102 protein-coding genes, 3 tRNA genes, 1 other RNA gene and 1 riboswitch (2 of these 107 only partly in view) are annotated in these 114400 nt (G+C 58.5%); of the genes, 33 read left to right on the forward strand and 73 right to left on the reverse strand.

Annotated features, from left to right (window positions below; translation table 11 throughout):
* The 3 genes from MTP43_RS08645 to MTP43_RS08655 all read right to left on the reverse strand — a co-directional run.
* A protein-coding gene (locus MTP43_RS08645; protein ID WP_005923463.1) for a diaminopimelate decarboxylase crosses the window boundary here: on the reverse strand, positions 1 to 1001 show its 5' portion. Its footprint begins 286 nt before the window's first position; only the first 1001 of its 1287 coding nucleotides appear in the window; its start codon is at positions 999 to 1001; its stop codon lies off the left edge, out of view.
* A gap of 84 nt (positions 1002 to 1085) precedes the next feature.
* Complete coding sequence (locus tag MTP43_RS08650; RefSeq protein WP_097783602.1) at positions 1086 to 2984, reverse strand: polysaccharide biosynthesis protein; 1899 nt, start codon at positions 2982 to 2984, stop codon at positions 1086 to 1088.
* Between the two features lie 150 nt (positions 2985 to 3134).
* Positions 3135 to 4700: an oligosaccharide flippase family protein gene (locus tag MTP43_RS08655; RefSeq protein WP_249234742.1), complete on the reverse strand. Its 1566-nt coding sequence runs from the start codon at positions 4698 to 4700 to the stop codon at positions 3135 to 3137.
* Positions 4701 to 4908: 208 nt separating this feature from the next.
* On the opposite strand from MTP43_RS08655, the gene MTP43_RS08660 reads away from it, so the two are divergent.
* The 6 genes from MTP43_RS08660 to MTP43_RS08685 all read left to right on the forward strand — a co-directional run bounded on the left by MTP43_RS08660 (position 4909) and on the right by MTP43_RS08685 (position 15884).
* A complete protein-coding gene (locus MTP43_RS08660; protein ID WP_181573043.1) occupies positions 4909 to 5742 on the forward strand; it encodes an Mrp/NBP35 family ATP-binding protein in 834 nt (277 codons plus the stop codon).
* Between the two features lie 394 nt (positions 5743 to 6136).
* A complete protein-coding gene (gene gdhA / locus MTP43_RS08665; RefSeq protein ID WP_113621147.1) occupies positions 6137 to 7489 on the forward strand; it encodes an NADP-specific glutamate dehydrogenase in 1353 nt (450 codons plus the stop codon).
* Positions 7490 to 7602: 113 nt separating this feature from the next.
* A complete protein-coding gene (gene hcp, locus MTP43_RS08670; RefSeq protein WP_117526296.1) occupies positions 7603 to 9180 on the forward strand; it encodes a hydroxylamine reductase in 1578 nt (525 codons plus the stop codon).
* Between the two features lie 56 nt (positions 9181 to 9236).
* On the forward strand, positions 9237 to 9521 hold the full coding sequence (locus tag MTP43_RS08675; protein ID WP_044960260.1) for an LPXTG cell wall anchor domain-containing protein: 285 nt from the start codon (positions 9237 to 9239) through the stop codon (positions 9519 to 9521).
* Between the two features lie 334 nt (positions 9522 to 9855).
* The gene (gltB, locus tag MTP43_RS08680) at positions 9856 to 14391 is read left to right on the forward strand and encodes a glutamate synthase large subunit (protein ID WP_249234743.1); all 4536 of its coding nucleotides are present in this window, start codon (positions 9856 to 9858) and stop codon (positions 14389 to 14391) included.
* A 14-nt stretch (positions 14392 to 14405) separates the two neighbouring features.
* On the forward strand, positions 14406 to 15884 hold the full coding sequence (locus MTP43_RS08685; RefSeq protein WP_249234744.1) for a glutamate synthase subunit beta: 1479 nt from the start codon (positions 14406 to 14408) through the stop codon (positions 15882 to 15884).
* A gap of 83 nt (positions 15885 to 15967) precedes the next feature.
* Here the strand turns inward: MTP43_RS08685 and MTP43_RS08690 are convergent, their stop codons facing one another.
* The 7 genes from MTP43_RS08690 to MTP43_RS08720 all read right to left on the reverse strand — a co-directional run bounded on the left by MTP43_RS08690 (position 15968) and on the right by MTP43_RS08720 (position 24523).
* On the reverse strand, positions 15968 to 17674 hold the full coding sequence (locus MTP43_RS08690; protein WP_249234745.1) for a PASTA domain-containing protein: 1707 nt from the start codon (positions 17672 to 17674) through the stop codon (positions 15968 to 15970).
* Between the two features lie 168 nt (positions 17675 to 17842).
* On the reverse strand, positions 17843 to 19183 hold the full coding sequence (locus MTP43_RS08695) for a TRAP transporter large permease (protein WP_005923424.1): 1341 nt from the start codon (positions 19181 to 19183) through the stop codon (positions 17843 to 17845).
* A gap of 1 nt (position 19184) precedes the next feature.
* Positions 19185 to 19706 carry a TRAP transporter small permease gene (locus tag MTP43_RS08700; RefSeq protein WP_097783598.1) on the reverse strand — a complete coding sequence of 174 codons (522 nt, stop codon included), beginning with the start codon at positions 19704 to 19706 and terminating at the stop codon, positions 19185 to 19187.
* A 97-nt stretch (positions 19707 to 19803) separates the two neighbouring features.
* Positions 19804 to 20895: a TRAP transporter substrate-binding protein gene (locus tag MTP43_RS08705; protein WP_113621151.1), complete on the reverse strand. Its 1092-nt coding sequence runs from the start codon at positions 20893 to 20895 to the stop codon at positions 19804 to 19806.
* A 285-nt stretch (positions 20896 to 21180) separates the two neighbouring features.
* On the reverse strand, positions 21181 to 22185 hold the full coding sequence (locus MTP43_RS08710; RefSeq protein ID WP_249234746.1) for a TRAP transporter substrate-binding protein: 1005 nt from the start codon (positions 22183 to 22185) through the stop codon (positions 21181 to 21183).
* The gene (locus MTP43_RS08715) at positions 22182 to 22997 is read right to left on the reverse strand and encodes a response regulator transcription factor (protein ID WP_097785922.1); all 816 of its coding nucleotides are present in this window, start codon (positions 22995 to 22997) and stop codon (positions 22182 to 22184) included. The genes MTP43_RS08710 and MTP43_RS08715 overlap by 4 nt, the downstream gene beginning before the upstream one ends.
* On the reverse strand, positions 22994 to 24523 hold the full coding sequence (locus tag MTP43_RS08720; RefSeq protein ID WP_249234747.1) for a sensor histidine kinase: 1530 nt from the start codon (positions 24521 to 24523) through the stop codon (positions 22994 to 22996). The genes MTP43_RS08715 and MTP43_RS08720 overlap by 4 nt, the downstream gene beginning before the upstream one ends.
* A gap of 311 nt (positions 24524 to 24834) precedes the next feature.
* Between MTP43_RS08720 and MTP43_RS08725 the strand changes: the two genes are divergently transcribed.
* Complete coding sequence (locus tag MTP43_RS08725; protein ID WP_249234748.1) at positions 24835 to 25365, forward strand: YcxB family protein; 531 nt, start codon at positions 24835 to 24837, stop codon at positions 25363 to 25365.
* A 306-nt stretch (positions 25366 to 25671) separates the two neighbouring features.
* Here the strand turns inward: MTP43_RS08725 and MTP43_RS08730 are convergent, their stop codons facing one another.
* Positions 25672 to 27258 carry a mannitol dehydrogenase family protein gene (locus tag MTP43_RS08730; protein ID WP_249234749.1) on the reverse strand — a complete coding sequence of 529 codons (1587 nt, stop codon included), beginning with the start codon at positions 27256 to 27258 and terminating at the stop codon, positions 25672 to 25674.
* 5 nt (positions 27259 to 27263) lie between these two features.
* On the reverse strand, positions 27264 to 28361 hold the full coding sequence (gene uxuA / locus MTP43_RS08735) for a mannonate dehydratase (protein WP_015537860.1): 1098 nt from the start codon (positions 28359 to 28361) through the stop codon (positions 27264 to 27266).
* 370 nt (positions 28362 to 28731) lie between these two features.
* Between uxuA and MTP43_RS08740 the strand changes: the two genes are divergently transcribed.
* From MTP43_RS08740 to MTP43_RS08755, 4 genes are all read left to right on the forward strand, one after another.
* On the forward strand, positions 28732 to 28917 hold the full coding sequence (locus tag MTP43_RS08740; RefSeq protein WP_005923390.1) for a hypothetical protein: 186 nt from the start codon (positions 28732 to 28734) through the stop codon (positions 28915 to 28917).
* Between the two features lie 125 nt (positions 28918 to 29042).
* Positions 29043 to 30413 (forward strand): D-serine ammonia-lyase, encoded by a 1371-nt coding sequence (locus MTP43_RS08745; protein WP_005923387.1) that lies wholly within the window; start codon positions 29043 to 29045, stop codon positions 30411 to 30413.
* 85 nt (positions 30414 to 30498) lie between these two features.
* Entirely contained in the window at positions 30499 to 30747 is a 249-nt protein-coding gene (locus MTP43_RS08750; RefSeq protein WP_005923385.1) for a type II toxin-antitoxin system Phd/YefM family antitoxin, read from the forward strand.
* Positions 30748 to 31011, forward strand: a complete 264-nt coding sequence (locus tag MTP43_RS08755) for a Txe/YoeB family addiction module toxin (protein ID WP_005923383.1) — start codon at positions 30748 to 30750, stop codon at positions 31009 to 31011.
* A 194-nt stretch (positions 31012 to 31205) separates the two neighbouring features.
* Here MTP43_RS08755 and MTP43_RS08760 read toward each other — a convergent pair whose 3' ends face one another.
* Both MTP43_RS08760 and MTP43_RS08765 read right to left on the reverse strand, forming a co-directional pair.
* Positions 31206 to 31943, reverse strand: a complete 738-nt coding sequence (locus MTP43_RS08760; RefSeq protein WP_005923378.1) for a YebC/PmpR family DNA-binding transcriptional regulator — start codon at positions 31941 to 31943, stop codon at positions 31206 to 31208.
* A gap of 168 nt (positions 31944 to 32111) precedes the next feature.
* Positions 32112 to 33650 carry an RsmB/NOP family class I SAM-dependent RNA methyltransferase gene (locus MTP43_RS08765; RefSeq protein ID WP_015537859.1) on the reverse strand — a complete coding sequence of 513 codons (1539 nt, stop codon included), beginning with the start codon at positions 33648 to 33650 and terminating at the stop codon, positions 32112 to 32114.
* A gap of 106 nt (positions 33651 to 33756) precedes the next feature.
* On the opposite strand from MTP43_RS08765, the gene MTP43_RS08770 reads away from it, so the two are divergent.
* Positions 33757 to 33945, forward strand: coding sequence for a hypothetical protein (locus MTP43_RS08770; RefSeq protein ID WP_005923372.1), 189 nt, complete (start codon positions 33757 to 33759; stop codon positions 33943 to 33945).
* 100 nt (positions 33946 to 34045) lie between these two features.
* On the opposite strand, the gene MTP43_RS08775 is transcribed toward MTP43_RS08770, so the two are convergent.
* The 13 genes from MTP43_RS08775 to MTP43_RS08835 all read right to left on the reverse strand — a co-directional run bounded on the left by MTP43_RS08775 (position 34046) and on the right by MTP43_RS08835 (position 47946).
* A complete protein-coding gene (locus MTP43_RS08775) occupies positions 34046 to 34450 on the reverse strand; it encodes a Mini-ribonuclease 3 (protein WP_005923368.1) in 405 nt (134 codons plus the stop codon).
* Between the two features lie 12 nt (positions 34451 to 34462).
* Positions 34463 to 35746, reverse strand: a complete 1284-nt coding sequence (obgE, locus tag MTP43_RS08780) for a GTPase ObgE (RefSeq protein ID WP_005923365.1) — start codon at positions 35744 to 35746, stop codon at positions 34463 to 34465.
* Between the two features lie 182 nt (positions 35747 to 35928).
* The gene (gene rpmA, locus MTP43_RS08785) at positions 35929 to 36180 is read right to left on the reverse strand and encodes a 50S ribosomal protein L27 (RefSeq protein ID WP_005923362.1); all 252 of its coding nucleotides are present in this window, start codon (positions 36178 to 36180) and stop codon (positions 35929 to 35931) included.
* Between the two features lie 14 nt (positions 36181 to 36194).
* Entirely contained in the window at positions 36195 to 36506 is a 312-nt protein-coding gene (gene rplU, locus MTP43_RS08790; protein ID WP_015537858.1) for a 50S ribosomal protein L21, read from the reverse strand.
* A 147-nt stretch (positions 36507 to 36653) separates the two neighbouring features.
* Positions 36654 to 37694 (reverse strand): prolipoprotein diacylglyceryl transferase, encoded by a 1041-nt coding sequence (lgt, locus tag MTP43_RS08795; RefSeq protein WP_249234750.1) that lies wholly within the window; start codon positions 37692 to 37694, stop codon positions 36654 to 36656.
* Complete coding sequence (gene yfmH, locus MTP43_RS08800) at positions 37691 to 39004, reverse strand: EF-P 5-aminopentanol modification-associated protein YfmH (RefSeq protein WP_249234751.1); 1314 nt, start codon at positions 39002 to 39004, stop codon at positions 37691 to 37693. The genes lgt and yfmH overlap by 4 nt, the downstream gene beginning before the upstream one ends.
* Entirely contained in the window at positions 38991 to 40292 is a 1302-nt protein-coding gene (locus MTP43_RS08805; RefSeq protein WP_181967317.1) for a M16 family metallopeptidase, read from the reverse strand. The genes yfmH and MTP43_RS08805 overlap by 14 nt, the downstream gene beginning before the upstream one ends.
* A 43-nt stretch (positions 40293 to 40335) precedes the next feature.
* Complete coding sequence (locus tag MTP43_RS08810; RefSeq protein ID WP_113621154.1) at positions 40336 to 41157, reverse strand: M15 family metallopeptidase; 822 nt, start codon at positions 41155 to 41157, stop codon at positions 40336 to 40338.
* Between the two features lie 169 nt (positions 41158 to 41326).
* Complete coding sequence (locus MTP43_RS08815) at positions 41327 to 42526, reverse strand: aspartate kinase (protein WP_005923337.1); 1200 nt, start codon at positions 42524 to 42526, stop codon at positions 41327 to 41329.
* Positions 42527 to 42610: 84 nt separating this feature from the next.
* The gene (gene thrB / locus MTP43_RS08820) at positions 42611 to 43516 is read right to left on the reverse strand and encodes a homoserine kinase (RefSeq protein ID WP_005923334.1); all 906 of its coding nucleotides are present in this window, start codon (positions 43514 to 43516) and stop codon (positions 42611 to 42613) included.
* Positions 43517 to 43534: 18 nt separating this feature from the next.
* A complete protein-coding gene (locus MTP43_RS08825) occupies positions 43535 to 44770 on the reverse strand; it encodes a homoserine dehydrogenase (protein ID WP_113621155.1) in 1236 nt (411 codons plus the stop codon).
* A gap of 27 nt (positions 44771 to 44797) precedes the next feature.
* Positions 44798 to 45238 (reverse strand): ACT domain-containing protein, encoded by a 441-nt coding sequence (locus tag MTP43_RS08830; RefSeq protein WP_097783589.1) that lies wholly within the window; start codon positions 45236 to 45238, stop codon positions 44798 to 44800.
* Positions 45239 to 45402: 164 nt separating this feature from the next.
* Entirely contained in the window at positions 45403 to 47946 is a 2544-nt protein-coding gene (locus tag MTP43_RS08835; RefSeq protein WP_113621156.1) for a transglycosylase domain-containing protein, read from the reverse strand.
* 277 nt (positions 47947 to 48223) lie between these two features.
* On the opposite strand from MTP43_RS08835, the gene MTP43_RS08840 reads away from it, so the two are divergent.
* Positions 48224 to 48598, forward strand: a complete 375-nt coding sequence (locus MTP43_RS08840) for a hypothetical protein (protein WP_249234752.1) — start codon at positions 48224 to 48226, stop codon at positions 48596 to 48598.
* Positions 48599 to 48648: 50 nt separating this feature from the next.
* Here the strand turns inward: MTP43_RS08840 and MTP43_RS08845 are convergent, their stop codons facing one another.
* The 3 genes from MTP43_RS08845 to MTP43_RS08855 all read right to left on the reverse strand — a co-directional run bounded on the left by MTP43_RS08845 (position 48649) and on the right by MTP43_RS08855 (position 52915).
* The gene (locus tag MTP43_RS08845) at positions 48649 to 50427 is read right to left on the reverse strand and encodes a Na/Pi cotransporter family protein (protein ID WP_005923318.1); all 1779 of its coding nucleotides are present in this window, start codon (positions 50425 to 50427) and stop codon (positions 48649 to 48651) included.
* Between the two features lie 771 nt (positions 50428 to 51198).
* Positions 51199 to 51855: a sortase gene (locus MTP43_RS08850; RefSeq protein WP_112090304.1), complete on the reverse strand. Its 657-nt coding sequence runs from the start codon at positions 51853 to 51855 to the stop codon at positions 51199 to 51201.
* Between the two features lie 61 nt (positions 51856 to 51916).
* The gene (locus tag MTP43_RS08855) at positions 51917 to 52915 is read right to left on the reverse strand and encodes a Na/Pi cotransporter family protein (protein WP_249234753.1); all 999 of its coding nucleotides are present in this window, start codon (positions 52913 to 52915) and stop codon (positions 51917 to 51919) included.
* Positions 52916 to 53119: 204 nt separating this feature from the next.
* Here MTP43_RS08855 and MTP43_RS08860 point away from each other — a divergent pair, with 204 nt between their 5' ends.
* From MTP43_RS08860 to MTP43_RS08870, 3 genes are read left to right on the forward strand one after another with little or no spacing between them, the layout of a single operon-like run.
* On the forward strand, positions 53120 to 53629 hold the full coding sequence (locus tag MTP43_RS08860) for a MarR family winged helix-turn-helix transcriptional regulator (protein ID WP_249234754.1): 510 nt from the start codon (positions 53120 to 53122) through the stop codon (positions 53627 to 53629).
* On the forward strand, positions 53613 to 55910 hold the full coding sequence (locus MTP43_RS08865) for an ABC transporter ATP-binding protein (protein ID WP_249234755.1): 2298 nt from the start codon (positions 53613 to 53615) through the stop codon (positions 55908 to 55910). Before MTP43_RS08860 ends, MTP43_RS08865 begins: the two co-directional genes overlap by 17 nt.
* A 1-nt stretch (position 55911) precedes the next feature.
* Complete coding sequence (locus MTP43_RS08870) at positions 55912 to 57723, forward strand: ABC transporter ATP-binding protein (RefSeq protein WP_015537848.1); 1812 nt, start codon at positions 55912 to 55914, stop codon at positions 57721 to 57723.
* A gap of 168 nt (positions 57724 to 57891) precedes the next feature.
* On the opposite strand, the gene MTP43_RS08875 is transcribed toward MTP43_RS08870, so the two are convergent.
* Positions 57892 to 58818: a LysR family transcriptional regulator gene (locus MTP43_RS08875; protein WP_015537847.1), complete on the reverse strand. Its 927-nt coding sequence runs from the start codon at positions 58816 to 58818 to the stop codon at positions 57892 to 57894.
* 173 nt (positions 58819 to 58991) lie between these two features.
* Here MTP43_RS08875 and MTP43_RS08880 point away from each other — a divergent pair, with 173 nt between their 5' ends.
* The 5 genes from MTP43_RS08880 to MTP43_RS08900 all read left to right on the forward strand — a co-directional run bounded on the left by MTP43_RS08880 (position 58992) and on the right by MTP43_RS08900 (position 64952).
* Positions 58992 to 61025, forward strand: coding sequence for an FAD-binding protein (locus MTP43_RS08880; protein ID WP_015537846.1), 2034 nt, complete (start codon positions 58992 to 58994; stop codon positions 61023 to 61025).
* 202 nt (positions 61026 to 61227) lie between these two features.
* Complete coding sequence (locus MTP43_RS08885) at positions 61228 to 62148, forward strand: AAA family ATPase (protein ID WP_249234756.1); 921 nt, start codon at positions 61228 to 61230, stop codon at positions 62146 to 62148.
* The gene (locus tag MTP43_RS08890; RefSeq protein WP_249234757.1) at positions 62148 to 63902 is read left to right on the forward strand and encodes a hypothetical protein; all 1755 of its coding nucleotides are present in this window, start codon (positions 62148 to 62150) and stop codon (positions 63900 to 63902) included. Before MTP43_RS08885 ends, MTP43_RS08890 begins: the two co-directional genes overlap by 1 nt.
* Complete coding sequence (locus tag MTP43_RS08895) at positions 63892 to 64179, forward strand: hypothetical protein (RefSeq protein ID WP_249234758.1); 288 nt, start codon at positions 63892 to 63894, stop codon at positions 64177 to 64179. Before MTP43_RS08890 ends, MTP43_RS08895 begins: the two co-directional genes overlap by 11 nt.
* A 14-nt stretch (positions 64180 to 64193) precedes the next feature.
* Positions 64194 to 64952, forward strand: coding sequence for a hypothetical protein (locus MTP43_RS08900; protein WP_249234759.1), 759 nt, complete (start codon positions 64194 to 64196; stop codon positions 64950 to 64952).
* A gap of 189 nt (positions 64953 to 65141) precedes the next feature.
* Here MTP43_RS08900 and MTP43_RS08905 read toward each other — a convergent pair whose 3' ends face one another.
* The 17 genes from MTP43_RS08905 to MTP43_RS08985 form a co-directional block, all read right to left on the reverse strand.
* Complete coding sequence (locus tag MTP43_RS08905; protein ID WP_249234760.1) at positions 65142 to 66869, reverse strand: peptide ABC transporter substrate-binding protein; 1728 nt, start codon at positions 66867 to 66869, stop codon at positions 65142 to 65144.
* A gap of 214 nt (positions 66870 to 67083) precedes the next feature.
* Complete coding sequence (locus MTP43_RS08910; protein WP_005923266.1) at positions 67084 to 68079, reverse strand: ABC transporter ATP-binding protein; 996 nt, start codon at positions 68077 to 68079, stop codon at positions 67084 to 67086.
* The gene (locus tag MTP43_RS08915) at positions 68076 to 69077 is read right to left on the reverse strand and encodes an ABC transporter ATP-binding protein (protein WP_097785899.1); all 1002 of its coding nucleotides are present in this window, start codon (positions 69075 to 69077) and stop codon (positions 68076 to 68078) included. Before MTP43_RS08915 ends, MTP43_RS08910 begins: the two co-directional genes overlap by 4 nt.
* A 14-nt stretch (positions 69078 to 69091) precedes the next feature.
* Positions 69092 to 70141: an ABC transporter permease gene (locus tag MTP43_RS08920; protein WP_097783576.1), complete on the reverse strand. Its 1050-nt coding sequence runs from the start codon at positions 70139 to 70141 to the stop codon at positions 69092 to 69094.
* An 18-nt stretch (positions 70142 to 70159) separates the two neighbouring features.
* Positions 70160 to 71077: an ABC transporter permease gene (locus MTP43_RS08925; protein WP_249234761.1), complete on the reverse strand. Its 918-nt coding sequence runs from the start codon at positions 71075 to 71077 to the stop codon at positions 70160 to 70162.
* A gap of 538 nt (positions 71078 to 71615) precedes the next feature.
* Positions 71616 to 72410 (reverse strand): hypothetical protein, encoded by a 795-nt coding sequence (locus MTP43_RS08930; RefSeq protein ID WP_249234762.1) that lies wholly within the window; start codon positions 72408 to 72410, stop codon positions 71616 to 71618.
* A 64-nt stretch (positions 72411 to 72474) separates the two neighbouring features.
* A complete protein-coding gene (locus MTP43_RS08935) occupies positions 72475 to 73227 on the reverse strand; it encodes a tyrosine-protein phosphatase (RefSeq protein WP_112090292.1) in 753 nt (250 codons plus the stop codon).
* A gap of 12 nt (positions 73228 to 73239) precedes the next feature.
* Positions 73240 to 74007 (reverse strand): CpsD/CapB family tyrosine-protein kinase, encoded by a 768-nt coding sequence (locus MTP43_RS08940; protein WP_117526315.1) that lies wholly within the window; start codon positions 74005 to 74007, stop codon positions 73240 to 73242.
* Positions 74008 to 74011: 4 nt separating this feature from the next.
* Positions 74012 to 74722 carry a YveK family protein gene (locus tag MTP43_RS08945; RefSeq protein ID WP_249234763.1) on the reverse strand — a complete coding sequence of 237 codons (711 nt, stop codon included), beginning with the start codon at positions 74720 to 74722 and terminating at the stop codon, positions 74012 to 74014.
* A gap of 235 nt (positions 74723 to 74957) precedes the next feature.
* Entirely contained in the window at positions 74958 to 75875 is a 918-nt protein-coding gene (locus tag MTP43_RS08950) for an ABC transporter permease (RefSeq protein ID WP_117526317.1), read from the reverse strand.
* 1 nt (position 75876) lies between these two features.
* The gene (locus MTP43_RS08955) at positions 75877 to 77046 is read right to left on the reverse strand and encodes an ABC transporter permease (protein WP_117929816.1); all 1170 of its coding nucleotides are present in this window, start codon (positions 77044 to 77046) and stop codon (positions 75877 to 75879) included.
* Between the two features lie 3 nt (positions 77047 to 77049).
* Positions 77050 to 78564: an ABC transporter ATP-binding protein gene (locus MTP43_RS08960; protein WP_217285227.1), complete on the reverse strand. Its 1515-nt coding sequence runs from the start codon at positions 78562 to 78564 to the stop codon at positions 77050 to 77052.
* A gap of 266 nt (positions 78565 to 78830) precedes the next feature.
* Complete coding sequence (locus tag MTP43_RS08965) at positions 78831 to 80012, reverse strand: BMP family lipoprotein (protein WP_113621171.1); 1182 nt, start codon at positions 80010 to 80012, stop codon at positions 78831 to 78833.
* Between the two features lie 210 nt (positions 80013 to 80222).
* A complete protein-coding gene (gene cdd, locus MTP43_RS08970; protein WP_015537831.1) occupies positions 80223 to 80675 on the reverse strand; it encodes a cytidine deaminase in 453 nt (150 codons plus the stop codon).
* A 75-nt stretch (positions 80676 to 80750) separates the two neighbouring features.
* Positions 80751 to 81470, reverse strand: a complete 720-nt coding sequence (gene deoD, locus MTP43_RS08975) for a purine-nucleoside phosphorylase (RefSeq protein WP_097785890.1) — start codon at positions 81468 to 81470, stop codon at positions 80751 to 80753.
* Positions 81471 to 81541: 71 nt separating this feature from the next.
* Complete coding sequence (locus MTP43_RS08980) at positions 81542 to 83437, reverse strand: M23 family metallopeptidase (protein WP_223474264.1); 1896 nt, start codon at positions 83435 to 83437, stop codon at positions 81542 to 81544.
* A 190-nt stretch (positions 83438 to 83627) separates the two neighbouring features.
* Positions 83628 to 84539: an RluA family pseudouridine synthase gene (locus tag MTP43_RS08985; protein WP_154265489.1), complete on the reverse strand. Its 912-nt coding sequence runs from the start codon at positions 84537 to 84539 to the stop codon at positions 83628 to 83630.
* A 107-nt stretch (positions 84540 to 84646) separates the two neighbouring features.
* Between MTP43_RS08985 and rnpB the strand changes: the two genes are divergently transcribed.
* An RNA gene (gene rnpB / locus MTP43_RS08990) (RNase P RNA component class A) lies at positions 84647 to 84984 on the forward strand.
* A gap of 229 nt (positions 84985 to 85213) precedes the next feature.
* Here the strand turns inward: rnpB and MTP43_RS08995 are convergent.
* From MTP43_RS08995 to MTP43_RS09010, 4 genes are all read right to left on the reverse strand, one after another.
* The gene (locus MTP43_RS08995; RefSeq protein WP_015537828.1) at positions 85214 to 86893 is read right to left on the reverse strand and encodes an LCP family glycopolymer transferase; all 1680 of its coding nucleotides are present in this window, start codon (positions 86891 to 86893) and stop codon (positions 85214 to 85216) included.
* A gap of 16 nt (positions 86894 to 86909) precedes the next feature.
* Positions 86910 to 87263: a NusG domain II-containing protein gene (locus MTP43_RS09000; protein WP_113621174.1), complete on the reverse strand. Its 354-nt coding sequence runs from the start codon at positions 87261 to 87263 to the stop codon at positions 86910 to 86912.
* A gap of 3 nt (positions 87264 to 87266) precedes the next feature.
* The gene (locus MTP43_RS09005) at positions 87267 to 89195 is read right to left on the reverse strand and encodes an NAD(+) synthase (RefSeq protein WP_113621175.1); all 1929 of its coding nucleotides are present in this window, start codon (positions 89193 to 89195) and stop codon (positions 87267 to 87269) included.
* A 465-nt stretch (positions 89196 to 89660) separates the two neighbouring features.
* Positions 89661 to 90092: a hypothetical protein gene (locus tag MTP43_RS09010; RefSeq protein WP_015537825.1), complete on the reverse strand. Its 432-nt coding sequence runs from the start codon at positions 90090 to 90092 to the stop codon at positions 89661 to 89663.
* A 258-nt stretch (positions 90093 to 90350) separates the two neighbouring features.
* Here MTP43_RS09010 and MTP43_RS09015 point away from each other — a divergent pair, with 258 nt between their 5' ends.
* The 3 genes from MTP43_RS09015 (at position 90351) to sigG (ending at position 93025) form a co-directional block, all read left to right on the forward strand.
* Complete coding sequence (locus MTP43_RS09015; RefSeq protein ID WP_112121214.1) at positions 90351 to 91187, forward strand: sigma-E processing peptidase SpoIIGA; 837 nt, start codon at positions 90351 to 90353, stop codon at positions 91185 to 91187.
* A gap of 225 nt (positions 91188 to 91412) precedes the next feature.
* Entirely contained in the window at positions 91413 to 92117 is a 705-nt protein-coding gene (sigK, locus tag MTP43_RS09020; protein ID WP_005923202.1) for an RNA polymerase sporulation sigma factor SigK, read from the forward strand.
* Positions 92118 to 92257: 140 nt separating this feature from the next.
* The gene (sigG, locus tag MTP43_RS09025) at positions 92258 to 93025 is read left to right on the forward strand and encodes an RNA polymerase sporulation sigma factor SigG (protein WP_113621176.1); all 768 of its coding nucleotides are present in this window, start codon (positions 92258 to 92260) and stop codon (positions 93023 to 93025) included.
* 67 nt (positions 93026 to 93092) lie between these two features.
* On the opposite strand, the gene MTP43_RS09030 is transcribed toward sigG, so the two are convergent.
* A complete protein-coding gene (locus tag MTP43_RS09030) occupies positions 93093 to 93341 on the reverse strand; it encodes a sporulation transcriptional regulator SpoIIID (protein WP_015537824.1) in 249 nt (82 codons plus the stop codon).
* 110 nt (positions 93342 to 93451) lie between these two features.
* Positions 93452 to 93552: riboswitch (TPP riboswitch) on the forward strand.
* Between the two features lie 85 nt (positions 93553 to 93637).
* On the opposite strand from MTP43_RS09030, the gene thiT reads away from it, so the two are divergent.
* The 3 genes from thiT (at position 93638) to MTP43_RS09045 (ending at position 94582) form a co-directional block, all read left to right on the forward strand.
* A complete protein-coding gene (gene thiT / locus MTP43_RS09035) occupies positions 93638 to 94204 on the forward strand; it encodes an energy-coupled thiamine transporter ThiT (RefSeq protein ID WP_005923196.1) in 567 nt (188 codons plus the stop codon).
* Between the two features lie 161 nt (positions 94205 to 94365).
* Positions 94366 to 94441: transfer RNA gene (locus MTP43_RS09040), tRNA-Ala, on the forward strand.
* A 57-nt stretch (positions 94442 to 94498) separates the two neighbouring features.
* Positions 94499 to 94582: transfer RNA gene (locus MTP43_RS09045), tRNA-Ser, on the forward strand.
* Between the two features lie 122 nt (positions 94583 to 94704).
* Here MTP43_RS09045 and MTP43_RS09050 read toward each other — a convergent pair.
* The 5 genes from MTP43_RS09050 to MTP43_RS09070 are packed head-to-tail and all read right to left on the reverse strand — an operon-like array spanning position 94705 to position 100426.
* Entirely contained in the window at positions 94705 to 95916 is a 1212-nt protein-coding gene (locus tag MTP43_RS09050; protein ID WP_113621177.1) for a carboxynorspermidine decarboxylase, read from the reverse strand.
* Positions 95916 to 97175, reverse strand: coding sequence for a saccharopine dehydrogenase family protein (locus MTP43_RS09055; protein ID WP_005923191.1), 1260 nt, complete (start codon positions 97173 to 97175; stop codon positions 95916 to 95918). Before MTP43_RS09055 ends, MTP43_RS09050 begins: the two co-directional genes overlap by 1 nt.
* A gap of 39 nt (positions 97176 to 97214) precedes the next feature.
* Complete coding sequence (gene speB / locus MTP43_RS09060; RefSeq protein WP_015537819.1) at positions 97215 to 98090, reverse strand: agmatinase; 876 nt, start codon at positions 98088 to 98090, stop codon at positions 97215 to 97217.
* Positions 98090 to 98947 (reverse strand): polyamine aminopropyltransferase, encoded by an 858-nt coding sequence (gene speE, locus MTP43_RS09065; protein WP_005923185.1) that lies wholly within the window; start codon positions 98945 to 98947, stop codon positions 98090 to 98092. Before speE ends, speB begins: the two co-directional genes overlap by 1 nt.
* Positions 98948 to 98959: 12 nt before the next feature.
* On the reverse strand, positions 98960 to 100426 hold the full coding sequence (locus MTP43_RS09070; RefSeq protein WP_015537818.1) for an aminotransferase class I/II-fold pyridoxal phosphate-dependent enzyme: 1467 nt from the start codon (positions 100424 to 100426) through the stop codon (positions 98960 to 98962).
* 592 nt (positions 100427 to 101018) lie between these two features.
* On the opposite strand from MTP43_RS09070, the gene MTP43_RS09075 reads away from it, so the two are divergent.
* Positions 101019 to 101741 (forward strand): LytR/AlgR family response regulator transcription factor, encoded by a 723-nt coding sequence (locus tag MTP43_RS09075; RefSeq protein ID WP_015537817.1) that lies wholly within the window; start codon positions 101019 to 101021, stop codon positions 101739 to 101741.
* Between the two features lie 17 nt (positions 101742 to 101758).
* Positions 101759 to 103075, forward strand: coding sequence for a sensor histidine kinase (locus MTP43_RS09080; RefSeq protein WP_113621179.1), 1317 nt, complete (start codon positions 101759 to 101761; stop codon positions 103073 to 103075).
* An 86-nt stretch (positions 103076 to 103161) separates the two neighbouring features.
* Here MTP43_RS09080 and MTP43_RS09085 read toward each other — a convergent pair whose 3' ends face one another.
* The 5 genes from MTP43_RS09085 to MTP43_RS09105 form a co-directional block, all read right to left on the reverse strand.
* Complete coding sequence (locus MTP43_RS09085) at positions 103162 to 103401, reverse strand: hypothetical protein (RefSeq protein ID WP_005923171.1); 240 nt, start codon at positions 103399 to 103401, stop codon at positions 103162 to 103164.
* Positions 103402 to 103420: 19 nt separating this feature from the next.
* Complete coding sequence (locus MTP43_RS09090; RefSeq protein WP_015537814.1) at positions 103421 to 103897, reverse strand: YhcH/YjgK/YiaL family protein; 477 nt, start codon at positions 103895 to 103897, stop codon at positions 103421 to 103423.
* 246 nt (positions 103898 to 104143) lie between these two features.
* Positions 104144 to 105889 carry a recombinase family protein gene (locus MTP43_RS09095; RefSeq protein WP_117527428.1) on the reverse strand — a complete coding sequence of 582 codons (1746 nt, stop codon included), beginning with the start codon at positions 105887 to 105889 and terminating at the stop codon, positions 104144 to 104146.
* Between the two features lie 13 nt (positions 105890 to 105902).
* Positions 105903 to 106223: a type II toxin-antitoxin system RelE/ParE family toxin gene (locus MTP43_RS09100; protein WP_005923163.1), complete on the reverse strand. Its 321-nt coding sequence runs from the start codon at positions 106221 to 106223 to the stop codon at positions 105903 to 105905.
* Positions 106220 to 106525, reverse strand: coding sequence for a type II toxin-antitoxin system RelB/DinJ family antitoxin (locus MTP43_RS09105; RefSeq protein WP_005923159.1), 306 nt, complete (start codon positions 106523 to 106525; stop codon positions 106220 to 106222). Before MTP43_RS09105 ends, MTP43_RS09100 begins: the two co-directional genes overlap by 4 nt.
* Positions 106526 to 106669: 144 nt before the next feature.
* On the opposite strand from MTP43_RS09105, the gene MTP43_RS14510 reads away from it, so the two are divergent.
* Positions 106670 to 106879 (forward strand): hypothetical protein, encoded by a 210-nt coding sequence (locus MTP43_RS14510; RefSeq protein WP_082210850.1) that lies wholly within the window; start codon positions 106670 to 106672, stop codon positions 106877 to 106879.
* On the opposite strand, the gene MTP43_RS09115 is transcribed toward MTP43_RS14510, so the two are convergent.
* From MTP43_RS09115 to MTP43_RS09145, 7 genes are all read right to left on the reverse strand, one after another.
* Entirely contained in the window at positions 106842 to 107288 is a 447-nt protein-coding gene (locus MTP43_RS09115; RefSeq protein WP_112148024.1) for a hypothetical protein, read from the reverse strand. The genes MTP43_RS14510 and MTP43_RS09115 overlap by 38 nt on opposite strands.
* A gap of 32 nt (positions 107289 to 107320) precedes the next feature.
* Positions 107321 to 107923 (reverse strand): hypothetical protein, encoded by a 603-nt coding sequence (locus MTP43_RS09120; protein ID WP_005923153.1) that lies wholly within the window; start codon positions 107921 to 107923, stop codon positions 107321 to 107323.
* A gap of 34 nt (positions 107924 to 107957) precedes the next feature.
* Entirely contained in the window at positions 107958 to 108347 is a 390-nt protein-coding gene (locus MTP43_RS09125) for a hypothetical protein (protein WP_005923150.1), read from the reverse strand.
* Positions 108348 to 108628: 281 nt separating this feature from the next.
* Positions 108629 to 109093, reverse strand: coding sequence for a DUF3592 domain-containing protein (locus tag MTP43_RS09130; protein WP_005929423.1), 465 nt, complete (start codon positions 109091 to 109093; stop codon positions 108629 to 108631).
* A gap of 179 nt (positions 109094 to 109272) precedes the next feature.
* Positions 109273 to 109938: a sigma-70 family RNA polymerase sigma factor gene (locus MTP43_RS09135; RefSeq protein WP_005920704.1), complete on the reverse strand. Its 666-nt coding sequence runs from the start codon at positions 109936 to 109938 to the stop codon at positions 109273 to 109275.
* Positions 109922 to 110323 (reverse strand): hypothetical protein, encoded by a 402-nt coding sequence (locus MTP43_RS09140; RefSeq protein WP_005920706.1) that lies wholly within the window; start codon positions 110321 to 110323, stop codon positions 109922 to 109924. The genes MTP43_RS09135 and MTP43_RS09140 overlap by 17 nt, the downstream gene beginning before the upstream one ends.
* A gap of 62 nt (positions 110324 to 110385) precedes the next feature.
* Positions 110386 to 110751, reverse strand: coding sequence for a helix-turn-helix domain-containing protein (locus MTP43_RS09145; protein WP_005920708.1), 366 nt, complete (start codon positions 110749 to 110751; stop codon positions 110386 to 110388).
* A 775-nt stretch (positions 110752 to 111526) separates the two neighbouring features.
* On the opposite strand from MTP43_RS09145, the gene MTP43_RS09150 reads away from it, so the two are divergent.
* Positions 111527 to 112792 (forward strand): plasmid recombination protein, encoded by a 1266-nt coding sequence (locus MTP43_RS09150; RefSeq protein WP_249234764.1) that lies wholly within the window; start codon positions 111527 to 111529, stop codon positions 112790 to 112792.
* Positions 112793 to 112809: 17 nt separating this feature from the next.
* Positions 112810 to 112986, forward strand: a complete 177-nt coding sequence (locus tag MTP43_RS09155) for a hypothetical protein (RefSeq protein WP_223389193.1) — start codon at positions 112810 to 112812, stop codon at positions 112984 to 112986.
* Positions 112987 to 113084: 98 nt separating this feature from the next.
* Here the strand turns inward: MTP43_RS09155 and MTP43_RS09160 are convergent, their stop codons facing one another.
* The 3 genes from MTP43_RS09160 to MTP43_RS09170 form a co-directional block, all read right to left on the reverse strand.
* Positions 113085 to 113336 carry a DUF6061 family protein gene (locus MTP43_RS09160; RefSeq protein ID WP_005922003.1) on the reverse strand — a complete coding sequence of 84 codons (252 nt, stop codon included), beginning with the start codon at positions 113334 to 113336 and terminating at the stop codon, positions 113085 to 113087.
* Between the two features lie 152 nt (positions 113337 to 113488).
* Positions 113489 to 113573, reverse strand: a tRNA-Tyr gene (locus tag MTP43_RS09165).
* Positions 113574 to 113769: 196 nt separating this feature from the next.
* Positions 113770 to 114400: the 3' portion of a 6-phosphofructokinase gene (locus MTP43_RS09170; RefSeq protein WP_005922005.1), read on the reverse strand. The gene runs 602 nt beyond the window's last position; only the last 631 of its 1233 coding nucleotides appear in the window; its start codon lies beyond the right edge, outside the window — the gene reads right to left on this strand; its stop codon occupies positions 113770 to 113772.

Genomic DNA, 114400 nt, shown 5'->3' on the forward strand with positions numbered 1-114400 from the left:
GGCTCGTTCTCCTTGCCCAGCACGGTGATGTGGTGGTAAGCGCCGTACATGGCGGGGCGCATCAGGTTTGCGGCGCAGGCGTCCAGACCGATGTACTCCTTATAGATGTGCTTTTCGTGGATGACGGTGGACACCAGTGCGCCGTAGGGGCCGGTGGTAAAGCGGCCCATCTCGCTGAAGATGGCCACATCGCCCATACCGGCAGGCACAAGGATCTCCTCAAACTTTTTGCGCACACCCTCGCCAATGGCCATGATGTCGTTCTCGGTCTGCTCCGGGCGGTACGGGATGCCCACGCCGCCGGACAGGTTGATGTAGCTGATGTGCGCACCGGTAGCCTGCTGCACCCGGACAGCCAGCTGGAACAGGATGCCTGCCAGCTCCGGGTAGTAGGCGTCCGAGATGGTGTTGGAGGCCAAGAAGGCATGGATGCCGAACTGCTTTGCGCCCTTCTGCATCAGCTTTTTGTAGCTGTCGATCATCTGCTGCTCGGTCATGCCGTACTTGGCATCGCCGGGCTTGTCCATGACCTGAAAACCCTCTTCGCTCTCGCCCAGCTGGAAAGTCCCGCCGGGGTTATAGCGGCAGAAGATCTCCTGCGGCACCCCGGCCACCCGCTCCAGAAACTCCACCATGGTGGCGTCATCCAGATTGATATAAGCACCCAACTCGTAGGCCTTCTGCATATCCTCCACGGGGGTCTGGTTGGAGGAGAACATGATCTCGTGGCCGGTAAAGCCGCAGGCCTCGCTGAGCATCAGCTCGGTCAGGGAGGAGCAATCCACACCACAGCCCTCCTCCTTGAGGATCTGCAGGATAACGGGGTTCGGCAGTGCCTTGACCGCAAAGTACTCCTTGAAGCCCTTGTTCCAGCTGAAGGCCTTGTTGATGCGGCGGACATTCTCCCGGATGCCCTTCTCGTCGTAGACGTGGAACGGCGTGGGCACATCCTCGATGATCTGCTGTGCCATCGCCTCGGTCAGAAACGGTTTCTTTTCCATAATAACATCCCTCTCGTTTTGCGCAGCCCGGCATGTTCCGGCCTGCGATCTATCCCATGCGGCCCAGTGCCGCAATTCAAGCTGTTACAGTTTCAGGTTCTCCCGGGTGGGGGTAAAGGTGGGGATCATGGCCGCCAGCTGGCGCACCACACCCTCATCGTTGTGGGCAGCAGCGGCTTCCAGCGCCTGCAGCTGCTCGTAGAACTCGGCCAGATCAATGGTGCGGGGGCTTGCCACAAAGATCTTGTTGTGCTGGGTGCGGCGCATCTTGTCCTGCTCCTCGTCCATCATCAGCTCTTCGTAAAGCTTTTCACCGGGGCGCAGGCCCACGATCTTGATCTCCATATTCACGCCCGGCTCGTAGCCGTAAAAGCGGATGAGCTGCTTGGCCAGATCCATAATGCGCACCGGCTCGCCCATATCCAGCACATAGATATTGCCGCTTTCGGCCAGCGCACCCGCCTGCAGCACCAGCTGGGCTGCCTCCGGGATGGTCATAAAGTAGCGCACGATGTTGGGGTCGGTCAGAGTGACCGGCCCGCCCTTTTTGATCTGCGCTTCAAACAGCGGGATAACGCTGCCGTGGCTGCCCAGCACGTTGCCGAACCGCACTGCCACACACTTCATATCCGTGTTGCCCGCAAAGGTCTGGATGAGCATTTCGCAGATGCGCTTGGTGCAGCCCATGACACTGGTGGGGTTCACGGCCTTATCGGTGGAAAGCTGCACAAAGCGCTCCACCCCGTGCTCGCTGGCACTGACCAGCAGGTTTTTGGTGCCCAGCACATTGTTCTTTACGGCCTCGGCGGGGCTTACCTCCATCAGCGGAACGTGCTTGTGCGCCGCTGCATGGAACACCACAGTGGGGTGGTAGGTATCAAAAACCTCGTCCAGACGTTTTTTATCCCGGATGGAGCCGATGAGCACCGTGACCGGGATATCGCGGCCGTACTTCTGCTGCAGTTCCATCTGCAGCTCGTAGGCGCAGTTTTCGTAGATATCAAAGATGAGCAGCTTGCCGGGCTTGAAGCGCATGACCTGACGGCACAGCTCGCTGCCGATGGAACCGCCGCCGCCCGTTACCAGCACCGTTTTGCCGGTGAGGTAGCCGGAGATCTTGTCGGTATCCAGCGTGACCTCCTCGCGGGAGAGGAAGTCGGCGGGGTTCAGCTCGCGGAACACCTCCTGCTGGGGTGCGCCGCTGCCCACCAGCTGCGGGTCACTGAGCAGCTGCACCGCGCAGTGGGTGCTGACGCACAGGTCGATAACGTGGCTCAGCTTGCTGCCCTTTAAGGTTGGGATGGCAATGATGATGCTGTGGATGCCGTAGCGATTGCACAGCTCCGGGATATCCTCCAGCGTGCCCTTGACCGGCACGCCGTGGATGGTCTGGTTCAGCTTTGCGGGGTCATCGTCCACCGCCACCACGGCGTGGCCGTATTCCTTGTTGGATTTGCACACATTGATGGCCCATGCACCGGCTTCGCCCGCACCCACGATCAACACCGGGCGGTTGGGGTCCTTGGCGGGCACTTTGCGCATCCGCTCACCCAGCGGATGGTTCAAAAACAGCCGCCATGCCAAGCGGCTGCCGCCGATGAACAAAAAGATGAGCACCGAGGCCATGCAGTTGGCGGAATTAAACAGCACACCGTGGATAAAACGGCGGTTCACCACATACACCACGGCGGTGGGCACGGCGATCATCCCGGCAAGGCGGATCAGATCCCGCTCGCCGGCGTACTTCCACAGCACCGAGTACAGCCCGCCTGCCAGGAAGCAGACGATATACACCGCCACGATCCACGGCAGGTTTTCGTACAGCAGGGCACGGTTGTGGGGCCACCACCCGGCCTCCACGGCACCGTCTGCCCGCAGCAGCAGGGCAAAATAAAAGCTGAATGCCACAATGGCTGCATCCAGCAGCACCAGCAGCGCACGGCGCAGCAGCACCTGCGGGGTATTCTTGGTTCTATCTTTCACTTACGATCCTCTTTTTCCCTCTCAGCGCCAAGGGTTTGCCCTGCGCTGCTTTTTCGGCAGTGTTCTCCCCCGGCAATGCCGGAAGGATACAACTACACGTTTGTATTATACTCACAATCCCTGCCTGTGTCCAGAAAATTTACGTTTTTATCACTTTCCCCTGTTTTTCCCGGTCTTTGCCTGCCGCAGCACCGCCCGCAGCTCCTCCCAAAGCCCCAGCGGCAGCGCCGCCAGCAAAAACACGATGGCCGTTGCCGTACCGCCCGCCGTCAGCACTGCCAGCTGTTCCCACAGCCCCTGTGCCGGAAAGCCCGTCAGCGCCCGGCGCACACCCCGCCCTGCCGCACCGGCGGCAACCGCCGCCAGCAGCGGCGCACCCAGCCACCGCCGGAAGGCGTGCCCTGTGCCGCTGGAAAGCAGCAACCGCCCGGTGTTGGCTGCGCAGGTGTAAAAGCTGGAAAGTAAGATCACCGTCAGAAAGCCCCGCATCCCGTACCGGGGCAGCAGCACCGCCACCCCGCCAATGCGCAGCACCGCGTCCCACACGCTGTACCGGAAAGCGGCCTTCTGCTCCCCGATGCCCTTCATGGCGCCGTCCACCATGCTTTCCAGATACATCAGCGGCATGGCCGGGGCAAGGGTCTCCAGATAGAACCCGGCCTCCGGGCTATGGTAGAGCAGCTGCGCCAGCGGCCTGCCCCACACCCAGAACAGCGTGCCCGCCAGCATGGAGAAGTATCCCGTAAGCCGCAGCATCCGGTCCAGCAGGGCGTTCAGCCGGGCGGTCTGCCCCTCGATATGCGCCTGCGTGATCTCCGGCATCAGCAAAACAGCCAGACTGCCCAGCAGCCCAAAGGGGAAATTGAGCAGCGGCAGCGCCATGCCCTTTAAGGTGCCGTACTGCTCCAGCGCGGCGGTGCGCCCGCCGGAAGCCCCCAGATACACCGCAAGGCAGGCGGGCACCAGCATATTCTCGGCGGTGTGCAGCGCGCTGGAAAGCACCCTGCCGCCCTCTACCGGCCACAGGATGTCCCACAGCCGCCGGGACACCTCCCTTGGCGGGCGCGGCACTGTGCTGCCGAAGCAGCGTGCCGCCTCCCGCCGGTAAAACAATGCCATCAGGGCGGTGGATACGGCCTCGCTCAGGGCGGTAGCCGCCAGCACCAGCGCGCAGCGGCTGCCGTCCGGCCAGCCCTGCGTGCGGGAAAGCGCCCACACCACGGCGGCAATGCGCACCGTCTGCTCTGCCAGCTGGCTGAGCACGTTCGGCTCTACCCGCCGCCGCGCCAGAAAAAAGCCGCGCAGCACCGCCGAGATCGCCATCCACGGCAGCCCCAGCGCCGAGGTGCGCAGCGCGGCAGCAGCGCGGACATCCCCCAGCCACCATTTTGCCGCAAGGCCTGCGGTGGCAAGCTGGGCGACCATGGCAAGCCCGCCCAGCGTAAGCCCTGCCAACACCAGCCGCACCAGCATCCCGCGCGCAGCGGCCTTGTCCCGGCTGAGCTCCTCGGTCAGCAGCCGGGTAGCCGCCACCGAGATGCCCGCCGTAGCCAGCGTAACAAACAGCCCGTACACCGCCAGCACCAGCTGGTACAGCCCCATACCCGCCCCGCCCAAGGCGTTAGCCAGCCAGATGCGCAGCCCCATGCCTGCCAGCCGCAGCACCACGTCCGAACCGGTAAGCAGCGCCGCGTTTTTAAAGTAGTTCTGCCGCACCCTGCACCTCCCCCTGCCCCGGAACGGGCGTTCACGGTTCAGCCTATGCGGCAGCTTTGCAAAACATGAGCGGCGCTATGGGTTGTTTCTGCGCACTTTTTATGGTATAGTTAACAGTGGTCAGGCAGGGCGCAAGCCCGCGCCTGTATTTTGAGCAAGGAGGAAGCGCACCGCCCGGGTCCTGCCCCTGCCGTGCGCGACAAAGAGAATGAGCGAAGAATGTACCCATGACTGCTCTAATTGCAGTGCAGCCTGTTCTTCCCGCGATGCCGCTCCGCAGCACGATGCCCCCAACCCTAATAGCAGTGTGAAAAAGGTCATCGGCGTTGTTTCCGGCAAGGGCGGCGTGGGCAAGAGCATGACCAGCGCCCTGCTGGCCTGTGCCATGGCCCGCCGCGGCTACCACTGCGGCATTCTGGATGCCGATATCACCGGCCCGTCCATCCCCAAACTGTTCGGCATTCACGGCCGTGCCATGGCGGACGACAAGGGCTGCTGGCCCATCCAGAGCCGTATGGGCATTGATGTGATGAGCATCAACCTGCTGGTGGAGAACGAGGAAGATCCCGTTGTGTGGCGCGGCCCGGTCATCGCCGGTGCCGTCAAGCAGTTCTGGACCGATGTGGTCTGGAAGGACGTGGATTTCCTGTTCGTGGATATGCCCCCGGGCACCGGTGATGTGCCCCTGACCGTGTTCCAGAGCCTGCCGGTGGACGGCATCGTTGTGGTGGCAAGCCCGCAGGAGCTGGTAAGCATGATCGTGGCAAAGGCTGTGAACATGGCCGAGATGATGAAGGTGCCCATGCTGGGCATCGTGGAGAACATGAGCTACATCGTCTGCCCGGACTGCGGCAAGCACATCAATGTGTTTGGCAACAGTCATGTGGACGAGGTGGCCGCAAAGCACAACCTGCCCGTGCTGGCCAAGTGCCCCATCGACCCCAAACTGGCCGAGCTTTCCGACGCCGGTATGATCGAGACCTACGGCGGCGAATTTTTGGAAGGTGCCGCAGACGCCTGCGAAAAGCTGCTGAAGAAGTAACTGCACCCCACCCTGTGCCCGTTGTGACACAGGGCTTTTTGCTTAGATACGCCCGCTGACGCGTAAAAGACATTCTTTTCCGCGCGGCTTTGGAGTGGCAGCGCACTTTAAAAAACAAGGTTCGCGGCACATTCCGGCTTTTAATTTTCGTTTTGTGAAGCAGCTGTGACTTTTTATCTGTTTTTTTAAACAAATTCTGCTTTTTGCTATTGTAAAACCCACCGCAAAGCTTTATAATAATAAAGTAAGCATTGCCCGCTTGTGCGGGCGTGCCGTGCAAGCATGGAGAACCGGAAGCGCCCGGCATCTGCAAGGATACCCCCGCTGTGCGGCGGGCAGGGGCATTTCCGCTTTTTCAAATTTATAGAGTAATTGGGAAAAGGAGTATTCTATTATGCTGACGAATGAATACCTGAAGCGTGTTTACGAGGGTCTGGAAAAGCGCAACGCCAACGAGCCCGAGTTTTTGCAGGCTGTGCGCGAGGTGCTGGAGAGCATCCAGCCCGTTGTGGAAAAGCACCCCGAGTACGAGAAGGCCGGTCTGATCGAGCGCCTGGTGGAGCCGGAGCGCATCATCACCTTCCGTGTGCCTTGGGTGGACGATGCCGGTAAGGTGCAGGTGAACCGCGGCTACCGCGTGCAGTTCAACAGCGCCATCGGCCCCTACAAGGGCGGCCTGCGCTTCCATCCCTCTGTCAATCAGGGCATCCTGAAGTTCCTGGGCTTCGAGCAGACCTTCAAGAACAGCCTGACCACCCTGCCCATGGGCGGCGGCAAGGGCGGCTCTGACTTTGACCCCCACGGCAAGAGCGACATGGAAGTGATGCGCTTCTGCCAGAGCTTCATGACCGAGCTGTACCGCCACATCGGCCAGTTCGTGGACTGCCCCGCCGGTGATATCGGTGTCGGCGGCCGCGAGGTTGGCTATCTGTTCGGCCAGTACAAGCGCCTGACCAACAGCTTCCAGGGCGGTATGCTCACCGGCAAGGGCCTGACCTTTGGTGGTTCTCTGGCCCGTACCCAGGCTACCGGCTACGGCCTGTGCTACTTCACCGCTGAGGCCCTGAAGTGCATGCGGAACGACAGCCTCCAGGGCAAGACCGTAGTCATCTCCGGCTCCGGCAACGTGGCCATCTACGCCTGCGAAAAGGCGACCCAGATGGGCGCCAAGGTGGTTACCATGTCCGACTCCAATGGCTATGTCTACGACCCCAACGGCATCGACCTGGCCTATGTGAAGGACCTGAAGGAAGTGCGCCGTGGCCGCATCAAGGAGTACGCCGAGACCCACGCCGGTGTAACCTATGTGGCTGATTGCAGCAAGGTTTGGACTGTCCCCTGCGACATCGCCCTGCCCTGCGCTACCCAGAACGAGATCAACAAGGAGTCTGCCGAGGCTCTGGTAAAGGGCGGCTGCACCGTGGTCTGCGAGGGCGCTAACATGCCCAGCACCCCGGAGGCCATCGAGGTCTACCTGTCCAACGGCATCCTGTACGGACCCGCCAAGGCTTCCAACGCAGGCGGCGTGGCTACCTCCGGTCTGGAGATGAGCCAGAACTCCGAGCGCCTGAGCTGGAGCTTTGAGGAAGTGGATGCCAAGCTGAAGGGCATCATGGAGGGCATCTTCCACGCTTCCTACGATGCTTCTGTGGCTGCCGGTTCTGAGGGCAACCTGATGGTCGGTGCAAACTGCGCCGGCTTCCTGAAGGTTGCTACCGCCATGATGGCACAGGGCATCACCTACTAAGTCATACTGCATCGTCCAAGAGCCGCGCCCGCAGGGGTGCGGCTCTTTTTTGGTATAATCCCGCCCCGCTCTGCCCACACTGGCAGTACCTTATGGCAGAAAGGGAGTTTTGTATGGACGAGCAGATGTTTTGTTTTCAGTGTGAGCAGGCGGCGGGCTGCACCGCCTGCACCGGCGCAGCGGGGGTGTGCGGCAAGTCGGCCGAGACAGCCGCCGCACAGGACCGGCTCACCGGGGCGCTCATCGCGTTTGCCGGGCAGCTCATCGCGGCGGGGCGCGGCCCGGCCCCGGAACAGGCCCGGCTGCTGATGCAGGGGCTGTTCACCACCATTACCAACGTGAACTTTGACCCCGCCGCCGTGGACGCGCTGACCCGCCAGGTGCACGACGCCAGCCCCGGCACCGGCCCGGACTACGACATGCAGGCCCTCTGGCGGGAACCGGATGCCGACCGGCGCAGCCTGAAATGCTTTGTGCTGTTCAGCCTGCGGGGCATGGCCGCCTACAACTACCACGCCCGGGTGCTGGGCCGCATCGACCCGGAGCTGGACCGGTTCTTCTGTACCGCCCTGCAGGCCGTGGGCGACCCCAGCCAGACCACCGACGCCCTGTGGCAGCTGGTGCAGGCCACAGGAGAAGCCAGCTACCGCTGCATGGAGCTGCTGGACGCGGCCAACACCGGCGCGTTTGGCGATCCGGAACCGGTGCAGGTGCCCCTGACCATTGAAAAGGGGCCGTTCATCGTGATTTCCGGCCACGACCTCTACGACGCACAGCAGCTGCTGGAACAGACTGCAGGCCGGGGCGTCAACGTCTACACCCACTCGGAGATGCTGCCCGCCCACGGCTACCCGGAGCTGAAGCGCCGCTACCCCCACCTCAAGGGCAACTTTGGCACCGCATGGCAGAACCAGCAGCGGGAGTTCGAGGACATCCCCGCGCCCATCCTGTTCACCACCAACTGCATCATGCCCCTGCGCGCCAGCTACGCCGACCGGGTGTTCACCACCTCGGTGGTGGCTTACCCCGGCGTGCCCCACATCGACGAAGGGCGCGACTTTTCCCCGGTGATCGAAAAGGCGCTGGAGCTGGGCGGCTACGCGCAGGACACCCTGCTGCCCGGCCTGAACGGCGGCTCCACGGTGACCACCGGTTTTGCCCGCACCGCCGTGCTGCAGCACGCGGACGAGATCGTGCAGGCGGTGCGGGACGGTAAACTGCGGCACTTCTTTCTGGTGGGCGGCTGCGACGGTACCCGGCCCAGCCGCCGCTACTACACCGAGTTTGCCCGCCTTACCCCGCCCGACACCATCCTGCTGACCCTGGCCTGCGGCAAGTTCCGCCTGAACGACCTGCCCCTTGGCACCGTGCCGGGCACCGGCCTGCCCCGCATCCTGGACGTGGGCCAGTGCAATGACGCCTACAGCGCCATCCGCATCGCATTGGCGCTGGCCGACGCCTTTGGCTGCGGCGTCAACGACCTGCCCCTCTCGCTGGTGCTGTGCTGGTTTGAGCAGAAGGCCGTGTGCATCCTCATCGCGCTGCTGGCGCTGGGCATCCGGAACATCCGGCTGGGGCCTACCCTGCCCCCGTTCCTCTCGCCGGGGGTGGTGCGCACCCTGCAGGAACGGTACGGCCTCAAGCCCATTGCCACCCCGGAAGCCGACCTGCAGGCCATTCTGGGCGGGTGAGGTTTCGTTTGGTTATTTTACAACAAACCCGCAACTCAGAATTGGCGGTTCTGCCGGTGGAAGAGATCTCTCTGGCACCGGACCCCGACGCAGACGCCTCCGCCCCGGAAGCCCCGGCTGACTCTGACGACACCAACGGCACCGAAGCTGCCGCCGCATCCGACGCCCCGGCTCAGGCTCCCCACACGGAAGCTCCCGCCGCCGCACAGCCCGCTGCCCCGGCAGTGCCCACCCTGCCCCAGACCGGCACCACCGGCTGGATGGCCGGTGTGCTGGCAAGCCTGGGCTCCCTGCTGCTGGCCTGCGGATGGTTCTTCACCCGCAAATCAAAGCATTCCTGAGTCCTGAGTGTTCCGCATCACTCAGGGCAAATTCCTCCAAACCGCCGTACCCGCGTGCACAACGCCGGGTGCGGCGGTTTTGCTTGTATGCCGCGCACAGCTGCGGGGGCTCGCGGCGTTTCGCACAAGAAGCGGCGCAATGTGTGTAGCATATTTGGTGCAGCTGTCACTTGAAGATTTTTCAGGAATCTGTATAATATCAGGTATCGGAACAAAGGCGTTCCGCAGGGGCATCCTATGCCCTTGCGGGGCGCTTTTTTCTTTTTGCAGGGGATAAAAAGCTGCGGAGGGTGCCGCAGCCCCCGGTAAACAAGTAAAAAGGATGGGAAAGACTATGGAAAACTTTACAGAGCAGAAAACCACCCTTGGTCTGTACGACCCACAGTTCGAGCACGATGCCTGCGGCATCGGCGCTGTGGTGGACATCAAGGGACGTAAAAGCCACCAGACGGTGGACGATGCACTGTCCATCGTGGAGCGGCTGGAGCACCGCGCCGGTAAGGACGCCGAGGGCAAGACCGGCGACGGCGTGGGCATCCTGCTGCAGATCAGCCACAAGTTCTTCTCCAAGGTTGCCGAGGAGCTGAACATTCGGCTGGGCAATGAGCGGGAGTACGGCGTGGGTATGTTTTTCTTCCCCCAGAACGAGCACCTGCGGGCACAGGCCATGAAGCTGTTCGAGGTGGTCACCCGCAAGGAGGGACTGGAGTTTCTGGCATGGCGCGAAGTGCCCGTAGACCCCGATGCCGTGGGGCAGAAGGCGCGGGACTGCATGCCCGCCATCTGGCAGTGCTTCATCAAAAAGCCCGCCAAGGTAAGCAAGGGCATCGAGTTTGACCGCCGCCTGTACATCGTGCGCCGCGTGTTCGAGCAGGCCAGCAACGGCACCTATGTGCCCAGCCTGTCCAGCCGCACCATCGTGTATAAGGGTATGTTCCTCGTGCACGACCTGCGCCGCTTCTACGCCGATCTGCAGGACCCGGATTATGAGTCCGCCATCGGCATGGTGCACAGCCGCTTTTCTACCAACACCAACCCCAGCTGGATGCGTGCACACCCCAACCGCTTTATCCTACACAACGGCGAGATCAACACCATCAAGGGCAACACCGATGCCATGCTGGCGCGCGAGGAGAGCATCTCCAGCCCCATTTTGCAGGACGATATGAACAAGATCCTGCCCATCATCAACACCTCCGGTTCGGACTCCGCCATGCTGGATAACGCGTTGGAGTTCATGGTGATGAACGGCATGGACCTGCCGCTGGCCGTGATGATCACCATTCCCGAGCCGTGGGAGAACAACAAGAACATCAGCCAGAAAAAGCGGGATTTCTACCAGTACTACGCCACCATGCTGGAACCTTGGGACGGCCCTGCCGCCATCCTGTTCTCGGACGGCGATGTGATGGGCGCGGTGCTGGACCGCAACGGTCTGCGCCCCAGCCGCTACTACATCACCAAGGACGGTCGCATGATCCTGTCCTCTGAAGTGGGCGTGCTGGAATGCGACCCGGAGAATATTCTGGTCAAGGAGCGCCTGCGTCCCGGCAAGATGCTGCTGGTGGACACCGTCAAGGGCGAGGTGGTGGACGATGAAAAGCTGAAGGAGCTTTACGCCAGCCGCGAGCCCTACGGCGAGTGGATCGACCGCAATCTGGTGCAGCTGAGCGGGCTGAAGATCCCCAACGTGAAGGTGGAAGGCTACACCGGCGAGCAGCTGACCCGGCTGCAGAAAGTGTTCGGCTACAAGTACGAGGACGTGAACACCATGATCCTTGCCATGGCGCGGGCGGGCGCAGAGCCCTCCGGTGCCATGGGCACCGACACCCCGCTTGCCGTGCTCAGCAGCCAGCATCCCCCGCTGTTCAACTACTTCAAGCAGCGTTTCGCACAGGTGACGAACCCGCCCATTGACGCCATCCGGGAAAAGGTAGTCACCTCCACCAGCGTTTACATCGGTGCCCACGGCAACCTGCTGGAGGATAAGCCGGAGAACTGCAAGGTGCTCAAGGTGCACAACCCCATCCTGACCAACACCGACCTGTTGAAGATCAAGTACATGAATGTGCCGGGCTTCAAGGTGGCTACGGTATCCATCAACTACTACAAGAACACCAGTCTGGAAAAGGCCATCGACCGGGTATTTCTGGAAGTGGATCGCGCCTACAAGGAGGGTGCGAACATCATCATCCTGTCCGACCGGGATGTGGACGAATACCATGTGACCATTCCCAGCCTGCTGGCTGTTTCGGCAGTGTCCCAGTACCTCATCCGCACCAAAAAGAGCACCGCACTGGCACTGATTCTGGAAAGCGCCGAGCCCCGGGAGGTGCACCACTTTGCCACCCTGCTGGGCTACGGTGCCTGCGCCATCAACCCCTATCTGGCACACGAGACCATCGGGCAGCTGATCGACGAGGGTCTGCTGGACAAGGACTATTACGCCGCTGTGCAGGACTACGACAACGCCATCCTCAACGGCATCGTGAAGATCGCCTCCAAGATGGGCATTTCCACCATCCAGAGCTACCAGAGCAGCCAGATCTTCGAGGCTGTGGGCATCTCGAAGGAGGTCATTGATAAATACTTTACCGGCACGGTGAGCCGTGTGGGCGGCATCAGCATGGCAGACATTCAGGCCGATGTGGAAGCGCTGCATAACGCCGCTTTTGACCCGCTGGGGCTGGATATCAACATGGAGCTTGCCGACAGCGGTGCCCACAAGTTCCGCAGCGGCAAGGAAGAGCACCTGTTCAACCCTCAGACCATCCACCTGTTCCAGAAAGCCTGCCGCACCGGCGATTACGCCACCTTCAAGCAGTTCACCCAGACGGTGGACAACATGGGTGCCGAGGGTGTGCATCTGCGCAGTCTGCTGGACTTCAACTACGCCGCAGACGGCGGCATCCCGCTGGAAGAAGTGGAGCCGATCTCCAGCATCGTCAAGCGGTTCAAGGGCGCTGCCATGAGTTACGGCGCACTGAGCAGCGAAGCACACGAGACCATTGCCATCGCCCTGAACCGTCTGGGCGGCCGCAGCAATACCGGTGAGGGCGGCGAGCCCGAGGAGCGTTACCACAGCGAGAGCAATTCCAAAATCAAACAGGTGGCCTCTGCCCGCTTTGGCGTGACCAGCAAGTATCTGGTCAGCGCCGAGGAGATCCAGATTAAGCTGGCACAGGGCGCAAAGCCCGGCGAGGGCGGCAACCTGCCCGGTGCCAAGGTGTATCCGTGGATCGCCAAGACCCGCCACAGCACCACCGGCGTGGGCCTGATCTCTCCCCCGCCCCACCACGATATCTACTCCATCGAGGATCTGGCAGAGCTGATCTACGATCTGAAAAACGCCAACCGCAACGCCAACATCAACGTCAAGCTGGTCAGCGAGGCCGGTGTGGGCACCATTGCCGCCGGTGTTGCCAAGGGCGGTGCACAGGTCATTCTGGTGTCCGGCTATGACGGCGGCACCGGTGCTGCGCCCCGCACCTCCATCAAGCACGCAGGTCTGCCTTGGGAGCTGGGCATCGCCGAGACCCACCAGACCCTGATCCTGAACGGTCTGCGCACCCGCGTGCGCATTGAGAGCGACTCCAAGCTGCTGTCCGGCCGGGATGTAGCCATCAGCTGCATGCTGGGCGCAGAGGAGTTCGGCTTCGGCACTACCCTGCTGATGGCCGAGGGCTGTGTGATGATGCGCGTGTGCAATCTGGACACCTGCCCCATGGGCATCTGCACCCAGAACCCCGAGCTGCGCAAGAACTTCAAGGGCAAGCCGGAGTACATCATCAACTACCTCACCTTTGTGGCAGAGGAGCTGCGAGAGTACATGGCAAAGCTGGGCGTGCGCACCGTGGACGAGCTGGTGGGCCGCACCGACCTACTGCGGGTCAAGCCCGCTGCCCCGGGCAGCCGCGCCGCAAAGCTGGATCTGGACTGCATCCTGCACAACCCCGCCATTGCAAACAGCAACGTCCACTTTATCAAGGAGGACAGCTACGACTTCCATCTGGAAAACACGCTGGACATGAAGGTGCTGATGAAGAAGTTCAAGCTGGGCAGCAAGGCTCCCCAGAGCGTCAGCCTGAATGTTTCCAACGTGGATCGCGCCTTTGGTGCCATCTTTGGCAGCGAGATCACCCGCAAATACGGCAACGACCTGCCGGACGATGTGTACACCGTGCACTGCAACGGTGCAGGCGGCCAGAGTTTTGGTGCCTTTATCCCCAATGGCCTGACGCTGGAGCTGGTGGGTGACTGCAACGACTACATGGGCAAGGGCCTTTCCGGCGGCAAGATCATCGTGCGCCCGCCGCAGGGCATCGACTTCAAGCCCGAGGAGAACATCATCACCGGCAACGTGGCGCTGTACGGCGCTACCAGCGGCAAGGCGTTCATCTCCGGCGTGGCCGGCGAGCGCTTCTGTGTGCGCAACAGCGGCGCTACTGCCGTTGTGGAGGGCGTGGGCGACCACGGCTGCGAGTACATGACCGGCGGCACCGTGGTGGTGCTGGGACAGACCGGCAAGAACTTTGCAGCCGGTATGACCGGCGGCATTGCCTATGTGCTGGACGAAAACTGGGACTTCTACCAGCGGGTGAACAAGGAGACCGTCAGCCTGGAGCCGGTGGAGCACAAGTACGATGTTGCCACCCTGAAGGAGCTGATCCGCGCCCATGTGGAGGCCACCGGCTCTCCGCGCGGCAAGGAGATTCTGGACAATTTCAGTGCGTTCCTGCCCAAATTCAAAAAGGTGCTGCCTTACGATTACGACCGCATGCTGCGGGTCATCGCCTCGGTAGAGGAGCGTGGTCTGGACGGCGAGCAGGCACAGATCGAAGCATTTTATGCAGTGCAGAAGCATAAGTAAGGAGGGGCAGCAGCATGGGTAAGACAACAGGATTTATGGATTATGCGCGCAAGACCAGCACGGACGTTGCGCCGCTGGAGCGCCTTGAAAATTTTAACGAGTTCCACATCTGGCTCTCGCGGGAGCAGCAGCAGACGCAGGCCGCCCGCTGCATGGACTGCGGCGTGCCCTTCTGTCAGGCGGGCATGATGATCGGCGGCATGGCCTCCGGCTGTCCGCTGAACAATCTCATCCCGGAGTGGAACGATCTGGTGTACCATGGCAAGTGGGAGCTTGCGCTCCACCGCCTGATGGCCACCAACCGCTTCCCGGAGTTTACCAGCCGGGTGTGCCCCGCCCTGTGCGAGGCCGCCTGCACCTGCGGGGATGTGACCGGCAGCAGCGTCACCGTGCGCGAAAACGAGCACGCCATCATTGAAACAGCCTACGCCAAGAACTGGCTGACCGCCACCCCGCCGCCGACCCGTACCGGCAAGAGCGTTGCCGTGGTGGGCAGCGGCCCTGCGGGGCTTTCGGTGGCAGAGTACCTGAACAAGCGCGGCCACTCCGTCACGGTGTTTGAACGCGCCGACCGTGTGGGCGGTCTGCTGATGTACGGCATCCCCAACATGAAGCTGGATAAGGCGGTCATCGAGCGCCGGGTCAAGCTGATGCAGGCCGAAGGTGTTGTGTTCCGCACCGGCATGGATGTAGGCGGCGCCGTGCCCGCCGAGCAGCTGCTGGCAGATTTTGATGCCGTAGTGCTGTGCTGCGGCGCAAAAAAGCCCCGCGACCTGAACGTGCCCGGCCGGGACGCCAAGGGCGTGCACTTTGCCGTGGACTACCTGACCAGCGTGACCAAGAGCCTGCTGGACTCGGGTTTTGCAGACGGCAAGGCCATCAATGCAGCCGGTAAAAACGTACTGGTCATCGGCGGCGGCGACACCGGCAACGACTGTCAGGGCACTGCCCTGCGGCAGGGCTGCACCGACCTGATGGCGCTGGAAATGATGCCGCAGCCCCCTGCCGAGCGCACCGCCGCAAACCCGTGGCCGGAGTGGCCCCGGGTGCTGAAGGTGGACTACGGCCAGACCGAGTGCATTGCCAAGTTCGGCAAGGACCCGCGCGTGTACCAGACCACCGTCAAGGAGTTTTTGAAGGACGAGGCCGGTAACCTGACCGGTGCCGTCATCAGCTGCCTGAAGCCGGAGCGCGACCCCGAGACCGGCCGCACCAGCATGGTGCCCACCGGCAAGGAATTTACCTACGACTGCCAGCTGGCGTTTATCGCCGCAGGCTTTACCGGCTGCGAAAACTACACAGCCGATGCCTTTGGGGTGGAGCTGACCGCCCGGGGCAATGTAGCCGACCACAGCTTTAAGACCAACGTGGACAAGGTTTTCGTCTGTGGCGATATGCGCCGCGGCCAGAGCCTTGTGGTGTGGGGTCTGCGCGAGGGCCGCGATTGCGCCGCCGAGGTGGACCGCTGCCTAATGGGCTACTCGAACCTTTAATTTGCCATTCTCTTTCCTATCCTAAACAAGCAGAAGCGGGAGCCCGTTGCAAGGCTCCCGCTTCTGCTTTTGTTGTATGCTGTTTAATCTGTATCGTATTCCGGCTCTGTACTGCCCTCCGGGGGCGTTTCCGGGGTGGTAGGCTCGGTAGCGGCAGGCTCCTCCGGGGTGGCAGTGATCTGCACACTGGGGTCTGCGGCGATATACACGGTGATCACCGTACCCACCGTGACCATAGCGCCCTCTTCCTCGCTGGCAGAGACCACACAGCCCGTAGCGTAGGAGCCATCATTCACCACCATAAAGCAGCTGGCCACAAGCCCCCGGCTGCTCAGGATCTCAATAGCCTTATCCTGCGATGCACCGACGATCTTGGGCATCTCCACCTTCTCCGGGCCCTGACTGACCACGATCTGGATCACCTCGCCGTTCTCCATCACCTCGCCGGCCTCCGGCTCCTGCCGGATGATCTGCCCGGAAGGCACGGTATCGCTGTACTCCAGCACCGCCCGGAACAGGTACATACTGGTGTACTCGCGGTTATTCTTGATTTGTTCGTAGTCAATGCCCACAAAGTTGGGCACAAGGTTCTGGGGCTTCATTTCCTCGCTGCTGGCAGCTTCCGAGCTCGGCTCCGAAGAGGGAGTTTGTTCCTCCTTGCTGCTCACGATGCCCCACAGGGTGAGCAAGATCAAAACGGAAAGCAGGATCAGGATGCCCGCCAGCAACCCCTTCAAACTGAGCAGATGTTCCCTGCTCTGCGCGCTCTGCTCTGCCCGCACCGGATGCATCGGGGTCTCCGGCTTCATGGTGCGGGTCAGCTCGGCGGTATATTCCTTGGAAGAAAGCGCCTGATACAGCTGCGGCACGGTCTGGATGCGCTCCATGACCTTGAGCCGCAGCCCCAGCTGCAATACATCGGAGACATAGGCCGGTACGGCAGGCTCTACGGTGCGTGCCCGGGGGTTAGAGTCCGACACCACGCGCTGAGCAGCGGGCATGGGTGCCTGCCCGCACACCATGCGGTAAAAGACGGCGGCAAGGCTGTATTCGTCGGTATAGCGCCCCTCAAACTCGGCGGTGGTGTACTGCTCCGGCGCGGAGTAACCCTCGTACAGCTGCTCGTGCAGACCGCTGCCTGCGGTGCGCAGACCCACGGTGGCGTACCCGGCCAGACGACAGCGGCCATCCGACATTACCCGGATATTCTCCGGGCAGATGCCGCGGTGCACCAGCCCTGCCTTGTGCATGGCCGCCACGCCCTCAAACACCGGGCGCAGCATGGCGCAGGCCTCCTCTGCCTGCACCGGAGCGGGACGATTTTCCAGCCATTGCTCCAGCGGGGTGCCGCCTAAGTTTTCCAGCACCGCATACACGGTGTTGTTGGCCTCCACCACGTCCAGCACGGCCTCCAGACCGCTGGCGGGGGTAATGCGCTGGACGGCGCGGTACAGGTCTGCAAAGTCCATGCGGGTGGTCTTGAACAGCACTTCGCTGCCCTGCTTGGGGCGCAGGATGCAGTCCGCCCCGCGCTCGGCAGACAGGGTGACCGGCAGGTACTCCTTGATGGTCACTCGGAAGCCACCCAGATTCTCCACGCCGCTGTACAGCACGCCTTCGCCGTCCAGACTGCGCATCTCGCCCACGGTGTAGCGCCCGGCCAGCACCGTGCCCACCGGCAGGCAGCCCGCCGGGTTGCATCCCTCTAAGATTTTCCCACAATGGGGGCAGACGGTCGCCGCAGGCGGCAGTTCCCCCATGCAGAACGGACACAGGCGTTTTTGCTCCATAGTGTTCTCTCCCCTTCCAAACTTCTATACATTTTATTGTATCATAGTGTTCCCCGCCGTGCAAGCTGTCCGCATTTTGGTGCAAAAGCAAAAAAGACCGGGGCCCGCAGCCCAAAGGGCTGACAGGCTCCGGTCTTAAAGATGCAAGGGGTTTCCCTTATGCTGCGCTTAGTGGATGAACACAGGACCCAGCGGGTTTGCAATGGGGCTTACATAGCCGCCCAGCAGCTTGGGGATAGCAAGGCTGATGTCGGGGATGTAGGTCAGCAGCAGCAGTGCAATGAACATGCACAGGTAGAACGGCAGGGTTGCCTTGACTACCTTCTCCATGGGACGCTTTGCAACGGCAGAGCCGATGAACAGAACGGAGCCAACGGGAGGAGTCAGCAGACCGATGCCGCAGTTCAGAACCACGATGATACCGAACTGGATGGGATCGATGCCGATGGAGGTGGCGATGGGCAGCAGGATGGGGGTAGCGATCAGGATGATGGGAGCCATATCCATGATCATGCCCAGCACCAGCAGGATCAGGTCGATGAGCAATGCAATGATGTAGGGGTTATCGGTGAGGTCGGTGATGGCGGTTGCTGCCAGATCAGGCACATGCAGCATGGTCAGGCAGTTGCCGAACACTGCAGAGGTAGCGATCAGGATCAGCACGATGGACAGGGTGTTGACGCACTCGTCCAGAGCGTGCCACACGCCCTTCCAGTCCAGACCCTTATAGACGAACACGGAAACGAGCAGAGAGTAGATAACGGCGATAGCAGCGGACTCGGTAGCGGTAAACACACCGCCGACAACGCCGAACACCACGATGATGACAGCGGCCAGTGCCCAGATGGAAGTGCCCAGCTGCTTGACAAAAGCCTTGATGCTGAAGGGATCACCCTTGGGGTAGTTGCGCTTGACCGAGATGATGTAGGAGCCGATCATCAGCACGATAGCCAGCAGAGCGCCGGGCAGGTAACCGGCCAGGAACAGGCTGCCCACGGAGATACCACCGGCGGTGGTAGCGTAGATGACCATGTTATGGCTGGGAGGAACCAGCAGACCCTCGCAGGAAGAGGTAATAGTAACAGCGGTGGAGAAGTCTGCGCCGTAGCCCTGATCCACCATCATGGGGATCATGATAGAACCGATGGAAGCGGTATCGGCGGAAGCAGAACCGGAAATGCCGCCGAAGAAGTAGGAAGCCACGATGTTGACCATGGCCATGCCGCCGCGCATCCAGCCCACGCAGGCGTCAGCCAGTGCGATCAGCTTTTCAGAAATGCCGCCGGAGCCCATGAGCACACCCATGGTGATGAAGAACGGCACAGCCATCAGGCTAAAGGAGGAGATGCCCTTGACCATCAGGCGGCAGACGTCGGTCAGTGCCTGACCCTGCACCAGCATGCACAGCACGCTGGACAGACCAACGGCGTATGCAATGGGGAAGCGCAGGAAGATCATAACAAAGAAGCTGACAAGAAGGACAATGATTGCCAGTGTCTGAACTGTCATATTACATTTCCTCCTTTACAAAAAAGCTCTTGATATGGTTATACAGCGACTCGATCTCGAAGATGACCATGGCAACGCCGGCCAGCGGCACCGGGAAGTACATCCAGAAGCGGCTCAGCCAGGGCATGGAAACATAGAAGCCACGGCCGCCCAGCGTGGTGGCGTAGTTCCAGCCGACCGCCATCATGACCACACCAAGGATCATCACGGCCACGTCAGACAGGATGTCCAGCGCCTTGACCACTTTCTTGGGCAGGTACATATCAAAGGCAGTCATGCGGATGTGTGCGCCGCGGCGGATGGCCAGCGCAGCGCTCAGCACAGCCATGTAGCTCATGCAGGTCAAAACGACCTCCTCAGACCAGGAGGGGTCCGGAATAAAGGGGACGTAACGGCCAATGACCGACATCGTGGTAATGAGGATATCTGCGATCAGCAGGATCTTGCAGATGAACAGAACCACCTTGTAGGTAAAGTCGTACGCCGGTCTGATCTTATCCAGAGTGGTAAAGATTTTCGGCATAGAAATTCCTCCATATAAAAACCCGGCGAAGCCTGCGGGCGTATTCCCGTGGGCCCCCGCCGGGCAATGTACTACTTAGATTGGATGGAAAGCCAGCTTATGCCTTCATGTCCAGCAGCTTCTGGTACAGCTCAGCCTGATCAGAGGTGTTGTCCTTGATGACCTTAGCGCAAGCTTCCTGCCAGGGAGTCTTGTCGTCCACATCCACAACGTTGCAGCCGGAGGAGCGCAGCTCTTCCAGAACCTTGTTCTCAGCAGTCTCAGACAGATCAGCGTTGAACTTCTGGGTGTCGGCAGCAGCAGCCATAACAGCAGCCTGCTGGTTAGCAGTCAGCTTGCCCCATGCGTTGTCGGTGATAACAGCCTGCACAGCGCCCAGAGTGTGGCCGTCCAGGATCAGGTTGTTAGCAACCTCGGGGAAGGCGTTGGACTTGTAGTTTGCGATGGGCTGCTCAGCGCCATCCACAACGCCGGTCTGCAGTGCGCTGTACAGCTCGCCGAAAGCAACGACGGTGGGGTTAGCGCCCAGACCCTCGACCATGCCGTTCATAACAGGGTCGTTGGACACACGCAGCTTCATGCCCTTCAGATCATCGATGGTTGCAACGGGCTTGACGGTGAAGAAGTGACGGAAGCCCTCCTCGCCGTAGAACAGGCCGCGAACGGGCAGGCCCAGCTCCTGGGGCTCGTTCAGGAACTCAGGAGCCAGATCGCTGTTGGCAAAGTTCCAGAAGTGAGCGCGGTTGTTGAAGGTGAAGGGGATGGACAGCAGCTTGGACTTATTGCAGCCGTAGCTGGTCAGAGCGAAAGCAGAGATACGGCTGATATCAATGGAGGTAGAGCCGCCCAGAATAGCGTCCAGAACGTCGTTCTCAGAGCCCAGAACACCGGAAGCCTGCACATCAACGACCACAGAACCGCCGCTCAGCTCCTCGACCTTCTCCTTGAAGTGAGAACCGGTCTGGCCAACGATGGTATCCAGCGGGTTGACCTCGGCGTAGACCAGAGTCACCTTGGGATCGTTGGCAGCAGCTGCTGCATCACCGGCAGCAGCAGAAGAAGCTGCGGTAGAGGTGGAAGCAGCGGTAGAAGTGGAGCCGCTCTTGGAACCACCGCAGGCGGTCAGAGCAACAGCAGCGGTAGCTGCACCGGCAACGGCCATAAAGCTACGACGAGAGATCATTTTCATAGGAATCGTCCTCCTTAAATAATTGTGAAATTCTCCGGGCGCACAGGTGCCGGAGCTTCCGTTCATTGACTGTACACACTTTAGCAAATTTTCCGAAATGAAACAAGAGCTTTCGAAAAATGTCCTGTTTTTCGAAAGAATGTCAAGATTGTTTTTGACACATTGCACAATCGCTTTCCGTCTTGTTTGTGCAACACTACTGACCAGTTGGATACATTCCTGCATTCATAGCACAAAACAACACCCCGAAAAATGTCCATCCGGGCACTTCTCGGGGTGTCTTTTTCAGCTTTTCTGTATCCGGTCGATCAGTTCCTGCTGGGCAGAGAATTCATCGTACATGGGCTGCACCGCTGCGCGGAAGCGGGCTTTTTCGGCCTCGTCCAGCTCGGTGACGCAGATGCCCCGCTTGCGCATATTCTGCTCTGCGTTCGCCTCCCGCCGTGCCCAGAGCTCCCGCTCTGTCTGTGCGCTCTCCCGGGCGCAGGCACGGATCACCTCCGGGAAGCTTTCGTCCAATGCGGCAAGCTTTTCCATCACCGCCGGGCTGGCCAGCTGCACCTCCGGCACCCGGGTGTGCTCGTCCTTCAGGAAAAAGGGTGCCACCTCGTAGTGTCCCATCACTTCGTAGCTGGGCCAGTTGTTCTCTGCGCCGTCGATCTCGGCATTATGCAGGGCGGCATATACCTTGCTGTACACCACCTGCGCTGGCTTTGCGCCCAGTGCGGTGATCATGTCGCTCATCATGTCCGACTCCTGCACCCGGATGGTCAGCCCCTGCAAATCATCCAGCCCGGTCACCTTTTCCCGGGTGTAGAAGCTGCGCACACCGGCATCGAACCACGAAAGCCCCACTAAGTCCATCCCGTCCAGCATGGCCAGAAACTCATCGCCGATGTCGCCGTCCAGCACCCGCCACATCTGCTGGGCATCGCTGTACAGGTAGGGCAACTGCAACACGCTGAGCTCCGGCTCGTACTCTGCCAGCTGGCTCAGGGACACGCGGGAAAAATCCACCCCGCCGAACTGCATCTGCTGGATGACGCTCTGCTCTGCGCCCAGCTCTGCCCCGCTGTAAACCAGCACCTTCACCCGGCCGCCCGTGCGCTGCGCCACAAGCTCGGCAAAGGCCTTTGCCGCCTTGCTGGTAGGGTAGTCCTCCGGCTGGTTCTCCGCATAGCGCAGGATGAGCGGCTTCTCCTGTTGCGAAGAAGCAGACTGCGCCGTACAGCCTGTAACTGCCAGCGCCGGGGCTGCCGCAAGCAGACGCAGCAGCTGACGGCGGGTCACAGCCGCGCCTCCCGGGCTGCCTTTGCCGCTTCCTTCCGGTACTGGGTGGGGGTCATGCCGGTGCGCTTTTTAAAGGCGCGGGCAAAGTAGCTGGCGTCCTCGTAGCCCACCATGGAGGCCACCTCCGCTGCGGAGCGGAAGGGGTCGGCCAGCAGCTCCTTGGCGGCGTTGATGCGCAGCTCGGTCAGGCAGTCCAGAAAGTTCATCTTCTGGTACTTCTTGAACTGTGCCGAAAGGTACGCCGGGCTGATGTGCAAAATTTCGCTCACGCTGTCCAGCGAGAGGTCGGCCATATAGTTATCTTCCATATACTTGCGCACATGGTCCATCACCAGTGCGTTGCGGTCGCTCTCCCCTTCCCCGGCGGGCTCGGTCTCCTGCTCCGGGGCGGTTTCCGGCTCCGGGGCTTCCGCAGCCAGTTCGGCCAGACGGCGCCCGGCTTCGATCTGCCGGATAGCGCGGCGGATGGCGGCCTCGGTCTCGTCCGGGTCCACCGGCTTCAGCAGATAGTCGCAGGCACCCAGATGCACCGCCTCGTGGGCGTACTGGAACAGGCTGTACGCCGTGATGAAGATCACCTTGCACTCCGGCCGCTGCTCCAGCACCGCGCGGGCGGCATCCAGGCCGTTCATGCCCGGCATCTCAATGTCCATCAAAATCAGGTCTGCTTCCCAGAGCACGGCGGTATCGGCGGCTTTGCGGCCATTTTCCGCCATCTCCACCGTCACCTCATGCTCGAACCGGCGCATGACGATATCCGCCAGCGCCTCCCGCTCCATCCTCTCATCATCCGCGATCAACAGACGAATCATTCCTCAAATTCCTCCTCATTCTCCACCAGCGGCAGATACAGGATCACCGCAGTTCCCCGCCCCGGCCGGGAGCGCACCACCACCCGGCAGCGGGCATCCAGCAGCCGCAGGCGGGCGGCCACGTTATAAATACCGATATGTTCCCAGCGGGGTGCGGGCTGCTCCAATGCCATGCGCAGCTGTTCCAGCTGCTCCGGCTCAATGCCAACGCCGTTGTCCAGCACCCGGATGCACAGCAGACCTTTTTCCCGCAGGGGAATCATACGGATGCGCACCACGCCGCCCTCTTCCTTGGGGCAGATGCCGTGCTTGAAAGCGTTTTCCACGATAGGCTGCAAGATAAAGGACGGCACCATAGTCTCGGTCAGGTCCAGCGAATCCGAGAACGCCCACTCCATCTGCACCCGGTCGCCAAAGCGCACATGGTAGATGGAATAGTACTCATCCACAACGCGCACCTCCCGGGAGAGGGGCACCTGCTCATCGTTGCTCATCAGGCTGTAACGCAGCAGATGGGAAAGCGCCATAATGAGCGCCTGCGTGCGGTAGGCGGACTCTGTGCCCGCCATCTGCTGGATGACGTTCAGGGTGTTGAACAGAAAATGCGGGTCGATCTGGCTGCGCAGCTGCTGCAACCGGCTGCGCTCCATGCGGTTCTGCAGTTCCAGCGCCTCGGTCTTTTGGCGATGCAACTCCCGCTCGATCTCGTTTTTCTCCTGTAAGGTGCTCACCTGCTGCGCCATAGAGTGCTTCATGCGGTTGAAGGACTCCGCCAGCTGGCCGATCTCCAGCTGCTTGGGCAGCGGGATGTCCGGGGTATCGAACTGGCTGCGGCTGATAGCGCGGGAGGCCTCGATCATCTGAGACACCGGAGTCAGCAGCTGCATGACCATCAGACCGGAGGCGCAGCCCAGCGCCACGCACAGTGCCACCACCACGATCTGCATCAGGGCGATCCGCTCGCCCAGCTCCGAGATCTCGGTGTAAGTAGTCTGGGCATCCAAGATCGAGGCTTTCAGCAGCTGCATGGTGTACTGGCTCAGATACCCGCCGCAGACCGAGACCTTGTTGTAGTACAGCTGGGAAGCCTTTGCTTCCTGCCCACTGGAAAGGTAGCCTTCCAGCTCCTCCAGCAGGGTGTTGTAGCTGCCGTAGGTGGTCTCCACCGCACCGTACAGCACCCACTGCTCATCGCTGACGTTCTGCAAGCCGTCCATATTGGATCGGATGCGCCACAGCCATGCGTTGCTGGTGGAGCAGGCTGCCTGAAGCTTTTCCAGCATTTCCTCAGTCTCGCCGTTCTCCCAGCGGTACGCTTCCAGAATGCTGATGGAGCTTTCCACACCGCCCTGAAAGCGGCTGATGGCGTTAAAGTTGCCCATCTGGTCGTCCTGCACCTGCTGCACCGCCCGCGCCTGATAGCCGTTCAGGGCAAGCTGCAATGCAAAGGCCGCAAAAAATGCTGCCAAGCACAGCACCATGCGCTGCTTGAGCGTAACGCTGTGCTTCCAGTTGCACTTTTCCATGCAAGGCTTCCCCCTTTTTCGTAAGGTGTATCTGAAAACAAAGAAAATGACGAATATTTCGCAAGCACAAGCGGGATTTAAGGCAAATAGCCGCAGGAATCCTTTGTGGATTTCAAGGCTGTTTAACGCAAAATCCAGCTGTGCTTGTAGAAATAGACTAAATTTTCGACTTTTCAGATACACCCCAGATAATATCTTATTTTACCACGCCTTGCGGGCGGTTTGCAAGCCGGATGCACCGCCGCCGATGCATCTTTTGCTTGCTTCTTGCCGGTAAATGTGGTACTATGCCCAAAAAGGAGGGTAACTTTATGACCCAGAATATTTGCGTTTCCGTTCAGATGGACGAAAAAAGCTTTCACGATTTTGCATCTTTCGACCTGCTGCGCCACAACAAGGGCTGGCAGCGCCCGGCGGTGTTCACCGCCATTCTGCTGGTGTGCGCCGGGATCTGCCTGAGCCAGATCGGCAAACGGGAGGGTGCCGGGCTGCTGACCGCCGTGCTGGCCATTGTAGCCCTTGGCCTGCCCGCCGTATACTTCGGTACCTTCTTTGCTAACCTCTCCAAGCAGATCAAAAAGCTGGGTCTGCCCCGCCCCTTCTACCGGTTGGAGCTGGACGCCGCCGGGCTTTCGGTCTGGATGGCCGGTGAGCAGAACAAGGCTGAGCCCACCAACCGCTACACTTGGAACACCGTGTACTGCGCCTACCGCACCAAAGAGGCGGTGTACATCTACGTCCAGAAGAATCAGGCCTATCTGCTGAACGAGAGCATGGATGCCGCATGGAGCCTGCTGGGCAGTGCCCTGCCCGCCGCCAGCCTGCACGACTGCCGGAAATAAGGGCATAGGGACAATTTTTAATGCGCTCCGCTTTGCTCTGCGCATGAATAGCGGAAAATTATGATTTTTTCGAAATCCCGGAGCGTCTGCGGACGCTCCGGGATTTCATTTTCACAGGAATGGGGTCGTAACCGGAAACTGCATTTGCAACGCTTGTTTCCTTCGGAAACAGTCGCGCTGCGGGGGCGTTTCCATTCCCGTGGAAAAACAAGCCCGGAAGGTTCGCAAACCTTTTAGACAAAACAAAAACCCACGCTGCGGCAAAGCAAAAGCGCAGCGTGGGTACGGAAATAGCGTTATAAAGTTTTAACGAGCCAGAGTGTACTTGTGCAGGGTCTTGCGCACTGCGCCGTTACCGGCGTACAGCTCCTTGACCATGCCCTCGATCTTTTCGCCCAGACCAACGGCGTACAGATTCACACCGAACACATCGGCACGGCTGTACAGAGCCTTCAGGCAGCTGAAGTCCTGCTCGCCTTCCTTGACCTGCAAGGGGCTGACGATGGCCTGCAGCTCAGCCAGCAGCGGATCGGGAGAGATCTCGAAGGGCTGGCCGTTGTCGTCGATGCCCTTCAGGTAGCGGGCATAACCTGCCAGCACCAGCGGGATCAGCACGAGGTTGGACTTGTCCAGACCGCGCTCCTCGTAAGCCTTGATGGTCTCGCCAAAGCGGATCGCCAGCTTCTGGGAGGTATCGGTTGCGATACGCTGGGGAGCATCGGGCATGAAGGGGTTGGGCAGACGGCGGTTGATGACAGCGCCGATGAACTCGTAGGGGTTCAGCACGCCGGGATCAACGACCACGGGCATCGCCTCGATATAGCCGACCTTCTGGATGAAGGAGCGCAGATCCTCGTCTGCCATCTCGGCAGAGATGAGGGTGTAGCCCAGCATACAGCCATAGATAGACATGGCAGTGTGCAGGGGGTTCAGGCAGGTGCAGACCTTCATCTTCTCGATCTTGTCCACGGTCTCGCGGTCGCAGTACAGCACACCGCCCAGCTCCAGCGGAGGACGGCCATTGGTGTAGTGATCCTCGATGCACAGGTACTGGGTCTCCTCAGCGTTGACGAAGGGAGCGGTGAAGGTGTGCTTCTCGGTAACGATGGTGTAGTTATCCTCAAAGCCATCCTTTGCCAGCATCTCCTGCACCTTTGCGTCCGGGCGCGGGGTGATCTTGTCGATCATGCTCCACGGGAAGGTGACCTTGGTCTCGTCCTGCACATAGGCAAGGAACTCGGCGGGCACCAGACCCTGCTCCACCCACTTTGCAGCGTAGGCGTGGACAGCGGTCTTGACCTTATCGCCGTTGTGAGAGCAGTTATCCATGCTCTGGACGGTCAGGGGCAGCTTGCCGGCCTTGAAGCGCTCGTACAGCAGAGCGGTGACCTTGCCCATCGCCAGAACGGGGGTCAGGCCGCGCTCCAAGTCAGCGGGAGCAACGCCGTAGCCCTTCTCGGTGATGGTAAAAGAGATCATCTGCAGGCTGGGGTTCTGGAAGATCTCCACCAGACGTGCCCAATCAGCGCCGAAGGAATAGTCAGCCTTCAGGCTCTCGGTAACGGAAGCGACGACCTTCTTCTCGATCTCGCCGGTGGACTTCAGGCAGACCAGCAGGCTCAGGTTATCGTAGGGCTGGTAAGCCTTATCGATGATCTCGTAGTCGAAGCTCTCGGCCACGATGACGCCGCGGTCGTACTTGCCGCTGTTCAGTGCGTCGTTCAGCACGGCAGCGGGGAAAGCGCGGAAGATGTTGCCGGCACCGAAGTGCACCCAAGTGGGCTCGGCGTGAGTCTTGGCCTTCACAGCCTCAATGTCGAATTTGGGCAGCTCGTAGCCCTTTTCTGCCCACTCGGCGGACAGATTGCCGTTTTTAATATCAGACAGCTTCATAGTAATCAGCCCTTCTTTTCTTCATCCAGACGGTCCAGCAGATCCCAGATACCCAGCATATACTGGATGCCCAGAGCACGGTCATACTTGCCATAGCCGGGGCGGCAGACGCCGGGACCTTCCTCCCACAGCTGACGGCCGTGGTCGGGGCGGATGTAGCCCTCAAAGCCGCAGTCATGGTATGCGCGCATTACCTCAATGATGCCAGTCTCGCCGCAGCAGTCGCGGTGCGCAGCCTCAGAGAAGTCGCCGTTGGGGAAGTGGTGGATGTTGCGGACGTGACCGAAAGCAATACGGTCGCAGTGCTTGCGGATGATCTCGGCACAGTTATTGTTGGGGTTTGCGTTCAGGCTGCCGGTGCACAGGGTCAGGCAGTTGTACGGATCGTCCACCATCTTCAGGAAGCGGTCGATGCTGGGCTCGTCCACCAGCAGGCGGGGCAGGCCGAAGATATCCCAAGGGGGGTCGTCCATGTGGATAGCCATCTTGATGTCACACTCGTGGCAGGTGGGCATCAGGGCTTCGAGGAAGTACTTCAGGTTCTCCCACAGCTTCTCCTTGGTGACAGGGGCATAGGCCTTGAACAGCTCGTCCAGCTTTGCCATGCGCTCCGGCTCCCAGCCGGGGAAGGTCATGTTATACTTCTCGGTGAAGGACATGATATACTCGGCCATCGCCTTGTAATCGCCCTTGATCTTGTCCTTCTCGTAGAACAGTGCGGTGGAACCATCGCCTACCGGATGGAACAGGTCGGTACGGGTCCAGTCGAAGATGGGCATAAAGTTGTAGCAGATGACCTTGACGCCGAACTTGGACAGGTTGCGGATGCACTGCTTGTAGTTCTCGATATACTGGTCGCGGGTGGGCAGACCGATCTTGATATCGTCGTGCACATTGACGGACTCGACAACATCCATGTCAAAGCCGTAGGCGTGGATCTGGTCTGCAACCTTCTGGATCTCGTCGATTTCCCAGATCTCGCCGGGCATTTTGTTGTGCAGTGCCCAGACGATGCTGGTCACGCCGGGGATCTGCTTGATGTCGCTCAGGGTGACGGGGTCGTTGCCCTCGCCATACCAGCGCCAACCCATTTTCATAGGCATAGAGAAGTTCCTCCTGTCGTTATTTATCTTATGGCACGCGCAGTACGCCTGCACGCTCTTCTTGCTTATATTCTAATATATCAGTTATAAAATAGCAATACGCACAATGCCATTTTTTTGTGTTTATTCTTGTATACTTTACACAAAAATGGCAAAATGCCAGTTTTTTAACAAGGTTTTTGGGCAGTGTGCTGCTCTCCTTCCAATCTTCTCCTGTTCCTCCGGCTGGTGCGGCTTTTTGACCGGTTTGCGCAAAAATATGTCCTGCTTCCGTTAAAAGTCCGTTCTGTGGGACATTTGTCCTGTTATACTGCAATTACACCGAGGGACGGCGGCGTCTCCCGCATCAACTGGAAAAGAGAGGCATACTATGGACGAAAACAACTTTGTGGTAAAGACCATCTTCCACGCCCGCGGCAGCTCCGAGGTACTTACCGAAAACTATTTTGCCACCCGGAAGGAGGCTGAAGAATTCTGTGCCCTGACCGACTACGCCATGAAGCTGAACTACGGCGCAGAGCAGCAGCTGGTGACCACCGAGATCGTGGCGCTCTGATCCGCCCGGCGAGCAGCCGGTTGACAATTCCTGTAAAAACCTTTATATTCAAGACACGCAGCGCTCCGCAAAAACCGCCGGGCGCGCCATCTGCTTTTACTTTTATATATAAAGGAGGATCCACTATGGTTTCACCTGCCAAGTGCATCTCCGGGCGTTCTGTTGCCGATTGGATCGCGGCATATCCCGTGGTCTCTGACCTCTGCGCCCTGAAGGAGACTGCATGGGTAAACCCGGACAAGCTGCCCTTTGCACAGGCTGCGGCTGCCTGCCCGCTGACTTTGGCCGACATTGAGGACGCCGCCGCACGGCTGGAGCGGTTTGCGCCCTATCTTGCCGCCGTCTTTCCCGAGACCGCTGCGGCGGGCGGCATCATCGAGTCCCCTGTTCAGCCCATCCCCCGGATGCAGAAGGTGCTGAAGGAGCGCAGCGGCACTCATATCGCCGGGCAGGTATGGGTCAAGTTGGACAGTCATCTGCCCATTTCCGGCTCCATCAAGGCGCGGGGTGGCATTTACGAGGTGCTGAAAACCGCCGAGGACATTGCCCTGCACAGCGGAATGCTGCACCTTACCGACAACTACGCCGTTCTGGCAGAAGAGCGCTTCCGCAAGCTGTTCTCGCAGTATTCCATCGCGGTGGGCTCCACCGGCAATCTGGGGCTTTCCATCGGCATCATGAGCGCGAAGCTGGGCTTTCAGGTCACTGTGCATATGTCCGCTGACGCGCGGCAATGGAAAAAAGACCTGCTCCGCAGCCGGGGCGTCAAGGTGGTGGAGTACGCCTCTGATTACAGCATCGCCGTGACCGAGGGTCGTAAGCTGGCGGCGGGTGACCCCCACTGCCACTTTGTGGATGACGAAAACTCCAAGACCCTCTTTCTGGGCTATGCTGTGGCTGCACTGCGGCTGAAAAAGCAGCTGGACGCGCAGGGCGTCACCGTGGATGCGGAGCATCCTCTCTTCGCCTATCTGCCCTGCGGCGTGGGCGGCGGCCCCGGCGGCGTGGCCTTTGGCCTGAAGATGCTGTTCGGCGATGCCGCACACTGCTTCTTCGCCGAGCCAACCCACTCCCCCTGCATGATGCTGGGCATGGCCACCGGCGAAAACAACAGCATTTGCGTGCAGGACTTTGGCATCGATAACCGCACCGCCGCCGATGGTCTTGCCGTGGGGCGCGCCTCCGGCTTTGTGGGCGGGCTGATGCGTCCCTTTATGAGCGGCTGCTACACCCTGCAGGACGAGCGGATGTACACCCTTCTGGCGCAGCTGGCAGACGCCGAAGATCTTTACCTTGAACCCAGCGCTCTGGCGGGAATGTACGGCCCGGTGCTCACCCAGCCCGGGCAGCTGCTTGGCGCTTACACCGAAGCCGCTCTGCCCGCCGGTGCGCTGGCAAACGCCACCCATCTGGTCTGGGCTACCGGCGGGAATATGGTTCCCCGGGAAGAAATGCAGCGCTACTACGCAAAAGGCAGGGCGCTGGCACAGGGGTGACCGTGTGTCATGTTTCGATTGCCGGTCGCATATTGACATTTTTACAAGCGTACGCTATACTGTACACGAAAGGAGTGATTCTACGATGACCACTACAAATATCACGAATTTCCGTAAGAATGCCTTCGACTATGTAGAGCAGACCATTAAATACAACCAGCCCATCAACATCACCACCAAGGACGGCAATGCCGTGCTGCTGTCTGAAGAAGATTACAGCGGCATCATGGAAACGCTGTATCTGGTCTCTGCACCGGGTATGCGCGAAAAGATCATGGACGGAATCGCCACGTCGCTTGAGGACTGTGTGGACGAAACGGCGGTGGAGTGGTAAATGTACAAGGTCGTTTACACCAAAACCGCTGCAAAGGACGTACCAAAACTGAAGTCTGCCCATCTGGACGAAAAGGCAAAGGCACTCATTGAAATCATCCGTGTTGATCCTTTCCAAAACCCGCCCCCGTACGAAAAGCTGGTGGGTGATCTGAACGGTGCATACAGCCGCCGCATCAACATCCAGCACCGCCTTGTTTATCAGGTCTATGAAAAAGAGCAGACCGTTAAGATCCTCAGTCTGTGGACGCACTATGAACGATAAATCTAATAGCACTTCTTCGGAAAATCCATCATACGATGAGGATATGCGTGCAGAGTACGATTTTTCTGATGCCAGAAGGAACCCTTATCCGCACGACATACAAAAATAACAAGCAAAAGCCGCCTTTCGTGCCAAACAGCACAAAAAGCGGCTTTTTATCGTTTTATTTCAGGAGCAAAGAGCCTTGCGGAAGCTTATTCCGGCAGGTCCTCTTCGTTCTCGAGAGAGTGCCAGACGTTCTGGACGTCATCGTTATCTTCCAGAGAATCCAGCAGCTTGCCCATCTGCTTCAGCTGATCGGGATCGGTCAGGCGGGTGGTGGTCATGGGCACCATGGCCAGATCGTCGGACAGGATCTCGTAGCCCTTCTCCTCCAGAGCCTTGACCACAGCGGAGTAGTTCTCGGGGTCGGTGGTGACCTCGGCTGCGTCCTCGCTGGCATCAAAGTCCTCGGCACCGGCATCCAAAGCGTCCATCATGGCCTCGTCGGCGTCCTTATCCTCCAGAGAGATGTCGATGACGCCCTTCTGGTTGAACAGGAAGGCCACGCAGCCCATAGCGCCCAGATTGCCGCCGTTCTTATCGAAGTAGTGGCGCAGGTCGGCAGCGGTACGGTTGCGGTTGTCGGTCAGGGTCTCAACCATGACTGCCACGCCGCCGGGGCCGTAGCCCTCGTAGGTGATGGCCTCGAACTCGGTCTTGTCGCCGCCCTCGGCCTTCTTGATGATACGCTGGATGTTATCGTTGGGCACGCTCATGCGCTTTGCCTTGGCGATCAGATCTGCCAGCTTGCTGTTGGAAGCCGGGTTGGGGCCGCCGTCACGGACGGCAACGCTGATCTCGCGGCCGATCTTGGTAAAGACCTTGGCGCGGGCGCCGTCAGTCTTTTCCTTCTTGCGCTTAATGTTGTTCCATTTGCTATGTCCAGACATGGGAAAGAGCCTCCTAAATTTATCGGTATCTCCGCCTGCGGGCAGACGGGCTGTGGTCGCCCGCTTGTGGCAGCACACAAAATCTAACTCTATTATTTTATCACAATCCACCGGCGCGTTCAAGCCTGAAAAGCCCGATTTTCGCCCGGATGCGTGTAAATCTGCGGTTTACAGCAGCCGCAGCGCCTTGGGATAGTGGTTTTTCACTCTCCCGCCGGACACCTTGCCGCCACCCAGCGGCCAGCCGTCCACGGTCACGCAGCACCAGCCGTCCGCTGCTGTGCGGGCTTCCACTTCGCGGCCGGAGAGGTACTCGGTGCAACGGCAGTCGGCAAGAGTCAGCTGCTCGCAGTTCGTGCAGAGGCCTCCAAAGGCCGTAAACAGATGATGCTCCGGCACAAAGCGGCCCTTCTGCACGCTGCCCACAAACACCCCCGCCCGCAGCACATGAAGTCCCGTCTGCGGAAAGGCCACCGGCAACAACACACCACCGCCGTGCACCACGGCCGGGCGCTGCGCCAGCGCGGGGAAATACTGCCGGGCAAACTCCTGCCATGCGGCAAGGCTCTGCGCCGGGGTGGCCTCCCCTGCCCCGGTATCCCGGGTGCGGCGGCTCGTGCCCTGCACGGCGTCCCGGCAGGCGCGACTGTCTGCGCGGCGGGCGCTGCGGGCATCTGCGGCCTTGGCAGGCTTCGCCTTGCCCTTGCCCTTTTTGCCCGCCTCGGCAGCGGCGGCAAGCCAGAGCTGCTCCTCCGGGGTGTATTCTCCCTCCGGCGGCAGGGTGCGGGGCGTACCGGCCTTGACCAGCCGGGCCATAAAGTGCCCTTCGCCGCCCTGGCAGGGCCAGATGCGGCGCACCTTGCTCACATCCAGCGGCAGACCGCCGGTGCGGTTCTCTTCGCCTGCGCTGCCAAAGGTGTAATCCACGTTGCCCAGCACATCTGCCAGTACAAACTCCGGGTGGCGCTGCAAAAACGCCGCCACCTGTCCCTCGTCCTCCTCCGGCGCAAAGGTGCAGGTGGAGTACACCAGCTGCCCGCCGGGAGCCAGTGCTGCTGCGGCGCAGTCCAGTATCTGTGCGCCCAGCTCTGCGCACTGCTTTACCAGTGCCTCGCAGTGCTGCTGCAGCGCTACCGGCTCCTTGCGGAACATTCCCTCACCGGAGCAAGGCGCGTCCACCAGCACCCGGTCGAAAAACTCCGGCAGCGCCTCGGCAATGCGGGCGGGAGTCTCGTTGAGCACCACGGCGTTGGAAACGCCCATGCGCTCAAGGTTGCTTTTTAAAATTTCGGCACGCGCAGCCACATACTCGTTGCTCACCAGCACACCGCGCCCCTGCAATGCCGCCGCCAGCTGGCTGCTTTTGCCGCCGGGCGCGGCGCACAGATCCAGCACCCGCATCCCCGGCTGTACTCCCAGCAGCGGCGCTGCTGAAGAAGCCGAGGGCTCCTGCGAATAGAACACACCCGCATGGTGGTACGGATGCCGTCCGGGCTTAAAATCCGGCTGATGCACCACAAAAGCCGCCTTGCAGAAGGGCGAGGGTTCCAGCGGGAAATCTGCCCTCTGCGCAAACTGCTCCGGTGTGGTGCGCAGCGCCGACACGGTGACCCCGCGCTCTGCCGTCTGCTGCGGGGCGGCATACAGCTGCTCGTACCGCTGGCCCAGCAGGGCACGCTCCCGCTGCTCAAAATATTCCGTAGGCATATTCTTTTCCTCCCATGGGATGTATAAAGCCGCCGGCTGCGGCCACACTATGGACTGTGAGGGCGGCCCCGCCCCCACAGCAACGACCGAAAGGAGCATTCACATCATGGAAAACCGCAGTGAGAACCGCAGTACCAATTGCAAGAACCAGACCTCTAACCGTACCAGCAGCAAGACCACCAACAGCGCAACCAACGAGCACAAGCACCCCAACCAGTACACCAAGGGTGCCGATGACGAGAGCGCCAAGAACTCCACCAACAGCCGTTCCAGCAACGCAAAAAACAGCCGCTGATGGCGTAAGCGGCATCTGACGGACCGCAGATGCCAACAAGCAAAGCCCGCTGCCCTCCACCACTGGTTTCCAGTGTGGAAAGCAGCGGGCTTTCGCATTCTTATTTCTGGTCAGGGTCAAACTGTTGCCACAGCACCTCAAACAGCTGGTGCACACGCTCCAGTTGTCCGTTCAGGTACAGCCATCCCAACAGGCACTCGAAGCCGGTGGAGGCACGGTATTCCTCCGGGGAGGCGTGCTTGGCAACGCTGGCCTTGCTGGCGTTGCGGCCGCGCTTGAACACAGCCAGCTCGTCCTCGGTGAACAGCGGCTCCAGCAGCTGTTCCTCTCTGAACTGCGCCTTGGCAGAGACATACTTGACCTTTTCGGCATTCAGCTTTCCGGCTGAAAGGCGGTGGTGCTCCACCAGACGCTGACGCACCAGCAGCTCCAGCACGCTGTCCCCCACAAAGGCCAGCGCCAGCGGGCTGAGCTCCCGCGGGTCGATCTTTTCTGATTCGTTCATGATGCTTTATCCTTAGAAGATATAGTCGAACTGATAATCGCCGATGAGGATGGTATCGTTCTCTTCCACGCCCTTCTGCACCAGCGCGTCCAGAATGCCGCTCTCGCCCAGCTGACGCTGGAAGAACTGCAGGCTCTCGTAGTCGTCCACGTTGCTGCCGGCCAGAATATACTCCAGCCACGGGGCATCCACGCTCCACACATGGGCTTCCATGCGCTGGATGGTGAAATCGCGGCCGTTCTTCTTGGGCTCCGGCTTTTTGTACTCGGGGGTGAACACCGGCACCTGCGGGATATCCTTGAGGCGGTTGTACACGAGCCCCGGAAGCTGCTTGACGCCCTGCATAGTGGCGGCAGAGATGGGCACAAAGGTCAGACCCTTGCCCTCCACATACTGGCGGAAGGTCTCGATCTGCTCTTCGGTGGCAAGGTCGCACTTGTTGCCCACCACGATCTGCGGGCGCTCGGCCAGCACGGGGCTGAACTTTGCCAGCTCCTCGTTAATCTTCTCAAAGTCCTCAATGGGGTCGCGGCACTCGCTGCCGGAAACATCCACAACGTGCAGCAGCAGGCGGCAGCGCTCCACATGGCGCAGGAAATCGTGTCCCAGACCAACGCCTTCACTGGCACCCTCGATCAGGCCGGGAATGTCGGCGCAGACAAAGCTTGCGCCCTCGCCCACCGACACAACGCCCAGCGTGGGCACAAGGGTGGTAAAGTGGTAGTTGGCGATCTTGGGCTTTGCCGCACTGATGGTGGAGATGAGGGTGGACTTACCCACGTTGGGGAAGCCAATCAGACCCACGTCCGCGATCAACTTCAGCTCCAAGGTCACCTGCAGATCCTCGCCGGGCATACCGGGCTTTGCAAACTTGGGGATCTGGCGGGTGGGGGTGGCAAAATGTGCGTTGCCGTAGCCGCCGCGACCGCCCTTAGCAATGGTGACCGGGGTGTGGTCGGACAGATCTGCGATGACAAGGCCGCTCTCTGCATCCTTGATCACGGTGCCCAGCGGCACCTTGATGACCAGATTCTCGGCATTTTTGCCGTGGCACAGGCTTGCGCCGCCCTTGCCGCCCTCTGGGGCCACATACTTGCGCTTATAGCGGAAATCCATCAGGGTGGACAGATGGTCGTCCGCCACAAAGATGATGTCGCCGCCCCGGCCGCCGTCGCCGCCGTCCGGGCCGCCCGCGGCCACGAATTTTTCGCGGTGGAAGCTCACCGCACCATCGCCGCCCTTGCCCGCATGGAGCCATATCGTGGCGATGTCGATAAAGTTAGTCTGTGCTGCCATACAGCCCCTCCTTAGCTTTATAGGCCTTTGCGTTTCAGCGCCCTCATCCGGCACTTCGTGCCACCTTCCCCCGACCGGGGGAAGGCTTGCAAACAGCGCCACACGAACGCATAGCCTTATTTCATCAAAAAGAGCCGGGCCACGAGGGTCCGGCTCTACGATTGCAGTTATTCAGAAAGAAGTTACTGCTTAACGCTGCACTTCTTGCCGCTCTTGCCCACGCGCTCGAAACGGACGGTGCCGTCCACCAGAGCAAACAGGGTATCATCGCTGCCCTTGCCAACGTTCTCACCCGGCATGATGTGGGTGCCACGCTGACGAACCAGGATGTTGCCGGCCAGAACGAACTGACCGTCTGCACGCTTGGTGCCCAGACGCTGTGCTGCGGAATCGCGGCCGTTCTTGGTGCTGCCTACGCCCTTTTTATGTGCCATTGTAATTTACCTCCTTAGCCGTTGATCGCAGTGATCTCAACCTTGGTGTAGGGCTGACGATGGCCCATACGGCGAGCACTGTGCTTCTTTGCGCGATAGGTGATGATGTTCAGCTTCTTGCCCTTGCCATTCTTGATGACCTTGGCAGAAACGGTAGCACCCTCAACAACAGGAGCGCCAACCTTCACAGAACCCTCCTCGCCAATAGCGAGAACCTGATCAAACTTCACTTCGGAGTCGGCCTCAACGTCCAGCTTTTCGATGTAGACGATGTCGCCCTGCTCCACGCGGTACTGCTTACCGCCGGTAACAATGATTGCGTACATTTTGTTCATTCCTTTTCGTTGTACTCGCTGGTCGTAAAGGCAGGCCCTTACAGCGGGCCATTTCAGGCGCCCACACCATGCGGCTAGAATATTATAGCAAAAACCAAACCGGATTGCAAGAGGAAATTTCCCTTTTGCGCAAATTTTTTACGCTTTTTTCTGCCCGGCCTGTTCTATGGCAGCTTTTACCTGCGCATTGTAAGCCTCGGTCTTTTCCAAAAACAGCTTGCGCGGGCTGGAGGCCAGCAGCTGAGTGTCCTTCCCTGCAAAGGAGATGGGGCCGTCCAGCTTCTTTTGAGCCGCCTTGTTCTCTGCGTTCATCGCCAGCGGCACAAGCAAAGGTTTGCCCTTAAACTTGCGGGTAAAATACACCTCCGCCGCAATGCCAGCCACCACAGCGATGCCTGCCACCAGCTGGGATACCCGCAGCCCGATGGAGGGCACCAGCATCAGGCTGTCGGTGCGCAGACCCTCGATCCAGAAACGGCCTGCGCCGTACCAAATCAGATACCGCAGGGTGATGTCGCCGTTGAACTTGCGTTTTTTGATGTAACGGAACAGCAGGAAAAAGCCCACAAAGCACCAGATGCTCTCGTACAAAAAGGTGGGATGCACCGGCAGGTTGGGGTCGATGACCACACCCTTGGGCACCGTGACCGTGCTGCTCATCAGATAAGCACGGGTAGCCTCGCTGTACATCCCCCACGGCAGGGTGGTGTTGCAGCCAAAGGCCTCCTGATTGAAAAAGTTGCCCCAGCGGCCGCAGCCCTGCCCAAGGAGAAAGCCCATGGCGGTAAGGTCGAACATGGGCAGCACCGGCACGCCCCGCCACTTGCAGGCCAGACCGCCGAACAGAAAGCCGCCGATGATGCCGCCGTAGATGGCAAGGCCGCCATCCCGGATGGCGATCATCTCCCAGATGCTCTCGTATTTAAAAGGTGCCATAGCTACATAGTAGGCGCGGGCGCTGATGATGCCCAGCACTACGCCAATAAGGATGACGTCCACCATGCTGTCCGGGTCTACGCCAAATTCCAGACTGTGCCGGAAGGCAAAGATCAGTGCCAGACACAGACCCACCGCAATGCACACGCCGTACCAGTAGATGCTGACCCCGCCGATGGTAAAGGCCACGCGGTTCAAGTGAAAACTCAGTCCCAGACCCGGGAACTGTACCAGATTTGTCATTCTTCTTCCTCCTCGTCCTCTTCTGCCGCCTGCGCCGTTCCATCCGGCAGGATGTACATGGTAGCCATGCGGTCGGTGCACAGGATGTGCTGCAAAGCAGCGTCCGCATCCTCTGCGGTCAGCCCGGCCAGCATGGAGATCTGCTGCGCCACCGTCTGGCCGCTAAGGGCAAAGTCTGCCATCTGGCTGGCCGAGTCTTCCACGTTTTCCAGATTTTCGATCAGCTGGCCGTATTTTTCGTTCTTGCACAGGGTAAACACTTCCCTGTCCACACCGGCGGCGCGTACCCGGGCGATCTCGTCCAGCAGCAGCTGCCGCACAGTATCCGGTACATCGCTCTCTCCGGTGAACAGGATGCAGCAGCAGCCGTCCACCCGCAGCACCTCGCCGCCAAAGCCGGGGTTCACAAGGCCTTCGTCATACAGGCGGCGGTACAGCGGCGACATCCCGCCCACGATGCAGCTGAGCACAAGGTCGTACAGTGCCTCGGTGCGCAGATCGTCCGCAGGCAGCGGCTCTTCCTTAAAGCCCACGCCGAAGCAGGGCTTGGAGACCGGCATGGTCAGCGTTTTTTCCGTAGCGGCAAGGGTCATAGGCTCCGTGGCCCACAGCCGCTGCACCTTTTCTGCCGGGCGGGGCTCCATCAGACCGTGCCGCTTGCAGGCGGCAAGGATCTGTTCCATGGTGGTGTTACCGGCAGCAGCCAGTACCATATTGCCCGGGGCATAAAAGGCCTTGCAGCTGTCGTACAGCATGGCGGGCGTGATCTCAGCAATGCTTTCCACCGTACCCGCAATGTCGCTGCGGATGGGATGGCTGTGGTACAGGCACTCGAACAGGCCGGTGATGAGCCGCCAATCCGGGCTGTCATCGTACATTTTGATTTCCTGTCCGATGATGCCCTGCTCCTTGGCGATGGTCTGCTCGGTAAAGTAGGGGTGGCCTACCATGCCCAGCAGCACGTCCAAGCTTTCGTCCAACTGCTGGGTAGCGGTGAACAGGTAGCAGGTGCGGTCAAAGCTGGTAAAGGCGTTGGCGTTGGCACCGGTCTTTGCGTACTTGGCAAAGGCATCGCCGTCCTCGTCCTCGAACATTTTGTGCTCCAGAAAATGCGCCACACCCGCCGGCAGATGCACCGTTTGCCCGTTCAGGCAGAAATCTCGGTCGATGGAGCCGAACTTTGTAGCATAGATCACATGGGTGCTGGAATAGCCCGGCATGGGGCGCACCAGCACCGTCAGGCCGGAGGGCAGGGTCTGCCACTGGTCGGCCACGGTCTTTTCCAGCAGGGTCTGGTTATTCTGCGGCATGGGCAGTATCCTCCTTTGTAAGCAGATAGCTGACCGAGAGGGTCAGGCGGCGCAGGATGTCCCGCACCTCGTCCTTGGTCACGGCGCGCAGGGCGCTGCGTGCCTGTTCCGGGCTTTGGATAAGCGCAGCGCTGTTGGCACCGGCACGCAGCACCTCGATGTAGTACCAGCTCTCGATGCCGCCAAGGCTGTCCTCTACCCCGTTCATGCCGCTGAGCAGCCCCCGGCGGCAGTCCTCGAATTCCTCGTCGGTAATGGGGCCGGTGCACAGGTCGGCAAGTTCCTTCAAAATTGCCTGCTCTGCGCGGGCGGCATCAGCGTGCTCCACACCGCTGTTCACCGCCATGCTGCCAGTAAAGCTTTGGAAGGAGGAGGAGCAGTAGTAGCACAGATGGTCCCGCTCCCGCACATTGAGGAACAGGCGGCTGGTCACACTGCCGCCGTACAGCGCCATGGCAAGGCGCACCGCTGCCAGCTGCTGCGGCTGCATGGGCTGCCCCAGTGTGAACAGCATACACAGCTTTGCCTGCACCATATCGTAGTTTTCGGTCTTATGCACCGGCGCAATGGCAGGCATGGCCATGTTTTCCACCAGCGGCAGCGGGGCGCGGTCGATGCAGACAAGCTCTGCCAGCAAAGCATCCCGGATGGCGGCGGTCTGGGCGGCGTCGCAGCCCAGCACCAGCAGCTCGATGTTGGCGGTGCGCAGCATCTGCTGATAAGCGGCGGTCAGCATGGCCGGGGTAAGACCGTCCACCTCTTCCAGATAGCCCTCCTGCCGCACGCCCGCCGGGCTGTCGCCAAAAAACTCCCGGTTGGCCTGATGCAGACAGTAGATGCGTTTATCGTTGATTTCATCCTCAAGGCCCTTTTTCAGCATCTGCTTTTCAATGCTGACGGCCTGCGGGTCAAAGCAGCCGTCCACAAAATACGGATGGAAGGCCGCACCCAGCGCGATTTTGGTATACTCGGCGGTCAGTGCCTCGCCCTCCAGCGCAAAGGCATCCTTGATGCCGGTCACACTGACGCAGAGGTTGTGGTTGCAGCCCATAGGGCGGGCGTCCACGGTCAGGTCTGCGCCGTAGAGCTTTGCCAGCTTTTTGGTGAGGCGGGTCATATCCGGGCAGTCCGCATAGCCGCGCTCCATCACCAGCGGCAACAGCGCATGGGCAGTGGCCGTTTTACGCTGGGCCGGGAAAGCAAAGTGGATGCTGATGCGGCAGCGGTTGAATTTAGAAGCCGGGTCGCAGGAAAGATGCACGCCCGGTGCAATGAGAGTACGTTCCAATGATAGTTCCCTTCTCTCTGTGCCGCAGCACAGAGCATTTGATTCAGTCTGCCCTCTGCAGGGCGATGAACTCTTCCAGGCTCAGGCCGCTGGCGCGGATGGCAAGGGCGTTTTCCACCCCTACATAGCGCCAGTGCCACGGCTCGAACACGATGCCGGTGGCAGCCTGCCGGTCCTGCGGGTAGCGCAGGATAAAGCCGTATTCCGCCGCGTAGGCCGTAAGCCACTCGTAGGCGCGGGTCTCGGCAAAACTGGTGTCCTGCTGCGGATTGTCCGCGCTGAGGATATCTGCCGCGTAGCCGGTGCCGTGCTCGTTGGCGTTGGCGGCGGGCTGGATGGTAGCCGCCAGACGGGCAGCTTCCTCCTCGGACTTGCGCTTATCGCGGTAGGTCTGCACCCGGGCCTCGTAGGCGGCCTGACGGGTGTCGGCGTCCTGATAACCGGCCACAAGGGTCAGGCTGACCCCATCCGCCTGCGCGGCGGCGGCCATACTGCGATACTGCATGGCAGCTTCGGCCTCCAGCTGCTGGCCGGTGGCCTCGTCGGCGGTGTCCAGCAGCGGGACGGGCTCGGCGGTATAGGGCAGGTTGGCGTTCACCAGTACCAGCCGGGCATCTGCGGCGTTAAATACATAGTCTGTGCCGTCGTACACGCTGGCTGCAAATACCTTTGGCCCGGCCAGCAGACCGTGCACCTTGGGCAGCAGCCACAGGATGCCGCCGGTCAGCAGCGCCACCACTGCCGCGCAGCCGGCCAGAAACAGTACCCAGTTGCGGGCCAGCCGCAGCATTTTGCGGCGCTTCCATTGTTGATAGGTCAGGCGCTTCTCAGCAGGCGCTCTGGAGGTACGGGTGGGTTCACTCATGCGGCGGGGCTCCTTTTCGGCATTGTTGCAGCGCCGGTGCGCCGCACAGATTCAAACTATATTATACACCCCTTTGCAATTTGTGTAAACGCTGCTGTGTGTAAAAAAATTATGACCCGCCCGCCCCCAGCAGGGAGCAGACAGGCCACAATTAAAAATTTTACGCAGATCAGTCAAACAGCATATCGTGGATGGCGCCGACAGCCTTGTCGGCGTCTGCACGGTCGATGATGCAGGAGATCTTGATCTCGCTGGTGGAGATCATTTTGATGTTGATATTGTTGTTGGACATTGCCTCGAACATCTTGGAGGCAACGCCGCTGTGGCTCTGCATACCGGCACCCACGATGGAGACCTTGGCGCAGGTGGTGTCCACACTGACATCGTTGAAGTGTGCACTTTCCTTCAGCACACGCATGGCCAGCTCGGCTTCGCCCTCGGCACAGGTAAAGCTGATGTCCTTCTTGCCGTCGCGGCCGGTGGACTGCAGAATGATGTCCACGTTGATGTTCTTCTGTGCCAGCAGGCCGAAGATCCTAAAGCTCATGCCCGGCTCATCGGGAACGTTGAGAATCGTGATAACGGCAACATCGGTGTCCTTGGCGACACCCTTGATCAGCATACCTTCCATGTCCTTTGTAACCTCCTTAACCACCGTACCCGGGATGGGGTTCAGGCTGGAGAGCACCTCCAGCTCCACATTGTACTTTTTAGCCAGCTCCACGCTGCGGTTGTTCAGCACCTGTGCGCCCAAAGATGCCAGTTCCAGCATCTCGTCAAAGGTGATCTCCTCCAGCTTACGGGTGTTGCTCACCTTGCGCGGGTCGGCGGTATAAACGCCCTCCACATCCGTGTAGATCTGGCAGCGGTCAGCGTGCAGGGCAGCGGCAATTGCCACAGCACTGGTGTCGGAGCCGCCGCGTCCCAGAGTGGTGATGTCATCCAGCTTGTTCAAGCCCTGGAAGCCTGCCACCACCACCACGCGGTTGCGCTCCAGCTCGGAGGAGATCCGCTCGGTCTCCAGCCGGGTGATGCGCGCCTTGGTGTAGGCACGGTCGGTACGGAAGCCCGCCTGCCAGCCGGTCAGGCTGATGGCATGGCAGCCCAGCTCGTTCAGCGCCATGGCCAGCAGTGCGATGCTGATCTGCTCGCCGGAGGCCAGCAGCATATCCATCTCACGCGCCGAGGGGTTATGGGTGATCTCCCCTGCCTTGGCGATCAGGTCATCGGTGGTGTCGCCCTGTGCGGAGACTACCACCACTACGTCATTGCCCGCGTTGTGGGTGTTGGCCACGATCCGCGCAACGTTGAAGATACGGTCACGGTCCTTTACGGAAGAACCGCCGAATTTCTGTACGATCAACGCCATATCTTGTCACTCTCCTCTTTAACGCCCCGCGCTTGCGGGGGGCTTGCCGGGCGGAAGCGTTCTTGCACTTCCCTTACCCATTTATCATTCCACGGTTGCGCCGGTGTTATCGGCATCCAGCTGCAACAGTGTAAATGCTTCACATCCGTCCAGACCTTCCAGCAGCTCCAGACCTTTTTCCAGCTTGGAATAGAACTTCTCGGCCTCGGCCTTTTCTGCCACAGCCATGACGGTGCTGCCTGCACCGGACACATACACGGCCTTTGCGCCGCACAGCCGCGCCATATCGAACACCTCGCGGGAGCCGGGCATCAGGGGCATGCGATACTGCTGGTGCAGCTTATCCTCGGTGGCAATGGCCAGCAGGTCGTGCCGCCCCTCGCAGAAAGCTGCGGGCACCAGCGCCGCACGGGACAGGTTATACACCGCGTCCTTATGGGATACCTCTTTAGGCAGGGCAGCGCGGGCTGCCTCGGTCAGCAGCTTGTAGTCCGGCACGATGGCAGCAAAGCAGAGGCTTTCATCCACATTCCGCTTGACCGAATACACCTTGCCGTCCTCGAACACGCTGCTGGTCAGGCCGCCCAGCAGGGCCGGAGCCACGTTATCGGGGTGTCCCTCAATGGCAGTTGCCAGCGTGAGCAGCTCCTGCGTGTTGAGCACATCGCCCAGCATCCGGTTTGCGCCCAGCAGACCCGCAATGATGCAGGCTGAAGAAGAGCCCAGACCCCGTGCCATGGGGATGGGGTTCGTCTGGGTGATCTTGAGGGGCGGGATCTGCTTGCCAACCTTTTCGAACAGGCCCTTGGCGGAGCGGTACACGAGATTCGACTCGCCCCGGGGGATGCGGGTGCCGTCCGATGCCGAGATCTCCAGCACCTCGCTGTCCTCAAAGGTGACCGTGTTGTACAACGTAACTGCCAGACCCAGCGCATCGAAGCCGGAGCCCACGTTGGCGCTGGTGGCAGGGACCGAAACCTTGATCTTCATTGCCGCAGTTCCTTTCCGTTACACTTCCTCGGGCAGACGCTTGAGCACCAGCTTCACACTGCCGCCCACGGCCTCCACCTTGCGCGCGGCCTCTGCCAGCGCACGTTCATCGGCGCGCTTCACAAAGTAGGCGCAGCCCTCGTACCGCTCATCCACCACCTTGCCGTAGCCGTAGATGGCCTCCACCACAGCGGGTGCAATGCCCGCCACACGCACATAATATGCAGCAGGAGCCGGGTCGGTGAGCATGCCGTCCACCGGGTCCGCAGGCTGCCAGAACAGGCTGTCGTGCACCTGTGCGCCGTTTTTCAGCGCATCCACCACGTCTGCCACCACAGCGCTGGCGGTAGGCAGCTTGCCTGCGCCCTTGCCGTAGAACACCACATCGCCCAGCATATCGCCCTTGACCAGCACCGCGTTGAACACATCGTCCACGCTGGCCAGCTGGTTTGCCTTGGGCACCAGACACGGCTCTACACCGGCGGCCACGCTGCCGTCCTTGCCAAGCTTCATCCATGCGATCAGCTTGATAACGCAGCCCAGCTTTTCGGCGCTGGCCACATCGGCGGCGGTAATGGCGCGGATGCCCCGGGTGGGGATGTTCTGGGGGTAGATCTGGTGGCCGCACACCATGGAGGACAGGATGGCGATCTTGCGGCAGGCGTCGCGGCCGTCCACGTCATCGCTGGGATCCTTGGTCTCTGCGTAACCCAGCTCCTGCGCAATTTGCAGCGCATCCTCAAAGCCCAGTCCCTCCCGCACCATCTTGGTGAGCATGAAGTTGGTGGTACCGTTCACGATGCCCTCCACCTCGGTGATGACGTTGGCCGCCAGGCACTGGTGCATGGGGGTGATGATGGGCGTACCGCCGCCCACAGAGGCCTCGAACAGGAAGGCGCAGCCGTGCTCCTTGGCCAGTGCCAGCAACTCTGCACCGTAGGTGGCCACCATCTCCTTGTTGGAGGTGCACACGCTGCGGCCGCTCTCCAGACACGCCTTGACGTAGGGGTAAGCAAAGCGGGTGCCGCCGATGGTCTCCACCACCACCTGGATCTCCGGGTCCTGCAGGATCACGTCGATATTCTTGACCACCAAGGGCTCCACCGGGTTGCCGGTAAAATCCTTCGGGTCCAGAATATATTTTACCTCCACCGGTTCGCCAGCCCGGCGGGAGACGCTTGCAGCATTGTGGCACAGCACCTCGTATACGCCGCTGCCCACCGTGCCAAAGCCCAGAATTGCAATTTTAGCCATACTCTCTTTCCCTCGTTTCCTGTTTTGTTACAGGTTATACCCACAGCGCACACTCACCACCATGCGCTGGCGCGAAAGTTTTTCGGTCAGTTCCTCCGGGGACATCTGCATGGTATCGGTGCGGATGGTGACCGCCACCAGCGCAGCCCCATTCTCCGGGGTGGACTGGTTGATGGTCACAATACTGGCGCCTGCGGCGCTGATACCGGCCAGAAGGCTTTGCAGCGCACCGGTCTCGTCCCGCAGGGTGGCCATGACCGTGATGACCTCACGGCCGTTCTCTGAATCAAAAATACAATCCTTATACTTATAAAATGCACTGCGCGAAAGCTCTACGGCGCGGGTCGCAGCCGAAATGCTGCGGGCTTCGCCGCTGGCCAGCAGCTCCTTGGCGCGTACCACCTTGAGAAAAACCTCCGGCAGCACCTGCGCATCCACCAGATAAAAACGGCGTTCCAACTTGTTCACCTCTCAAACACAAGTGTTCTTGCAGAAAATATAATAGCATCCGAACCCCTGCAATGCAAGAGCCCGGATGCTATTTTGTCACTTTGTCCAGTTTTGTCTTGTGAAGTGCGCCCTGTCCTTGCCGGATTTTTCAGCAAAGGGGTGAAAAAGTACGATTTTTGTCCTTATTCCGTGTCCAGTGCACTGGTATCGGTGGGTATGACCGGCTGGGCGGGCACAGCATCGTCTGTGTTCTCGGCAGGGGCAGCAGCCTGCGGTGCGGCATGGGAATAGGTGCAGGTATCGGGCAGGTCATCGGCACGGTAGTAGCCCACGGCAGTGCTCGGGCAGCCTGCACCGGCCAGCAATCCGCTCTGGGTGCAGTAGCGGCGCTCCACCACGCCTGCGGAGGTGGGGAATGCCTTATAGGGCAGGTCTGCCTGTGCCTGCTCCATCAGTGCCTTCCACGCGGTCACACAGGTACGGGTCTTGGCCTGCTGCTTGGACAGAGTCTTGGTCATATCGTAAGGTGCATCGTAGCCCCACCACACAGCGGTGACATAGTAGGGCGTGCCGCCCACGAACCACAGATCCTTTTCGTCGCTGGCAGTACCGGTCTTACCAAAGGCCTCCATGCCGTTGGAGTTGGGATAGCGGCCGCTGGCAGTACCCACACTGGAGAACAGAACGTTCTTCAGCAGGCGGTTCATGACGTAAGCGGTATCGGGGGTCAGTGCCTGATAGCTGGTGGCGTTGTTTTCCAGATAGATGTTGCCGTCCCGGTCCAGCACACGAGTGTACAGGTGCGGGGTGGTGTACTCGCCATCATAGAAGATCTGGAAGGCTGCGGCCAGTGCCATGGGGGTAACGCCCTTGGTCTGGCTGCCCATGACCATCTGCGCCAGACCCACATCGTTGGTGGGATCCAGCGTGTTCAGCTGCAAGGTGTTATAGACGAAGTTGAAGATATTGCTTGCGCCCACAAGGTCGCCCACGCGGACTGCGATGGTATTCAGCGAGCGGGCAAGGCCGTTCCACAGCGGGAGATCGCTGCCATCGCCGTAGTTGCCGCCGTAGTTGCGCGGCCAACTGCGCCATGCGTTGGGGTAAGCGCGGAGCTGCTTGTCGGAGAGCCCCATCAGGCCATTCTTGCGGCAGTAGTCCTCGTCCCGAATGATCATATCCTGCTTCTGGTACAGGGGGGAGTTGTTGAGCATGGTGGACCAGTTGACCAGACCGTACTCAATGCCCAGCGCATAGGCACCGATGGGCTTGATGGTAGAACCGGTCTGCCGCTCCACATTATAGGCGCGGTTCAGGGAAAGGCTCTTGGTCTTTTCGCCCAGACCGCCCGCAATGGCCAGCACGTTGCCGTCATAGTCCAGCGTGACCATAGCAGCCTGCGTGCGCACGTTGCGGTAATAGTAGACGGTGCCATCTTCGCCGGTGCGGGTCTTGGGGGTGCCGTCCTCGTTGAACACCTGCACATCATCGTCCGAAATGGAGGTAACCTCTTCCTCATGCCAGCCCGCCGGGAAGTAGGCATCGTCGGTGTTCAGCATCAGGTTTTCCATCTGGGACTGCAGCTTGGTGTTGACAGTGGCTTCAATGGTAAAGCCGCCGGTGTAGAGCAGCTTCTGTGCCTCGGACTCGCTGATGCCCTCCTTGGTCATGATGTCCTGCACGACCTCATTGAACAGTGCATCGGTGAAGTAGGAGGTGACGGTGCTGGGCTTTTTGCCGCTGTCTTCTTCGGCCAGCACAAGGGGCTGTGCAGCGCCGTTGCGGTAGTCCTCCTCGCTGATCACACCCTGCTGCCACATATTGTACATGATGAAGTTGCGGCGGTGGATCAGATTTTCGGGGTTCGTATAGGGGTTATAGTTGGTGGGGTTTTTGGTAATAGAGGCAATGGTAGCGCACTCCCACAGGCTCAGCTGGCTGACGTCCTTGTTGAAGTACTCGTTGGCCGCCGTCTGCACACCCTGAATGGTGCCGGTAAAGCTGATGGTGTTCAGGTAAGCCTCCAGAATGGTCTCCTTGGAGTAGCTGCGGCTCAGGCAGAGGGCGCGGTAGATCTCGCGCACCTTGCGCAATGCGCCATCGATACCGCTGGCGCTGTTGTCATCGGTCAGGTTCTTGATGAGCTGCTGTTCCAGTGTGGATGCGCCCTGCTTGGAGCTGTAAATGGGCAGCAGATACTCGTTGATCATTGCGCCGATGGTGCGCTTGAAGTTGACGCCGGGCTCTGAGTAGAAGTCCTTATCCTCGGTGCAGATGAAGGCATACTGCAAATTGGAGGGAATCTGCTCAAGGTCTGCCCATACGCGGTGGCTGTTGGAGGAGCGCAGGGTGGCATACTCCACCTGTGCGCCGGTATCCGGGTCGGTGGCTACCACCATACTGGACTGGCTCAGCTGAATGTTGTCCAAGTCCAGCAGGTCACCGTCGTTGGCAGTAGCCTGCACCACATAGAACACCATGCCCACGGCCACCACGCTGCCCAGCATAATGCCAAGGCAGAGCACCGTAGCGACGGTGCGGCCAATGAACCGCAGGATGGGATGCTTGCTCTTTTCCTTTGGCGGCTTGGGGCTTTTGGGTGCCTTGGGCGCGCGGGTACGGTTTTCCGCTGCGGAGTGTACCTCGCGGCGGCTCTGGGAAACATTGACCTTACGTCCCACCGGGCGGGCAGGCTGCTCCTCGCCGCCCCGGTGGATCTTTCTCATCTCATTGTTGGAGATAGGGATCGCCTCCTGACATTTCAAGACTGTTGCCGGGCATAGCTGCACCGGGCTTTATCCACATCGTTTGTGACACGAAATTTCAAACTGCAATACCATATTATAGCACGCAAGCCCCAGCCGGGCAAGAACCAATCTTTGCGCGCTGAGCAGATATAAATAGTATAACACACTCTCTTGTGGAAAGTACAGTATCTGCGTGTGAAAATTGTCTGCTATCCGCCAAAACGGGGCATACTTACCGGGGAAGGGAGTGTTTTTTATGCGCAAGCTGTCTGTCTGCCTGTTCTACGGGCTTTGCGTATTCACCATTGTATTCAGTCTGTTCTGGATGGCGCTGCCAAGGCTGCCGCTGTCTCAAAGCCCCGCCGGGTCTGAGACCGACCCCGCCTCTCCCCTGAGCCTTGCCGCGCAGGCAGTGCCCCAGACGGACACCGCCCGCTACTGCCTGCGGGACAGCGGCGGACGGGTGGCGGTGTACACCTGCCGCGCCGACGGCACCCCGGGCACTTTGATCCGTGTGACCGGCATCTACACCAATCTTCTGCCCGAAAACGACGCCTTACGCATCAAGCGCGGGCTTGTGGTCAACAGCCCCCGGGAGCTGGACTTGCTGCTGGAGGATCTGGGGGAATAAATGCAATAGGCCGCTGCACGATGTGCAGCGGCCTATTGCATTTATAGGATTCAAGCTTCCATTTCTTCCAGCGGCACAAGGTACTCCTTGCGGCACTGCTCATATTCCAGCATATAGTCCTTGCTGGGGTTGTGGTGCATAATGCTTTTCAGGGTGTGGGAGTCGTAATCATCGCCGGCCTCCATGCCCACCATGCGCACCGCAATGTTGGAGCAGTGGTCGGAGATACGCTCGGCATTGTTCAGCACATCTAGGAACACCACGCCGGTGTCGATGGAGCAAATGCCGTCCTTCAGGCGGCGGATGTGCTGGTCACGCAGACGCTCCACCATCACATCGATGATCTCCTCCAGCGGCTCCACCTGTGCAGCCTTCTGGGTATCATCGTTTTCAAAGGCCTCGTCCGTCAGAACCAGAATGCGCTCCAATGCGGCATCCAGCAATTGCAGTTCCTTTTTGGCGCTCTCGCTGAAGCTGGCTTCCTTGTCGTACAGCTCCTCGGCCTTTTCCATGATGTTCACGGCATAGTCGCCGATGCGCTCGAACTCGGTGACAAAGTTCAGCAGCTCGGTCACTGCGTGGCTCTCGTCATCGCCCAGTTCCTGATCGGTCAGCTTGATCAGGTAGTTGGTGATCTCCACCTCCATACGGTCGATCAGGTTCTCGCGCACCTTGATGGCGCTCACGGTCTCCTCGTCCATCTTCAAAAGCAGCGGCGCAGCCAGACCCACGTTGCGGGCGGCGCGGCGGGACATCTTGATCACCGCGTTCTTAGCCTGCTGCAGAGCCACAGCCGGGCTCTTGTACAGACGCTCGTCCAGCACCGGCATACTCAGTTCCTGTGCTTCCTCCACGCTGCTGGGCACTGTGAGCATCGCCAAGCGGCTCAGCACCCCGCTGCAAGGCAGGAACAGCAGCATAGCGCACACGCTGGACATGGTATGGATGTTTGCAATGGAGCTCTTGTTCATCACATCGCCCCACATGGGGATGCCGATGGTAAACTGCACCGCATAGATCAGCGCCAGCAGGATCACGCTGCCGATGACGTTGAAGTACAGGTGGATGAGCGCTGCCCGCTTACCATCCTTGGAAGAGCCGCCGATGGTGAGCAGCGGGGTGAACGCCGTACCGATATGCGCGCCCAGAATGATAGGAATAGCAGAGCTGAAGGTGACAAGCCCTGTGCTGGACAGTGCCTGCAAAATACCCACGGAGGCGGAGGAGGACTGGATGATCACGGTGACCACCACGCCCACCAGAACACCCAGAATGGGGTTGGTCATGGTGACGAACAGATTCTGAAAGACTGCGCTCTCCCGCAGGGGTGCTACGCCGGTATCCATCAGGCTCATGCCGGTAAACAGGATACCGAAGCCCAGCATGATCTGGCCGATGTTCTTCTTTTTGGCATTGCGGAGGAACACATAAAAAATGCAGCCAATAAACGCCACCACGGGGGCAAAGGTCTTGGGCTGGATCAAGGTCAGCCACAGGCTGTCGCCTGAGATATCCGCCATGCGGATCAACTGACCTGTTACCGTAGTACCAATATTTGCACCCATGATCACGCCTACCGACTGCGTCAGTGTCATGATACCGGAGTTGACCAGACCAACACAAATAACCACCGTACCAGCCGACGACTGGATGACGCCGGTGATCAGTGTGCCGAAGATCACGCCCTTGATGGTAGAGGAGGTAAGCTTTTGCAATACGCCCTGCATCTTGCCGCCTGCCAGCTTTTCCAGTCCGGCGCCCATGATGGACATACCGTACAAGAACAGCGCAACGCCGCCCAGCAGAGAGGTAATGTGTGTGATATCCATAACGATACTCCTAATATGAAACTTCCCTTTTTATCCTTTACAGCACACAGCTGCCGGAACCTTGCACGTGCACAGCACTTGCCCTGTTCCGGCAGCCGCTTATTTTTATTATACCATCAAAGGGGGCGTCTCAACAAGGTTTATTTTACACGAAAATTACTTTTTTCACACATTCCGCAACATATTTCCGGGTGACAAACAAAAAGCTTTCCGTTATTTTACATACATTTTACATTATACCATCTCGGATGCGGTATGCCTCCGCTTACCCGGCCAGCTCTTCCATGGCCTCGCGCACCGTATCGGCCGAAAACAGGAACACACCACTGCCGGTGTATACCTCCACATGACTGCCCACATAACGCAACTCAAAATCCTTCATGGTGTTTCCCTCCTGTGTGTCTGTTTTATTCCCGGGACTTCCCCGGTAAACACAGTATCGCACAATCAGGATACCATAAAAAGGACTTTCAAATGTTTTTGCAGACTTTTTGCGCAAAAATCGGATGATTTCCCACGGTCTGCTCACCCTGTCCGCAGCCACCCCCTTGGAAATCGGGGCTTTGGCAGTCCCCCCCGCAGCGCCGCATTTCCGCAGGAAACAGGCGCCGGAGCTGCCGTTTTCCGTCACGACCCCCTCCCGTGAAAATGGGATAGCGGAGCGTCCGCAGACGCTCCGCTATCCCGAAATTAAAAATATATTTTCCGCTGATCATGCCCAAAGCACACGCGGCTGGCATTCCAAATCGTCCCGCCCCGCAAAAGATGGCATCACTCTGCCGCATCCGTCACCCGGACGGGGTAGCCCGTCCGCACACAGCGCACCGCATACCGGGCGTTGCCGCCGGAGGTGCAGGTGAACAGAGTCAGATCCCAGCTGTCTGTCTCGGTGGCGGTGGTCATCTCCTCGATCTGGGTGGGGTGCAAAGTCTCCACGCTCTCCACCTCGTAGCTCCAGCGCAGACCGTCCGCATCCGTAAAATAGACCGGGCTGCCGATCGCCAGCCACTTGATGGGACTGAAATGCTTTGCATAGTTGTGGCCGCAGAGCACCAGATCATCGGCATAGGTAGTGCCGCTGTACCGTCCGGGGGCGACCTTCAGCCCGGCGTAGCTCCACTGCGCCATCACCGGCAGTTCCAGCCCTGCCGCCGGGATGGAAAGCACCCCGATGTAGTCATGCCCCTCCACCTCTACGGTGGTCATCTCCTGCGCCGGGTCCAGCACCGGCTGCGGGGCTGCGGTCTCGTTTTCCTGCCGGTGCTCCGTAATGGTCTTTTGCATGGTCTGCTCCAGCTCGCCCAATACTTCCTGCGAGGCCTTTTCTGCCCGGGCGGCATCCCACCGGTTGTAACCCAGCAGCCCGGCGGCGCTCAAGATCAGCACCGCACCCAGCACCATGCACAGCCTGCCGATTTTCCGTTTCATTGCATTCCATCCTTTATATAATAGTATCCGTCTGCTTCAGTATACCATTCCCCGCTCCGGTTTACAACCGTTCTTTCGGGCGATTTTTATCGGGCAGCAGCGCGCAGACCAGCCGCACCATCTGCCCGGTCAGGGGCAGCCAGACCAGCGCACACAGCCCGTTGAACAGGGTGTGGGCGTTGGCGATCTGCCGGGCGATCACGGCACACTCTGCCCCTGTGGGCGAGCACAGCCGCACCAGCGCCGCAAAGGGCTGCAGCAGTGCGCAGCACACCGCCGCGCCGCTCAGGTTGAAGATGGCGTGAGCTGCCGCCACCCGCTTGGCGTCTCTTCCCTGCCCGATGGCGGCAAGCACCGCCGTAACGGTGGTGCCAATGTTATCCCCCAGCAGAATGGGAATGGCAGCGGTCAGCCCCAGCAGGCTGTGCACGCCGTCCGCCCCGGGCTGCGCCGCCATGCTTTGCAGCAGCGCCACCGTGGCAGAGCTGCTTTGTACTGTCAGTGTCATGCAGACGCCCGCCAGAAGCCCATGCAAAGGGCTTTGCTGCACCCGGGCAAGCTCCAACCGGAGCAACGGGCTTTGCAGCAGCGGCTCCATGGCGCTGCGCATCACCGTGACGCCCTCGAACAGCAGCCCAAAGCCGAACACCGCCTCGCCCACGCAGCGGCCCCGCCAGTTTTTGCAGGCCAGACAGAGCAGCACCCCGCAAAACAGCAGCAGATACCGCCAGCTTTCCACCCGGAAGGCCAGCAGCTGTGCTGTGACCGTTGTACCGATATTCGCCCCGAACACCACCGGCACCGCCTGCCGCAGCTGCAGCAGCCCCGCCGCCAGAAAGGCAATGACCATGACCGTGACCGCCGAGCTGCTTTGCAGCACCGCCGTGACCGCCGCCCCGGTCAGCAGCCCCGCCACCGGGTTTGCGGTGCACCGCGCCAGCAGGCCGCGCAGACGCCTGCCCGCCCCCTGCTGCACCGCCCGGCACAGGCTGTCCGTCCCATATAAAAACAGCGCCAATCCGCCGAACACCTGTAACAACACTTGGAATCCCTGCTCCATCCGCACCCTCCGTTTCTGCCTGTCCTTTATTTTTATGCAGCGAGAACCGGTTTGCGCATTGACAAAGCTCACAATTTTTTTGTGAATTTTTGTTTAACATTTCCCTACCCCCTTGCAATCCGGCTGCAAAAGGAATATGCTTATCAGGCGTTAATATTTAACAGCTGTTAAGTATTTGAAAAATGCAAACGAGGAGGGATCGTTGTGTCCGAGCCAAGCACCCCCAGCTTTCAGGGGATGTGCCACTATATCGGGCAGCTGAGCAAGGCATCCAAGGCCGGGATACGGGCGGCGCTGGCCGATTGCCCCAAATGCCATTTTAATATGCTGGAAGGCCTGCTGCATTCCATCAACTGCCACGGAAAGGACGGTGCCATTTATGTCTCCGACCTTGCCCGAGAGATCCGTCAGCCGCTGCCGGCGGTCTCGCGCGGGCTGCGGCTGATGGAGCAGGACGGCACTGTGGTGCGGGAACCGGACCCCGCCGACCGCCGCAAAACGCTGGTGCGCGTCACCCCCAAGGGGTATGAGCTGTGCCACCAGTGTGAGCAGGCTCTGCGCGACTACTTTGCCAGCGTGCTGGCACGGTTAGAGCCGGAGCAGGTAGCCCAGATGGACGCGCTGCGCGGCGCGCTGATGGATGCCATTCTTGCGGAAAATACCGCGCGCAACATTGACCCGAAGGGAGAAACGAACCATGACAAAGATCTTTAAGCAGCTGGCCCGACACTGGGCGGTCTGCCTTGTGGTGTTCGCGCTGCTGTTCGTGCAGGCGTACTGCGACCTTGCCCTGCCGGACTACACCAGCAAGATCGTGGACACCGGCATCCAGCAGGGCGGCATTGAAAGTCCCCTGCCCCAGACGCTGCGCAAGAGCACGCTGGACACGCTGAGCCTGCTGATGAGCGAAGAGGATGCACAAAAGCTGCAAAACGCCTACCAGTACTACCTGCAGGACGATGGCGTGCTGCAGCTGCGCTCTGACCTGACCGAGGACGAGCGCACCGCACTGGAAGATGCCGTGACCACCCCGGACATCGTGCTGTATATGGCTGCCGCACAGGCCGCCAACACCCCCGCCGGGCAGAGCAGCATGGGCATGACCGGCCTTGCCGAGATGCCCTCTGCCGCTGCGGACACTGACACCGAGACCGTCACCCCCACGGCAGCAGATCTGGACACCGTTTGCAGCCAGTTTGCCGCCATGAGCCAGATGCCCGGCTTTGACCGCAGTATGCTGCAAAAGCAGCTGGACAGTGCCATGAGCCAGCTGGACAGCACCCTGCTGGAAAACCTGAAAAGCCAGTCTTTGCTGCTGGTGCAGCTGGAATACGAGGCACAGGGCGTTGCACGGAATGTGCAGATGGGTTACCTGTTCCGGGTGGGCGGCCAGATGCTTGCCCTTACTCTGCTGATGGTGGTCGTGGCTGTGGCCGTGGGCTTCCTTGCCTCCCGGGTGTCCGCTGCCATCGGCCGCGACCTGCGCCGGGAGACCTTCTCTAGCGTCATCGGCTTCTCCAATGCAGAAATCGAGAATTTTTCCACCGCCTCCCTCATCACTCGCACCACCAACGATATCCAGCAGGTGCAGTTCGTCTGCGTCATCCTGCTGCGCATGGTGGCCTATGCGCCCATTCTGGGCATTGGCGGTGTGCTGCACGTTGTGGGCAGCAGCTCCGGCCTTTCCTGGATCGTGGTGCTGGACGTGGCCATCCTGCTGTTGCTCATCATTTTCCTGATGAGCGTTGCCATGCCCAAATTCAAGGTGATGCAGCAGCTGGTGGACCGGCTGAATCTGGTCAGCCGCGAAATTTTGACCGGCATCATGCCGGTGCGCGCCTTCAGCCGCGAAAAGTTTGAGGAGCAGCGCTTTGACAAGGCCAACCGGGAGCTGATGGGCACCCAGCTGTTCACCAACCGTGCCATGGTGGCCATGATGCCCTTTATGACCCTGATCATGAACGGTACCAGCCTGCTCATCGTCTGGTTCGGCGGCAAAGCTATGGATGCCGGCACCATGCAGGTGGGCGAAATGATCGCCTTTATCACCTACACCATGCAGATCGTCATGTCCTTTTTGATGCTGGCCATGGTGGCCGTCATGCTGCCCCGCGCTGGTGTGGCTGCGGATCGTATCGACGAGGTCATCCGCACCAAAGCCTCCATCCACGATCCGGACGAAACCGCCGCAAAAACTGCACAGGCGCACACCGACTGGCAGGGCGTGGTGCAGTTCGAGGACGTAAGCTTCCGTTACCCCGGTGCAGACAGCGATGCACTGGAGCACATCAGCTTTACCGCAAAACCCGGCGAGACTACCGCCATCATCGGCTCCACCGGCTGCGGCAAGTCCACCCTGCTCAACCTGATTCCCCGCTTTTACGATGTGACCGGCGGCAAGGTGACCGTGGACGGCATTGACGTGCGCAAGATGCCGCAGGCACAGCTGCACGACCTGCTGGGCTATGTGCCCCAGAAGGGTGTGCTGTTCAGCGGCACCATTGAGAGCAATCTGAAATTCGGCGGCGAAGATATCACCGATGCGCAGGTACAAAAAGCTGCTGCCATTGCGCAGGCCACTGATTTTATTGAAGCAAAGCCGGAGGGCTACCAAAGCCCCATCGCACAGGGCGGCTCCAACGTATCGGGCGGCCAGAAGCAGCGGCTTTCCATTGCCCGGGCAATTGCCAAAAATCCCAAGGTCTATCTGTTTGACGACAGCTTCTCGGCACTGGACTACAAGACCGATGTAACGCTGCGCCGCGCTTTGAAGGCACAGACCGACAACGCCACTGTGATCATTGTGGCACAGCGCATCTCCACCGTGCTGCACGCAAACCAGATCCTTGTGCTGGACGAGGGCAGGCTGGTGGGCAAGGGCACCCACGCCCAGCTGATGGTCAGCTGCCCGGAATATCAGGAGATCGCCCGCAGCCAGCTGAGCCAGAAAGAGCTGGCGCTGGATACCTTGAATACGGAAAAGGAGGGTGAGTGATATGCCCAGACCCGGACGTCCCACCACTGAGCGCGCCAAGAACTTTAAAGGCACGCTGCGGCAGCTCATCCGCACTATGAGCCACTACAAGCTGCCCCTTGCGGCAGCCATGCTGTTTGCTGTTCTGTCCACCATCTTCAACATTGCAGGCCCCAAGGTGCTGGCAAAAGCCACCACCGCCCTTGCCACCGGCTGGATCGCCCGGCTGCGCGGCACCGGCAGCATCGATTTTGTGTATATCGGCCGCATTCTGCTGTTTTTGCTGGGAATGTACCTGCTGAGCAGCGCCTTCAGCTTTATTCAGGGCTGGCTGATGACCGGCCTTTCCCAGAAGGTCTGCTACGACTTCCGCCGCCAGATCAGTGAAAAGATCAACCGCCTGCCGCTGGCGTACTTTGAAAAGCGCACCGTGGGCGAGGTGCTCTCCCGCATCACCAACGATGTGGACACACTGGGCCAGAGCTTGAACCAGAGCATCACCCAGCTGATCACCAGCGTGACCACCATGATCGGTGTGCTGGTGATGATGTTTTCCATCAGCCCCCGCATGACCCTGATTGCCCTGCTGATCTTACCGGTATCGCTGGCGCTGGTGCTGGTGGTGGTCAAGTTCAGCCAGAAGTACTTCAAGGCACAGCAGGCTACGCTGGGCGTGGTCAACGGTCAGGTCGAGGAGATCTACGCCGGCCACAATGTGGTCAAGGCGTTTAACCGCGAAGCCGTGGTACTGGCAGACTTCAACGCCGCCAACGATAAGCTGTACGAATCCGCATGGAAAAGCCAGTTCCTCTCCGGTCTGATGATGCCCATCATGAACTTTGTGGGCAACTTGGGCTATGTGGCAGTGGCCATCGTGGGCAGCATTTTTGCTGCAAACGGTGTTATCACCATTGGTGATATTCAGGCTTTTATCCAGTATGTCAAAAACTTTACCCAGCCCATCCAGCAGCTTTCGCAGGTGTCCAATATGCTGCAAAGCATGGCTGCTGCTGCCGAGCGCGTGTTCGAGTTTTTGAACGAGCCGGAGGAGGCGCAGTTGGCCGACCCTGCCCGCCGCGCCGACCCCGCCGACATTGACGGACAGGTCACCTTTGACCATGTGCGCTTCGGCTACACCCCGGACAAGACCGTCATCCACGACTTCAGCTGCACGGTGCAGCCCGGCCAGAAGGTAGCCATCGTAGGCCCCACCGGTGCGGGCAAGACCACCATGGTCAAGCTGCTGATGCGCTTTTACGATGTGGACGCCGGTTCTATCACCCTGAACGGCCACAATGTGCGGGACTTTGACCGCAGCGCCTTGCGCGAAGGCTTTGGCATGGTGCTGCAGGACACATGGCTGTTTAAGGGCACCATCATGGAGAACATCCGCTACGGCCGGCTGGACGCCACCGATGAAGAGGTGATTGCTGCCGCAAAGGCTGCCAACGCCGACCACTTTATCCGCACCCTGCCCGGCGGCTACCAGATGGAGCTGAACGAGGACGCCTCCAACGTCAGTCAGGGACAAAAGCAGCTGCTCACCATCGCCCGCACCATTCTGGCAGATAACCGCATCCTGATTTTGGACGAGGCTACCAGCAGCGTGGATACCCGCACCGAGCAGCGCATCCAGACCGCCATGGACCGCCTAATGGAGGGGCGCACCAGCTTTGTCATCGCCCACCGCCTTTCCACCATCCGGGATGCCGACCTCATCCTTGTGATGCGGGACGGCGACATTGTGGAGCAGGGCACCCACGACCAGCTGATCGAGGCAGGCGGCTTCTACGCTGACCTGTACAACAGCCAGTTTGAGGACGTGGTGGATTAAAGCACCTGTCGTCACAATATAATTGCAAAAAGAGCACCTGTCGCCTTTTTAGGGCAATAGGTGCTCTTTGTTTTACCCTCTCAGTCATCGCTGCGCGATGCCAGCTCCCCCCGAGAGGGGGGAGCTTTTCTACATCTGTCGGTGCCTGAGAGGGTTTTCGTCTTTTCTTTATGATTCCTCCACCGGTTCCAGCTTCAGGCCGAACAACTTTTCCGCAAGGGGCGGCAGCTGTTGCTGCAAGGCGCGGACATAGGCCATTACTACCGGATCCTCGCGCTTTTGCCCCAGCACAACGCCGAAGCGGTGTCCCCTGCCCCAGTCCAGTACCCGCACAAAACTGAGGTCCGGCCTGCGGTAATAGACCGCCGGGACCATCTTGAGTGCCGGGTCGCCGTAGGCCGCACTGCGGATACCGCCCACCGGCGTAAACTCCACCCCTCGGTCCATTCCCTCCTGCAGCAGGCTTGTTTCGTAGACAGTCTGGTACATCTCCTTGATGGGTAGCCAGCGATATTGCAATGCCTGTTCCAAGGTCAATCTGCCCACCGGCATATCAGCGGGCGGGTGGATGGGGATGCAAAGTTCTGGCATATAGAACAGCGGCACAAAGGTAAGCCCCTGCGCGTAGAACTCTGCACTTTCCAGCTGGAAGGAAAGATCCATCTCCCCTTTTTTCAGGCTGCGCCAGACCTCGCTGCGGTTGGCACACCACCCCAGAATGGAGGTATACTGCAGGCACAAGTCACTTGTCAGGGAAAACAAGTCGTATGCGAACATCCGCATTGCCTCATGGCAGCCTGCAATCACCAGATGCCGTTCCGGCGGTTTTTCCTGCTGTTGCACCGCGCGGGCGTGGCGCAACGCCTGCTGATACAGAGCCACCAGCTGCTTTGCCTTGGGGTAAAAATCCTGTCCCGCCGGGGTCAGCACCACCCGGCGGGGCACGTGCTGGAACAGCTCGAACTGCAGCTGCCCTTCCAGCGTGCGGATCTGCTGCGAAAGTGCCGACTGGGAAAGATACAGTGCCTCTGCCGCCGCAGAAAAGCTGTTCAGTTCCACGATCTTTACAAAGCCTTCCAGTGCGCTCTCGTTCATGCTTTTCTCCCTCCCGCAATACATTAGGTTTTCCTTAATTATAATATTCAAAACTCGAATTGTAAATAGTGCCCTTCTACGCTACAATTGTTAAGGATTCCGCAAAGTGCCTTTTACTTTGCTGCACGATAAGAAGGAACACAAAGAAGAACAAAAAGAAAGAGAGCGTACCTATGAACAAAATTTCCCGTAAGGGCTTTATCAAGATCGCCGCTGCCGCCGCCATGAGCGGTGTGACCGCCGGTGCTCTGGCTGCCTGCAATTCCGCTTCCGGTTCTGCCTCCACTTCCGGTGCTGCCGGTCAGTACATCCCCGGCACCTACGAGGGCACTGCCGAGGGTATTTCCTCCACCGTCAAGGTCACTATGACCTTCTCCGACAGCGCTGTCACCGACGTGGTGGTGGATACCTCCGGCGAGACCGCTTCCTTCGGCGCTGCCGCTGCCGATGAGCTGCGCGAGCAGCTGCTGGCTGCTGGTTCTGCCGAGATCGACGGTGTTTCCGGTTCTACCATCACCTCCGACGCCGTGATGAAGGCTGCCAAGAGCTGCTACGCACAGGCTAAGGGCGAGGCCGTGGTCTCCAGCGTGCAGCTGCCCACCGGCGATGAGAACGACTGGCTGGGCAAAGAGCCTGACATCGACGAGGCCGCCATCACCGAGACCGTGGACACCGACATCCTGATCGTGGGCGCTGGCAATGGCGGTATGTTCGCTGCCGCCTATGCGGCTGCCAACGGCCTGAACTTCCGTGTTATCGAGCAGAACGCCAACGTGCAGGACACCCGTCACTGGTACGGCGCTGTTGATTCTGCTGCCGCTAAGGAAGCTGGCGAACCCGCCACCGATAAGGCAAAGCTGCTGAGCGAGATCTCCCGCTACGCCTCCGGCAAGTGCGACCAGCGCGTTGTCAAAACCTGGATCAACGAATCTGCTGCCATGCACGACTTTATGCGCAGCATTCTGGAAGATAAGTACGGCTGGGTGTGCGATTTCACCTCCGGCAGCGAGGCTGCATGGCCCGCAGAGAATGCCGAGCACAACACCGACTACCTCTACCCTGTGCAGGAGCACAACTACATGGCCAGCGAGAGCGCATCCGGTCTGCCCCGCAACGAGCTGCTGCTGCAGTACATTCAGGAGCTGGGCTACGATGTAGACTTCAAGACCAGCCTTGCCAAGCTGGAAAAGAACAGCGATGGCCGCATTACCGGCGTCATCGCCCAGAGCACCGAAGATGACCACTTCATCCGTTACAACGCCAATCAGGGCGTGCTGCTGGCCTGCGGCGGCTTTCCCGGCAACCCTTACATGATGGAACAGCTGGACCCGCTGGGCACCAGCGTGACCACCGCCTGCTCCTACTCCCCCGCCGACAAGGGCTACGGCATCCGTGCAGCAGTGTGGGCAGGCGCTAATCTGGACAAGGAAGCCGCTCCCATGCTGTTTGACCGCGGCATCGTTGCCCCCGGTGTGGATGCCGGTTATGTGGACAGCGACTCTGCCTTTGGCGGTAAGGCCTTCCCGGGCAAGATCCGCCAGTTCAACCCCGGCACCCAGCCTTTCCTGAAGGTGAACCGCAACGGCGAGCGCTTTGCCAACGAGAGCAGTCCCTACAACGATATCGTCTACGCCGCTGCCCACCAGCCGGGCCGCGTTTACGCCCAGATCAGCGATGCAAACTTCATCGAGGATGCAAAGCGCTTCCACACCATCGGCTGCTCTGCCCAGACCCGCAACCTCGGCGAGGACTACTTTGCTCAGCAGGTCGAGAACGGCGAGAAGGAGGGCTGCTTTTTCAAGGCCGATACCCTCGAGGAGCTGGCCGACAAGATGGGCTTTACCGGTGCGGCAAAGGACACCTTCCTTGCCACCGTGGAGCGCTACAACGAGCTGTACGATAAGCAGAACGACGAGGACTTCGGCAAGCCCGCTTACCGTCTGAGCGCCATCCGCACTGCTCCCTTCTACGGCTGCTGGCTGGGTGCCTCTCTGCTGACCACCGAGCAGGGCATCGCCATCAACGAAAAGGGTCAGGCTCTGGACACCAACAACCAGCCCATGGAGGGTCTGTACATCACCGGTGATATGTCCGGCAGCTTCTTTGCCAACAACTACCCCTGCCTGATGGCCGGTGTGGCTATGGGTCGTACCCTGACCTACGCCATGAAGGCTGTCAAGCAGATGGCCGGTCTGGAGAATGCCTGATAAAGCGCAGTTCTCCGACATACTCTAAGCGTTTCTTCTTTTCTTCTTTTTCATGTGAAGAGGGGCAGCCCGATTTGGGGCTGCCCCTCTTTGCGTTTTTGCCCCGCACACCCTCTACACAAATGCCCGCGATTGTGCTATGATAAGCGTGAAACCGGGCAGTTCATTCCCGCCCGGTCACAAGATCGAGGTGTTTGTACAAATGTCGGATATTCTGGATACCTTACGGCAGGAAGGGGTGGACCCCGCCCTGCTTACGGCGGTGCAGGAATACCGCGCCGCCCATCCGCTCAGCGAGGTGCTGCGCCCGCGCATCCCCGCCCCTGCCTTTACCTACTACGGCAAAGAGGTGTGGGAGCAGGCGCTGGCGGCCATCCTCTGCGGCGAAAACCTGCTGCTGGCCGGCGGCAAGGCCACCGGCAAAAACGTGCTGGCAGAAAACCTTGCCGCCGCTTTTGGCCGCCCCGCATGGGACATCTCCTTTCATGTAAACATGGACGCTGCCTCCCTCATCGGCATGGATACCTTTGCAGACGGGCAGGTAGTGTTCCGTCCCGGGCCTGTGTACCGCTGCGCACAGTGCGGCGGCTTCGGCGTGCTGGACGAGATCAACATGGCCAAAAACGAGGCGCTGGCAGTGCTGCACGCGGTGCTGGACTTCCGCCGCGCCATCGACGTACCCGGTTACGACCGCATCCCGCTGGCCGAGGAGACCCGCTTTATTGCCACCATGAACTACGGCTACGCGGGCACCCGGGAGCTGAACGAGGCGCTGACCTCCCGCTTTGCAGTGGTGCAGATGCCCACCATCACCCAAGATAATCTGGAAAAGCTGCTGCGGGCGCAGTTCCCGGATCTTACCGCAAAATATGTGCACCAGTTTGCACTGCTGTTTCTGGACCTGCAGAAAAAGTGCGACAGTGCCGAGATTTCCACCAAAGCGCTGGATCTGCGCGGTATGCTGGACGCGCTGCGGCTGATTCGGCGGGGCATCCCGGCCGGGGCGGCGCTGGATATGGGCATCACCAACAAGGCCTTTGACTCCTACGAGCAGGGGCTGATTCGGGACGTGATTGCCGCACGCATCCCGGCCAAGTTGGATGCCGGAAAGCTGTTTGCCTGATGGACGCCCAAAGCTACACCGCACAGGAGCGGCGCGCGGCCAATCAGGTCTGGGCCGCTGCCGGAGCCTACGGTTTTGAGCCGCTGTTTCTGGCCCGCAACACGGACGGCACCATTGATTTTTACATGAACTGCATCGTAGGGCTGGTGCACAAATACTACGGTGACGCGCTGATTCGGGACATTTTTTCCGCTTGGGAGGGTGACACACGCCAGCCCATGCTGGACGATATGGCGTGGCTATATCTGGAAAACGCCGCATACCGGCTGGAGCTGCCCCGCCGCCCGGTGCTGGAGGCGCTGCGGTTTGCCCACGCGGACTACTTTTTTGCCATCCAGTACAAGCTTTCGCGGCAGGAGTGGATGGCGAAAAACCAGCTGGTGTACACCATGCAGGCTGCACGCTGGCGCAAGGTGCTGGGACGCACCGCCCCGGTCATGACCCCTTACGAGAGCAGCCTTGCCGCCGCGCTGGAGCCGGAGACCGTATCGGAACCAGCACAGCTCAAAAACGACCTGCTGGCGCTGTTTGCAAAATTTGCCCTGTTTGACGGCGAGGTACGTCAGAAGCCCGCGCTGCATCTGCGGCTGCAAGGCTTTTGGGCAAAGCTTGCTACCAAAACCATGCCCACCCAGATGATCAAGACCGACCGGGTGACAGTAGAGCATTCCGGCGCGGTGGATGCCACAGGCAGCGGGCTGGCGGTGAACAAGCGCCAGGCAAACATCACCCTGAAGCAACGCGCCGCACAGGATCGCGCCTACATTGAAAGCTGCTTCGGGCGCTGCTTTTACCCGCCGGAGCAGCTACGCAAGACTGAGCAGGAGTTGTGCACTGGGGTGCATTTGGGCTGTCATTTGTGGTTCAGCGCCGGTGTACCCAGCCCGGCGCAGGCACCCACCCCGGAAGCGCGGCAGCTGGCGCAGCAAGCCGAATTGCAGGCCGAACGCAACCGCGCCTACTATGCAAAAAATCAGGAACTGCATCGAAGTGTTGTACTGCGCCTTACCGAGCAGATCCGCAACTGTATTCTGGTGCATCAGCAGCCCGACCAGCGGGTGGCACGCAGCGGCAACCTGTGCGCCGGGCGGGTGTGGCGCGCCCCTTACCTGAACGATAACAGGGTGTTTTTGTGCCCGGAGGAGGAAAACTGCCCCGCCTTTACGGTGGATCTGCTGCTGGACGCCTCCGCCTCCCGCCTGCACTGTCAGGAGGTAATTGCGGCGCAGGGCGTCATATTGGCCGAAAGCTTGGCCAACTGCGGCATTCCGGTGCGAGTAAGCGCCTTCAGCAGCCTGCGGGGCTACACGGTACTGCGGGTGCTGAAAGGCTTTGCTGACAAGAACCGGCAGAGCATCTTCCGGTACTTCGCCTCAGGTTGGAACCGGGACGGTCTGGCGCTGCGAGCTGCGGGCGATCTGATCCGGTATGCCCCCGGCCCCGCCCCGCGTCATCTGATGATCCTGCTGACCGATGCCAGCCCCAACGACAGCCGCCGCATTCCGCCCACAGCAGAGAACCCGCTGGGCTGCGCCTACGAGGACGCCGCCGGTGTTACCGATACCGCCGCGCAGGTGCGCACCTTGCAGCGGCAGGGCGTGCGAGTGTCTGCCGTTTTTATGGGCGAGGACAGCAGCGCCGGTGCCGCCACGCAGATCTACGGCAAAAATATGGCGCGCATCCGCGGCATGGATCAGCTTGCCCGCGCTGCCGGGCGATTGATCCAGAACGAGATCCGGGAGCTTGGCGATTGAAAAATATAAAATGACCCCTGTGGGAGCAACTCCTGCCTTAGCCGGCATCTCCCGCAGGGGTCATTTTTTCACAACCGCTTATCATAAAGTACAACCATGCTTTGAACTTCTGTTTGCTCTGCGCCATAAGCTTTTGCAAAATTTTGTCGTCTTGAAGAAACTTGCAGTTGTTTTTTTCTCAAAAGTATGCTATACTATGTTCAGAGAAGTTTTATACAGCCTGTCGGCCCGATCACCCGGCTGGCACTTTTACAACGTTTCGCTGTTTGCTTTTTAGGAAGGAGATCAATCATGGACGCTTCCCGTTATTTTGACGCCATGCACAACGCCATGTCCACCCTGCACGCCGGTGCACAGCTGCTGCTCACCATCCGTTTGCAGGACACCTGCGGCAACGATGCCTATCTTGAAGTAAAACAGCTGCCCGGGGAGCAGAGCGCCCTTGTGTGCTACTCCACCATGGGGCGGCGCTGCCTGAATTTCCAGCTGTTCCGCAAGGGCTGGCAGCTGTGCCACAATGCGGATGGGCAGTTGACCGGGCGTTTTCCGTCCAGTGCCGACAGCCTGCTCAGCCAGACCGACTTCCGCGCCTACTGCCGGGAGGATCGGCTGGATGCTGCCCGCACCCAGCGCCTTATTGAGGAGCTGGGGCAGCGCGCCGGGACCAACTATGTTGGTGCCATCCCGCAGAATGCCCGCACCGGTGCACAGATCACAGTGGAAAGTCACCTTGGCTGCGGTGCACGCTGGAGCTACTGGAATCAGGACGCTTCCCCCTGCCTGCCGCTGGGCGCAATTTTGTACTGGCTGGCTGATTTTCTGGCCGGGAACGAGCGCCGCGCCCTGCAGTCTGACCCGCAGGCCGCTGCTCTGGCTGCGCAGTGGCTGACAAAGGACACTGCTGTGTTCTTCTGCCCCTCCCCTGCCCTGACGGTATCCTCTGCGACCGGTCATAGTGTCCCTGCTGCACAGCGCACCCGCCCTGCCCCGGTGCCTGCTGCACGCAGCAAGAGCTGGCAGAGCGTTTTGGCTGCCATGGCTGCCGTGTAAGCACATGGTACCTTTTCACCTTTTCAATCTGGTTTACATATAAAAGACGAGTGCATCGGCGAAACCGAGCACTTGTCTTTTTTTACAAAACAACAGCAAAAAAGCACCCCGCCAACCGTTTCCGGTCAGCGGGGTGCTTAGTGCTTATAGTTTACGGTTCAGCTTACGCTGCACAGCACAGGGAGGAAATCACTCCTCGATGTAGCCGTACTGGAAGTACCAGTAGCCGTAGGGGCTGTGCCAGACGCCCTTCAGAGAAGAGCTCTGCAGCCAGAAGTCGTTGTAGTAAGCAACGGGGATGCAGCCCATATCCTCCATCAGGACGTCCTCAGCCTTATGCAGCTGAGCAAAGTGCTCGGCAGGATCAGCAACCTTGGAGGCCTCAACAGCAGCATCGAAGTCAGGGTTGGAGTACTTACCATCGTTGTTGCCGTTGTCGGTGCAGAACATCTCGACCATGTTGGAAGGATCGTTGTAGTCCATGACCCAGCCGTTACGGGCAACATCGTACTCGCCTGCACGACGAGCGGCGGTGAAGGCAGACCACTCCATCTTGCTGATGGTCAGGGTAATGCCCAGATCACCCCAGACCTGCTGCAGGTACTCTGCCAGAGGCACATGGTAGCCGGCATCGTTGGTGCTGTACTCGATGGTGGGGTAGCCCTCGCCATTGGGATAGCCAGCCTCTTCCAGCAGCTTCTTAGCCTCGGCCATATTTGCCTCGTAGTCAGCTGCAATGTAGGGAGAACCGCCGTTCGCGTTATCGTAGAAGTAGCCCTGCGCGTCCACGATGCCAGGGCCGACCAGGTTGGAAGCAGCAGAGTAGGTGCCCTGCATGATGGTGTTGGCAACGTAGTCGCGGTCGATAGCCAGAGCCAGAGCCTTGCGGACCTTGGCATCCTTGAAGGCATCGCGCTGCAGGTTCATGCTGACGTAATAGGTGCCCAGAATGGTGTCAACATAGAAGTCGCCGCCATCCTCTGCCTTGGTCAGGCTGGGGATCTCGTCGGTGGGCACGTCCTTGATCAGGACAGCCTCGCCGCTGTTATAAGCAGCGAAGCAAGCGGAAGAGTCCTCCAGCAGCAGCAGGGTGATGCTGTCGGAAACGATCTTAGAGCTATCCCAGCCGCCAACGTAGTTGGGGTTCTTGGACAGAACGATACGCTCGGAGGGGGTCCACTCGGTGATCATGTAGGGACCGTTGGAGACGAAGGTCTCAGCGGAGGTGCACCATGCATCGCCGTTGGCCTCAACGGTAGCCTGCTGCACAGGGCTCATGGATGCGAATGCGGCCATCTTGTCGAAGTAGGAGCAGGGGTAGGACAGCACGATGGTCAGGGTCTTGCCGTCGTCGCTTGCCTTGACGTTCAGAGCATCGGGGTTGGGCTCTGCAGTGGGGTTGCCGTCTGCATCGGGGAAGCCGGCAGCTGCGTCAAAGCCATCGATCATGCCCAGGCAGGTCTCTGCGTAGGGAGCTGCGGTGTCGGGGTTGACCATACGCTTGAAGCTGTACTCAAAGTCCTTAGCGGTCAGGTCGGTGCCGTCGCTCCACTTCAGACCGTCACGCATGGTGAAGGTCCAGGTCAGGCCGTCCTCGCTTTCTTCCCAGCTCTCAGCCTGGCCACCAATAACTTCGTTGTTCTCGTTGATGATCAGCAGGGGCTCGAAGATGGTGATGATGGTGTTGGCGCCATCAACAGCGCTGTTCAAAGAGGGATCCAGAGTCTCGGGGTTGGGGCCGTACTGGACGGTAAAGCCAGCGGTGTTGACACTGCCGGTAGAAGAACCAGCAGCGGAGGAAGCAGTGCCGGAGGTTGCGGTAGAACCGGACTTGCTGCCGCCACAGGCTGCCAGACCCAGAGCAGCGGCACCCACGCCTGCAACCTTGAGGAAATTACGACGAGAAATGCGTTTCATAATAATATCCTTCCCTTATATCAAATTTGAGTGTGCCAGGTTCCCCCAGCCGCCTCTATATTCGATCCGGTGCAAATGTACACCGGAGGAACACGAATGATTATAATGCGTTCTCATACCGGTTACAAGCCCAAAACTTGGACTGTAACCATTTTGTGACAACATTTCAGCGCTAAGTTGAATTGCTTTCACTTTTTACCGGCGTGAAGTGTTCTCACTTCACGCGGTCAAGGTGATGGCAGGCTGCCCAGTGGCCGGTGGAGACTTCCTTGAACTCGGGCACCTCGTTGGCGCACTGCTCGTCTGCATAGGGGCAGCGGGTGCGGAAACGGCAACCGGACGGCGGGTTCAGGGGGCTGGGCACATCGCCCTGCAGCACGATACGCTTGGACTGACGGGCCGTAATGGGGTCTGCCACCGGAATTGCAGAGATCAGGCTGCGGGTGTAGGGGTGGATGCTGTGAGTGATCAGCTCGTAGCTGTCGGCCAGCTCCACCATCTTGCCCAGATACATGACGCCGATGCGGTTGGAGATGTGCTTGACAACGCTCAGGTCATGGGCGATGAACAGGTAGGTCAGACCCATCTCCTGCTGCAGATCCTCGAACATATTGACGACCTGAGCCTGAATGGAAACGTCCAGTGCAGAGACAGGCTCGTCACAAACGATGAACTCGGGGTTCACAGCCAGTGCACGGGCAATGCCCACGCGCTGACGCTGACCGCCGGAGAACTCGTGGCAGTAGCGGTTTGCGTGCTCGCTGTTCAGACCAACGCGCTCCAGCAGGGCGATGATCTTATCGTGGCGGTCCTTTTCGTTCTCGGCCAGATGATGGATATCAATGCCCTCACCCACGATGTCGCCAATGGTCATGCGGGGGTCCAGACTTGCGTAGGGATCCTGAAAAACGATCTGCATCCGGCGGCGGTAGGGCAGCATATCCACTGCGATCTTATTGTCCTTATCGAACAGCAGGTTGCCGTCATAGTAGATCTTACCGCCGGTGGGCTCGTACAGGCGCAGCAGGGTGCGGCCGGTAGTGGTCTTGCCACAGCCGGACTCGCCTACCAGACCAAGGGTCTCGCCCTTGCGGATGGCAAAGCTTACGTCGTCCACAGCCTGAACGTACTTGCGGTTCTTGCCCACACCGCCGGCGGGGAAATACTGCTGCAGGTGCTGGACTTCAACCAGCGTCTTGTGTTCACTCATTCTGCCTTTTCCCCTTTCTCAAATGCAGCCTTCTGCTGCAGCCAGCAGTAGGTATAATGGGTATCGCTGAGCTCGGTGCGCGGGGGCATCTTGCTCAGACAGATCTTCATGCAGTTCTTGCAGCGGGGCGCAAAGGGGCAGCCTGCCGGCGGATTCAGCAGGTCCACAGGGGTGCCCTCGATAGGCACAAGGCGCTCGTGCTCTGCGGTGTTCAGCTTGGGGATGGAGTTGATCAGACCCTTGGTGTACTCGTGACCCGGCTGATAGAAGATCTCGTCAGTGGTGCCGTACTCCACGATGTGGCCGGCGTACATGACGGCGATCTTCTCGCACATGGAAGCCACAACGCCCAGATCATGGGTGATCATGATGATGCTCATGCCCAGCTTCTTGCGCAGATCCTGCATCAGCTCAAGGATCTGTGCCTGAATGGTCACATCCAGTGCGGTGGTGGGCTCATCGGCAATCAGCAGCTTAGGCTCACAGGCCAGTGCAATGGCGATCATCACGCGCTGACGCATACCGCCGGACAGCTCGTGGGGGTACTGCTTCAGACGCTTCTCGGGCTCATTGATGCCAACCAGCTCCAGCAGCTCCTTGGCGCGTGCCCATGCATCGGCCTTGTTCTTATCGGTGTGCAGGCGGATGACCTCCACGATCTGGTTGCCGATGGTGTACACCGGGTTCAGGCTGGTCATGGGGTCCTGGAAGATGATGGAGACCTCGTTGCCGCGGATCTTGCGGAAGTCCTTCTCCTTCATGTTCTCGATCTCGTGGCCGTTGAACCACACCTTGCCGCCCACCAGCTTGCCGGGATAAGCGGTCAGGCCCATAACGGAGTAGGCGGTGACCGACTTACCGGAGCCGGACTCGCCCACAACGCCCAGAACATCGCCCTGATTCATGGTAAAGGAAACGCCGTTCAGTGCCTTTACTTCGCCCGCAGGGGTGAAGAAAGAAAGGCGTTCATCTTTGATATCAAGAATTTTCTCGCTCATTTCTGTTCACCTCATCAATTCTTCAGCTTCGGGTCAAAGGCATCGCGCAGGCCATCGCCGAACAGGTTGAACACAAGGATCATCACGCTGATCATCAGTGCGGGGGCGATCAGCAGATGGGGGTAGGTGTTCATGCCCTTGACTGCATCGGTAGCCAGAGAACCCAGAGAAGGCAGCGGGGCTGCAACACCCAGACCGATGAAGCTCAGGTAGCTCTCGGTGAAGATGGAGGCCGGGATCTGCAGGGTGGTGGTAACGATCAGGGTGCCGATGCAGTTGGTGAGCAGATGCTTTTTGATGATACGGCCGCTGGAAGCGCCCAGTGCGCGGGCAGCGGTAACGTACTCGCTCTCCTTCAGGATCAGGATCTGGCTGCGGACGATACGCGCCATGCCGACCCAGTACAACAGAGCAAAGATGATGAAGATGGAGATCATGTTGGGGCCCAAGGTCTGCATCCACTTAAAGCCAGGCTGTGTGGCCAGCTTATCCAGCGGATCTTTCAGAGCCATGCCCAGCAGGATGATCAGCAGAATATCGGGGATGGTGTACAGGATATCTGTAATACGCATCATGATATTGTCCACCCAGCCGCCGGCAAAAGCCGCAACCGCACCATAGGTGGCGCCGATGATCAGCACCAGCACAGAAGCGATCAGACCGACGGACAGGCTGACGCGGGTGCCCATCATGATACGCACAGCGAAGTCACGGCCCATACGGTCGGTGCCCAGAATGTGCGGGAACACCTTTTCGCCTGCATCGATACGTGCCTGCTCGGAAGCAGAGTACTCGAAAGGCTTCAGGTTGTTGCTGCCCTTCATCTGCTCGGAGTAGCTGTAAGGCCAGACGGCGGGCAGCAGGTAGGCAAAGATGGCAATGGCAATGATGAACACAAAGCTGACCATGGCGATCTTGTTCTTCTTCAGGCGGCGGATACCGTCCTTCCAGAAGTTGACGCTTTCGCGCATGACCACCAGGCTCTGCTTTTCTTCATTGCTGGCGGGCAGAAAATCCTCCGCGTTGAGCTGCAGGCTGAGCGGATTCTTTTTAATGTTTTCCATGAAAATCGCTCCTTTCTCTTACTGCAGCTTGATGCGCGGGTCGATGATCTTATAAAGGATATCCACGACCACGTTTGCAATGATGACCATGCTGGACAGCAGGATGGTGGTGCCCATAATCATGGTGTAGTCACGGTTGGTGATGGCAGACACGAAGTCGCGGCCCAGACCGGGCACGGAGAAGATTTTTTCCACCACGAAAGAACCGGTCATCAGGCTGGCCAGCATGGGGCCGACGTAGGTGATGACAGGCAGAATGGCGTTGCGCAGTGCGTGCTTGAACAGGATCATGAACTGGGACACGCCCTTTGCGCGGGCAGTGCGCATATAATCCTGACCCATAACGTCCAGCAGGCTGGAGCGCATCAAACGGGTGATATAAGCCGAGGGATAGATGGCCAGTGCAGTGACCGGCATGATATAGGCAGCTGCGCTGTTCAGACCAACGGTGGGCAGCACCTTCATTTTCATACCAAACTGGTACAATAGCAGCACGCTGGAAATAAAGCTGGGGATCGCGATGCCGCAGGTTGCAAACACGATAATAACGTTATCCAGCCACTTACCGCGGTTGTAAGCGGAAATGCAGCCCAGCGGGATGCCCACGCACAGAGCCACAACCACTGCAATGCCTGCCAGGCGGCAGGACACCGGCAGCTTGCTGGCAATGATCTGGTTCACGGTACGGCCGCGCTGACGCAGGCTCAGACCCAGATCGCCGTGCAGAAGGCTCTTCATGTAGTTGACGTACTGCACACTCAGCGGCTTATCAAGGCCATACTTTTCGGCCAGAGCCTGCTGAGCAGCGGTACTGATGGACTTTTCTGCCACGAACGGGCCACCGGGGACCAGGTTCATGACAAAAAAGGTAACCGTGGCCACAATGAAGATACTGAAGATACCCATTGCGACACGCTTGATGATGTACTTTGCCATCGTTTGATGCCACTCCAATCCTATCAATGAATTACTGTTTTTGCTCTCAGGCCGAGCCACACTTTCCCGCAGTCCGCCAGCCTCACACATAGCGGACGTCTGTCCTTGGCACGCGGACAGAAAAGCGAATAATAAAACGATGGCATCTTGCGGTTGCACAAACGCCATCGTCCATACCCGAGAAACACTCTATTTATTATAAGGATAACCACGATTTTTGTCAATTTACATGAAAAGAATTCACTTTATTATAGCAAAGCATGAGTGAAATCTTATACTTTATACAAATTTCCTGTATATTAGTAGGTAAAAGTGCTACTTTTCCGGCCTTTTGGGGGATTGTTCCGTTGGCGCGTACAATCCGCCCTCCCCTGTCGGCATAAAAGGCAGCGTCTCTGCCGCAGAGTCATCCCTCCATGTCCTTGGCATTTTTCTCCATATTACAGCAAAAAGGCAAAACAAAACCATCCGCAGCCCCTTTCCGGCACAGTCAGTGCCCGGGAGATGTGCTGCGGATGGTCCGTGGTCGTTTTGCGGGTCAGGAGTACAGTTTTGCGGTCAGCCGGGAGTACATGGCGCTCTTCTGTGCCTTATAGGAGGCCATGGCCTGATCCGCCAGTGCGGTGCTCTGGCCGTTGGCGGTCAGAATGGCGCGCATCTGGCTGACGATGCTCTCCACTTCCTTATCATAGGAGGCCTGCATCGCATACAGTCTGCCACTTCTGGCCAGCACGATGGATATCTTGCGCGCCTGTGTCTGCTGAGACTCCGGCAGCGATTTGAACTCTGCCTTTGCTCCGGCAATGCAGCTGTTCAGCTCTGCCTCGGCGCGTGCCTTGACGCTGTACAGCTGCCGCAGCAGTGCCTTGACCTCGGCCTCGTAGCCGGCCTCCTGTTTGCCGGAGGAGGACGCCGGTTTTTCTGTACCGGAATTGGCTGTACCGGCAGTCTCCTGCTTGCTGGAGGACGCTGTACTGCTGCTCTCCGTCCGGGAGGCAGCACTCCCCGAAGAAGCAGAAGAACCTGCCGGGGAGGAAACCGCACCTGTCTCCTGCTGCGGAGCGCTGGCGGATGCCTCCTGTTCCCCGCTGCCGGACGCGGCGGCTTCATCTGCCAGTTCCTCCAGCGTGATCTCACCGCTGAGCAGCTTATCGATCTCATCATCCGTCAGGGTGAACTGTGTGCTGTCTGCCGGGGCATCCGGCAGGGTTTCCGGCAGACTGGCTGCCATGCTGCGAAGATAGAGCAGCACACCAAGGACAGCTGCTGCCAACAATGCCACCAGCGTGCCCAGCACGATCAACACGATTTTCAGGACCTTATTTTTCTTCATATCAAAATCCGCTGCCCGGGCAGAGTATTCCTCCGCCCGGGCAGTTTTCTCCTTACTAATTGGATCAGACCCACATTCCCAAAAACTTTTTGGGCTGATGCAGGGTCGCAGCGTCCAGCTCCTGATCATGGAACAGTTCATCGCCGTTGCGCACGATGCGGGCAGCCGTCTCCTTGCCAAGCAGCTTTTCCAGCTGCTGCACTCCCTGTGCCATACGGGGCGGGCGCTTGTCCGGGGAATGGGTGTCGGTGGAGATGACATGGACTAATCCCCACTGAATGAACTTGCACAGTTTTTTGCACAGCTTGGGCTCCAGCAGTGCCCCTGCATTGATCTGTGCATAAGCACCGGCGGCCACCCAGTCGTACAGCAGAGTGGGGTCCTCCAGCACATAGGGATAGCGCTCGATATGCGCGATCAGCGGCACGATGCCCTGCTGCTGCAGCTGGTACAGCGTCTGCCGGATAAAGTGCGGCTTGTGGGTGGTGGGAAACTCCAGCAGCAGATAGGCGGTATCCCCCATACACAGCGCCCGGGTATCCAGCTCGCACAGACCGGGAGAGAAGAACACCTCTGCGCCCAGCTTGAAGTCAAACTGCATGGGCTGTCCCTCCAGTGCGGCGGTCAGCTGCTCAAAGGCAGCCTGTCGCTTTGCTGTAAAGGCTTCCACCGTGGTACGTTCGCTGTTGAAGTGGCTGGTGAAGGCGATATTGCGCACACCGTCCTCATATTCCCTGCGCAGCAGCTCCAGCGAGACCGCTGTATCCTTTGCGCCGTCATCAATGCCGGGCAAAATGTGACAATGCAGATCAGTCATAGCAGCGCTTCCTTATTCAACAACATCAGCCTTCTGTTTTTCGTAGGCATAATTGTAATTATAGGCATAGCTGTATGCGTAGCTGGAGCCCTTGAGCGCCTTCTTCATGTCGTAGCGGGTCAGCACGCTGCCCAGCACCCGGACACCGGCATCCTGCAGCTTCTTCACCGCGCCGCGCACTGCATCGGCGGGGGCGTAGTCAGAGCGCACCACGAACATTGCGCCGTCCACATAGCGGCCGATGACGGCTGCATCGGTGACCACGGACACCGGGGGTGCATCAAAGATGACCACATCGAACTTTTCCCGCAGGGTGTTGACCATGGCCTGCATCTGCGGCTGGCTCAGCATCTCGGAGGGGTTCGGCGGCGGGGTGCCTGCGGGCAGGAAGGTCAGATTCATTTCCTTCAGCTCCTGCAGCGCCTCGTCCAGCGTGCACTGGTTGGACAGCACGTTGGAAACGCCCTTTACGTTATGGCCTGCCTTCAGGTAGCGGTGCAGCACCGGCTTGCGCAGGTCGCAGTCTACCAGAGCCACCTTTTTGCCGCTTTCGGCCAGCGTCAGTGCCAGATTGACTGCCACGTTGCTCTTGGATTCCTCCGGCACAGTACTGGTGATGACCAACGTGTGCACGTCCATGGAGCCTGCCATAAAGTCCAGATTGGTGCGCAGAGACTTGTAGGCCTCCACATAGCCAAAGGGCATCTTTTTATCGGTGATCAGCTGCAGAGTACGGTGCTCGTCGTCAGTTTTGTTCTTTTTGTTAAACAGCTTCCACATCGTCTTACACCTCCGGGATCAGGCCCAGCACGGGCAGGCCGAGCTTCTTCTGGATATCTTCGTCGTCCACAACGGTATCGTGCAGCAGATGTGCCAGCACCAGAATGCCGCAAACCACCACAGCGCCCAGCAGACCTGCCAGCACAACGTACTTCTTGGTCTGGGGGAACACCTTGTTGGGATCGATGATCACATCGCTCACCGTCTTGCAGGAACCGGCTTCCACCTTTTCCACCAGCACATCGGGCACGATGTCGGCAATGGTCTGTGCGATCTCGCCTGCGCGCTCTGCATCGGTATCGGTGACCGTGATCTTCATGATCTGGGTAGAGTCCACATCGGCAACTTCCACCATCTTATACAACTCGGTGTAGGTCATATCCAGATCCAGTTTGTCGATCACCTCGTTCAGCACGGTGTTGCCCTTGATGATGACCGCATAGGTGCTGATTAGGTTCTTGGCAGAGTTGAAGTTATCACTGGTAAAGGTAGAGGAATTATCCTGCCGGGTGTTCACGATCATATTGATAGAAGCCTGATACTTGGGTGTAAGCGCAAACATACACACCAGCAGGCAGATCAGCGCTGCCGCAACAGCTGCTGCCACGATCTGCACAATATGCGCCCACAGCAGGCGCGCCAGCTCCATCAGATCAATGGTCTCCTCGTCCTCCATGCTTCGGAGCGGCTGTCCCATAGTTGTTTTTTCGTCCATAGTAGAGAAACTCACCTTTCTTGTTGTTCCGCAGTGCAAGAAATGTACACCGGGTTCCTATAGATACACATTCGTTTTTTAATGATAACATATCCCGGCGTATTTTACAAGCAGAAAATGCCATTTTCTGCCGGCAAACAAATGAACAAAATTTGCCATTTCCCGTACAAAAAAGGGCATCCGCAGCACTTTGATGGCTGCGGATGCCCTTTTTATGGATTTTTAGCGAAAGCGTTTAACGGGAGCCCTTGTCGTAGGGAATACCCTCGGCCTTGGGTGCCATGCTGTTCTTGGAAGTGAAGGCCAGAATGATCATGGATGCCACGAAGGGCATCATGTTATAGATGTTGCTGGACCAGTGCAGCTGCGCAAGGAAGGTGGAGTCTGCAATGTTGGCAAGGCTCTTGAACACAGCAAAGAACATGGCTGCGCCAAAGATGTGGAAGGGCTTCCACTGGCCAAAGATCATAACTGCCAGTGCCAGAAAGCCTGCACCGGCCACGCCGACTTCAAAGTTCCAGGTCTGCACCGGGGGCACGATATAAGCCAGACCGCCGATCGCGCCCAGCGCACCGGAAAGGATGACACCGGCGTAGCGCATCTTGTAGACGTTGATGCCCACCGAGTCCGCAGCCTGCGGATGCTCGCCGCAGGCACGCAGACGCAGGCCGAAGCGGGTCTTGTACAGCACGATATAGCTGACCACCAGCAAGATCAGCCCCAGCGGCACGAACACGCTGAGCTCCAGCCCGCCGATGCTGAACAGGAAGGGCTTGTTGGAGTAGTTCAGCTTGGCGCTGCCGCTCTCGCTGAAGTACTTGGAGATGACCACGGCAATGGCGGTAGCCAGCAGGTTCAGTGCCGTGCCGCCGATGGTCTGGTCTGCCTTCAGGTTGATGGAGGCAAAAGCCAGCAGCAGGCTGTAGATCACGCCCGCCAGCGCTGCCACCAGAATGGAGATCAGCACCACAAGGAAGGGCGAAAGGCTTGCAGGCAGCATGGTCAGGGTAAGCACACCGGCCACACCGCCGATGACCATGATGCCCTCCAGTGCAATGTTGATGATACCGGAGTGTTCGCTGAACATACCGCCCAGTGCCACCAGCATCAGCACGATACCGTACAGCAGGGTATATTTGATCAGAAGCAGCATATTACTTGCCCTCCTTTTTGGTCTTTTCTGCGGCAGGCGCAGGCTCTGCGTTCACATTGGTCTTTTCGGCATTCCGGAACAGCAGGCTCTGGATCTTGCCGCGGAACAGCATGGAGAATGCGCACAGATAGATGATGATGCCGCTGATCAGATCCGAGATCTCAGTGGGGTAAAACTTGGTGGACAGGAAGGAGCCGCCGACCGAGATATGGGAGATGAACAGCGCAGAGAACACGGTGCCAATGGGGTTGGAGCTTGCCAGCAGTGCCACCGAGATACCGTTGAAGCCCATGCCCGGCAGGCTGGTGGAGTTCAGCGGGTTCCACTGGGACACGTTGGACAGATAGAACAAACCTGCGCCGAAGCCTGCCAGCGCACCGGCAATGGCCATGGAGAGGATGATGTTCTTCTTCTCGTTGATACCGGCGTAACGGGCGGCGTTCTTGTTCAGGCCAACGGCCTTGAGCTCGTAGCCGAAGGTGGTCTTGTTCAGCACCACCCAGATCAGCACGGCCACCGCTGCCGCCAAGAAGATGGCAATGGTGGTGCTATTGGTCTGGAACAGCTTGTTCAGGCCGAAGTCCGGGATCAGGGACTGGGCAAAATCGGCGTTTTTGCTCAGGTTCAAAGTACGGGTGTTGCGCACGTCGTACATGGGGCCGGTGCCGTTCTGGTAGATGAGTTCATTTACCAGATACAGGCCGATCCAGTTGAACATGATGGAGGTAATGACCTCGTTGATGTTGAAGTAGGCCTTGAAAAAGCCGGGGATCGCGCCCCACAACCCGCCCAGCACCGCTGCTGCCAGCAGGCAGACGAACCAGGGCAGCTTGAGCATAATGGCGCAGTACAGCGCACCGTAAGCGCCCAGCGTATACTGACCGGCTGCACCGATGTTGAACAGGCCGGTCTTGAAGGCAAAGGCCACGGACAGACCGGTCATAATCAGGGGTGCGGCATTGGCAAGCTCCTTGCCCACGCCGTAGGGGGCATCGTGGAAACCGCCCTTGATGATGCGCACAAAGCCATCGCCCCATGCGTGTGCGGGGTTGATGGCTACCAGCACCAGAAAGCCCACCAGCAAACCAATCAGGATGCACAGCAGTGCAGCCAGCACGCTGGTAACAGAGCTTTGCAGGCTGCCGCTGCGGGAAAGTTTTTTCTTATTCATGTGTTACTGCTCCTCCTTTCCCTGCTTGCGGGCGCCTGCCATATACAGACCCAGCTCCTGCACGGTGGTGGTCTTGGGGTCAAACTCGCCCACGATCTCGCCCTCGTACATTACAAGGATGCGGTCAGAAAGGTTCATCACCTCGTCCAGCTCCAAGCTGACCAGCAGCACGGCCTTGCCCTTGTCGCGCTCGGCCACGATCTGGCGGTGGATGTACTCAATGGCACCCACGTCCAGACCACGGGTAGGCTGCACTGCCACCAGCAGCTTGGGGTCGCGGTCGATCTCGCGGGCAATGATGGCCTTCTGCTGGTTGCCGCCGGACATACTGCGCACGGTGGTCAAACTGCCCTGACCGCTGCGCACGTCGTACTGCTCAATCAGCCGGTCAGAGTACTCGCGCACCTTATCGGCACGGATAAAGCCACCCTTCTGGAACTCCGGCTGCCAGTAGCGCTGCAGCACGATGTTGTTTTCCAGACTGAAATCCAGCACAAGACCGTGCTTGTGGCGGTCCTCCGGGATGTGACCCATGCCGTCCTTGGCGCGCTGGCGGATGCTCTCGTGGGTGATATCCTTGCCGTCCAGCGTAAGCTTGCCGCTAGACAGCTTGCTCAGGCCGGTCAGGCCGTAGATGAACTCGGTCTGGCCGTTGCCCTCGATGCCCGCCAGACAGACGATCTCGCCTGCGTGCACCTTGAAGGACACGTCCTTCACCACATCCTTCTTGCGCTGGTCGTTGTGGATGGTAACGTTTTCCACGTCCAGCACAGTCTCGCCGGGGTGCGCGGGCTGCTTTTCTACCTGCAGCTGCACGTCACGGCCCACCATGCGGCGGGAAAGCTCTTCCTTGGTGGTACCCTTGATATCCACCGTGCCCATATACTTGCCCTTGCGCAGCACGGTGCAGCGGTCGGCCACAGCCATGATCTCGTTGAGCTTATGGGTGATGAACAGGATGGACTTGCCCTCCTTCTTGAACCCGCGCATGATCTCCATCAGTTCGTCGATCTCCTGCGGGGTCAACACAGCGGTGGGCTCGTCAAAGATCAGGATCTCGTTGTCGCGGTACAGCATCTTCAGGATCTCCACGCGCTGCTGCATACCCACCGAGATATCGCTGACCAGGGCGTCCGGGTCCACCCGCAGGCCGTACTTTTTGCTCAGCGCCATCACCTTTTTGCGTGCCTCGGCCTTCTGCAAAAAGCCCATCTTGTTGGGCTCAACGCCCAGAATGATGTTGTCCAGCACGCTGAAGCATTCCACCAGCTTGAAATGCTGGTGCACCATGCCGATGCCCAGTGCGTTGGCATCGTTGGGGTTGCGGATGGCAACCTCCTTGCCGTTTTTCAGGATCTTGCCCTGTTCCGGCTGATACAGGCCGAACAGCACGCTCATCAGCGTACTTTTGCCCGCACCGTTCTCGCCCAGAAGGGCGTGTACCTCGCCCTTGCGCAGTTGCAGGGTGATATCATCGTTTGCCTTGATACCGGGGAATTCCTTGGTAATGTGGAGCATCTCGATCACATAATCCTCTGCCAATCTGCTCACTCTCCTTTCGTGCCGTAACGACACCTTTTTCTATACTACAACCCATTATACCTGATTTTTTGCAGTTTGCACACGGCTTTTTGATTTTTTGTCAAAAAGCACAAGTAAAAGTATTACTTTTGTACGGTCTGCATGATTTCCTACCTGTTTCTCCCACACAGGCATACAAAAAGGGCGGGGTGCCCCTGCATGAGCACCCCGCCCCTATTACGGGAGTAATTCCGGGATAGCGATTACTGGATGTAGTTGACCTTGGTGAACTCGCTGACGGTGGGCTTGGTAGCGTCGTCAGAGCTGTTGTCCACAACGAGCTCGCCGGAAGCGATCTTGCTCTTCAGGGTCTCGTACTCGTCCTTGGTGAAGGTCTTGAAGTTCCAGCTGTCATCAGCAGTGGGCAGACCAACATAGTCGCCATCCTCCAGACCGAAGTTACCGTTGGTAGCAGCGATGTTGCTCCACTCGCCGGCCTCGATGTCGCCCAGAGCGGTGCTGACAGACTCAGACAGGCCCTTCATGGCAGAGGTGATGAACGGGTTGTAAGCGTAGCCGTCCTTCTCAACGCCATTAGCACCGATGTAGTTCTGGTCAACGTCAACGCCCACAACGTAGCCGTTGTTCTTCAGAGCAGCCTCGACAGCGGAAGTGTAGATGCCGCCGCCGCAGGCAAAGACGATCTGGGTGCCGTTGGCATACCAGCCCTCCATACGGGAGGTGATGTTGGCATCGCCGTAGAACTGGCCGCCGTAGAAGTAGTTGATGTCAATGTTGGTGCCCAGCTCCTTTGCAGCAGCGTCAGCGCCCTGCACATAGCCGTAGCCGTAACGGATAACGGCGGGCACAGCCATGCCGCCCAGGAAGCCCAGCTTGGTGTAGCCGTCCTTAACAACGGCGTAGCCTGCCAGATAGCCTGCCTGCTCCTCCTTGAAGGTGATGCAGTAGCAGTTGGCGGGGATGCTGTCGGTGCCGATATCGCCCTGGGTCACATCGATCGCGATGAACTTGATGTCGGGGTACTGCTCAGCAGCCCATGCCAGAGATGCGCCGTACAGGTAGCCAACGCAGACGATAACGTCGGCGCCGTCGTTGACAGCCTGACGGATCATGGTCTCGCGATCCTCATCGGAAGCATCGGAATCGGGGATGTAGTACTGGCAGTTGTCGCCCATGTAGCTGGAAACAGCAGCCCAGCAAGCCTGGTTGAAGCTCTCATCATCGATCGTGCCAGTATCGCAGGTCAGAGCGACCTTAGCGATCTTCTCAGCGCCGTCTGCTGCGCCGGAAGCGGCGGAAGAGCTGGCAGCTGCGGAAGAAGCAGTGCTGGTAGAGGAAGCGGAGGAACCGCCGCAGGCGGTCAGAGCAGCGGCAGCGGCAGCAGCACCGGCCACAGCCAGAAAGTTACGACGAGAAATCTTCATAAGAAACTCTCCTTTTATTTTAAAAAATTGCGTCAAATGAATGAAATGTGCACTCTGGCACATCTACTGGCTCAAGTATAGCGGGTGGAAGTGACAGATGCAAGCAATTTCCGATTACAAATTCTTTACAAATCCCTTGTATAATTTATAAAAAAGTAATGCTTATTCACCAAATTTCCCCTGCTTGCGCTGTTTTTCGCAGAAGGACAGTTACTTTCCTTCCACGGCGCTGTTGCCCGCCACGTTGGAGGGGCCAAAGCCGAAGGGCAGCAGCTCGTCCATGCTGCGCTCAATGAAGTCCTCCGGGGTCTTTGCCATAATGACGTTCAGCTCCGGCCCGCCAAACTCGAATAGTGCCTGACGGCACACCCCGCAGGGCGAGGTGATCTGCCGGTTCACTTCGCCCCGGCGGCTGCCCACCACCGCAATATCCGTAAACGCGGTCACACCTTCCGCCACCGCCTTGAACAGGGCGGTGCGCTCGGCGCAGCTGGTGGGGGTAAAGGCGGCGTTCTCCACGTTGCAGCCGGTAAAGATGCGGCCATCCGCAGCGCGCAGTGCAGCGCCCACCATAAAATCACTGTAAGGCGCATAGGCCTTTTCCCGTGCGGCCAGTGCCATGCGGATCAGCTGCTGTTTTTCTTCCATGGTCAGTTTCGTCATGCTGTTTCCTCCTTTTACGGGCAAAAACAGCGCGGCTGTGCCTTGGGGCGGCAGCCGCGCTGGAAAGTTATGCGATCAGTACTCTGCGCCCAGAGCGACCTTCATCATGTCGGTAAAGCTCTTCTGGCGCTCCTCGGCGGTGGTAATGCCGGGGGCCACAAAGCTGTCCGAGATGGTCAGCAGGCAGGCGGCGTTCTTGCCCAGCACCTGCGCGTTGGCAAACAGAGCAAAGCTTTCCATCTCCACGCACAGGCAGCCGTCCTCGTCCCGCAACTTTTCCCAGTAGGTGGGCTTTGCGTCCGAGGGCTGGCGGTAGAACACATCCGAGGAATGGATGTTGCCCTCGATCAGGGGAATGCCCTGCTTTGCAGCGGAGGCACGCAGCTTTTCGTTCAGGGCTGCGCTGGGCAGGGTGATGTTGCCGGTAAAGCCGCTCTGCACCCGGGCGTAGTTGCTCTCGCTCACAGCACCGGTAGCCAGCACGGTGTCAAACAGCTTGGCCTTCTCGGTATAGCTGCCAGCAGAACCGATGCGGATGATATTTTCCACGCCGTAGAAGTTGAACAGCTCGTAGGAGTAGATGCCGATGGAGGGCATCCCCATACCGCTGCCCATCACGCTGATGGGGCGGCCTTCGTAGGTGCCGGTAAAGCCCAGCATCCCGCGCACGCCAGTCACCTGCCGGACATCCTGCAAAAAGGTGTCGGCAATAAATTTGGCACGCAGGGGGTCACCCGGCATAAGGACTGTCTTGGCGAAATCGCCCATTTCTGCGCTGATGTGAGGGGTAGACATAGATGATCTCTCCTTTTTATTCATGATACAGCAGAGGGGCTTTCCCCCTGCGGAAAAGCCCTTGCTGCTATTTACCGATATTTGCTGCGGTTGAACACGTTCTGCGGTGCGATGTAAGAGCCGTTGCGCCGGATCTCGAAGTGGCAGTGGTTGCCGCTGGAACGTCCGGTGCTGCCCACATAGCCGATGAGCTGACCCTGCTTGACCGACTGACCGGCGTGCACCACCAGCGACAGGCAGTGGGCGTACAAGGTGGTGTAGCCGTTGCCGTGGCTGATGATGATGGAGTTGCCGTAGCCTGTACCCGCACCGGCGCGGTTATAGCCGGCCTTGGTCACCGTACCGCCTGCCGAAGCGTAAATGGGCGTACCGGCGGCGGCGCAGATATCCACGCCCTTGTGGCTGCCGCCGTACCAGCGGGAGCAGTTCCGATAGCCGGGCACCGGCCAGATGAACCGTCCGCTGCCGGTGATATAGGATGCACCGGAGGACACCTTTTTGGTGCCCACCGTAACTTTTTCAGTCACAGGCTCCTTGGTCACCACAGTGCTCAAAATCTGCTGGGAAAGCTGATTGCCGTTTGCATCGTACACCCGCTGTGCCGTCACGGTGCGGATGCCGTTCTCGCCCTTCTGGGTAACGCGCTTGGTACCGGAGTTCAGCTCTTTGGACTTGGTGGTCTCGGTGGTGTAGGCGATCTCTTCCTCCCAGCTTTCCACCTTGGTGATGCGCACCTCCAGCGTCTCCTCCTCCCGCACCACGGTCAGTGCATCGCCGGGCAGGATCTTGGAGTTCTGGGTCAGGCCGTTTTCCCCGTTGGCGGTAAAGCCGGTGTTCATCTCGCACAGTTCCTTCACGGTCAGGCCGTTTTTCTGGGCAATAGACCAGATGGTATCGCCGCTCTGCACCGTATAGGATTTTTCCGCCTGCTGCACGCCGGAGAGCAACTGCTCCACCTCGGCTTCCTCCTGGAAGCTCTCGTTGAAGTAGATGCCGTTTTCCAGCGTGACATCCTTGTTAAAGCCCACGGTGGTGTTGGGGTCATCGGGGTTCTCGTAGGGTTCCAGCAGGCTGCTGATGTACCGTTGCAGGCTGTTGCCGTCCGCACACACGGCGGTCAGCTCACCGTCCAGATATAGGGCAGTGCCCTCGCTGATCTGGTCGCTGGAATTCTTAAGGATGGCGTCAGCCACGTCATTTTCGTCCATCACGTCATGGGCGACGGTCACGGAATAAGTAGGCTCCACGGTAAAGTGCGCCTGCTCTGCGCCGGAATAATTGATACGCTGCTGCACAGCTTCCAGTGCAGAGTTAAACACCTCTTCGTTGGCCACATAGCCCACGGTCTTGTCGTCCACTTGCACCTGCAAAGCGTAGGGCTGGCGGATGGTGGTCTGGAACACGGTCACCATAACAGCCAGCGCTGCCACCGGCAGCACATACATAGCCATGCGGGGCACAAGGCGGATGTTGTCAGCGATGCCATGGGCAAGAAAGTGGCCGCTTGCGCGCAGCGCAGCACCAAAGCCGTTTTCCTTGCGTACCCGGTGTGCGTGGCGCAGCAGCGCCCCGGTGCCCCGCAGGGCAAGCACTACCGGGCCGAACAGATCCCGCAGCAGCTGCGCCGCCCCGGGAAAGGCCATGAATGCAATATTTTTCAGCAGTTCTCTGACCGTTTGCAGCAGACGCCGCAGCCCATGCTGCAAGCGGCGTCCTGTACGGACCACGGCATACTCGGCGGAAAAGCCGATGGCGTACAGCGTCTCGCCCACCATAGGTGCTATGGGATTGTGCAGCAGCTTGTGCCACAGCTTTTCCCAGCGGTGCTGACGCTTGCGGCGAATCCTGTGCCGCCGCAGCACGCCCCGGCATTGGAACTGCGCCCACAGCGAGCGCAGCTTCTGGCGGCGGGGCTGCCGTACAGGCTGCGCAGCAGGCTGCTGCTCCTTTATTTTATCTTCAGTCAACGGGATTTTTCTCCTTCCTGCGCTGCTGCAGGGCATTTTTCCGGCCCGGAACACAACAGCTAGATGGTGTACGTTCCCCTGTTCAAAAGGCCAACAGGGCCTGTACACAATACGCTCTCTTTTTATTATACACTTTGCATGGTTTGAAACAAGCGCTTACATAAAATTTGGCTATTTTTTCACGCAGTTTTCACGAAAAGAGCGCTTCCATATCCGGCGGCAGCGGGCTTTCCACCGTGACGGTGCGCAGCTGCAAAGGCATTTCCACCCGGATGCCATCCGGCAGCGGGGTGTATACAGGCACGGCAAAGCTTTGCCTGGCGCAGTGCAGCGCCTGCCGGGCAATGCGCTCCCGGCTGCCGCCGTAAAGATCATCCCCGGCAAGAGGATGGCCGATGGACGCAAAGTGCACCCGGATCTGATGGGTGCGCCCGGTCACCGGCACGCAGGCTGCAAGGCTAAGGCCGTTTTCTTCCCTTATAATAGTATACTCGGTGCGGCTGGGCTTGCCCTCGGGGGTAACGCAGCGCCCGATGATGCTATCGCCCCGGCGGCCGATGGGTGCATCGATTGCTCCTTCCCCCAGCGGCAGCGCGCCCTGCGCGATGGCATAATACAGCTTTGTCACTCCGCCCGCCAACAGCGGCGCGGCGTAGGCGTTTTTGGCCGCCAGTACAAGGCCGCTGGTGTCCTTATCGATGCGGTTCACCGGGCGGAAAACCGGGCTGTGGCCGTGGGCAGCCGCCCACGCCGCGTAGCCGTTGGCCAATGTGCCTCCGGGGTAGTTCAGGGTGGGGTGCACCGCCAGCTGCGGCGGCTTTTCCAGCACCACCGCAAAGGCATCCTCGTAGACCACGTTGACCGGGATCTCCGGCTGCGGGGTCACGCCATCCCCCTCCGGCGGCAGGGCAAAGGAGAGCATCTGCCCGGGGTAGATGCGCCGGTTTGCCAACACAGGCACGCCGTCCGCAAAAAAGCCGCCGCCCCGGAACTTGACCGCCCGGGCAAGATCCGTAGAGACGGCACACTGGCGCAGAAAGCTGCGCACCAGCACCCCATCGTGGGTGGTGGCCGTATCCGGCACGGCAAAATACAGCTGCATGGCCTGCCCTCCCCCTGCAAAATTCACAAAAACACAAATGTTATTATAACAAAAATCCGTTTCACTTGCAAATCTTACTTTTTTATGGTATCATGAGGAACGGAAAACGAGTGGAACATACGGCGGCGGGGCGGCTTTGACCGCTCTGAGGAAAGTCCGGGCCTCACAGAGCACGGTAACTGCTAACGGCAGCCGAGGGTGACCTTAGGGAAAGTGCAACAGAAAACAAACCGCCGCAGCAATGCGGTAAGGATGAAACGGCGAGGTAAGAGCTCACCAGCGCATGGGTGACCATGCGGCTTTGTAAACCCTACCGGAAGCAACGCCTATATGGGACGTACAGCGCTGCTCGCGTGTCCCGAAGGCGGCACGAGCCTGTCAGCAATGGCAGGCCTAGACAGATCGTCGTTTAATACAGAACCCGGCTTACGGTCTATCTCGTTTTCCCTTTTGTGTTTTTGCGCTGTCTGCTGCTGCAGGCAGCTTTTTTGTTGCAGCAACGTAAAAAGAGGCCACCGCACAGGATTTGTGCAGTGACCTCTTTGTTGCATACAAGACTATTGAAAATGCCCGCTGCGTGCGCTTTGGGCATATTCAGCGGCATAATCATTTTTAATTGCACCCGGGAAAATCTGCGGATTTTCCCAGGTTGCCTTTTCACGGAAAGGGGTTGCTCAGTTCCCGCTTGCGCCCAAGATGGCGTCCAGCACGGTGGAGGCGGCGCTGTACAGCGAGCCTGCGGCCTGCTCCACCTGCTCCTGCGTGGGCAGGCTGACGGCGGGCGTCTCGGTGCTGCCGCCCTCGGCGGGAGCAGTCGTTTCCGGCTGGGGCGTCTCGGTGGCAGCGGGCTGCTCGGCGGGCGTTTCCGCGGGCTGCTCTGCCGGCTGCTCAGCGGGCTGCTCTGCAGCCTGCTCCGGCACGCTTTCCGCCGGCACTTCCACGATCACGCTGTCGGCGGGCGTCTCGGGCACAGAGACGGCGGCATCGGGGTCGGTGGTGGGGGTGTACACATCCGTCTTTTCCGGGGTCTGGGTGGTGGAACTTACCGTGCCTTCGCCGCCCATCACCGCCGCGATCATCTCTTTGGCCTTTGCCACAGAGGCTTCGTCCGGCTTCATGACATAGAGCTTCTGCCCCTTGGCAGAGTAGCACTTGGTGCTGCTGCCGGAGGTTCCAGTAACGGTATAGCGTTCAATATTCCACTCTGCAAAATCGCTCAGCTGCATGCGCACCAGCGCGCTGATCTGGTTGGTAGAAAGGCTGGTGACAAAGCTGTCGGCAACAGCGTCCAGAATTTTGGTAAAGCCCATCAGCAGCGCCGGGGACTTGATCTTGTTCAGCATGGCATCGATCACCTTCATCTGGTTGATGCCGCGCTGCACATCGCCGGTCTTAAAGGCGTGGCGCTCGCGGGCAAAAGCCAGCGCAGCCTTGCCATCCAGATGGTTCCAGCCCTCCACAAAGGTGGTGGGGTCGTAGTAACCGGGGCTGCCCACCGAGGTGAACGCCTGATCGGAATACACGTCCACACCGCCCAGCGCATCAACAATGTCGATAAACCCTGCAAAATTGATGCGGATATAGTGCTCCACGTTCACACCGTACAGGTTGCCGAGGGTGTCCATGCTGGTCTGCACACCGTAAAGCCCGGCGTGGGTCAGCTTATCCTTGCTGTTTGTTCCGGCAAGGTCCACATAATAATCGCGCGGGGTGTTGATCAGCACCACCTGCTTGGTAACGGGGTTCACTGCAGCAATGATATTCACATCACTGCGCGCTTTTTCGGTCAGATCGCCGCGGGTGTCCACGCCGCTCAGGTACAGCACAAAAGGCTCTTTGGTGATCTTATTAGCCTCGGCGTTGCTCAAAAAACCGTTGGTCATATTGCCCAGCGCGTCGAGGCCCTGCTGCGCCCACACGCAGCCCACCGCCATGGCGGCGCACAGCACCACCGAGAACACCCGGGACACTGTGCCTGCAGTTTTGTACTCCTGACAGCGCTTGACCAGCAGCCACAGCAGCACCAGCAGCGCCGCCAGCACCACCAGATACAGCACCGGCAGCATCTGGGTGCGCCACAGCTGCACCAGCGCCAGAACGCTTAAAATTGCCTGTACGATCAGCAAGATCTTCCCTCGTTTCGGGGGCTGGTACGCCCCATTCTCCCCGCCAGCAGTGTTGCGGCGGGTGTTTTGCTGCGGGCGGCGGGGCGGTGGAGCCTGCTCCGGCGGCAGCTCCGAGAAAAACGCGGCGCTGTCCACCACTACAGTGGCGTCCTGCTGCTCAGCCTTGTGCAAAAGACGATGCAGGGAACGACCGTCCTCCTTGCGGGAATGCTCGTTTTCGTCCAACATGAGAATACTCCTTTTTTCAGCCCACCGGAACGATGGTCAGCACGGCGCGGGCAGGCAGGCAGGTGGCGGTCTGATCCTCCGCCGACAGCCAGCCAAAGCCCTCGCAGATGTGATCCGGGCAGGGCGATTCAATAAACCGCGCCCTGCCGTCCTTTACCTCTATATGCACCGTATAATAACCGGTGTCCACACTGTAAGTTTCGTCCTTTTCCAACGGAATGTCCATCACAGCGTTGTTGTCGCCGTAAATCAGCTGTGCAGTCAGTTTTCCGCCGGTGGCATTGTGGCTGCGCACGGCCAGCAGCACCGCTGCGATGGCCAGCACCACCACCGCAAACAGGATATTGGTCAAAAGCTTTTTGTTCTTCATGGCTTACTGCTCCCCGGGCTTGAGCTGCTCCAGCTCTGCCAGCCAAAGGGTGGCGCAGGCATCGCTGGGCATGCGCCAGTCGCCCCGGGGCGAAAGGGTCACGCTGCCCACCTTGGGGCCGTCCGGCAGGCAGCTGCGCTTGAACTGCTGAGCAAAAAAGCGCCAGTAGAAGTTGCGCAGCCACTTGTACAGCACGGCATCCGTGTACTCTGCTCTGCCTGCAAAGGCCGCCTTTGCCAGCCGGTAGATCTTTGCCGGGCCAAAACCGCAGCGCAGTACATAATACAGGTAAAAATCGTGCAGCTCGTAGGGGCCCACCAAGTCCTCGGTGATCTGTGCGATCTCGCCGTCCTTGGCGGGCAGCAGCTCCGGCGACACCGGGGTATCAAGAATATCCAGCAGCACATCGTGCAAAGCAGCGGTGGCAGCAGTCTCAGCTTCGTACTGCACCAGATAGCGCACCAGCGTTTTGGGCACACCGGCATTCACGCCGTACATGCTCATGTGGTCGCCGTTGTAGGTCGCCCAGCCCAGCGCCAGCTCCGAAAGGTCGCCCGTGCCCACCACAAGGCCGCCGGTGCGGTTGGCGAGGTCCATCAGCTCCAGCGTGCGCACCCGTGCCTGCCCGTTTTCAAAGGTGACATCCAGCACGGTCTCGTCCTGCCCGATATCGGCAAAGTGGCTGCGCACGGTGCCGGCAATGCGTATCTCCTGAAAGCTTACGCCCAGCTCCCCGCACAAAATTTCGGCGTTGCTGCGGGTGCGCTTGGTGGTGCCAAAGCAGGGCATGGTCACCGCCAGCACATCGGCGGCGGAGCGGTGCAGCTGCTTCATGGCGCGCACTGCCACCAACAGGGCAAGACAGCTGTCCAAGCCGCCGGAAATGCCAATGACCGCTGTTTTTGCGTGGGCGTGCTCCAACCGCTTGGCAAGGCCGTCGGCCTGCATCTTCAAAATCAGCTCGCAGCGGGCGGCGCGGCGCTGCGGGTCACCGGGCACAAAGGGTGCGGGGTCAATGCGGCGGGTGAGCACCGTTTCCTCCGGTGTAAGGTCAAATTCCACCGTGATGTAGCCCTCGGCAGTGTGCTCAAAGCTGGTGTTGCGGGCACGCTCGGCCTCCATGCGCTGGCAGTCCAGCTCGGTCTCGGCGTGGTCGCCCGCAAAGGGCGCAGTCTCGGCAAGGATGCTGCCGTCCTCAGCGATGAGGTCATGCCCGGCAAACACCATGTCGGTGGTGCTTTCGCCGTGCCCTGCCGAGGCGTACAGGTAGCCGCACAGCAGCCGGGCAGACTGGTTTGCCACCAGTGCGCGGCGGTACTCCGCCTTACCCACGGTCTCATCGCTGGCAGAAAGGTTTGCAATGACGGTCGCGCCCGCCAGTGCGTGGAAGGTGGAGGGCGGCAGGGCGCTCCACAAGTCCTCGCACAGCTCCACGCCCAGCACAAAGCTGGGCATCTGGCGGCAGCGGAACAGCAGCGACGTACCAAAGGGCACCTGCTGCCCGCAGACGGTCACCGTCTGTACCTCGGTGCTGCCGGGGGTGAACTGCCGCTTTTCGTAGAATTCGCCGTAGTTGGGCAGGTAGGTCTTGGGCACAACGCCCAACAGCTGCCCGCGGCACAGCACGGCAGCGCAGTTGTACAGCTTGCCGTGCACCAGCAGCGGCAAGCCAACCAGCACTACGGTGTCCAGTGCGCGGGTCTGCGCAAGCAGCCACTCCAGCGCATCCAGTGCGCCCTGCTGCAAGGTGCGCTGCAAAAACAAATCGCCGCAGGTGTAGCCGGTAAGGCAAAACTCCGGGAAAACCGCCAGCTTTACCCCCCGCTGCGCGGCAGTTTGCAGCTGTGTCAGCATCTGCTGTGCATTATAGGTGCAGTCTGCCACCCGCAGCGCGGGCGAAAAAGCAGCCGCCTTTAAAAAACCATCTTTCATAAGAGGATTTCACATCCTGTCTGTTTCAATGTTGCCATGGTGACCCATGTTGACCATAGTATACCACAAACCGCATAAAACGGAAAGTAACAGACTGGTAAAAGAAGTGTGAACGTGGGAAAACCCTCTCAGTCTCGTTTTTCCAGTTAGCGACTTCCCGGAGTGCACCCCTTCCGTCTGCTCACTTCGTTCGCAGCCACCCGCTCCCCACTCTGTCGCCAACGCGACATCTCTCCCCGGCCGGGGAGAGTCTGTCCAAGGGGACGGCTTTGGGCGGTGATAGCAAACTTTCCGGCAGTGCAAAAGGCGTCCCTATTGGAGGAGCTGGCGAGCGCAGCGAGACTTAAGGGATAAAAAAACACCCCCGCAGGCATAAGCCTACGGGGGTGTTATTATGCTAGTATGTTCCCTGCACCCCTAGGGGTACAGTCACGCAAGCATGAGCCTATCAGTCAAGCTGATTACTTAAGCTTTGTAGACGCCCTCGCCAACGATGTTCTTAGCGGTGCCGAAGCCCAGGTTGTAGATAGCAGCCAGGTTGCCAGCAACGTTCAGGATGCTGTTCACAACGCCCAGAGCGCCGTAGCCGAACTTCTGAGCGCCAGTGGACTCACCGGTCACATTATCGGTGTAGTTGTCCTTCCAGATCTTGCTGAACTGGCCGCCGAAGCCGGTCAGGCCGTCGCCGGGGGTCCAGGTGCCGCTGAACACAGCGCCAACGGTGTTGTCCAGGAAGCCCTGAACGTACTTGTTACCAACGATGGTAATCAGGTTCTTGTGGAAGTTCTGCCACTGAGCAGCGCCCATAGCGGGTGCCAGGTAGTCAGCAACGCTACCACCCATAACGTAGGTCATCTCGTTCTCAGACACAGCAGAGAAATTTGCAGGCATCATCATAATGAATTACTCCCTTCAAAAATAGAAAAAATATTTTCGAACCGGTGTTTCCGGCTCAATCCTTATTAGGATGGCAATAATATACCACACTTTCCAGAAATGTTCAAGTACTTTTTTGAAAAAAGTGTAAAAACTGTGAAACATCGTCCCGGCTTTTGTAGCAAAACTGCACTGTTCATGCGGGTTTTTCTGGTGTGACAAGTTTTTTCGCAAATTTGTGAAAAATAGACTACCAGAACCATAAGGCGGTGCTTTGCAATGAAAACAGTTGTTTTTGTGGACGAATTGCTGCTGGTAAACTTTGCCGCAGCCGCCGCGCTGCTGCTGGGCGCGGGGCTTTTATGCGGGCGCAGCTGCACCGGGCTGCGGCTGTGCGCGGGCAGCGCGGCGGCTGCGGTCAGCACCCTTGTCCTGCTGGCCCCTCCGTGGCCCGCCCCGCTGGCGGTACTATATAAAATCGCCAGCTGCTGCGGGGTGGTGGCGGTGTGCTACGGCGTGTCCGGGGCGCGCAGCTTTGCCCGGCTGTGCGGATGGTATGCGGCGCTGAACGGCCTGCTGTGCGGCGCGGTGGTGCTGCCCGGGGTACAGGCCAACAACCTGAGCGTGCTTTTACCGGTGCGCCCGGGGCAGCTTTTGCTCTGCTGCGCCGGGGTGTACGGACTGTTGCGCGGGCTGCTGGCGGTGTTTGGCCGCCCGCAGCGGGGCTGCTTTGCCGCTGTGCTGCAAATTGCGGGGGCAACAGTGCCGGTACAGGCCTACCACGACACCGGCTTTACCCTGCAAGACCCCCTTGCTGGGCGGCGGGTGGTGCTGGTGCAGTACCCGCCGTTGCGCAGCCGGCTGCCCGCACCGCTGCGCGCCTACTTAGACAGCTGGTTTGCCTCCGGCACTGCCCCGCCTCCGGGGCTGAGGGTGCAGTTTGTACCCTGCGCCGCCGTTACCGGCCATTGCCTGCTGCCCGCCGTGCCCGCCGCGCTGTGCCGTGGGCAGCGCCGCGTGCCCGGCCTGCTGGCGGCCTTTTGCGCCCCGGACGCCCCCACCGGCGCATGGACGCTGCTGTTGGGGGACGACGTGGCGGAGGAGGTGGGGGTGTAGGAGTTTTCCGCCCTCTCAGGCGCTCCCGCGCCAGCTCTCCCGGAGGGAGAGCTTATAGCATTGCCGTAATCTTTTATCATTCATCCGATACTTTTTCCGTCATGGCAAAAAAGCTCCCCCTTTGGGGGAGCCGGCACGGCGTAAGCCGTGACTGAGAGGGTTCAGCCCTCCCTGATGCAGTTTCCTTATAATACATATAATAAATAGTGCACAGGAGGGATATCCATGTTGCAGTTTTTCCGCAAGGTCTGGCAGCGGCTGTGGGGGCGTTTGCGCTACTGCGGCGCGGTGCATTATCTGGCGGGCGGGCCAAGCCTGCCCCCGCCCCTTACCCCCGAGCAGGAAAAAGCCCTGCTTGACCGCATGGCTGCCGGGGACGCTGCCGCCCGCGAGGAGCTGATCACCCACAACCTGCGGCTGGTGGTGTATCTGGCCAAAAAGTACGAGAACAGCGGTGTGCCCGCCGAGGACTTGGTAAGCATTGGCACCATCGGGCTGATCAAGGCGGTAAACACCTTCACCCCTGCCCGCAGCATCAAGCTGGCCACCTACGCCAGCCGCTGCATCGGCAACGAGATCCTGATGTACCTGCGCAAAAGCTCCAACCGCCGGCAGGAGGCCAGCATCGACGAGCCTTTGAACGTGGACGGCGATGGCAACGAGCTGCTGCTCTCGGACATCCTTGGCAGCGATGCCAACGCGGTAAGCCAGCAGCTGGAGCAGGACGCCGAGCGCGCGGTGCTGCGCAGCGCCGTAGCGGCGCTCTCGGCACGGGAGCGGCAGATCATGGAACTGCGTTTCGGCCTTACCGACGGCGTGGAGCGCACCCAGAAGGAAGCCGCCGATGCCCTTGGCATCAGCCAGAGTTACATCTCCCGGCTGGAAAAGCGCATCATCCGCACCCTGAAAGCCCGCCTTGAAAGCGAGTAGCCGCTGGTGCATACCATAAAATTACAGCTTTGTCTATAATGCGCCCCTCTTTTGCGGAGGGGCGCACAATTTTTTCCACGCATAGCGCCCGGCGCGCAGAGCCATACTTCCGGTAAAGCTAAAAGACCGGGGGCGTTTGGATGTACAACAAGGTGGAGCTATGCGGTGTGAACACAGGGCAGCTGCCTGTGCTGACCGAGGCGGAAAAGCGGCAGCTGCTCACCCTTGCCCACGCCGGGGACAAAGCCGCCCGGGCGCGGATGGTGGAGGGCAACCTACGGCTGGTGCTCAGCGTAGTGCAGCGGTTTGCCCAGCGGGGCGAAAATCTGGACGATCTGTTTCAGGTGGGGTGCATCGGGCTGATCAAGGCCATCGACAACTTTGACCCCGCACAGCCGGTGCGGTTTTCTACCTACGGCGTGCCCATGATCATCGGGGAGATCCGGCGGTTTCTGCGGGACAACAACGCCCTGCGGGTAAGCCGCACCCTGCGGGACACCGCCTACCGCGCCATGCAGGCGCGGGAAACGCTGGAAAAGCAGCTGGGGCGCGAGCCAACCATGGACGAGATCGCCACCGCAGCGGGACTTGCCCGGCGCGAGGTGACCGCCGCGCTGGAATCGGTGGTGGAGCCGCTCAGCCTTGACGAGCCGGTGTACACCGACGGCGGCGATGCCATGTATGTGATCGACCAGGTGCGGGACCCGGACAGCGAGGAAAGCTGGATCAGCGGGTTGCAGTTCCGCGATACGGTAGCCGCCCTTTCGCCCCGGGAAAAGCGCATCATGGAGCTGCGATATCTGCGCGGTAAGACCCAGATGGAGGTGGCGCAGGAGATCGGCATCAGTCAGGCGCAGGTAAGCCGGCTGGAAAAAGGCGCGTTGCAGCAGTTTCACACCGGGGGATGAAAGCAGCCGCTTGAAAACCCTCTCAGCAAAAAAGACCGCTGCGCAGTGCAGCGGTCTTTTTTGGGCTTCAGCGGCGGCTGTATCTGCGCCGGGTGGCAGCCCCGCCCCGCAGGTGGCGCTCGGCCTTGTTGCGGGCCAGCACGGCGCGCACCTGCCCGTACAGCGCAGGGCTGATGCTGCGCAGCCGCACGGCAACGTCCTTGTGCACGGTGGACTTGCTGCACCCGAACGCAGCCGCCGCTGCACGCACCGTGGCGTTGTGGGCGGCAATGTACTCCCCCAGCTGCACGGCGCGCTGTTCCGGATCGGCTTTCATATCCCGCCTCCCTGCGTTCCAGCTTTGCAATGGTATAACATACGCGCCGCCGGGGCGGATTATGTCTGCGGACTTGACTTTTTGTCTCCCGGCGCGTATACTGTGGGCGGACATAAAAACAGGGGCGCCGTAAGGCTGAGATCCGCATAGCGCGGAGTACCCTTTACCTGATCCGGGCAATGCCGGCGTAGGGAGTTTGCGGAACCGTCCGGTACGTTCAACAAACCTCCATGCGTCTGCTGCCAGCAGACGCATTTTGTTTTTGTGTACTATTATGAGAGAGGAATCTTTTCATCATGTCCAAAACCTATTCCAAGACCCGTATTCTGGTGGAATGCGCCCTGATGATCGCCATTGGCACGGTGCTTTCCAACATCAAGTTCTTCACCATGCCCAACGGCGGCAGCATTACCCTGCTGAGTATGCTGCCCTTTGTGCTGGTGTCCTTCCGCCACGGTGCAAAGTGGGGACTATTCACCGGCTTTGTAAACGCCTGCCTGCAAATGATCATGGGCTTCTACCCTCCTCCCGCTTCCACCTTCCTCTACTTCCTCGGCGAGGTGCTGCTGGACTATGTGCTGGCCTTTATGGCACTGGGTCTGGCCGAGCTGTTCGCCCGCCCCTTCAAGAACCGCACCGTGGGCGTAGCCGTGGGCACCTTTGCCGCCGGTTTCCTGCGCTTTATGTGCAGCTTTTTGTCCGGCGTGCTGGTGTGGGGCAACCTGAATGATGGTCTGGCCGCATGGACTTACAGCCTGACCTACAACGGCAGCTATATGCTGCCCGAGACCCTGCTCACCATGGTGGCCGCTGTGCTGCTGTGCCGTGTGGCTCCGCAGATCTTTGACCGTCAGGCACGCTAAGGCGTAGTTTTTCCCAAAAGAGCACTCCCCCGCTTTTTCGATCCCCGCCGGGTACACGCCCTGCGGGGATCTTTTGCTGCAAAAAATTTTCAAAAAACTGTTGACAAGCGTCCCTCCGGCTGGTATAATTACACACGTCGTCAGGCACAAAGCATACATCTGGGGGTTTAGCTCAGCTGGGAGAGCGCTTGCATGGCATGCAAGAGGTCACCGGTTCGATCCCGGTAATCTCCACCAGAAACAAAAAGCACTACACAGAAATGTGTGGTGCTTTTTTGTTGACGCCAAACGAGTGAGGGTTTAGCTCAGCTGGGAGAGCGCCGTGCATGGACTGCAAGAGGGTCACCGTGATCAGAATCGGCCCGGTAATCTCCACCAGAATGAAAGCACTACACGGAAACGTGTGGTGCTTTTTTGTTTTATCTGCCGTTCACCTTACGTCCCCTTTCATGAAAAAAGCGTTTGTCGCAGCCCGCAGGCCGTGACAAACGCTTTTTATTTTACTGTGCGCCCAAGCGCATTTTGAAGTCCTGATAGCCAAAGTGCACCAGCTCCCGGCAATTGCCGTCTGCGCCCAGCAGCCAGATAGGCGGCAGGGGCATCCCATTGAAGGTGTTGTTCTTGCAGGTGGTGTAGATGGCCATATCGCCGAAAATGAGCTTATCGCCCTCGGCAAGGGGGGTGTCAAAGCTGTAATCCCCGATGATATCCCCCGCAAGGCAGGTGGGGCCGCCCAGCCGGACGGTGTGCGCCTTCTCTCCTGCCTCGCCGGCGTCCAGCAGCGGCGGGCGGTAGGGCATCTCGATGACATCCGGGGTGTGGCAGGCTGCGGACATATCCAGAATGGCAAGACTGGTATCCCCGTTGCGCAGGGTGTCCAGCACGGTAGTGACCAGATAGCCTGCATTCAGCGCCCAAGCCTCGCCGGGCTCCAAATACACCTGTACGCCGTACTTCTGCCGCACCGAGAGGATGCAGTTTTCCAGCGTAGCAAGGGCATAGCCCGGGCGGGTGATGTGGTGTCCCCCGCCGAAATTGAGCCACTGCATTCTGGGCAGCAGGTCGGCAAACTTTTTCTCCACTGCGGCCAGCGTTACCGCCAGCGCATCGGCGTCCTGCTCGCACAGGGTATGGAAGTGCAGACCGTCCAACAGGGCGGGCAGCTCCGGGTGCGCTGCCACAGCGGCGTCCCACTGAGCACGGGTGGTGCCCAGACGGCTGCCGGGGGCGCAGGGGTCGTAAATTTCATGACCCTCCTGCGTGGAGCACTCCGGGTTGATGCGCAGACCGATGCTTTTGCCCGCCGCCTTTGCCGCCGGGCCGAACTTTGCCAGCTGGCTGGGCGAGTTGAACACGATGTGGTCGGCGTATTGCAGCAATTCCTCAAACTCATCTGTCCGGTAGGCGGCGCAGAACACATGGTTCTCCTTCTCCGGCAGCTCTTCCCTGCCCAAGCGGCTCTCGTACAGGCCGCTGGCCTCGGTACCTGCCAGATAGGGTGCCAGCACCGGGTAGACGTTAAAGTTGGAAAAAGCCTTCTGCGCCAGCAGGATGCGGCAGCCGGTGCGCTGCTGCACACCCAGCAGGATCTCGCCGTTGCGGCACAGTTGGGCTTCGTCCAGCAGATAGCAGGGGGTGGGCAGGCGGTGCAGCTGCGCCTCGGACAGGTTTGCCAGCCCCGCAAAGGGCGGGCGGCTGTCGCGCACCCGCATCAGTCCACCAGAGCCGGGTTATGGCTCTCGGAGCGGGGCAGGCCGTACTTATCCAGTGCATCCAGATACGGATCGGGATCAAACTCCTCGACAGTGTGCACGCCCTTGGTGGTCCACTTGCCGGTGAGCAGCATCAGGGCACCGCACATGGCGGGCACGCCGGTGGTGTAGCTGATAGCCTGAGAGCCCACTTCCTTGTAGCACTCCTGATGGTCGCAGACGTTGTAGATATAGTAGGTCTTATCCTTGCCGTCCTTTTTGCCGGTAAAGATGCAGCCGATGTTGGTCTTGCCTTTGGTACGGGGGCCAAGGCTGGCGGGGTCCGGCAGCAGAGCCTTGAGGAACTGGATGGGCACAATCTCCTGTCCGTTGAAGTTGACAGGGGTGGTGGACAGCATGCCCACGTCCTCCAGACAACGCATGTGGTCCAGATAGCTCTGGCCAAAGGTCATGAAGAAGCGGATGCGCTTTGCCTCCGGGATGTTCTTTGCCAGAGACTCGATCTCCTCGTGGTGCAGCAGGTACATATCCTTGTCGCCCACCTGATCGAAGTTGTACTCCCGCTTGATGCTCATAGCCGGGATCTCTACCCAGTGGCCGTTCTCCCAGTAGCTGCCGGGAGCGGACACCTCGCGCAGGTTGATCTCCGGGTTAAAGTTAGTGGCAAAGGCATAGCCGTGGTCGCCGCCGTTGCAGTCCAGAATATCGATGGTGTCAATGGTATCGAACTCGTGCTTTTTGGCATAGGCACAGTAAGCCTGGGTCACACCCGGGTCGAAGCCGCTGCCCAGCAGGGCGGTCAGGCCGGCTTCCTCGAACTTTTTGGCGTAGGCCCACTGCCAGCTGTAATCAAAGTAGGCAGAGAAGCCGGCCTCCTTGCAGCGCTTCTCGTAGATGGCGCGCCACTCCGGGTCATCGGTGTTCTCGGGCTCGTAGTTGGCGGTGTCCATGTAGTTGACGCCGCAGGCAAGGCAGGCGTCCATGATGGTCAGATCCTGATAAGGCAGGGCGATGTTCATCACGAGGTCGGGCTGGTAAGCCTTGATGAGGGCGATGACCTCCTCCACCTTGTCTGCGTCCACCTGTGCGGTGGTGATCTTGGTAGTAGTGGTGGGAGCCAGCTCAGCAGCCAGCTTATCGCACTTTGCCTTGGTACGGCTGGCGATGCAGATCTCGGTGAACACCTCGGGCACCTGGCAGCACTTATGGATGGCAACAGAGGCCACGCCGCCGCAGCCGATGATCAGAACTTTGCTCATGTCGGTTACTCCTTTATCTGTAAAATGGTAGGTTCGTATTTATACCTGAAAGCCCGGCCAGCCCTTGTCCAGCGCGATCAGGGTCTCGCGCAGCACCTTGCAGGCGGTGGCGGTGGAAACGCCGGTGGTGTCCAGCGTGGGGGCAAGCTCGTTCAGGTCTGCACCGATGATGTTGGCCTTGGTCACAGTGCGGATGGCCTCCAGCAGCTGCAAAAAGCTTACGCCGCCAGCCTCCGGGGTACCGGTGCCCGGGAAGCAGGAGGGGTCAAGGCAGTCCAGATCGATGGTCAGGTACACCGGCACCTTGCTCTCGCACAGCTGTGCGGTCAGCTCGGCAAGGCCGGTAAAATCGAACTTGTGCATCTCGGTGTGCTGGGCAGCAAACTCAAATTCTGCCCGGTCGCCGCTGCGGATGCAGAACTGATGGATGTGGCCATCCCCTACCAGCTCGTGGCAGCGGCGCAGCACACAAGCGTGGCTGAGCTTCGCGCCCAGATAGTCGTCCCGCAGGTCGGCGTGGGCGTCGAAATGGACGATGTGCAGGTCGGGGTATTTCTTCACCGCAGCACGCACCGCACCCAGCGTGACCAAATGCTCGCCACCCAGCAGCAGCGGGAACTTGCCGTCCTTCAAAATTTCCTCTGCCCGGGCCTCGATATCGGCCAGTGCCAGCTCGCTGGAGCCGAAGCACAGCTCCAGATCGCCGCTGTCGAACACATCAAAATCGGTCAGGTCGGCGTTCTGGTAAGGGCTGTAAGTCTCCAGACCGTAGCTCTCGTGCCGGATGGCCGCCGGGCCGAACCGTGCACCGGGGCGGTAGCTGGTGGTGGAATCGTAAGGCGCACCGTACAGCACGATGCTGGCGGCGCGGTAGCTGCTGTCGCAGCCGATAAAGGTCTCAACGTTGGGGTGCATCAGTGTTCCTCCACTTCCCGCAGCATCTCCTCCAGAAAAGCCGGCAGGTAGAATGCTCCGATATGCAGTTTGGTGGTGTAGTAGCGGGTGCGCATATTCAGCGCCTTCCACGATTCAGCGTCCAGATCATCGATGGGATGGTATTTTTTGCTTGCAAAGCCGAACAGCCAGTACCCTGCCGCAAAGGTGGGGATATGCGCCTGATACACCCGGCTGATGGGGAAGGTGGATGCAATGCGCTTGTGGCTGCGCTGCATGGCGCTGGCGTCCTCGGCGTAGAAGGGGCTGCCCTGCTGGTTGACCATGATGCCGTCCTCTTTCAGGGCGTTGAAGCAGCTGCCGTAGAACTCGCGGGTGAACAGACCCTCAGAGGGGCCGAAGGGGTCGGAGGAGTCCACAATGATAAGGTCGTACTCCTCCTCGCAGCGGCGGATATACTTCAAGGCATTCTCAAAATAGATATGCACCCGACGGTCATCCATACGGCAGGCATTGCTGGGTAGGTAAGCGCGGCAGGCCTCCACCACCTGCGGGTCCATCTCCACAAGGTCGATGCGCTCCACACGGTCGTAGCGGGTCAGCTCCCGCACCACGCCGCCGTCTCCGGCACCGATGACCAGAATATCCTTGGCTTCCTTGTGCACCGCCATGGGCACATGGACGATCATTTCATCGTAGATGAACTCATCGCGCTCGGTCAGCATCACGTTGCCGTCCAGCGTGAGCACCCGGCCGAACTCCGGGGTCTCAAAGATATCAATGCGCTGATAATCGCTCTGCTTGGAGTAGAGCTGCTTGTTCACACGAATGCTGTGCTTCACATCCGGGGTGTGAAACTCTGAAAACCAAAATTCCATCTCTTTCCCTCCTTATGCCAGAACATTCAGGTGCAAAATTTCGGGGTCCTCCGGGCCGGTCATGCTGCAGCCCTTGGCCTTGGCGTACTCGATGTAGTTCAGGATCTCCTTGGTGATGCGCTCGCCGGGTGCAAGGATGGGGATGCCCGGGGGATAGCACATGACGAACTCGCTGCACACCATGCCCTCGGTCTCCCGCAGGGGCAGGCTCTTTTTGGGGGCATAGAAGGCCTCCTGCGGGCTGGCAGCCACCACGGGGTCGATGTATTCCTGACTCAGCAGACCCGAGCCATCGGTGCGGTAGCGGCGCTTGATCTCGGCCAGCGCACTGACCAGACGCTCCACCTCCTGCGGGCGGTCGCCGATGGACAGGTAGGCAAGGATGTTGCCGATATCGCCGAACTCGATCTGAATGTCATACTCGTCCCGCAGGATGTCGTAGACCTCGATGCCGGCAAGACCAATATCCAGCGTATGGACGCTGAGCTTGGTGGTGTCAAAGTCAAAAACAGAATCGCCGTTGCACAGCTCCTTGCCAAAGGCGTAGTAACCGCCTACGGCGTTGATCTCCTCGCGGGCGTACTCGGCAATGTCTGCCACCTGATGGAACACCTGCCGTCCCCGCAGCGCCAGATTGCGGCGGGAGATATCCAGACTGGACATCAGCAGGTAGCTGCCGGAGGTAGTCTGGGTCAGGTTGATGATCTGGCGCACATAGCCCGGGTGCACGTTGGGACCGATGAGCAGCAGGCTGGACTGGGTCAGGCTGCCGCCGCTTTTGTGCATGGAGACCGAGGCCATATCCGCGCCCGCCGCCATGGCAGAAACCGGCAGGCCGCCGCCAAAGTAGAAGTGGGTGCCGTGGGCTTCATCCGCAAGGCAGAGCATACCGGCGTCGTGCGCCATTTTTACGATGGCACGCAGGTCGGAGCAGATGCCGTAGTAGGTGGGGTTATTCACCAGCACAGCCACAGCGTTGGGGTGCTCCTTGATGGCCTTTGCCACCTGCTCCCGCTTCATGCCCAGCGAGATGCCCAGGCGCTTATCCACCTCCGGGTTCACATACACCGGCACCGCGCCGCACAGCACCAGCGCGTTCAGCACGCTGCGGTGCACGTTGCGGGGCAGAATGATCTCATCGCCCCGCTTGCAGGCGGTAAGTACCATGCTCTGCACGCTGCTGGTGGTGCCGCCCACCATTAAAAAGGCGTGTGCCGCGCCAAATGCATCAGCGGCAAGCTCCTCAGCTTCCCGGATGACCGACACCGGGTGGCAAAGGTTATCCAGCGGCTTCATACTGTTCACGTCCACGCCCACGCACTGCTGACCCAGAAAAGCGGTCAGTTCCGGGTTGCCGCGGCCTCGCTTGTGGCCGGGCACGTCAAAAGGCACCACCCGCATCTGCCGGAACCGCTCCAGCGCCTCGTAAATGGGCGCACGGCGCTGATCCAGCCGGGAACGCGCTTTGTTCTCGTTCATCATTTCCTCCGTCCCTGTTCTTCTTTTTGCACAACAAAAAAGCGCAGACACTGCACAAATCTGCAGACCTGCGCTTGGAGCAGCTTTTTCCGCGCTGATAAAGCACCCAGCCGTAAGTGCCGGTGCTGCGCGTTATTCGCGATCCAAAAAGACGGGGTGATGAGAGTCTATATAGCAACTACACTTTTACTACTCTTATTGACCGTTTCACAAGTCTGCGCATAGGCTGCGCAATTTCATGGTTGTAAAGGAACCAACTTATAAAATTTGAGCTTCAAACTCAATCAATAATGGCAGCTTGCGCCGCCGGTCGGCAGTGGACCCGGCTGTCCGTATGGCCTTAGCCCCGTTTGGGCGGTCCCGAGTAAATTGCTTTGAAAAGACTCTGCAAGGCGGCGTCTCTCAAAATCAACAAAAGAATAACATGATTCGCCCCGTCTGTCAACCAAAACTTTTTGGCAGTCGCCCGCTGCAGATGCGCAGGGCGGCGCTCGGCGCGCAAAATGGAGCGTTTTGTGCAAAAAAGCAGATGCCCTTCCCGCCGCAGTATGCTATAATAAAGGAACAATGAATGGAGAAAGAGGGTGTATGGATGGCACTGCCAATCGCCATCGTAGAGGATCAGACCCCGGACGCCCAGCGGCTGGAGGAGTTGCTGCAACAGCAGCTGCCCGAAGCCGAGTGCACATGGTTTGCCTGCGGGGATGATTTTCTCCGTGCCGCAGCAGAGCCCGGCTTATACGCCGTGGTGTTTCTGGATATCTGCATGGCGGGCACCAACGGCATCGAGACCGCCCGCCGACTGCGGCAGGCCGACCCGGAGGTGCTGATCGTATTCGTGACCTCCTCGCCGGAATATGTATGGGATGCCTTTCCGGTGCACCCCTTCGATTACCTGCTCAAACCCTATCAGGAGGAAAAATTCGTGCACCTTGCCGCCGAGCTGCGGCGGGCGCTGCGTTGTAAGGAGCCGGAACTGGAGATTCGCATTGCCCGCCAAAGCATTCAGCTGCCGCTGCGCAAGGTGCTGTATGCCATTGCCCGGAACCACTACGTCCTTATCACCACCGAGGATGGTGAGTACCGCGCCATGTGCAGCTTTGCGCAGATCGAAGAAAAGCTTACCGCACGGGAAAACTTTATGAGCTGCAACCGAGGCGTTATCATCAACATGGACAAGGTGCTGCGGTTCGGGGAGGACTGCATCGAGATCTTGGACGGCACCCGCCTGCCGGTACGGCAGAAGGATAAATGCACTCTGCTTGCCCACTTTACACAATACCAGTTCCGCCACATGCGGCAGGAGCTGCACTGAGGAAAGGAGCAGCCGCCATGGATCTTGCTCTGTTCGGCCGTTATTTTCTGGATTTTGCGCTGCTGTATCCCAGCGCGTTTCTGTGTCTGGCATCCCTATGGGAAAAGCTGCGCACCCCCAGGCGCACCGCCTGCATCGCTGCCGGATGCATCACCCTGCTGTGCATCGGCTGCGCCGCGCTCTGCGCCGTGTTCGGGCTGAACAGCAATTCTCTCCTGCCCGCCATCGTGCTGGTCTCCTTCTGGCTGCTGCGCTGGCGGGTAACGCCGGAAGTGACCGTAAGCCAGACCGCGTTTCTGTTTTCCATCTCTGCCGTGATGATGGCGGTGTGTTCCCTGCTGTCGACGCTGCTCAACGCCCAGACCGAGATCTCCAACCCACAGACCGTCTGCCTTGCCTCCACGGCGCTGCTGCGGCTGGGCCTTGCCGCGATGCTCACCGTGCTGTTCTGGTTCACCGCCGTGCAGTGGAGCCGGTGGCTGCTGCGGGAGTACAGCGGTGAAGCCTTCTGGCAATCTGCGTGGCCGCTGCCCGCCCTCTATGCCGTTTTTCTGGTATACTGTATGCCGCTGAACCCCGCCGTGGTGCTGGTCGGGCGGCTGAAGATCATCTCGGTGCTGGCGGTATCCATCTCGCTGTTCGGCATCTTTCTGCTGCTATACGAGATGTACCGCGTTGCCCGGGAGTTTACCCGCAATGCCCGGCTGGACCGGGAAAACCAGCTGCTGGCCATGGAATCCCGCCGGTACATGGAGTTACAGACCTATCTGGACAACACCCGCCGTCTGCGGCACGACTTCCGGCAGCATCTGCATGTGATTGCCGGACTGACCGAGACCGGGCAGCTGGAGGAGCTGAAAAGCTATCTGCACCAGTATGAAAGCGAGCTCAGCGAGCACCGCCCCAGCCTGTGCGCCAACGCCGCCGTGGATGCACTGGCCGGATATTACGACCATGCAGCCGGGCAGCAGAGCGTTCCTGTGGAGTGGAAGCTGGCACTGCCTCGGCAGCTTCCCATGCCGGAGGCCGACCTGTGCACCATTCTGGGCAATCTGCTGGAAAACGCCCTGCACGCCAGCCAGAAGCTGCCGCCGGAGCAGCGCCGGGTGCAGGTGATGGCGCAGATGCTCAGTCCCGCCATGCTGGGGCTTGTGGTGGAGAACCGTTACGACGGCATGCTGAAAAAACAGCAGGGCATCCTGCGCTCCACCAAGCACGAGGGCACCGGCATCGGGCTGGTATCTGCCGAGACGGTAGTGCACAAATATAACGGCAATCTGCATCTGGAGACCGAGGAGCAGATCTTCCGGGTGAATGTTCTGTTAAATCTGTAACCACCGGCAGGCCAACGTGAAAGCGTTCACAAAAAAAGCAGCGCCGTCCTTTGCAGAGAGGTTTCTCTACGAAGGGCGGCGCTGTATTATTTTTCAAGCTTCTCCGTGCTTTTTTGTGCGGCTTCCAGCTCGTCCACCCGCTTTTGCAGGGCGGTGATCTTATCGTCCATTTTCAAAAATGTCCAGACCAGAACGGCCAGCACCAGCGCGGGAGGAACGACCATCCACAGGGACTGCTGACACCAGAGCAGCAGCGAATAGCCGCCGAATACAGTAAAAATAAATACGGCAAACAGACTTGCAGCCAGTACAGCAAAAAATCCCATACAGAAAGTCTCCTTTCAGTTATTCTTCCGTTTCTTCCTCGTCCGGGTCCAGCTCAATGCTGAACACGGCTTTTTTCAGCTTTCCGCAGCCCTGCGCCTTCAGGCCGGATTTATACGGTTCCCCTGCCAGATACAAGGCAAAGCGTCCCTCGCACAGCATTCCGGCAATGCTGGTACCGGCAGTGCCTACGGTGGTGTCGGCGGCTTCATCGGTTGGCTTGGTGGGCGTCAGCTCCGCAAGGCTTACCTCAAACAGCTCACTGCCGTCCAAGTCAGTCTCCAGCGTAATGTGATTGTCGTGCCGCTGGAACAGTGCCTTGTCGGAGGTCTGGGGCGTGACGGTGCTCACGGTGACCACCGCCTTGTCCCCATCGATGCGGGTGCGCCCGGCAGGCAGGGTGGTGATATCCCGCGCCATGATGTACTCGATCACGGTGTCCAGATTGTCGCTTACGCCCAGATAGTTGGGCAGGTTGTTCAGGGTATCGTAGATCATAGAAAAAGTCCTCCGTCTGTGTTGTTTCAGTTACCTGTATGGTATCACAGGTCAGGGACAGATGCAATATGTGTGCGGGCAGATGTCGCGAGCCGCGCAGAAAAGGAACCCGGGTCGCGGCTCCCAGCGGCTGCATCGTGCCTTGGGCGGCACGCGCATCCTGCTGGCCGCAGCCCCAACAGCTCCTCCCTGTTTCTGCCGCTGGCAGCGGTCGTCGCTGTTGCACAGGGGCTTTCCCCCGCCGGACTATTCGGCGGGTCGATGCTGTTCGAATCCACCCTTGCAGCCCCTTTTCAAGGCAGATAAAACAGAAACTCCAGTACCCGGTTCGGATACTGGAGTCCTTGGTGGGCGCGTGTGGATTGCGCGAGCCGCGCTGCTAAAAACAGCCCACTGGGCTGTTTTTGCGCTGTCTTCTGCGACAGCGCCGCAGCTGTTCGAATCCACCCTTGCAGCCCCTTTTTCAAGGCAGGTAAAACAGAAACTCCGGTACCCATTGGATACCGGAGTTCTTGGTGGAGCGAAGCAACCCAAATCCGAACCATTGCCCTCTGAGGCATCTTTGGCGGCAATTTCATTGAAAGAGATGGTTTTTGTGCCGTCTTTGTAGTTGAATGCAATCAAAACTTTTTCATCATAGAGATAAACAGCATTCACGAATGTATTGATAAGCGTCTCACGGTGGCTTTTCACGTTCGGGTCGAGTTTGCGGAACCGGGTCAGCCAGAAACGAACCTGATTTTCGCTTAACCGTGGCCGAGCGATTTTTTCTTCGGCGATCCGAACCTCAAGTTCTTTCTGCTGGGCTTCCAGCTTTTCCAAACGCGACTTGGTGGAATTGGTCAGCACACCAGCTTGAATGGCGTTCAGCATATTTTCAATGCCGTTCTCCACCTCGCGCATCTGCTTTTCCAGCAAAGGGAGTGTGGTGTTTTCCTGTTCCTGCAACTCCATGACCTCTGCAACGATGGCATCAATCACGGCATCGTCTTGAATCAGCTTCATGGTTTCAGCTATGACCAAATCTTCCAGCCACTCTTTACGGACGGTCTTTTTCTTGCAGGTCTTGAAACGCTTCGCGGTGGCGCACTTATAATAATGATGAACGATCTTGTTTCTACCCGTACCGCACTCGCCGAACATCATCGCGCCGCACATTCCGCAGAACAGCTTGGTGGTGAGCAAGTAATCGTCCTCGGCCTTGTGACGGGCAGGAGCGCGGCTGTTCTTCTTGATTTTTTGCTGCACTTCTTCAAACAAGTCCTTGTCCACGATGGCCGGGATACTGTCGGGCATCACAATGTCCTTGAAGTGGTTTTCTCCGATGTACCGTTTGTTCGTCAACAGCGTCTGAACACTGTTGTAGGTGAACTTCTGGTTGCGGTTGGTAGTCACACCGCTGTCGTTCAGCCAGTTCATCAGCTCCTTCATGGTCGCACCATCGTTGTACCGCTGGAAGGCTTCTACCACAAAGGGAGCTTTCAGCGGGTCGACTTGAAAGAACTTCTCCTCATCCACCTTAAACCCAATGGGAATCGTGCCGCCGTTGTACTTGCCCTTCAGAACATTCTCGGTCATGCCGCGCACAACTTTTTCAGAAAGTTCTGCCGAGTAGTATTCAGCCATGCCGGTGAGCATACTCTTGACCATGATACCCGCAGGGCTGTCAGAGATAGGCTCCGTGGCAGATACCAGCTTGACATGATTTCGTTCCAACTGGTACTCATAGTGGGCCGAATCATAACGGTTTCGGGCAAAACGGTCAAGTTTCCAGACCAGCACAATGTCAAACAACCGTTTCTCGCTGTCCTTGATCATCTGCTGGAAATCCGGGCGGTTGTCGGTTTTGGCAGAAAGGGCGCGGTCAATGTAGTGCTTGACCACGGTGATGCCGTTCTTTTCGGCATAAGCCGTACATTCACGAATCTGGCCTTCGATGGATTCCTCACGCTGGTTATCGCTGGAATAGCGAGCATAGATCACGGCGGTCATGCGAACACCCCTTTCACTTCATTCTCCGCAGGCGGCGCACAAGGTCGGATGCACTGTACAGCACACGAGCCACCGACACGGCATCCTCGCCCACAATGTAGAACACCGAGTAGTTGTCCACCAGCATCTGCCGCAGCCCTTGGGTGCGCTCCGGCTCACTTTCCACCAGCGCACATCGTTCCGGCAGGATGTCCAGCGACTGGATGGCTTCTGCAATACGATTATACTGCCCCATAGCCGTGTCAGGCTCCAGCAGACGGTCAGCAATATAGCTGTAAATCTGCTCCATGTCGCTGAGGGCTGTATGGGAAATTTTTACGTCATACTGCTTCATCTGTGCTGTTCCCTGAACTGTGCGAATGCGCTTTCCGCATCAACAGTATCACCGTTTTGAATCTCTTTGATGCCCACCTGCAAGGCTGCATGAAGCTGATCATCGGTCATGGTGTCAGCGTTCAGCGCAGCCGGAGCCTTCGGCAGGGACAGCGAGAACGGAATGCCACCGGTCAGAGTGATTTGACGCAGGTACATATCAATAGCCGTTGCCATCGGGATACCCAGCTGCTTCAGCACATCTTCGGCTTGCTGTTTGACGCTGGGGCTGACCCGGACGTTCAGCATCATCGATTTTTCCATAGTTATCACCTCGGATTTATTGTAATGCTTTTTGCATTACAAGTCAATCGAGTGCGAAGTCGCAATTGAAATTCTCTGTATTACACAATATATTCGTCGTTAAATTGTTTAAAACGCAGAATATTCATTCGTTAGAATAAATCTTTGGAGTACGCCCAGTTTGTGCTGGGTGGTGAGATTGAGCATTATCTCTCACTCAGCTGTGACCATGGCAGATTTAGAGGATTGACCTTTAATTGGAATATACAGATAAAACCGACAGCCCTCTACTTGCAGTCGTTGCAAATAGAGGGCTGTCTATTATTAACTACGCATTTTAACAATGATTTTTCTTTTCAACAAGCATTCCGATAATAAACGAAAGTAGGAAAACGAGCAGCCAAATCAAAACTCCGTAGTGTGCCTTGAGCTGCCATACTTTTCCTATATACATATCCGGCGTGATTTTTGTGGCGTTTATTTTGATAATAAAATCGCCCAACACTTGTCCGATCAAAATTCCTGTCCAGTTTCCAGCTGTTGTGATAAGAGCTGCTCTATACATTTCCAGAAAACAGAAAGTAACAGATGCAACCCATAAACACAAATAATAATGGGCTGCTGTCCATTCAAACAAGTAGACTTCATGAAACACTGTTTGAGAAAGAAGATAGCACACCACATATGCTAAAAATACGATCAGCAAAAATCCGAGACAAGTTTTCTTTTTTGATGCTGTGTTCTTCATACGGCTTTTGAATCCTATTCCAATGTGTACTGCCATCTTTGCGTTTCATTATAAAACAGCTTGGCTGCTTACTTCGATACTATTTCGACAGTTGGCATTTTGCCTTCCAATCCGAGTTCGTCATCTTCTGCAACTCTATAATTGGTAACATTTATTGAATACATATAATCTGAAATATTTGGATTTTCTTCATCGTCTGGAAGTTCAACTTCAAAAGTCTCAAACTCAAACACATAAGCTGTTCCTTCAATAAGTTCACCAGTTAAGTCTTTCTGGAAATGAAGCAAAAATGGTCTGTCCTGAAAGAAGTGAACAACTGCAACCGTTTTTCCCGGCAGCGCATAGTAATCGGGCAGGAGTTGCTCAACAGTAGCCGTAAAAGAACCCGAAAACTGTGCAAAATGCTTTTGGCTTTCGGTCATTTGCTGTTTCCCGTCATTATACCCTGCCTCGTAACCAGCGGCATAGCCTTCTTCGTATTCTGCATTGTGCGCATCTGAACTTTGAGCATTATTTCCGCAGCCAACCAATGTAAGTATCAGCACAAGGCCAAGAACTATTGTAGCCCTCTTTTTCATATTGTTTCCTCCTTCCATGTTTTCCTTCGCCTTTATCGGACTTTTCCACAGCTTTTGCAAAATCGTCGAGAAAAAGTTCTGTATCTTTTTCATTCGTACCACTTTACCCCATTATTAGAATTGAAAATTAGTAGCCCTTTGATATAAATAAGTAAACGATGAATCCACCCCACAAAACAACTTCAGCAATTATCAAACACTTCAAGTGTTGCTGCAATTTTTCGGGGTCAATTTCGCCTTTTTTCAGAAAATCATAAATTGAATTTCGCAATTTATCTATGTCTTCCTGCTTGATTTCCAGTTTCAAATAAAAATTTTTCCCGAAAAGGAGCTGGTGCATCCCATAATATATTGAAAGCAATATTAAAAATGAAGTAATACTTACAAGCGCTGGCTGGGTCCAGCTTATTGTCATACCTTCTACCGATGTAAGATTTCTATAAAAAACAATATCACTTAAACCAGCTACAAACAACAGAAAATTCCAAACCAAAAATGTATATAAAGTTTTCTTCATTGTCTATACCTTCTTTCACTACTGCCCACATTGCTGGAAATATCAAACGCCTACTTTATTTTTATGCCCTCATTTTTTACAAATCATCAAACCTTCCCGCCTTGCTTTTTTGTTTAGATAACGAAATTTAAGCCTGATTTATTTCGTTTGTCCACAAAATTTTTCAAAATCGTATAGATGCACATAAACTTCCTGGAAATTTGTAGCACAATCGCAATCTTCTTTTAAATAAACACGCTATAAGGATAAACTTTTTGTTTTACCTCGATTGAAAGCCATCTTTAGCTTTCTGGTTTGAGAACTGTACTTCGGGCCGGATTCTTTGGGTCTACTAGAATTTTTATTGGTGCCCCTTTCGGAATACATGGATTGAACCAAAACCACTGCGACTTTCCATTATAGGTTTCACCTTTAACTTTATACTGATAATGTACCACATATGGATAGATTACATCTTCATCGGCAAGGTGGTAGGTACTCATATGAAATTTTATATGTACTCGTTTTGTTGCTGTAACCTTTCCGATGATTCTTGTTCCATTTTTCAAAAGTTCTGCCTTTTTATAGTCGGAAATAATCGCCAATCCGATAATTATACCTGCTACAATCCATGCTAATATCGCAGCCACCCAAATACCAGACTTACACGCTCCAACCGATATAATTGCCGCCACGAACATTCCGACATATGCCAGTGTATGAATAAGATCTTTTGAAAAAAACATTTTATCTCGTGTAATTTTCATAAAACGGCATCCTCCTCAAATCCTACAGTCGGTAATCAGCAGCTTCGTGAAATCAACGTTCCTTAGATACTTAGATTTAATCCTATTTTGTTTCATCCGTCTACAAAATTTCTCAAAATCGTATAGCTGCACATAAATTTCCAGAAAACTTGTAGCACAATCACGATTTTTCTTTTCACTCAGATAAACCACCACGGCAATTCCAGCCACAGGTTATCCATAGCCTGTTCCTCGGTCTTTTTGGCGCGGCCTTTTGTCAGGTGAAAGTATATCGCCGTGCCGATCAGCGGATGCTCCTCGCCATCGGTGAAGCCATAGCGATACAACAGATAGGTCTGTTCGCGCTGGGTCAGCCGTTTCAGACCATCGTACAGTTCCCGGCGCGATTCCTGCTCTTCCATAATGGTCTGCGGCTGCATGGCGTAGGGGTCGGCTATGGCTTCGATGCGCCGCAACTGCTCTTCTCCCGGCAGAACATCGTCCAGCGAAACGCGCTGGTAGCAGATACCGTCCTTATCCTCCGTCACCATCCGCTGCTCAAAAGCAGTAAAGGCATCCCGCACCATGTCCATCATGGCATTATGAATGGCAGGAGCCGCATAGGTCAAGAACTTCATGCCGCGCGCTGCATCGAACTTTGGCACGGCCTTCCACAAGCCCATATTCCCTGCCTGTTTCAAATCGTCCGTGTCAAGGTTCAGGCCGGACTGTGCCAGATTCATGCTGCGGAAAAGGTCATTTGCCGCCTTGCCAATAAAGGACTTGTTGTTGTCAATCAGGCTGTCCAGCGCGGCAGCATCGCCTTTCTGCGCCAGCGCACAAAGCCGTTCATTCGTCTGCTTCATGGGCGTTTTCCTGCTCTGCGGCAGACTGCAAGATTCCCAGCAGACCGTTCCGCAGCTGTTCCAGCGCTTCCGGCGTAGCTCCTTCCATGCCCGAAACGCTGTCCAACATTGCATCTGTCAACTGCTCTGCCGTAATCGTTGGGTGCTGCACATCCTGCCCTTTAGTCAATTCGGTGAACATCTTCTCTGCCACTTTCTTGCTCATGGCTTCCTGTTCGGCGTAATGGCTCCCGATACCCTTTTTGATTTCCTTGACCGCCGCCATGAAGTACATTTCAATGTCATCAAGATCACCTTGATACACCGGCTTTCTCCGAAGGCTGATGTCCTTTGCAGCTTTGGCTGCCTCCGGGGTCTTGACCCTTGTGCGCAGCAGGGTGCTCAATGTCGTGAGTATGGCGTTCTGTGCTGCGATGCCGGAAGCAAAGGTATCATCAAAATACTGCGCTATGCGGAAGTAAGCTCTGCAAAGCGAGCGTTTTCCAGCAGCAGGTTGACCACCTCTGTATTGACACGTCCTGTGTAGAGGTTCTTTGCAGCTTCTACGGACAAGCCCAGTTCGGCAATGTCGTAATTTTTGCGGTCGGGGATGTTGGTTTCTCCCAGCAGAAAATCCGTGGACACGTTGAACAGCCTTGCAATTTTCAGCACCTGCTCATGGGTCAGGGTTCCTTTTGCGCCACTGATAAAACGGCTGATAGTGCTTTTAGAGCAGCCGATTTCCTTGGCAAGCTCCGGTTGGCTGATGTTGTGCTCTTTCATCAAGTCCGCAAGACGGACGTTGGACGGTGCAGGCAGATATTCCTGTGCCATGTGATCGGCCCTCCTTTTTGAGCTTTTTCCTCATTATAATACGCTCTGCCGTTTTGTTCAATATACGGTTACCTCTCCACCCTTGCTGTTGCAGCCCTGCAACCAGTAAGGGCATTTTTCTTTTTCCGTTGCAGTTCTGCCGCTTTTTCGCCTTTCCTGCAAAATTTCCCGTATATTCAGGCATGAAGCAAAAACACCAGAGTTCCCACTTTGGGGTCTCTGGTGCAGTACATAACATCGCCCTGCCCGGTGGCCGCAGGGTGCGGGGTTTCGTGGGCATTGAGCCGCTTGTCCACCCCTGTCCGTAAAAAGTGCATTTTTTCACGGAAGAAGTTCGCACAACCTGTACGGTCTGTACTTGTACGCACCCGTACGGCGAATCGAAGCAAATTAAAACGTGTTATCGTTTTTATTTTAGATTTCCGTACGCCGTACAGACCGTACAGGTTATTTGAAGTCCGTACGCAATTTTTTCAGATGCGTACGGAGCAATCAAGTTCGCATTGTGCGAACTTGTCGGGGCGAGGCCCCTCCATCTTGCTGGCGCAAGACCGTTCGGTCACTTAAAAGCCCCACTGGGGCTTTCATTGCTTCGCAAACGTGAACTCGATTAACTCTCCCGCAGGAGACGTTCTCCCTCGGAGAGTCCTCGAAGAACCCACTACACTTTGCAGCCCATAGGGATGAAAGTGTCATAGTGGGTTATTACACTTCCGCAGAAGTGCATCTCCGTTCCCCGTCACCTCTCGACGAACCTTGAAAGGAGGGATGCCCTTTGGCAAGAAATGATGGCATTGACCGCACCAGTGTCCGAAATCTCGCCGTTTCAGACAAAGCCGTTGGCAACACCCAGCAGCACAACGAGCGCGAAAAGGACAGCTACCGGAACCCCGACATCATCCCCCAGCGCACTGCATGGAACATCCACTTCAAAAAGCCAACCGCCAGCTACACCGACCTATTCGCCCAACTGGAAGCCGCCGAAACCATCTCCACGCGCGGCCTGAAGCCGGATGCTACCCACTACTGTGAACTTGTCTTTGATGTCAACTCGGCCTACTTTGACAACCACGGCGGCTACGAGTTCGCCAAGCAGTTCTATGAGGATGCCTACAAAGCAGCCTTTCAGATCGTGGGTGGTGAGCAGTATATCCTCTCGGCAGTCATGCACGCGGATGAGATCAACCACGCCATGACCGAAGCACTGGGCCGGGAGGTCTACCACTACCATCTCCATGTGGTCTATGTGCCTGTGGTGGAAAAGCAGATCCTCTGGTCGAAACGCTGCAAGGACAAGGCACTGGTCGGCACAGTCAAGGAGACCGTCATGCAGGTCAGCCGAAGCAAGAAGTGGGCTTCCAAGCCCATGCTGGACGATGCCGGAAAGCCTGTCCTGCAAAAGAGCGGCAAGCCAGTCCTGAAGAAGTCGTACAGTGTCCTGCAAGACGATTTCTTCCACTATATGCGCAACGCCGGGTACACGGATGTAGAGCGCGGTGAGCGCGGCAGCACCGAAGAACACCTGACCGTCACCCAGTTCAAAGTCCAGCGGGAGCAGGAACGTCTGGACAGCCTGACCGCCCAAGCCGACCAAAAGGCGCAGTCGCTTGCCAAAACCAGTCAGACCCTCTCCAAAAAGGAGAATGAACTTGCCGCTGTGCAGAAAAAGGCCACGCTCACGAAAGAAGCCCTCATTCATGCGCGCGATCTGGATTATATCGGCAAGCGCACCTTTCTCGGTAACTACTCGCTGACCGAAGAAGAATTTTCCAAGCTGAAAAAGCAAGCCGACCACGGCTATATGATGGACGTGGAGAACCGCCGCTTGAAAGAAGAACTTTCCACCGCCAAGAAGGAGGCCGTTCGTTGGAGCAACAAGTACCACGACCTGTGGTACGAGGTGAAACCCTATCTGGATGCTCTCCACCGTGCGCCCGAACTGGTGCGTGGCTTTCTGGAAAAGATTCTTGCCCCCAAGCAGGAGCTCACCATGAATGTGCAGCAGCGAAACCGCAGGCGTGGGCAAGATATGGAACTTTGATTTTCGGAGGATACCATTTGAACAAAAAGAAGAAGTCGAACAAATCCGGCTACCCGGATGAAGCAATCAAGACCCTTGCGCGTTGCTTTTATCCCTCCATGGTTGAGTTTTTCAACAGCGAGGAAGGCCAGCGTGAATATGAGGAATGGCTGAAAGAGCAGGAAGTTCTACAAGCCTTGCCTGTTGCAGCATAAAAACAGCAGGACGCTCCCAGTAAAGGGAACGCCCTGCCTTATATAGATGTATCTCACCGAGGTGTGTCCAGTTGGGCACACCTCTTATTTTTTTGCCCTTAATCTTCTAACCCATGGCTCCCGGCTGCATTTTTCAAATATTCCTCTGGGTCACCGTTCAGAATCAAATCGGCATAGCTCAGCGGGTCATTGTAGATAAGGTAGTCCAATTCCGTCTGCTGTGCCATAGTCACATTCAGTGCATCCTCGACCCCGGTGCAGCCGATGGAAATTTTTCTCCCATCTTGGAGAGTCAACTCCACACACCCGGTATCCATGTTAAACTTGCAGGCTCTTTCATCGTACTTCATAATCGCATCCTCCAATTCTCGTTATCGGCTTACGGTCTATGACAAGGCATCAGAGTTTTGCGCCGTCCACGGGAGCCTTCATTGTTGTACCCGAAGAAAACGAAAAATCCGAACCCTTCTCCAATCGGAAACAGGTTCGGATTTTTCTTGTTTGGTGGGCGCGGGTGGATTCGAACCACCGAAGCTGAAAGCAGCAGATTTACAGTCTGTCCCCATTGGCCACTCGGGAACACGCCCATATTCATTTTTGCAGTCGTTTGGACTGCCTGTATATGTTACCACTGAAAGCGCAATTTGTCAACCCATAATTTGGGCTGGGCGCAAAAAAAGAAGAAATAAAGGCAGAGATCACAAAAGCCCTCCCGCTCGGGTGCGCTTTACAGCGTCCGGGCGGGAGGGCTTTTCAGCCTGACAAAAACAGGTCAGGAGAAAATCACTTCTGGTTCTTCATGTAGATGTGGTGCGGCAGACCGGCGATGTACAGCGGGGTCAGCTCGGCCTGAATCAGCGGACGGGCGTAGTCTAAGAAGTCCTCGGTCATCTGGGTATGGTTGTTGTTCATCCAGCTCAGGGGAACCTTCTTTTCCAGGTTGGCGACCTCGCTGATGGGATGCAGCTCGGTGGTGCACTGGTAAGGATTGTTGGAGATGCGCTTCAGGGCAACCATCTGGCCGGTAACACCCTCAAAGGCTGCCTTGGCGGCAGCACCACCCACCTGATAGGCCTCGGTGATGTCGGTGCGGCTGGTCAGGTGACCGGCGCAGCGCTGCAGGGTGGAAAGCTCGATGCAGCGGGTCTTGGTGTCCAGATTGCGGGCCACCACATTGGCCAGATACCGTGCGGTACCGGTCAGCGCCTTGTGACCGAAAGCATCCACGGCGTGCACGTCGTCCGCCAGCTCACAGACATAGCGGCCATCCTCCAGCTTTACGCCCTCGGAAACGGCAATGACGATGCTGGGCTTCTTTTCCTGCATCACACGCACCTTTTCCACAAAGCGCTCCACGTTGAAGGGAACCTCGGGCAGGCAGATCATGTCCACGCCCTCGCAATCATCGCTCTTG

It is taken from the genome of Faecalibacterium sp. IP-1-18 (assembly GCF_023347355.1).
GTDB classification, from domain to species: Bacteria; Bacillota; Clostridia; order Oscillospirales; family Ruminococcaceae; genus Faecalibacterium; species Faecalibacterium prausnitzii.

What these genes read in the sequence shown, in the direction of transcription:
- speE (WP_005923185.1), bottom strand. Translation starts at nt 98,947, where the DNA reads ATGGAATTTTGGTTTTCAGAGTTTCACACCCCGGATGTGAAGCACAGC.
- gltB (WP_249234743.1), top strand. Translation starts at nt 9,856, where the DNA reads ATGGAAAACTTTACAGAGCAGAAAACCACCCTTGGTCTGTACGACCCA.
- MTP43_RS08925 (WP_249234761.1), bottom strand. Translation starts at nt 71,077, where the DNA reads ATGGCAAAGTACATCATCAAGCGTGTCGCAATGGGTATCTTCAGTATC.
- MTP43_RS09120 (WP_005923153.1), bottom strand. Translation starts at nt 107,923, where the DNA reads ATGAAAAAGATACAGAACTTTTTCTCGACGATTTTGCAAAAGCTGTGG.
- sigG (WP_113621176.1), top strand. Translation starts at nt 92,258, where the DNA reads ATGTACAACAAGGTGGAGCTATGCGGTGTGAACACAGGGCAGCTGCCT.
- MTP43_RS08765 (WP_015537859.1), bottom strand. Translation starts at nt 33,650, where the DNA reads ATGCCTACGGAATATTTTGAGCAGCGGGAGCGTGCCCTGCTGGGCCAG.
- MTP43_RS09125 (WP_005923150.1), bottom strand. Translation starts at nt 108,347, where the DNA reads ATGAAGAAAACTTTATATACATTTTTGGTTTGGAATTTTCTGTTGTTT.
- MTP43_RS09145 (WP_005920708.1), bottom strand. Translation starts at nt 110,751, where the DNA reads ATGGCACAGGAATATCTGCCTGCACCGTCCAACGTCCGTCTTGCGGAC.
- MTP43_RS08890 (WP_249234757.1), top strand. Translation starts at nt 62,148, where the DNA reads ATGGACGCCCAAAGCTACACCGCACAGGAGCGGCGCGCGGCCAATCAG.
- MTP43_RS08715 (WP_097785922.1), bottom strand. Translation starts at nt 22,997, where the DNA reads ATGATTCGTCTGTTGATCGCGGATGATGAGAGGATGGAGCGGGAGGCG.
- MTP43_RS08685 (WP_249234744.1), top strand. Translation starts at nt 14,406, where the DNA reads ATGGGTAAGACAACAGGATTTATGGATTATGCGCGCAAGACCAGCACG.
- rplU (WP_015537858.1), bottom strand. Translation starts at nt 36,506, where the DNA reads ATGTACGCAATCATTGTTACCGGCGGTAAGCAGTACCGCGTGGAGCAG.
- MTP43_RS08755 (WP_005923383.1), top strand. Translation starts at nt 30,748, where the DNA reads ATGTACAAGGTCGTTTACACCAAAACCGCTGCAAAGGACGTACCAAAA.
- deoD (WP_097785890.1), bottom strand. Translation starts at nt 81,470, where the DNA reads ATGTCTACCCCTCACATCAGCGCAGAAATGGGCGATTTCGCCAAGACA.
- MTP43_RS08825 (WP_113621155.1), bottom strand. Translation starts at nt 44,770, where the DNA reads ATGGCTAAAATTGCAATTCTGGGCTTTGGCACGGTGGGCAGCGGCGTA.
- MTP43_RS09115 (WP_112148024.1), bottom strand. Translation starts at nt 107,288, where the DNA reads ATGGCAGTACACATTGGAATAGGATTCAAAAGCCGTATGAAGAACACA.
- MTP43_RS08845 (WP_005923318.1), bottom strand. Translation starts at nt 50,427, where the DNA reads ATGGATATCACACACATTACCTCTCTGCTGGGCGGCGTTGCGCTGTTC.
- MTP43_RS08985 (WP_154265489.1), bottom strand. Translation starts at nt 84,539, where the DNA reads ATGCAGCTGTATTTTGCCGTGCCGGATACGGCCACCACCCACGATGGG.
- MTP43_RS08695 (WP_005923424.1), bottom strand. Translation starts at nt 19,183, where the DNA reads ATGACAGTTCAGACACTGGCAATCATTGTCCTTCTTGTCAGCTTCTTT.
- MTP43_RS09050 (WP_113621177.1), bottom strand. Translation starts at nt 95,916, where the DNA reads ATGCGGGTGCGCGACAGCCGCCCGCCCTTTGCGGGGCTGGCAAACCTG.
- MTP43_RS08815 (WP_005923337.1), bottom strand. Translation starts at nt 42,526, where the DNA reads ATGGCGTTGATCGTACAGAAATTCGGCGGTTCTTCCGTAAAGGACCGT.
- MTP43_RS08870 (WP_015537848.1), top strand. Translation starts at nt 55,912, where the DNA reads ATGCCCAGACCCGGACGTCCCACCACTGAGCGCGCCAAGAACTTTAAA.
- thiT (WP_005923196.1), top strand. Translation starts at nt 93,638, where the DNA reads ATGTCCAAAACCTATTCCAAGACCCGTATTCTGGTGGAATGCGCCCTG.
- MTP43_RS09070 (WP_015537818.1), bottom strand. Translation starts at nt 100,426, where the DNA reads ATGAACGAGAACAAAGCGCGTTCCCGGCTGGATCAGCGCCGTGCGCCC.
- MTP43_RS08750 (WP_005923385.1), top strand. Translation starts at nt 30,499, where the DNA reads ATGACCACTACAAATATCACGAATTTCCGTAAGAATGCCTTCGACTAT.
- MTP43_RS09000 (WP_113621174.1), bottom strand. Translation starts at nt 87,263, where the DNA reads ATGAAGAACAAAAAGCTTTTGACCAATATCCTGTTTGCGGTGGTGGTG.
- gdhA (WP_113621147.1), top strand. Translation starts at nt 6,137, where the DNA reads ATGCTGACGAATGAATACCTGAAGCGTGTTTACGAGGGTCTGGAAAAG.
- MTP43_RS08995 (WP_015537828.1), bottom strand. Translation starts at nt 86,893, where the DNA reads ATGTTGGACGAAAACGAGCATTCCCGCAAGGAGGACGGTCGTTCCCTG.
- MTP43_RS09160 (WP_005922003.1), bottom strand. Translation starts at nt 113,336, where the DNA reads ATGAAGTACGATGAAAGAGCCTGCAAGTTTAACATGGATACCGGGTGT.
- MTP43_RS09100 (WP_005923163.1), bottom strand. Translation starts at nt 106,223, where the DNA reads ATGAAGCAGTATGACGTAAAAATTTCCCATACAGCCCTCAGCGACATG.
- hcp (WP_117526296.1), top strand. Translation starts at nt 7,603, where the DNA reads ATGGACGAGCAGATGTTTTGTTTTCAGTGTGAGCAGGCGGCGGGCTGC.
- speB (WP_015537819.1), bottom strand. Translation starts at nt 98,090, where the DNA reads ATGCACCCCAACGTTGAGACCTTTATCGGCTGCGACAGCAGCTACCGC.
- MTP43_RS09090 (WP_015537814.1), bottom strand. Translation starts at nt 103,897, where the DNA reads ATGATCTACGATACCCTGAACAACCTGCCCAACTATCTGGGCGTAAGC.
- MTP43_RS08960 (WP_217285227.1), bottom strand. Translation starts at nt 78,564, where the DNA reads ATGCTCCACATTACCAAGGAATTCCCCGGTATCAAGGCAAACGATGAT.
- MTP43_RS09080 (WP_113621179.1), top strand. Translation starts at nt 101,759, where the DNA reads ATGGATCTTGCTCTGTTCGGCCGTTATTTTCTGGATTTTGCGCTGCTG.
- rpmA (WP_005923362.1), bottom strand. Translation starts at nt 36,180, where the DNA reads ATGGCACATAAAAAGGGCGTAGGCAGCACCAAGAACGGCCGCGATTCC.
- cdd (WP_015537831.1), bottom strand. Translation starts at nt 80,675, where the DNA reads ATGACGAAACTGACCATGGAAGAAAAACAGCAGCTGATCCGCATGGCA.
- MTP43_RS09030 (WP_015537824.1), bottom strand. Translation starts at nt 93,341, where the DNA reads ATGAAAGCCGATCCGGAACAGCGCGCCGTGCAGCTGGGGGAGTACATT.
- MTP43_RS09135 (WP_005920704.1), bottom strand. Translation starts at nt 109,938, where the DNA reads ATGAAGCAGACGAATGAACGGCTTTGTGCGCTGGCGCAGAAAGGCGAT.
- MTP43_RS08940 (WP_117526315.1), bottom strand. Translation starts at nt 74,007, where the DNA reads ATGTGGAAGCTGTTTAACAAAAAGAACAAAACTGACGACGAGCACCGT.
- MTP43_RS08705 (WP_113621151.1), bottom strand. Translation starts at nt 20,895, where the DNA reads ATGAAAATGATCTCTCGTCGTAGCTTTATGGCCGTTGCCGGTGCAGCT.
- MTP43_RS08770 (WP_005923372.1), top strand. Translation starts at nt 33,757, where the DNA reads ATGGAAAACCGCAGTGAGAACCGCAGTACCAATTGCAAGAACCAGACC.
- MTP43_RS08740 (WP_005923390.1), top strand. Translation starts at nt 28,732, where the DNA reads ATGGACGAAAACAACTTTGTGGTAAAGACCATCTTCCACGCCCGCGGC.
- MTP43_RS08955 (WP_117929816.1), bottom strand. Translation starts at nt 77,046, where the DNA reads ATGAATAAGAAAAAACTTTCCCGCAGCGGCAGCCTGCAAAGCTCTGTT.
- MTP43_RS08725 (WP_249234748.1), top strand. Translation starts at nt 24,835, where the DNA reads ATGACCCAGAATATTTGCGTTTCCGTTCAGATGGACGAAAAAAGCTTT.
- MTP43_RS08915 (WP_097785899.1), bottom strand. Translation starts at nt 69,077, where the DNA reads ATGAGCGAGAAAATTCTTGATATCAAAGATGAACGCCTTTCTTTCTTC.
- sigK (WP_005923202.1), top strand. Translation starts at nt 91,413, where the DNA reads ATGTTGCAGTTTTTCCGCAAGGTCTGGCAGCGGCTGTGGGGGCGTTTG.
- MTP43_RS08880 (WP_015537846.1), top strand. Translation starts at nt 58,992, where the DNA reads ATGAACAAAATTTCCCGTAAGGGCTTTATCAAGATCGCCGCTGCCGCC.
- MTP43_RS08730 (WP_249234749.1), bottom strand. Translation starts at nt 27,258, where the DNA reads ATGAAGCTGTCTGATATTAAAAACGGCAATCTGTCCGCCGAGTGGGCA.
- MTP43_RS09085 (WP_005923171.1), bottom strand. Translation starts at nt 103,401, where the DNA reads ATGGGATTTTTTGCTGTACTGGCTGCAAGTCTGTTTGCCGTATTTATT.
- MTP43_RS08690 (WP_249234745.1), bottom strand. Translation starts at nt 17,674, where the DNA reads ATGGAGCAAAAACGCCTGTGTCCGTTCTGCATGGGGGAACTGCCGCCT.
- MTP43_RS09005 (WP_113621175.1), bottom strand. Translation starts at nt 89,195, where the DNA reads ATGAAAGATGGTTTTTTAAAGGCGGCTGCTTTTTCGCCCGCGCTGCGG.
- MTP43_RS08720 (WP_249234747.1), bottom strand. Translation starts at nt 24,523, where the DNA reads ATGGAAAAGTGCAACTGGAAGCACAGCGTTACGCTCAAGCAGCGCATG.
- MTP43_RS09055 (WP_005923191.1), bottom strand. Translation starts at nt 97,175, where the DNA reads ATGAGCAAAGTTCTGATCATCGGCTGCGGCGGCGTGGCCTCTGTTGCC.
- MTP43_RS08950 (WP_117526317.1), bottom strand. Translation starts at nt 75,875, where the DNA reads ATGCTGCTTCTGATCAAATATACCCTGCTGTACGGTATCGTGCTGATG.
- MTP43_RS08745 (WP_005923387.1), top strand. Translation starts at nt 29,043, where the DNA reads ATGGTTTCACCTGCCAAGTGCATCTCCGGGCGTTCTGTTGCCGATTGG.
- MTP43_RS08900 (WP_249234759.1), top strand. Translation starts at nt 64,194, where the DNA reads ATGGACGCTTCCCGTTATTTTGACGCCATGCACAACGCCATGTCCACC.
- MTP43_RS08920 (WP_097783576.1), bottom strand. Translation starts at nt 70,141, where the DNA reads ATGGAAAACATTAAAAAGAATCCGCTCAGCCTGCAGCTCAACGCGGAG.
- obgE (WP_005923365.1), bottom strand. Translation starts at nt 35,746, where the DNA reads ATGGCAGCACAGACTAACTTTATCGACATCGCCACGATATGGCTCCAT.
- MTP43_RS09010 (WP_015537825.1), bottom strand. Translation starts at nt 90,092, where the DNA reads ATGATGATGCCTGCAAATTTCTCTGCTGTGTCTGAGAACGAGATGACC.
- MTP43_RS09015 (WP_112121214.1), top strand. Translation starts at nt 90,351, where the DNA reads ATGAAAACAGTTGTTTTTGTGGACGAATTGCTGCTGGTAAACTTTGCC.
- MTP43_RS09130 (WP_005929423.1), bottom strand. Translation starts at nt 109,093, where the DNA reads ATGAAAATTACACGAGATAAAATGTTTTTTTCAAAAGATCTTATTCAT.
- MTP43_RS08935 (WP_112090292.1), bottom strand. Translation starts at nt 73,227, where the DNA reads ATGACTGATCTGCATTGTCACATTTTGCCCGGCATTGATGACGGCGCA.
- MTP43_RS08775 (WP_005923368.1), bottom strand. Translation starts at nt 34,450, where the DNA reads ATGAACGAATCAGAAAAGATCGACCCGCGGGAGCTCAGCCCGCTGGCG.
- thrB (WP_005923334.1), bottom strand. Translation starts at nt 43,516, where the DNA reads ATGAAGATCAAGGTTTCGGTCCCTGCCACCAGCGCCAACGTGGGCTCC.
- MTP43_RS08865 (WP_249234755.1), top strand. Translation starts at nt 53,613, where the DNA reads ATGACAAAGATCTTTAAGCAGCTGGCCCGACACTGGGCGGTCTGCCTT.
- MTP43_RS08660 (WP_181573043.1), top strand. Translation starts at nt 4,909, where the DNA reads ATGAGCGAAGAATGTACCCATGACTGCTCTAATTGCAGTGCAGCCTGT.
- MTP43_RS08700 (WP_097783598.1), bottom strand. Translation starts at nt 19,706, where the DNA reads ATGCCGAAAATCTTTACCACTCTGGATAAGATCAGACCGGCGTACGAC.
- MTP43_RS08965 (WP_113621171.1), bottom strand. Translation starts at nt 80,012, where the DNA reads ATGAAGATTTCTCGTCGTAACTTTCTGGCTGTGGCCGGTGCTGCTGCC.
- MTP43_RS08850 (WP_112090304.1), bottom strand. Translation starts at nt 51,855, where the DNA reads ATGAAACGGAAAATCGGCAGGCTGTGCATGGTGCTGGGTGCGGTGCTG.
- MTP43_RS08810 (WP_113621154.1), bottom strand. Translation starts at nt 41,157, where the DNA reads ATGAGTGAACCCACCCGTACCTCCAGAGCGCCTGCTGAGAAGCGCCTG.
- MTP43_RS08855 (WP_249234753.1), bottom strand. Translation starts at nt 52,915, where the DNA reads ATGGAGCAGGGATTCCAAGTGTTGTTACAGGTGTTCGGCGGATTGGCG.
- MTP43_RS08930 (WP_249234762.1), bottom strand. Translation starts at nt 72,410, where the DNA reads ATGAAGAAAAATAAGGTCCTGAAAATCGTGTTGATCGTGCTGGGCACG.
- uxuA (WP_015537860.1), bottom strand. Translation starts at nt 28,361, where the DNA reads ATGCCTATGAAAATGGGTTGGCGCTGGTATGGCGAGGGCAACGACCCC.
- MTP43_RS08835 (WP_113621156.1), bottom strand. Translation starts at nt 47,946, where the DNA reads ATGAGAAAGATCCACCGGGGCGGCGAGGAGCAGCCTGCCCGCCCGGTG.
- MTP43_RS08875 (WP_015537847.1), bottom strand. Translation starts at nt 58,818, where the DNA reads ATGAACGAGAGCGCACTGGAAGGCTTTGTAAAGATCGTGGAACTGAAC.
- lgt (WP_249234750.1), bottom strand. Translation starts at nt 37,694, where the DNA reads ATGACAAATCTGGTACAGTTCCCGGGTCTGGGACTGAGTTTTCACTTG.
- MTP43_RS08760 (WP_005923378.1), bottom strand. Translation starts at nt 31,943, where the DNA reads ATGTCTGGACATAGCAAATGGAACAACATTAAGCGCAAGAAGGAAAAG.
- MTP43_RS09075 (WP_015537817.1), top strand. Translation starts at nt 101,019, where the DNA reads ATGGCACTGCCAATCGCCATCGTAGAGGATCAGACCCCGGACGCCCAG.
- MTP43_RS08840 (WP_249234752.1), top strand. Translation starts at nt 48,224, where the DNA reads ATGCGCAAGCTGTCTGTCTGCCTGTTCTACGGGCTTTGCGTATTCACC.
- MTP43_RS08885 (WP_249234756.1), top strand. Translation starts at nt 61,228, where the DNA reads ATGTCGGATATTCTGGATACCTTACGGCAGGAAGGGGTGGACCCCGCC.
- MTP43_RS08910 (WP_005923266.1), bottom strand. Translation starts at nt 68,079, where the DNA reads ATGAGTGAACACAAGACGCTGGTTGAAGTCCAGCACCTGCAGCAGTAT.
- MTP43_RS09095 (WP_117527428.1), bottom strand. Translation starts at nt 105,889, where the DNA reads ATGACCGCCGTGATCTATGCTCGCTATTCCAGCGATAACCAGCGTGAG.
- yfmH (WP_249234751.1), bottom strand. Translation starts at nt 39,004, where the DNA reads ATGCCGCAGAATAACCAGACCCTGCTGGAAAAGACCGTGGCCGACCAG.
- MTP43_RS08945 (WP_249234763.1), bottom strand. Translation starts at nt 74,722, where the DNA reads ATGGACGAAAAAACAACTATGGGACAGCCGCTCCGAAGCATGGAGGAC.
- MTP43_RS08905 (WP_249234760.1), bottom strand. Translation starts at nt 66,869, where the DNA reads ATGAAACGCATTTCTCGTCGTAATTTCCTCAAGGTTGCAGGCGTGGGT.
- MTP43_RS09105 (WP_005923159.1), bottom strand. Translation starts at nt 106,525, where the DNA reads ATGGAAAAATCGATGATGCTGAACGTCCGGGTCAGCCCCAGCGTCAAA.